Consider the following 114,075-nt stretch of genomic DNA (forward strand, 5'->3'; position numbering starts at 1 on the left):
GCGAACGTCGTGAACGCCTCGTCGAACGCCTCGCTCAGGCTCGGCATCAGATGCGTGCGCTTCATGAGCTGGTCGAGGATCGCCAGGATCGTCACCCGGCTCTGTGCCCGCGCGACCGCCGCCTTCCCGGCCGTCGCGCCGCCGCTGAAGACGGACATCACCAGGATCACGGCGAGTTCGATGAGCAGCCGGACGATCTCGGCGATGATCTGCCACTTCGCCTCGGTGATGTTGATGGACGTCTCGACCCGCCCCCGGGCGACGACGTCCAGCTCGTCGGCGAACTCCTTGAGGTAGTTGCGGCCGCCGTCGTCGACGAACATGTTCATCGCGCGGACGTACCGCGTGGCGACCTGCGGCGGCAGCGAGCGGCCGACCTCGATCACCGAGTCCTCGATCAGCTCGGACAGCTTGGTGAGCTGCTTGCCGAGACGGTCGTACGGCTCGTGGCTCCGGTAGGCCTTGTCCTCGTCCGCCTGGAGCATCTTCTCGCCGATGAGAAGCAGCAGCAGGTTGTTGACCTCGGGCGAGACGTGGATGGCCATGGACGGTTCAGTGCCTTCCGGGGCCGTTCGCGGCGGACTCGTGGATGGCGTCCAGGACACCGTTCTGGGTGCCGAGGATGTTCTGGAGGTTGCTGTGGGTGCCGTTGGCGACGCCCACGATCGCGTCCGTGACCGCCTGGCCGGTGTCCGTGACCGACTCCCGCTCGGACTTCTCCTGCGGCTTGACCTCGCGCGCGAACTCGTCGTCCTGGCCGGGCCAGTCACGGGTGAGGTTCACGGCGGACACGAAGTCCCGCACCATCTCCTGGGCCAGCGAACTGATCGCGTCGACCTGCCGGACCCCGGCCTGGATGCGGCCGGGGTCGGCGAAGTAGGCGTTGCTGTCAGCCATGGCGGTGCTCCTCCTCGGGGTCCTCGGTGATCTCGTCGGCGATGTCGTCGTGCCGGCGGCGTCCGGCGTCCCGGCCGGGGCCGTCCTCCAGGACGGCCGGGCCGAAGACCCTCGCCCAGTCGACGTCGACCCCGGTCAGTTCCGGCACCCGCTCGCTGGGCAGGGTGAACGGCTCGAAGAGGTCCATGACCTGACGTGCCATCAGTCCGCGCGCCTCGGCCGCCGCCTCCAGCACGCTCGCGGCCAACTGCCCGGCCGCCATGGTCCGGTACCGGTCCTCCAGGAACCGCAGCCCGGTCAACTCGCCCTGCGGGCCCACGGTGACCTCCACACTGCGGTCCTTGGACCGTACGGTGACGGCGGACTCGGCGAGTTCGGCCTCCGCCCGCGCCACCGCCGCCCGGGTGGCGTCCAGTTCGGCCATCGCCTCGGCGAGCCGCTGCTCGTAGGAGGACCCGCTCACCGCCCGCTCACCGCCCGATCACCGAGGGCGCCCCGCCCTCGTCGGCGCCCCACACGTCCTCGTCCTCCTCGTCGGCGAGCCAGCTGGCCCGCTCCTCGGCGCCGGAGCTCTCCGTCCTACGGCCGTCCCGGCGACCCGCGTCGGACTGCGGGGCGAACGGGGAGCCCGTCGAACTGGTGCTGACCCTGGCCCGCCCGGTCGTCGTCCCCTCGGCCTCGTCGTCCTCCGTGGACCGGTTCCTGCCGGTGCGGCGCGAGCGGCCACCCAGGGGGCCGCCGGCTCCCGGTTCGGTCAGCACGTTGCGGACCCGTTCGCCGGTGCCGGACTGGCCCCCGGCCGCGCCCGGGGCACCGCCCATGCCGCCCATCGGCATCATCGGCATGCCGTTCGCGGCACCGGACTCGGCGGACCCGGCAGAGGTGCCGGTCGGGGCGCCGAGCGCGCCCGAGGTGTAGGGGGAGTCGTCGTATCCCTCGAAGGACGGCCCGAGCAGGCCGTTCGATCCCGTCGTACCGCCCCCGAGGCTGCCGGGACCACTGAGCGAACCGAGGCCGTCCAGCCCGGTCAGGCCGGAGGTCAGCGGGGTGCCGGAGCCCGTGCCCAGGGAGTGGGAGAGGCCGCTGAGGTTGCTGTTCAGGCTGCCGAGGCTGTCGCTCAGGTGGTCGAAGTCGTCGAGGTCGCCCAGGTCCAGGCCGTGGCCGGGATCGCCGAGGCCGCTCAGACCGCTGCCGAGGTCGGTGGTGGTGACGTGGCCGTCCGGGTCCGTCGTGGTCGCCACGCCGGTGGCCGGGTCGACCGTGGTGACCGTGCCGTCGGGGTACTTGGTGGTGAGGGTGCCGTCCGGGTTGAGCGTGGTGACGCTGCCGTCGGGGTTGGTGACGCTGTCCCCGGCGTCCAGGTCCGTGGTCGTGGACTTGCCGTCCTTGGTCGTGGTGGTGACCTTGCCGGTGCTCGGGTCGAAGATGCTCACCGAGCCGTCCGGATAGGTCGTGGTGAGCGTGCCGTCCGGGTTCAGGGTGGTGGTGCCGCCCCCGGGGTTGGTGAGGCCGGTCCCCAGTCCGGAGCCCAGGTTCAGGCCGTCGCCCAGGTTGCTGGTCAGCCCGGTGTTCAGGTCGCTGAGGTTGCCGAGGCCCGCGCCCAGGTTGGAGGTGAGGCCGTTCAGCCCGGCACCGAGGCCCGTGGTCAGGTCGTTCAGCCCGGTGCCCAGGTTGTCGCCGAGACCGGTCAGGCTGTCGCCGAGCCCGTTCAGGCCGTCGCCGACACCGGAGAGGTTGTCGCCCAGGCCCGAGATGCTGTTGTTGATCCCCGTGTTGAGGTTGTTCAGCGCGTCGTCGAGACTCCGGCGGAAGTCGTCGGTCGAGCCGTTGCCCTCGTCGTCGCCGTTCTGGTGGTGCTCGAACTGGTCGGTCAGGGACGAGGTGTCCTTCGCGTCCAGGGGCTCCTCCAGCGGGTCGATCGCCGCGATCCACGCGTTGTTCAGGTCGGACATCGCCTGCTTGGCGAACGGGATCAACTGGCTTTCGATGTACGTCGTCCAGCGCTGGACGGCCGCCTCGCCGACCTTCTTCCAGTTGTTGACGTCGTTGAGGTTGCCGTAGACCGGATGGCTCTGCTTGAAGGCGGAGGTGGCCTCGTAACGGGGGCTGCCCTGGACCTGACGCGTGCCGACCTGGTGGACGTTGTTCGCCAGGACCCACGCGGTGAGCTCGTCGAGTATCTCCAGCAGGCCCCGGTGCGGGTCGTGCCGGCCGGTGTTCGCCCAGGCGATCCACGCGGTGCGCAGCACGAGCGTCTGCCGCCACAGGTCCTTCTGGGCCTTGATCAGGGCGTCGGAGTACGGGGAGCGCGGGGTGTAGTAGTCGAGCGAGGTGTTCTGCGCGGTGTACGTGGCACCGCCCATCTGCTCCACGTAGGCGTCGTAGTTCTTGCGCAGTTGGTGCACCAGGTCGCGGAAGACACCCGCCGCCTGCCCCTGCCAGGCGCTGTCGTCGCCGCCGAGGGAGTCCTCCCACTGCTTGAGCACCACGGCCTGGTCCGCGAAGAACTTCTTCGCCCGGTCGAAGGACTGGGCGGTCTGCTCGAACGACTTGAGCTTGACCGCGTCCTTGTCGGCCACGGAGGCACCGTTGAACGAGAACCCGGCGGTGCTGTGCGCGCTGTCCGCCGCGAGCGCGTCGAGGGCGGCCTTCGCCCCGCTGACGTACTGGCCCAGCGTGGTGTTGTCCCACTGGTCGCCGTAGTGACCCGTGAAGGGTGTGCCCGAGAAGGTCTCGCCCGCGTCCAGCAGCCGGGCGCGGCCGTTGCCGTCCAGGAACACCCCGATGAACACGATGTGCGCCTTGTACAGGTTGAAGTCGTCGCTCTTGTGCCCCGAGCCGTCCTTGCCCCCGGACGTCCCGACGAACGTCAGGATGTAGTCGTCGCCGCTCGCCACGTGCCAGCCGCTGATCGCGGTGTAGTCGGCGTCCGACAGCTTCCGCATGGACTCCGAGCGGATGTCCATGCGGAACAGCGGGATGCCCTCCTTGCTCTTCAGCTTGTCGAAGAGGGTCGCCCGGCTGGGCATGGGGTAGCCGGTGAACAGCGTCACCGCCTGGCCCCAGTAGTCGTCCTGGTCGTAGGGCATCAGTTGCCGTCTTCGTGGTGGCCGGAGGAGGTGGTCTGGTCCCCGGGGTTCTCGCTCATGCCCTCGTCGACGTCGGAGAAGACGTCCAGCATCTGCTCCGCGCCGATGGAGTGCAGGCTGCTGCCCTGGGCGTTCAGCATGGTGCGGATGGTCTGCTTCATGTCCCGCTCGATGTCCCCGAACAGGTTCACATGCTGCGCGAGGACGGCGTCCACGCTCTTGGCGGCGCCCGTCGCGGCGGTCAGCAGCGACTTGCCGTGCAGGAAGTCGTCGGCGCCCATCGAGCCGATGGCCAGCGCCTGGTTCTGCTGGAGCGAGTCCGGCGTGGTCGCCCCGTCCACGATGCTGCGCAGCGCCCGGATCCCGCCGGTGTCCGCCGTGCTGTCCCGGCGGATCGCCTTGAGCGCGGTGAGGAAGTCGGCGAGGTCGTTGTCGACGAAGCGCTGGAGCGCGGGGCCGTCGAGATGGGTGAGGTCCGCCATGGTCGTCGGTGCTCCCGCTAGCGGCCGATGCCGACTTCGGACCACATCTGCGTCAACTGGTTCTCGCTGTACTGGTACTGGCCGGAGATGTCCGTGAGCAGCGAGGCGTGCGAGGTCAGCAGCCGCTCCATGTTGTGCACGGCCGCGTCCCAGGCGGCCTGCTTCTGCCGGTACATGTCGGCGTCGTTGCCGTACCAGGACTTGACGAGCTCGTTGAGCTCCGCCTCCAGGGAGGCCAGGGTGTTCGCGATCGCCTTGGTCTGCTGGACCATGTCGTCGGCCGCGTTGTTCATGTGGTTGTAGTCGACGTAGATGTAGCCGTCGGTCATCTCGGACACGGAAACCTCGCTGGGTGCGGTGGACGGAGGGGACTTCAGCCGATGAGCTGGTCGAACGCCGACTGGGAGGCGTTGTAGGCCTGGTTGATGGCGTCGTTGGAGGAGCCCTGGGTCTTGCCGTGCTCGACGAGGCTCGTGTTGAGCTTGTCGACCATGTCCTCCAGGTTGCGCAGGATGGTGTTGCACTGCTCGTCCCACTGCGCGAGCAGCGCGCCGAACTGGCCGCCGTCGCTGCCCTGGTAGCCCGAGGACAGGGTGGCGCGGGTGTTGTCGACGTCCTGGCGGGACTTGAGGATGCCGCTGAAGGCCGCCTCGAGTGCCTGGATGCCGTTGCGGGTCGCCTGTTCGTTTGACTGCTGGCCACCGGCCATGGGGACCTCCTGTTCGGAGTGCGCGTAGGGGGCAGGGCCTCCGCCCCTAGGGGGGTGTGGGCGGAGGCCCCTCAACCCGTACTACGGAGGGGGTGGGGCGCCGGGTTCTCGTGAGGGCGCGTCAGTTTCGCTGCGCCGAGGGGGAGTCGGAGCACACCGGGCCCGTGGTGCGTGGCCGGCCCGCTCCGGTCGCCGCCGCGGGATCCAGGTCCGGGCCCGTCGGCAGCATCGACAGCAAGGGCGCCGGCAGCGAGCGCACGGCGGAGTCCGGCTGGCCCAGCGCCTCCAGGGCCGCCTTCGACGGCACCCGGTACTTCACGCCGTTGTCGGCCACCAGATAGGTGGTGTCTCCCACCGCGCTCCCGTCCGCGCCCAGCGCCCGCACCAGGGCGCCGTGACCCGGCCGTACGACCACGCCGTCCACCCGCAGACAGGCGGGCGCCACCTGGTCGGTGGGGGCCGCCGTGACCGGGCCCAGGTCGGTGACCGGGACCAGCACCGAGGAGACCCGGGTGCCGTCGGTGCCGGGCTCCACCCGGGCGCAGGCCGCCTGCCGCTCGGGTACCGCCAGGGCCCTGGGCGGGGCGGCGGGCAGGCCGTCGGCGCCGGGGGAGCGGCCCTCGGAGCCCGGCGCGAGATGCTGCTTGAGGGTGTCGGCGCCCAGGTCGGCGGCGGTCGGCGAGGAGCCGCCGTACGCCTTCTCGCGGGTCGCGGGATCGCCCAGGACGAGGGCTGCCTCGGTGTCGGTGAGCGGGGCCAGGCCCTCCTTCCGCAGCAGGTAGTACGGGCGCTCGGCGGAGCCCGGCACGCTCACCCGGAAAACCTGGCCGACTCGGCTCGCCGAGCCGCCGAGGGCGGGGCCCGCGGAGCCGAGGCCCGGCACCTTCGGCGCGGCCAGGCCGGGGCCCTCCACCAGGGCGTCGAGGAAGGCCGCCGAGACCGGGCGCGGGGTGACGGTGCCGTAGCCGAGGGAGACCGCCGCGCCGGACTTCGCGTCGAGCCGCAGCCTGCTGCCCTGCCACACCAGGTACACCGCCTCGTCCGGCCCAGCGACCACCACACCGTCCCCGGGGCCGATCCCGTCGGACGCGGTGGGGCCGCCCGCGATCAGCGCGGTGACCGCCGAGCCGTCCTCGTCGAGCGCCGAACACACCTGCCAGGCACCGGAGTCGAGGCGGTCGGGCAGGGAGTCCGGGGCGCCCGGGATACCGACCGGCGCGCCGACCGGGGTGTCGCCGAGGGAGGCCGTGGAGACGTCCTCCGTCTTCAGGTCCTTGCCGCCGATCAGCCGCGCCGAGGCGTAGTTGCGCACCGGCCGCAGCCGGCCGTCGTAGTAGAGGTAGCGGGCGCCGGTCTCCCGGTTGACGACGAGCGTGCCCGAGGCCCGCCAGGAGTCGTTGCCGCCGGGCGAGACGAGCCCGTAGACCACCGCCCCGGCCGCCACCAGCACCGCCACCACGATCCCGGTCACCGCGCCCCGGGTGGTGCGCCCGAGCGGGCTCTCCGGGGCGTCCGGGTCGGCGAGCAGCATCCCGGAGGACAGCCGGTTCATGACGAAGGCGTGCGCCTGTACCTGGTCGCGCTTGGACTGCATGGTTCAAGTCCCCCCGCTCAGCCGCTGATCGCCCGCAGCGCGCCGAACACGCCGAGCGTCCACAGGGTCAACGGCAGGACGGCGACGGCGAGTCCGGAGTGCAGCAGCTCGGCCGCCCGCCCCCAGTACGGCAGCATGCGGCGGCCCGGCACCGTCCAGGACGCGATCGCCAGGACGGCGGTCAGCGCGAGCAACCCGGCCACCAGCAGCGGTCGTCGGTCGGCGCCGACCGCCCCGGCGGCGGTGACGACGAGCAGGCCCGCGCCGAGCGTGCCCGGCAGCACCAGGGCCATGCGCTGCGGGACGTTCACCATGCCCCGCCCGTGCAGCAGCAGGAGCAGCGACAGCACCCCCGTGGTGAGGGCCTCGGGCAGGTTCGGGCGCAGCGACAGCGCCGCGAGGCAGCCCGCGCAGACCGCGCCGGTCGCGCCGTACAGGGCGGTCATCCAGCCGCTCGCCAGCTCCGTGCGGGTCGCCACGTCCCGGCCCCGGTAGGGCTCGATGCCCTCCTGGAGTTGCTGGGCGCTGCCCGGCAGGGCGGGCATCCGCATCCCGGCGAGCCGGAACGCCAGCGCGGGCACGAACCCGCCGACCAGCACCACCAGGGCGGCGAGCGCGGCCGCCGTACCGTCGACGGACAGCCCGAACACGCCGATCGCGGCCCCGGCGAGCGCCGCGCACACCCACACCAGCGCGGTGCCGAGGAACAGAGGCGCGGCCACCGCCGCCACCGCGAGGGCCAGGACCGCGCCGCCCGCGCCCGCGGCGCCCGCCGCCAGCAGCCGTGACCCGAACACCTCCTGGCCCTGCGGCCCGCCCAGGTCACCGCCCGGCACGAGGAACCCGGCCAGCGCCAGGAACGGGCCCGCCATGAAGCCGAGTGCCGCCCCGGCGGCCCGGTCACCCACCGCCCGGGCGGCCGACGCGGCGCCCGCGAGGAGCAGCAGCCCGGTCGCGCCGGCCGCCGTGGCCCGCATCGCCGGTGAACCGCCCGGCCAGGCCAGCACCCCGAGGCCGAGGGCGAGCGCGGCCACCGCGAGGGACAGCAGCAGCCTGCGGCCCGCCTCCGGGGTCCAGCCGTGCAGCCGGTCCCGGGTGACGTTGGCGATGCCGTCCACCAGGTCGTCCAGGCGCACCTCCGGCAACGCAGCGTCGTGCGGCCGCAGATGGAGCACCTCGCCGTCCTTCAGGTCGAGGGACTTCAGGGTGCCCTCCTCGTCCAGGGGGCGCTCACCGAGGCGTTGCAGGACCCAGCCGCCGTGGTCGAGGCCGCTCTCCTCGACCTCGGTGCCCTCGCCCGCGTACCGCAGCAGGGTCGGCAGCAGGTCGGCGACCGGCACGTCCGCCGGCACGGCGAGGTCGATCGTCCGGGCCGGGCCCCGGACGGTGAGGTGGCACAGCTCGGCCACCTGGTGGTCGGTCATCGAATTCTCCTGGCACAGATCCTGCGGGGCTCCCCATCCGTAATACGGAGTGAGACCCCTTGCGCGTTCTCCCGACCACCGCTGCTTGCTTGAGGAGCCCCTCCGTTGAGCGTCGTCCTGTTCCGCCGACCCGCCCGCCGCCGCGGTCCCGAGATGCCCGAAGGAGAGCTGACCCTCCAGGAGCCGCCCACGCTCCCGGAGACCGTGCCGGACACCTCCGCCGTGTGGACCTATCTGCCGATGGCGATGATGTCGGTGTCGATGATGCTGGTGTTCATCCGGCCCGGCGGCACCAGCAGCGTCTTCAGCTACCTCGCGCTCGGCATGATGGTGCTGGCCTCCGGCGCCATGATGGTCGGCCAGGTGATGCGCAAGAGCGGCGAGCGCAAGCAGCGGCTGCACGGCGAACGCCGGGACTACCTGCGGTACTTGACCCAGACCCGCGCCAAGGTCCAGCGGGCCGTCATCGAGCAGCAGCAGGCCCTCGCGTGGCGGCACCCGGCCCCGGTCGCGCTGCGCTCCCTGGTGCGCACCACCCGCCTGTGGGAACGGCGGCCCAAGGACGACGACTTCGGCGAGGTCCGCATCGCGGTCGGCGAGCAGCAGCTGTCGATGCGGCTCAGCCCCCTGTCCACCAAGCCGGTCGACGACCTGGAGCCGCTGTCCGCGCATGCCCTGCGTCGCTTCGTACGCGCCTACAGCACGGTCCCCGACCAGCCCATCGGCCTGTATCTCCGGTCCTGGTCCCGGGTGTTGCTGCGCGGCGACGAAGAGGCCGTACGGTCCCTGGTGCGGGCCGCGCTGTGCCAGCTCGCGGTGTTCCACGCGCCCGAGGACCTGTGGATCGCGCTGTGCGTCTCCGACGAGCGCCGCGCGCAGTGGGAGTGGGCCAAGTGGCTGCCGCACACCCTGCACCCGCAGGAGCGGGACGGCGCCGGACCCGCCCGGATGGTGGCGTCGACCTTCACCGACCTGGAGGACCTGCTGGGCGCGGAGTTCACCGAGCGGGCCGCCTTCGACCCCGACGAACTCCCGGGCCGCGACGAGCCGTTCACCGTGATCGTGGTGGACGGCGTGACGGTCCCGGCCGGACACCGGCTCGACGGGCCCGGGGCCCGCAACACCGTCGTCCTCGACCTGTCCGGGGCGCTGAGCTGGCGCCCGGGGCGGACCACGCTCCGCCTCGACGTACGGCCCGGCTCGGTGAGGCTGGTGCGCACCGACCGCAGCCGCAAGGAGCAGTCCACCCCACTCGGCCGGCCGGACGCGCTCGGGCTGGCCGGGGCCGAGGCGCTGGCCCGGCTGCTGGCGCCCTACCGGATGAGTCTGAGCGCGGACGCGGCCGAACCCCTCGCCAGCGACGTCCAGTTGACCACCCTGCTCGGCATCCCCGACCTGTACCGGCACGACCCGGCGACCCTGTGGCGGCGCGCCACCGGGGCCGCCCGGCTGCGGGTGCCGGTCGCCGTGGGCGCCGACGGACGGCCCGTCGAACTGGACATCAAGGAGTCCGCACAGGGCGGCATGGGCCCGCACGGCATGCTCATCGGCGCCACCGGCTCCGGCAAGAGCGAGCTGCTGCGGACCCTGGTACTGGGCCTTGCCCTGACCAACTCCTCCGAGACCCTGAACTTCGTCCTCGTCGACTTCAAGGGCGGCGCCACCTTCCTCGGCCTCGACGGACTGCCGCACACCTCGGCCGTCATCACCAACCTCGCCGACGAGGTCGCCCTCGTCGAGCGCATGCAGGACGCCCTGCACGGCGAACTGATCCGCCGCCAGGAGCTGTTGCGCGCCGCCGGGAACTACAGCTCCGCCCTGGAGTACGAGAAGGCACGCGCGGCCGGAACCCCCCTCGAACCGCTTCCCAGCCTGTTCGTCGTCGTCGACGAGTTCAGCGAACTGCTCGCCGCACACCGGGAGTTCATGGACCTGTTCGTGATGATCGGACGGCTCGGGCGCTCGCTCGGGGTGCATCTGCTGCTGGCCTCGCAGCGCCTCGACGAGGGGCGCATGCACGCTCTGGAGAGCCACCTGTCGTACCGCATCGGCCTGCGGACCTTCTCCGCCATGGAGAGCCGTGGCGTGCTCGGGGTGCCGGACGCCTACCAGCTGCCCTCGCAGCCCGGCGCCGGGTTCCTCAAGAGCGGGGTGGAGGCGCTGACCCGGTTCCGGGCGGCCTATGTGTCCGGGACCTACCGGCAGCGCCGCGGCGGGGTCGCCCAGGCCAGGGTGGCCAGCCAGATCGTGCCGTGGACGGCGGGCTGGGTGGTGCCGCGGGCCGTCGCACCGGCCGCGCCCGTCGTCACCCCGGACGAGGAGTCCTCGGACACGCTCCTCTCCGTCGCCCTGGACCGGCTGCGGGACTCCGGGCCACCGGCCCACGAGGTGTGGCTGCCGCCGCTGGGAGCGCCGTCGACACTGGACGAACTCCTGCCGGGCATCGCGGAGGACCCCGAGCGCGGACTGACCGCCACCGGCTGGCCGGGCGCCGGACGCCTGCGGGTGCCCGTCGGGCTCGTCGACAAGCCGTTCGAGCAGCGGCGGGACCCGCTGGTGGTGGACCTGTCCGCGGCCGGTGGCCATGTGGCGGTCGCGGGCGGCTCGCAGAGCGGCAAGTCGACGGTGGTCCGCACCCTCATCACCGCGCTCGCCCTCACCCACACCCCGCGCGAAGTCCAGTTCTACTGCCTGGACTTCGGCGGCGGCTCACTGGCCGCGCTCGCCGGACTGCCGCACGTCGCGGGAGTCGCCAGCAGGCTCGACAGCGAACGGATCAGCAGGACCGTGGCCGAGGTGAACACCCTGCTCGCCGACCGCGAACGGTTCTTCCTCGACCACGGCATCGACTCCATGGCCGCCTACCGACGGCGGCGCGCGGAGGGCGAGTTCGCCGACCAGCCGCACGGGGACGTGTTCCTCGTCGTCGACGGCTGGTCCACGGTCCGCCAGGACCACGACACCCACGTGGCCACCTTCAACCAGATCGCCGCGCGCGGCCTCAACTTCGGGGTGCACCTCGTCGTCACCACCGCCCGCTGGGTGGAGCTGTCCGCCCAGATCCGCGACCAGGCCGCCACCCGGCTCGAACTGCGGCTCGGCGACACGATGGACTCCGTCGTGGACATCCGCAAGGCGGCCTCCGTGCCGCGCACCGGCGGGCGGGGCCTGACCTCGGACGGCAAGCTGCACTTCCTCGCCGCGCTGCCGAGGATCGACGGCGACCCGGACACGGACACCCTCGCGGAGGGGGTCGCCGACCTGGTGGAACGGATCGCGGGCGCATGGTCGGGCCCGGGAGCGCCGCCGGTACGAATGCTCCCGCACCGCCTGCCGCTGTCCTCCCTGCCCGCCCCGGAGCTCGCCGAGGGCCTGCGCATCCCGCTGGGCCTCGACGAGGAGAAGCTCGCACCGGTCTGGCACGACTTCTCGCGCACCCCGCACCTCGTCGCCGTCGGCGACACCGAGAGCGGCAAGACCAACCTGCTGCGGCTGGTCGCGCAGGCGGTCACCTCCCGGTACACGGCCGCTGAGGCCCGGGTACTGGTCGTGGACTACCGGCGCGAACTGGTGGACGCGGTGCCACCGGAGTACCAGCTCGGGCACGCGGTGTCCGTGGACTCCCTGAAGGAGCTGGTGGCGGGGTCGGCACGGGCGCTGAAGACCCGGGCGCCGGGGCCCGACATCACCCCGGCACGGATGCGGCTCGCCGACTGGTGGAAGGGCCCGCGGCTGTTCGTCCTGATCGACGACTACGACATGATCGGCGGCAGCAACGCCTTCGACCACCCCTTCGCCCCGCTCTTCGACCACCTCGCGCTGGGCCACGAGGTCGGCCTGCACGTGGTGGCGGTCCGCTCGGCCACGGGCGCGGGGCGCGGCCTCAACGACCAGCTCCTGCGCCGGCTGGACGAGGTCAACACGCCAGGCCTGCTGCTGTCGTGCCCCCCGTCGGAGGGCTACGTCTTCGGCAACACCAAGCCACGGAACCTCCCGGCGGGCCGAGCACTGAGCATCGTCCGCCGGAAGGCGACACTGATCCAGACGGGGTTGGCGGGGCCGGAGGCCTGACCCGGGGGACGTCGTGGGCCGGCCGGCGGTGAGGGCTTTTGGCTTTCAGGGGCGCGGGGAACTGCGCGACCAGCCCCCACCGGCCGGCAGCCGACGACCTACCCGGCCCCCGAGTCCGTTGTCGTCATCCCGCGCCTCCGAAGCCGGAAGACCGCCCCCACCCACGCGACCCCCAAGCCCACCGCAACTCCCGCCGACGCGACGGCCAGCGCACGGTGGCCCGCGATCGTCGCCGACGCGTCGGTGTCGAGGCGGACGGCACCTTCCGCCGCAGCGCCCGTCGAAGGCGCCGTTCCCTCACCCCGTACGGCCGTCACCGCCGCATACGGATCCAGCCGGGGCACGTCGGACGGATACGCCGTCCCCGTGAGCCGCGCAGCCGTCTGCGTGGCCGTCAGGTCGGGATGCGCGGACCGCACCAGCGCCGCGGTACCGGCGACGTACGCCGCCGCGAGCGACGCACCGGAACCGATGTAGTGCCCCTTGCCGGAGGGGCCGACACCCACGACACCGTCACCTGGAGCCGCGAGGTCGGCTCGCAGGGGACTGGGCGCGTTCGCGGGCCGGGAGCCCTTCGCGTCGACGTCCAGGACGGAGAGGACCCCGGAATCCGAGGCGGGCCAGTAGTCCCGGGGCGGCGGAGGCGACGCGCCGGCCGGCCCGGTCGGATCGGGAGCCGCCGCCGCGATCACCAGCGCGTCCCGCTTCGCGGCGTACGCCACCGCGCCCGTCAGATCCGCGGACCCCTGCGCCAGCGCGGGGGAGACGACGATGACCTCGGCGCCCGCCTGCGCCGCCGAGCGGATCCCGGCGGCCAGCGAGGCGGCCGTGGCCCCGCCCCGGGCGTCCGTGCCGCGCACGGCGAGGACACGGGCCCCGCTCGCGACCCCCGCGAAGCGCACCTGCCCGGAGGGCGCGGCCGCGATCAGGCCCGCCACGAAGGTCCCGTGTCCCACACAGTCCCCGTCCGCCGCGCCCACCGACGTCACGCGGCCCGCCAGCGCGGGTGCCTGCGCCGCGACCCCGGTGTCCACGACCGCGACCGTCACCCCGGCACCGCCCGCGCTGCCACCCGCCGTCCGCCACACCCGCGCGAGCCCCAACGACCGCTGCTCCCACGGCACGGCCTTCGCCACCGCGGACGACCCCGCCGTACAGGAGGCTCCAGCAGCCAGCGCGGAGGGGATCACCGGGAGGTTCACCCCGCCGTCGGCGAGAGGGGCCGCCGCGGCCGGTCCACCCAGAGCCGTCAACGCCAGGACCAACACGCCTATGGGACGCCTCACTTGACCACCCCGCCCGGCACGTCCGTCGGCAGCAGCAGCCGCAGATCGTCGAAGCCGGGCGCGGCCATCGCGCTGATACGGCCCGCCTGGCGGGTCATCATCGTCTCCAGGACCTGCCGGGCCAGGCGCGCGTTGCCGAAGGAGCGGTCACGGGGCAGGGCGTCGAAGTGGGTGCGCAGGGCCGTGCCCGTGCCCGGTCCGCACGCGTAGCCGTTCGTCTCCGCGTGCTGCCGGACGATGGTGACCAGCTCGTCGGTGGAGTAGTCGGTGAACTCCACGCGGCGCGAGAAGCGGGACGACAGGCCCGGGTTGGAGGCCAGAAAGCCGGCCATCTCCTCCGTGTAGCCCGCGACGATGACGACGACTTCGTCCCGGTGGTCCTCCATCAGCTTCAGCAGGGTGTCCACCGCCTCCCTGCCGAAGTCCGAGGACCCGGACGGGCCCGGAGGGGTGAGGGTGTAGGCCTCGTCGACGAACAGCACACCACCCAGGGCCCGTTCGAAGACCTCACGGGTCAGCTGGGCGGTGTGGCCCACATAGCGACCCACCAGGTCGGCGCGGGCCACCTCGACCAGCTGGCCGCGGGGCAACACGCCGAGGGAGGCGAGGAGTTCGCCGTAGAGGCGGGCGACCGTGGTCTTGCCGGTGCCGGGCGGGCCCGTGAAGACCAGGTGGTGGCTGATGCGGGGGGCCGGGAGACCGGCGGCCTCGCGGCGGCGGGCGGTGGCCAGGAGGTTGACCAGGTCCGTGACGTCCCGCTTGACGCCGGCCAGGCCGGTCATCTCGCCGAGCCGGGTCAGCGGGTCACCGCCCGCGGGGCCCGCGTCGCTCACGGCGGCCGCCGCGTCCTCACCCACGTCCTGCGGGACGAAGAGCGCCAAGTCCCGCTGGCCGATCTCGACTTGGGAGGCGAGCCGGGTCGCCTGGCGGTCCACCATCTCCTCGAAGAGCTGACGGGCCGCGCGGCCGTTGCCGAAGGTCGCGTCGCGCGGCATCCGCTCGAAGCGGACCGCCAGGGCCTTGCGGGTGTCGTCCGCCAGCTCGTACTGGTGACGGGCGCACATCGACTCCATGATGGCGACCAGCTCGGGGACCGAGTAGTTCGAGAACTCGACGGTCCGCGAGAAGCGGGACGCGAGACCCGGGTTGGAGGCCAGGAAGCCGGTCATCTCCTCGCTGTAGCCGGCCACCACCACGACCATGTCCTCGCGGTGGTCCTCCATCAGCTTCAGCAGGGTGTCCACGGCCTCCCGGCCGAAGTCGGCCCCGCTGCTGCGGCTGTCGGAGACCAGCGTGTACGCCTCGTCGATGAACAGGACACCGCCCAGCGCCCTGTTGAAGGTCTCCGTGGTCTTGATGGCCGTGCCGCCGACGATCTGCGCCACGAGGTCCGCGCGCGAGACCTCGACCAGGTGGCCGGAGCGCAGCACGCCCAACTCGGTGAGGATCGCGCCGTAGAGGCGGGCGACGGTGGTCTTGCCGGTGCCGGGCGGGCCCGCGAAGACCAGGTGGCGGCTCATGGGCGGCACCGGCATCCCCATGCTCGCCCGGCGCTGCGCGAGCCGGGTGAGGTTGACCAGCGTCCGGACCTGCTGCTTGACGTCCTCCAGGCCGATGAGCGCCTCCAACTCGCCCAGCGCACCGCTCCCTTGCTGCCCCTCCGCGCCGGGGGAGGAGGCCGTGGCGCCCGCCGGGTCCGTGCCCTCCGCGTCTCCCAGACCCCAGGCGTCCCGGCGGCCGTTGTCCGCGCTGGTCAGCCCCTCCACGGCGAGCCGGTCACCCGGGCGCACCTGCACCAGACCGCCACCGGTGTTCTCCCGGGCTGTGCAGTTGACCAGGGAGACCGGCGCGTCGGTGTCGACGCGGAAGCCGTCGCCCTCGCTGCGCAGCGCCTCGCAGGAGGTGAACGCGCCGCGTCCGCCGTCCTCCACGACCACACCGTGGCCGCCCGCACCGGTCACCCGCAGTCTGCTGGCGGTGAGTTCGCCGCCCTTCTCCACCAGGACCCCGGGGTGCGCGCTGCCGCGGTCGCCGCGGATCTCGCAGTCCCGGAGGGTGACGCTGCCGTCCGGCCCGACCGACAGACCGGGTCCGCCCGCCACCTCGACGCTGCCGCCGCCGACGTACAGGTTGCCGTCGTCCTCCACCCGGACGCCCGCCCCGCCGGGACGTTCGACCACGCAGTCCTCCAGACGGCCGCGCCCGTCGGCCGAGACCTCCACGCCGTGGCCGCCGGGGGCCGTGACGAGTGCCCGCCGCAGCAGCGGGTTCGCCCCGGTCCGCACGGAGATGCCGACGCCGCCGGCGTCCACCACCTCCAGCCGGTCCAGTTCGGCCACCGACTCCTCCTCCAGGAGCACACCGGCCGCCGAACTCCCCTGCACGGAAAGGCCGATGAGCACCGGCGAAGACGACCCGCCGACCCGCAGCGCCGGTGCCCGCGCCGCCTCCAGACGGCAGTCCTCGATCGTGCCGCGCGACCGCTCCAGCACGGCCATGCCGTGGCCCTCGGTCCGGGTCGTACGGCAGCGCCGCAGCCACGGATCGGTGCCGCCGGACAGCACGATCCCGGGGCCGGTGGTGCCGGTGACCGTCACGTCCTCCAGGGTGGTGCGCGCCGCGCTGCTCAGGTGGACGCCGGTGCTGGTGTCGTGCACGGCGGTGCGCACGACCCGGGTGGTGCAGTGGTCCTCCAGGGCGATCGCGGGCTTGTCGGTGGAGGAGATGTCGCAGTCCTCGACCGAGCCGCGCGCCTCGCCGTTCGCGAGGACGCCGTTGCCGCGCGCGTCCCGGACCGTGCAGCCGCGCAGGGTGACCCGGCCGCGTTCGCCGATCACCGCGCCCGAGGTGCCCAGGTGCTCCACCGTGCACGACTCGACCGAACTGTCCACGGGGGAGGTGACGACCAGGCCCGCGCCCTGCGGGTTGGTGACCCGGCAGTCGCGCATGGCCAGCGAGCCGGTGCCCCGGGCGAGCAGCGCGGTCCAGCCCGCGCCGGTCACGTCGCAGCCCTCCAGGGCGAGTTGGCCGCGCGCCACGTCGACCACCGGCAACTCCTCGTCCCGGCCGGTCAGGACGAGATCGGTGAGCATCACCGCGTCCGCCTTCAGCACCACCGCGCTGCCGCGCCGGGGCGCGATCTCCACGCTGCCGCGGGCCTGTTCGGCCACGATCGTCACCCGGGTGCCGATCACCAGGCCCTCCTGGTAACGGCCCGGGCGGACACTGATCACGGCTCCGCCGCGCGCCCGCTCCAGTGCCTCGCCGATGGTCCGGAAGGAGTCCGCGGGGGAGTCCGGGGCGGGTTCCTGGCAGACGGTCAGTAGCTGGCGTGGCACGCCGGAGCCTCCAGTGAGATGTGAGTGGCGTAGGGGGAGCCGGTCAGCGCAGCGCGGCCGGGCCGGCCGCGCCGAGCGAGGTGAGGGCGTGCCGCAGGGCCCGCAGGGCGTGGCTGCTGCGGGACTTGACCGTGCCCTGGGGGAGGTTCAGTTCGGCCGCGGTCTCCTCGATGCTGCGGTCGAGGCAGTAGCGGTGCACCAGCACCTCCCGGTGCGGGCGGTCGAGTTCGGCCAGCGCCCGGGTCAACACCTGTGACGTCAGGGTGCGTTCGCTGCTGTCGGAGACGACTTCGCGGTCCAGGGCGGTGGGGATGAGGTCCGCGGGACGGGCCCGGCGGGTGCGGTGGGCGTCGATGGCCAGCCGCCGTACGACGGTGAAGAGCCACGGTCGGGTCAGCCCCGGTGTCGAGGTGAGCCGGTCGGCGTGGCGCCAGGCCCTCAGCACGGCCTCCTGGACGATGTCCTCGGCCCCGTGCACGTCCCCCAGGGTCAGTCCCTGGGCGAACTGGAGCAGGGCGGTGCCGTGCGTCTGGTAGATCACACGCGCGAAGGCCTGGCCCCCGTCCGGGCATTCTCTGTTCTCCTGCTGCTCGTTCGCGATCACGCACCGATCGTCGGGGCCGCCGATCGGCTGCCGATCGATTCCCGATTGCCGTTCGATGGTCGTCCGAGGCCTGTGCGCGCCGCCGGCCCCATCTCTCACTACGGAGCAGAGCCGCGTGGGGTTCTCACCCCGGAAGGGAATCCGGCCCGCCGTGTCAACGGGTAACGGTACGGTAACGGCCGTGGTGGAGGCAGAACCTACGGCCCCGGGGCCCCGTAGTGCGGGTGAGTGTCCCGTCCGCCGGCACGAGGAGGTGCACCGATGCGGCGACCCTCACCCGCTCGGCGCCGCCCGGTCCCCGTCCGGCGTCAGAGCGGCCAGCTTCTCGCGCATCGCGCCCGCGTCCGGATGCCCGAGCCGCTCCAGGATCCGCACCCCCTCCGCCAGCAGGGCGCGGGCCCGGTCCGGCTGCCCCAGGGCCAGCCGGGAGTCGGCAAGCGAGGCCAGCGTGTGCGCCTCCGCCCAGGGGACCCCGCCCACCTGCCGGAAACGCGCCAGCGCCTCATCGAACGCCGCGACGGCCTCGTCGTGGGCACCGAGATGGTGCCGGGCGTGCCCGATGCTGTTGAGGACGTGCCCGAGCGTGTAGTCGTCGTCGCGGGCGCGGGCCAGCTCCAGCGCGGTGGCGCAGAACTCCAGCGCCTCGCGGTGCCGGCCCAGCAACGAGTGGTACCAGCCCAGCCCGTTGAGGATCCAGGACCGCAACCTGCCGTCGCCGTCGGGGCCGAGCAGTTCCAGGGCCTGCCGGTGGTGGTCGAGGGCGCCCTCCAGATCGCCCTGCACCTCCAGGACCACGCTCAGCTGGCGATGGCTCTCGGTCAGCGCCGGGACGTCGCCCACCTTCGCGAACAGCTCGATGGCCCGCTCGATGTGCGCCCGCGCGTCACCGGTGCGCTTCGCGTACGACTCGGCCTGGGCCAGGCCCCGGTGGATGTGCGCGAGGGCGGTCGGATCGCCGAGCCGGTCGGCGGACTGAAGCGCGGTGCGCAGGGTGACGCCCAGCTCGTGCCACAGCCCCTGCCGGCCGAAGTGGTGCTCCACGCACCAGGCCAGCTGCCAGGCGTGGACGTCGAAGCCGTGCGCCGACGCCTCCTTCAACACCGTGACCAGGACGGCCCGTTCGGTACCGAACCAGGCCATGGCCCGCTGCGGGGTGGTGTGCGATTCGCTGTGCACCCCCGGGGACGGTTCGGCCAGGACGATCCGGTCCCGGGTGAGGTCCATGAGCCGGGCGGCGGCGTAGGCGCTGTGCAGATAGTGGTCGGCCATGCGACGGCGGGCGGCCGTGATCTCGTCGGGGCCGTCCGTCCCGGCGGAGAGCTCGGCGGCGTAGGCGCGCAGCAGGTCGTGCCAGGCGTAGCGGCCGGGCGCCGGCTCGTCCACGAGATGGGCGTGCACCAGTTCGGCCAGCAGACTCCGCGTGGCGGCCGCGCCGAGACCGGCCAGACTCGCGGCGGCGGGCAGCGAGACGTCAGGGCCCGGGTGCAGCACCAGCAGCCGGAAGAGCCGGGACGCGGCGGGCGAGAGCGCGTGGTACGACCAGGACAGCACGGCCCGTACGTCGGCCGCCTGGTCGGCGTCCGTGAACGCGTCGAGACTGCCGTGCCCCTCGGCGAGTTCGTCCGCGAGCGCGGCGAGCGGGAAGGCGGTGCGGTCGGCCGCGCGGGCCGCCGCGACCGCCAGGGCCAGCGGCAGCCGCGCGCACAGCTCGACGATCTCGCGCACCGCCTCCGGTTCGGCGGCCACCCGTTCGGCGCCCAGGCGGCGCAGCAGCAGGTCGCGGCCCTCGCGCGCGGTCAGCACGTCCAGGCGCAGCGGGCGGGCGCCGTCCACGGCCACCAGTCCGCCCAGCCGGTTCCGGCTGGTCACGATGACCAGGCAGCCCGGCGCGCCGGGCAGCAGCGGCCGTATCTGACCGGCGTCCCGGGCGTTGTCCAGCAGGATCAGCACCCGGCGCCCGGTCAGCACGGTCCGCAGCCGCGCCGCCAACGCGTCCTGATCCTCGGGGAGTTCACGCGGCGGGACCGCCAACGCCTCCAGCAGGGTGCGCAGCGCCTGGGCGGGCGGGACGGGGGCGCCCACGGGGTCGAAGCCGCGCAGGTTGAGGTAGAGCTGCCCGTCCGGGAAGCGGGGGGCGATCCGACGGGCCCAGTGGATGGCGAACGCGGTCTTGCCGACCCCCGCGGTCCCGCCGATCACGACGGTGGCGGAGGGCGCGTCACCCTCCGGGACGAGGGCGGAGGCCTGTGCCAGCTGGGCCTCCCGTCCGACGAAACCGGGGAGATCGGAGGGGAGTTGGGTGGGGACGGGGCGGGCCGGTCGGTGCGGGGACGGCGGTTGCGGGGTCGCGGACGGCGCGGGCGTCACGGCGTCCGGGGTCACCGCGTCCGGAGTCACGGCGTTCGGAGTCACGGCGTCCGGGGTCACCGCGTCCGGTGTCGCACTGTGCCTGTCCACAGTCGCCGGACCTACGCCGCCCCGGACGGCGAGCAAGTCGCCGTCCCCGCGCAGGATCCGCTCGTAGAGGTGTTGCAGCGCGGGCGCCGGGTCGACGCCCAGCTCCTCCGCGAGCAGCGTCCGGGCCTCGGCGTACGTCTCCAGCGCGGCGGACTGCCGGCCGGACCGGTAGAGCGCCAGCATCAGCATCTCGCGGAACCGCTCGTCCAGCGGATGCCCGGCGACCAGCCCGGCCAACTCGGTCACGACCTGGGCATGTTCGCCCAGTTCGAGCCGTATCCCCAGCAGGCACTCCAGGGCGGACAGCCGGAGCGCCTCCAGCTGTTCGCGCCGGACCTGCGCGAACTCCCCGCGCACCTCGGACAGCGCGGGACCCCGCCACAGCGCGAGTGCGTCCCGCAGGTGTACGGCGGCCCCGTGCAAGTCCCCTGCGCGCCTGGCCGGTTCGGCCCGTGCGGTCAGCTCCCGGAAGCCGGCGAGATCGAGGTCGCCGGGGAGGGCGCGTACGACGTAGGCGTCGCCCACGGACCGGATCAGCGCCGCGTCCTCGCCGAGGGCCCGGCGCAACCGATGCACGTACGTCCGCACCGACCCCACCGCGGAGGCCGGCGGAGCGGCCCCCCACAAGGCGTCGACCAACCGGTCCACCGGAACCCGGCCACCCTCGGCCAGCAGCAGCACGGCCAGCACCGCCCGCTGCCGCGGCGGCCCGAGGTCCACCTCGACCGCGCCACGCCACGCGCTGACCGGCCCCAGCACCGCGAACCGAACCTGCTCCCGCACCTCAGAACTCTCCCCGCCGACACAGACCCCCCGGCACGGACTCTTCACATCCCACTTGGAAGGGACTTGGAGCCGGCTTGGACACGGTGCGCTGCTGCGGGCCACCTCCCGAGTTACGGCATCCGGGCGCCCCATGCCGTCCCACCCGCCCCGCAGCGACGGCAGGGCACCTCTGCCCGACCCCGTCGAGCGCGCCCGGTTGCGCCGAGCGTGGCAACTCACCCACGACCAGGTCACCGCGGCGACGGTGCGTTCCTGGGATAGCCACGCGGCGTCGACCCCTGGGGCGGCATGGATGTCACGCACAGTTTCGCGAGTCGGGCGGCGAGCGGATGCTCGGCGAGACGGCCGACCGGCAGGCGGCCATGACCGGACCTACGGAGGCGCCGTGCTCCCGGCCGTTCGCCTGCTGGCCGGAGAAATCATCGACCGGGACCCATCCGCGCGGGCGGCGGCAACGGATTACCGGTGAGGGATACAGGAGCGGTGTCCTGGGCCGTCGTCCGTTCTGCTGGGACGCACTGTCGGACGACGGCCACCTCCCGCCACGACAGCCGACCGGCCGCGTGAGCACCGGTCGCCGTGCGAAGACGCCGTGTTCACTCCACGATCGCCATCCCGTGATCCGTCGAGTTCAACCGCCGCCCACCGTCCCCCGTGCACGTCACGATGTCCTCGATGCGTACCCCGAAGCGCCCCGGCAGGTACACCCCCGGCTCGATCGAGAAGCACATGCCGGGGACCAGCGGGGTGTCCTCGCCCTCGATCATGTACGGCGGCTCGTGCGTGGTGACGCCGATGCCGTGGCCGGTGCGGTGCACGAAGTACTCGCCGTAGCCGGCGTCCTCGATCACCCGGCGGGCCCGGCGGTCGATCTCCTGGCAGGGGACCCCGGGGGCGACCGCCTCGAAGGCCGCCTGCTGGGCCGTACGGACGAGGTCGTGCACCGCGCGTTCCTCCGCGCTGGGTTCGCCCACGTGGATCGTGCGGGTGGTGTCGGAGCCGTAGCCGTCCTTGAGGCCGCCGAAGTCGAGGACGACCGTGTCGCCACGCTCGATCACGCGGTCACCCGCCTCGTGGTGCGGGTTGGCGCCGTTCGGGCCGGAGCCGACGACCGTGAAGTCGACCTGGCTGTGGCCGTGCCGGCGGAGGAGTCCGGCCAGGTCAGCGGCGACCTCCTTCTCACGACGGCCCGCGAAACGGACCGACAGGATCTCCTCGTACGCCGCGTCCGCCGCCGCTCCCGCCGCCGCGAGCCGGGCCACCTCGTGCTCGTCCTTCACCGCGCGCAGCATCGGCAGGACGACGGTCAGCGGACGGTAGGTGGTCAGGGGGAGCGCCTCCTGGAGGCCGAGCAGGTGCAGGGCCCAGGTCACGTCGGAGACGCCGTAGCGGCCGTTGGGCAGGAGGAGTCCGGTGGCGGCCGCGTACGGGTCCTGGCCGTCGCGCCAGTCGGAGATCCGCAGCGCGCCCGCGCCCGGGGCGGCCTCCGCATCGGCGCGTTCCAGGGACGGGACCAGCAGGCGGGGCTCGGAGCGGGGTGTGAGGACGAGGAGGGTGAGGCGCTCCGTGATCGCGGTGGGCCGGTAGCCGCACAGCCACACCAGGTCGGGACCCGGCGTCACCAGCAGCCCGGCCAGGCCCGCCTCGGCCGCGTCCCTGGCCGCCCGGGTCATACGGGCCGCGTAGTCACCTTCGGTGAAGGGGGCGGGGGTGTCGTTCATGAGGCTCCTCGGGCCGGGGTCGCGGGGTCGCCGTCCGTTCATCGTCCGAGGTGCGGGGCACGGGACGCCTGAGGGCTTACGCCGAACGGGTGAACGTTCGGGTCGGCGGGAGCCGGTGATCCGGTCCTCCTCCGACTGCCCCACGACCACCCCTCAAGGGCTACCGGCTTCAGCAGGTTCACCGCGCCTGACGAGGGCCCAGCGAGCGGTCCGTGACCCGGGCCAGGTGCGCCATGAACGTCTCGCGGGTGTCCGGGGTGAGGGTGCGCAGCGCCACCAGCGCGGTGATCACCACGTCGCACAACTCGGCCTCGACGTCCTCCCAGGTGTGGGTGACGCCCTTGCGCGGGTTCTGGCCGACCGCCCCGATGACGGCCTCGGCGACCTCCCCGACCTCCTCGGACAGCTTCAGCATCCGCAGCAGCAGCCCTTCCCGCCCGCGCACCGGCTGTCCCGCCTCCAGCCAGGCCCACAGATCGTCGACGGACTTCCAGAGATCCGGAGAGGGGGTGCCGTGATCACTCATGCGGAGCAGCTTGTCACGGCGTGGGCCCGTCCCGACTCGTCCCCGGACAGCGGCCCGGCTCTTCACGGGGGTGCGCCCGGCCCGTGGTGGGAGCCGCGCCCGTTTGGTGAGGGGATCACGCTCCTCGCCGGACGGCGCCGGGGTACCCGCTGAGCTCCTCGGCCACTGGCCGTACAGAACTGGCCGGCCTTCTCTGCGAGCGGCCCGGTTTCCGCCCACGACCGCGCCCGGGGGTCGCTCATGGCCTCGCACTGGATCGCGCTCTGCCCGCCATCCGGACTGCCCAGCGCACTCACTGGACCTCGCCCGGATCGCGTCCCGCGCTAGAGAGGATCGCGCCCAGCCCCCTCACCGACGTCCGTCCGGCCAATCACCGACCTCGTCCAGCTCTCGCCCGGATCGCGTCCCGCTCCACACGGGACTGCGCCCAGCCCACTCACCGAACCCGCTCGGCTCTTCGCCGAAACGCCCGGCCCGCTTGGTTCCTTGCCGAACCGCGGGGCACTCTCGGGAGCCGCCCGGCCGCTCGCCGAACGTGTACGGCCCCTCGCCGGACCGCCGGACCGCCGGACCGCCGGACCGCCGGACCGCCGGACCGCCGGACCGCCGGACCGCCGGACCGCCGGCCACGCATGCACCCCGCCCGGCCACTCAACGCCCCCGGCGCCCCGCCGAACCATCCATCACTCGCCGAACCCCACCCTCTATCTACTGCTCGCCGTACAACGCCTCCTGCTCCTCGAACAACGCCTCCTGCGTGTCGTCGGACTGCCCCTCCTTCTCCCGGAGCCGGCGGCCGCGCAGGCCGACGACCGCCGCCGTGGCCAGGCCGGTCACCGCGAGGGCCGCCGGGACCATCCAGCCGCGGTTGACCGTGTGGCCGAGGGCGTGGTCGAGTGAGAGGCGGCCGGGGCCCGTCACCGCGAGGCCCGCCGCCGTGAGACCGAGCGTGGCCGCGTACTCGTAGCCGCCGCCCGTGTTGAAGAAGCCATTGGGCGCGTGCACGGCGGACGCGCCGGCCATCGCGCCGGCCGCCGCCGCACCCGCGGCCGGGGTCGCAAGACCCAGCGCGAGCAGCGTGCCGCCGCCCGCCTCGGCCAGCCCGGCCGCCGTCGCGCTCGCCCGGCCCGGCGCGTACCCGACCGACTCCATGAACTGCCCGGTCCCCTCGATGCCGCCCCCGCCGAACCAGCCGAGCAGTTTCTGCGCGCCGTGGGCGGCCAGCACACCCCCGGTCCCCAGCCGGAGCAGCAGCAGGCCCAGATCACGTCGGTCGTAAGCGGTCACGATGACTCCCAGCACGAGATGCGGAACGGGACCCCCCTCGCGTTTCCACCGTCGCACCGCTCACACCTGCCCGGAAGACCCGCGCGGCCGTTCGGGTGGCGGCCCCGCACCCGCGGTGTGAGTCTGACTGGCATGACGATTCAGACAGCCAAGCTCAGCGACCCGGCCGTCCGCGCCTTCGTCTCCGCCGTCAACGCCCATGACCGCGAGGCCTTCCTGGCACTGCTCGCGCCCGGCGCGACCATGGCGGACGACGGCCGCGACCGCGACCTCGACGACTGGATCGACCGGGAGATCTTCTCCTCCCGCGGCCACATGGACGTCGACAACGAGTCCCGGGGCGGCCGCGACCTCGTCGCCCGCTACAGCAACGACACCTGGGGCGAGATGCGCACCAAGTGGCACTTCGAGGTCGGGGAGGACGGCCGGATCTCCCGCTTCGAGACCGGCCAGGCGTAACGCTTGCCCTCGTGTGCGCTCCAACTCCTAGTCTCCGGCCATGGAGACCAACAGGACACTCGGCCGCAGTGGCATCGAAGTGAGCGCGCTCGGCTTCGGCTGCTGGGCCATCGGCGGTGAATGGCAGAGCAGCGAGGGGCAGCCCCTCGGCTGGGGCAAGGTGGACGACGAGGAGTCCGTACGGGCGGTGCGGCGCGCCCTCGACCTCGGCGTCACCTTCTTCGACACGGCGGACGTCTACGGCACCGGGCACAGCGAGCGCGTCCTCGGCCGTGCCCTCGGCAAGCGCCGGGACGACGTCGTCCTCGCCACCAAGTGGGGCAACGTCTTCGACGAGGAGACCCGCACCCTCCTCGGCACGGACGACACCCCCGCCCACGCCCGCCGCGCCCTCACCGCCTCCCTGGACCGCCTCGGCACCGACCGCATCGACCTCTACCAGCTCCACATCTCCGACGCGGACCCCGGGCGCGCGGCCGAACTCCGCGACACCTGCGAGGAGTTCGTGCGCGAGGGCCTGATCCGCGCCTACGCCTGGAGCACCGACGACCCGGCCCGCGCCGCCGTCTTCGCCGAGGGGGAGCACTGCGCGGCCGTACAGCACGCGCTGAACGTGATGCAGGACGCCCCCGACCTGCTCGCCCTGTGCGAGGAGTCCGACCTGGCGAGCATCAACCGAAGCCCCCTGGCCATGGGACTGCTGGCCGGCAAGCGTCAGGGCCCCCAGGACACGGGCGACATCCGCAGCAAGCCCCCGGCGTGGCTGCCGGGCTTCGGCAACGGTGCGACCGCCGACCCGGAGTGGCTGCGGAGGATCGACGCGCTGAAGGACATCCTCACCAGCGAGGGCCGAACCCTCGCGCAGGGAGCCCTGGCCTGGATCTGGGCCCGCAGCCCACGGACCGTTCCGATCCCGGGCTTCCGCTCGGTGACCCAGGCGGAGCAGAACGCGGGAGCGATGGAGAAAGGACCGCTCACCGCCGACCAGTTGACCGAGGTCGACCGCATTCTCGGCCGGTGAGCGGAAGCGCCCTTCAGGGGCGCGGGGAACTGCGCGACCAGCCCCCACGCGCCCGCGGCCGAACGACTAGTGCGGCGCGTAGGACTGAGGCTGCTGCTCGGTCAGCGTGATCCGCCCCGCCTTGATGGTGGCCAGCCGCGGTGCCCGCCGGGCGATCGACGAGTCATGCGTGACCATGATGAACGTCAGCCCGTACTCGTGCCACAAGCCCTCCAGCAGCGCCATGATCTCGTCCCGCATGGACTCGTCGAGATTGCCGGTCGGCTCGTCGGCCAGCAGTACCTTCGGCTTCTTCACCAACGCCCGTGCGATCGCGACCCGTTGCTGCTGGCCGCCGGACAACTCCGAGGGCGCGTGCGTGAGTCGCTCACCGAGCCCCACGGACCGCAGCGCCTCCGCCGCCCGCTCCCGCCGTTCGGCCGGCCGGACTCCGAGCGGGACCAGCGCGGTCTCGACGTTCTCCTGGGCGGTGAGTGTCGGGATGAGGTTGAACGACTGGAAGATGATGCCGATCTTCTCGGCCCGCAGCCGCGTCAGCCTGGCCTCGCCGATCCGCGCGAGGTCGACGCCGTCCAGCTCGACGCTGCCCTCGGTCGGCCGGTCGAGGCCGCCGATCATCTGGAGCAGCGTGGACTTGCCGCCGCCGGTGGGGCCCTGGATGACCAGCTGGTCGCCGTCCTCGATGGTGAGGTCGACACCGCGCAGGGCCTCCACAGTCTCCTTGCCGCGGGTGTAGCGCTTGGTGACGCCCGTGAGTCTGTACATGAGAGCTCCGTTGAGAAGTGCGTAGCGGAAGTGCGTGGCGAGGAAGTGAGGTTGTTACGACACGCTGCGCAGCGCGTCCGCGGGCCGCATCCGGGACGCCCGCCACCCGCCCATCGCCCCGGCGATCAGACCGCCGGCGACCGCGAGGCCCACCGCGAGCGCGATGGTGGTCATCGAGACCGGCGCGGACAGCGCGATCTCCATGGTGTTCTGCGAGGCCTGCCCGCCGGGGCCGCCACCGCCCGGCCCGCCGCCCATCCCGCCACCGCCCCCGGTGTTCCCGAGCTGTGCGGTCAGCTTGGGGCTGATCGCCGTGACCGCGTAGGCCGCCGCGAGGCCCAGGCCGATGCCGAGGGCACCGCCGAGCAGACCGTTCACCACGGACTCGCCGACGACCTGCCGGGTCACCCGGCGGCTCGGCCAGCCGAGCGCCTTCAGCGTGCCGAACTCCCGGACCCGGCGCGAGACCGCCGAGGAGGTCAGCAGCGCGGACACCAGGAACGCGGCCGCGAGGACGGCGATCGACAGCCACTTGCCCACGCTGGTCGCGAGGTTCGAGGCGGTGGACAGCGACCCGGAGACGGTCTCGGCGAGGTCCGCGGAGGTCGTGACGGTCGTACCGGAGATGTTCTTCTGGATCGCCGACTTGACGGCGTCGATCTGCTTCGAGTCGCTCGCCTTGACGTAGATCGTGGTGACCTTGTTCTTGGCGTCCGCCAGCGTCTGCGCCTGCTTCAGGGGCAGGTAGACGTCGGTGGTGGACTCGCTGCTGTCGGGCGTCGCGATGCCGATGACCGTGTACTTGGTGCCGGAGATGGTCAGGGTCTTGCCGACCTTGAGGGAGTTCTCCTTGGCGTACGACTTGCTGACGACCGCGACCTTCGCGTTGCTCTGCGCGGCGGTGAAGGTCCTGCCGGTGGTGATCTTCGAGCCGGCCAGCGGGCCGAGCGTCTGGTCGCCGACGTCCACGCCGGCGACGGAGTAGGAGTTCACGTCGAAGTTGGCGCCACCGCCCTGGACTTGGGGAGCGGCGGTGCTGTTACCGCCGGAGCCGGAGCCGCCGGGACCCCCCTGGCCGCCGCTCCCGCTGTTCCCGCTGTTCCCGCCGGAACTCTGTGCCTTGCCCTGGGTGAAGGACCCGTCGACCTTGGTGACGTTCAGCGTCAGTGCGCCGACCGCGCTCGCCACGCCCTTCTGCTGCGCGACCTTGGTGACCACCGAGGACGCCAGGGCCTGACCGCCCTGGGTCATCACACGGTCGGAACTCTGCGTCTTGTCGCTGCCGTTGGAACTGGCGTCGAACTGGAAGTTCGGTCTGCCCGAACTTCCGGACGTGGGGGCCGACCTGGTCTTGGTGACGGTCATGTCGGTGCCGAGTCCGTAGAGCGACTTCAGGACCTTGTCCTGCGCCTGTGTCATACCGGCCGACACCGAGTTGACGGTGATGACCAGGGCGATACCGAGCGCCAGACCCAGTGCGATCACCAGGGCCGCCTTCTTGCGCCGGCCCAGCTCGCGCTTGAGATAGATGCCAAACATCCCGTTCCTCGAAGGTTCTTGGCGCCCGCTGTGGGCGCGCCCTCAAGGTAGGGACGGCGTATTGGGGGGCCGTGAGGAAGCGATAGGTGCAGGCTGAGAAGGGATGTGCGTGAGCTGAGAATGTGTGCGGCGGTCGTCCACGGCCCGGTGCGCACCTCGCGGTCCCACGCGAGATCCACCCCCACCCGGGCCATGGACGGCCGCCGCCTCCCCCCTCGGGCGAGGCCTACGGAATGCCGCTCCCCAAGTGTGAAGCTCTTGTGGAGGGCACGTGACGAGCATAAGCCTCCGACCAGTGCCGGTGGGTGTGGAATGACATATTCCGCTTGTAGAAATCGACCGTCCCGCGCCCGCCCCGGAGCGGTTCAGCCACGCCCCACGTACGGCATCGCCGTCGCCAGCACCGTCGCGAACTGCACGTTCGCCTCCAACGGCAGCTCCGCCATGTGCCGGACCGTGCGAGCCACGTCGGCCACGTCCATCACGGGCTCCGGTACGACCTCCCCGTTGGCCTGGAGCGCCCCGGCGCCCATGCTCGCCGTCATGTCGGTCGCCGCGTTCCCGATGTCGATCTGCCCCACCGCGATGCGGTACGGCCGCCCGTCCAGCGACAGCGACTTGGTGAGGCCGGTGAGGGCGTGCTTGGTCGCGGTGTAGGCGACGGAGTACGGCCGGGGCGTGTGCGCCGAGATCGACCCGTTGTTGATGATCCGGCCGCCCTGCGGATCCTGCTCCTTCATCTGCCGGTACGCGGCCTGCGCGCACAGGAACGCCCCGTTCAGGTTGGTGTCCACCACGTGCCGCCAGGCGTCGTACGGCAGTTCCTCCACCGGCACCCCGCCGGGCCCGAACGTCCCCGCGTTGTTGAACAGCAGGTCGACCCGCCCGAACCGCTCCACGACGGCGCCGAACAGCGCGGCCACGTCCCCGGGTTCCGAGACGTCCGTCCGCACGGCGAGCGAGGCACCCTCCGGCACGAGGGCCGCCGTCTCCTCCAGAGCCCCGCCCCGCCGCCCGGCCAGCGCCACCGCCCACCCCGCCCGCAACAGCTCCACGGCAACCGCCCGCCCGATCCCGGACCCCGCGCCGGTCACGACAGCGGTCTTCGCATTGTTGGTGTCCATGGCCCCGCAGCGTAGGACTCCGTCGGTGGGACGGGTGGCGTGGGGGAGGGCACGGGGGTGTTGCTGTGCGGGTCGGAGGGGGCGGGGTCTGCGGCCGGGGTGGTGCTCCGGTTGAGCGAGGGGGTGGCCGGGGCGGCCGTAGAGCGGGTCGGCCCGGGGAGGCGGGATGGTGTTGCGCTGGGGGAGTCGGCCGGGGGCCGGTGTTCCCGTCAGCGCCCCCGGCGGTCCTGCCGTCGGCCGTCGACGTTCCCTGGAGGGTCCAGCCGTCGGTACTGGCCGCGAGAACCTCGGCGAGGGTTGCCGGGGGATCAGTCGCGGAGGCCGGCTGGGCAAGTGATGCCCCGCGGTCGGCCAGGATCAGCCCACGGGGTTCAGCCGGGCAGGTCGGGTTCCGAGCGCTGCCAGGGGATCAGTCGCGGAGGCCGACCGGGCAAGTCGGGCCCCGGGGTCGGCCAGGACCGGCCCCCGGCCGAGCCGGTCGAGTACGGAGACCTGCCGGGAAGGCCCGCCGCCCGAGGTCGGTCGGGTCGGTCGCGCCGTCGGTCGGGTCGGTCGTGCCGTGGACGAGCCCCCTTTGTCGTCCTCGCCGCACCGGCCCCCCTCACGCCGACATGGCGCTCTCCTAGGCCCCTTCTCCCGGATAGCGGACGCCGATCCGGTCCCGTATCGCGTCCAGGGTGCGCATCACCGCGAGGGTGCCCTCCAGGGGGACCAGCGGGGACTCCGTCTCCCCGGCGCGCAGGGCCCGCATGACCTCGCGGGCCTCGTGCTTGAGGCTGTTGCGGGGGCCGTCGGCCGGGTCGGCGGCGAACTCCTCCGGGTCGCGGCCGTCCCGGTGCAGCACGAAACGGTCCGGGTGGAAGAAGCCGTTCGGGATGTCGATCCGGCCCAGCGAGCCGGTGACCGAAGCGATCGTCGCGGTGCCGCCGGTCAGGGAGCAGTGCAGCGAGGCCAGCGCCCCGCCGTCGTAGGACAGCAACGCACCCGTCTGGAGATCGACGCCCTCCTCGGACAGCACCGCCTTCGCCACGACGTCCGACGGCTCCCCGAGCAGCAGATGCGCGAACGACACCGGGTACACACCGAGGTCCAGCAGCGCGCCCCCGCCCTGCGCGGGATCCCGCAGCCGGTGCGCCGGCGGGAACGGCCCGGCCAGCCCGAAGTCGGCCTGCACGGTACGGACCTCACCGATCGCCCCGTCGTCGACGAGCGCCTTGAGCCGGCGGACCAGCGGGTTGCAGTACATCCACATGGCCTCCATGAGGAAGCGCCCGCCGTCCTTCGCGAGCCCCACCAGCTCCTCGGCCTCCCGCACGTTCAGCGTGAACGCCTTCTCGCACAGGACGTTCCGGCCGGCGCTCAGACAGAGCCCGGCGGCCGCGCGATGCGCCGAGTGCGGGGTTGCCACGTACACGACATCGATGTCCGCGTCCTCGGCGAGGGCGCCCCACTCGCCGTACGCCCGCTCGATCCCGAACCGCTCCGCGAAGGCCTTCGCCGACGCCTCGGAGCGCGAGGCCACCGCGACCACCTCCGCGTCCGGCAGATCCACCAGGTCCGCGGTGAACGCGGCCGCGATGCCGCCCGTCGCCAGAATCCCCCAGCGCACGCTCTGCTCCGTCATGCCCGGCTCCACCCTCGCTCAGCTGACCGTCGCCACCTTGTACGAGCTGAGAGCATAGGTGGCCGGGGGTCCGGGGGGTCCCCCGGGACAACGCAGTACAAGGACAGGGAGGGGCACATGCCCGAGCGAGGGCACCTTGAGCGGCCGAACCGCGTCGGGGGGTCGAGGGCGCCCGACACCGACGGGGCGGGCGCGCCGGACGCCGAGGAGACGGCCGTACCGGAGACGACCCCGCCGACGACCGCCGTGCGCCGCACCGGCCTGCTCGTCACCCTGCTCCTCGGCGGGCTCACCGCCACCCCACCGCTGGCCATGGACATGTACCTGCCCTCGCTGCCGCAGGTCACCGACTCCCTGCACGCCCCCGCCGCCACCGTCCAGCTCACCCTCACCGCCTGTCTGCTCGGCATGGCGCTCGGACAGCTGGTGGTCGGCCCGATGAGCGACCGCTGGGGCCGCAGGCGCCCGCTGCTCGCCGGTCTCGCCGTGTACGTCGTCGCCACCGCGCTGTGCGCACTCGCGCCGACCGTGGAGTTCCTGGTCGGCTTCCGGCTGCTCCAGGGCCTCGCGGGCGCCGCCGGCATAGTGATCGCCCGGGCCGTCGTCCGGGACCTCTACGACGGGGTCGCGATGGCCCGGTTCTTCTCCACCCTCATGCTGATCGGCGGGGTCGCGCCGATCGTGGCACCGCTGGTCGGCGGACAGATCCTGCGGGTGACGGACTGGCGGGGCGTGTTCGTGGTCCTGACCGTCGTCGGGGCGCTGCTCGCCGTCCTGGTGTGGGCCAGGCTCCCCGAGACCCTCCCGGCGGCCGGCCGGCACACCGGCGGTGTCGGCGACGCCCTGCGCTCGATGCGCGGGCTCCTGGCCGACCTGCCCTTCACCGGCTACATGCTCACCGGCGGCTTCGCCTTCGCCGCTCTGTTCGCCTACATCTCGGCGTCCCCGTTCGTGATCCAGGAGATCTACGGCGCCTCCCCGCAGACCTTCAGCCTGCTGTTCGGCGTGAACTCGGTCGGGCTCGTCGTGGTCGGCCAGATCAACGGCAAGGTGCTGGTGGGACGGGTCGGCCTGGACCGGGTCCTGGGCGTGGGCCTGCTGATCGTGACCGCGGCGGCGGTGTCCCTGCTGCTGATGGCCACCGGCGTGTTCGGCGAGGTCGGGCTCGTGCCCGTGGCCGCCGCGCTCTTCGTCCTGATGTCCGCGATGGGTGTCACCCTGCCCAACGCCCAGTCCCTCGCCCTCCTGCGCACCCGGCACTCCGCGGGCTCCGCGTCCGCCCTGCTCGGCACGTCCTCCTTCCTCATCGGCGCGGTCGCCTCCCCGCTGGTCGGGATGGCCGGAGAGCACACGGCCGTCCCGATGGCGGTCGTCCAAGTGGCGGCAGCACTGGTAGCGCTCCTGTGTTTCATGGCAATGTGCCGTCCCTGGAACAAGCGTGCGACTGAGGACCCGAGAACGGAGGCGAAGAGCTGAGCGCACCGAAACTGCGCACCGACACACCGGAGCGGGCCGGACTCGACCGCGAGGAGCTCCGGCACCTCGTCAGGGACTTCCGGATCCTCACCACCGGTCGGCGCCCCTGGGCCGCCGGAGCCGTCCTGGCCGCCGGGCGAGGCCCGGTGATCGCCGTGGAGGAGGCCTCCGGCTGGGCCGTCCGCTACGCGTCCTACGACCCCGAAACCGACGCGGGCGTCGAACTGCCCCCGGAGTCCCGCGTCCCCGCCCGCGTGGACACGCCCTTCGACCTGGCCTCCCTCACCAAGCTGTTCACGGCGGTGGCGGCGGTGCAGCAGATCGAGCGGGGCACGCTGGGCATCGACGCCCGGGTGGGCGCGTACCTGCCCGAATTCACGGCGGCCGTGACCCACGGCATCACCGTCCGCGAGCTGCTCACCCACACCTCGGGCCTGCGCCCCGAGCTCCCGCTGTACGACTGCGCCGACGACGAGGAACGCCTCGCGCTGCTGCGCGCCGAGCCGCCGATCGGCGTTCCCGGCACCTACACGTACTCCGACCTCAACCCGCTGCTCCTCCAGCACGTCCTCGAACGCATCACCGGCCGGCCGCTCGACGTGCTCATCCACGACGGCATCACCCGGCCGCTCGGGATGACGTCCACCCGCTTCGGCCCCTGCCCGGAGGCCGCGGCCACGGAGGACCAGCGCCGGCCGTGGGCCAAGGCCGACCGGGGCATGCTGCGGGGCGTGGTCCACGACGAGAACGCCTGGGCGCTGGGCGGAGTGGCGGGCCACGCGGGCCTCTTCTCCACCGCCCGGGACCTCGCGGTCTTCTGCCGGACCCTGCTCGCGGGCGGCTCGCACGGCCCGGCCCGCATCCTCGGCCCGGACTTCGTGGAGCTGCTGCTGACCCCGCCGGGCCTCGGCTTCGCGATCGACCAGAAGTGGTTCATGGGCGAGCTGGCGGGCAGGGGAGCGGCCGGCCACACGGGCTTCACCGGCACGTCCCTGGTCCTGGACCCGGCCACGGACACGTTCGTCGTCCTCCTGGCCAACACGGTCCACCCCCGCCGACGCCCGCCGGACAGCCGCCCGAGGGCGGAGATCGCCACGAGGGTCGCGCGAGCGGTCAGGGAGACGTGACGGGGAGGCGACCGGGGCCGGGGTGTGGCTGGGGACGTCACGGTCAACCGGGACCCGAGGGTGACCGGTGACCGGGACCGGGCCGTCGCGGGGAGCGGGGCGTGACTGGGAGCGGCAAGTGGCCGTGACCGAGGCATGACCGGACCGGGGCGTGACCGGGGCCTCGTAGGTGGCCGGGGCGGCCGGGGCCTTCGGGGCAGCCGGGAAGCCGTCGGATCCGCCCCGCGCCCTGCCGCCCATAGAATCACCGGGTGACCGCCCCCGCACTCCCGTCCGAGACCCTCCGCGCCGCCCTCGCCGGCCTCCTCGACGGTCTTCCCCCGAAGCAGGCGGCCCAGGCGGTGGACCGGCTGATCGCCAACTACCGCGGGACCACGCCCACGGACGCCCCCATCCTGCGCGACCGGGCGGACGTGGCCGCCTACGCCGCCTACCGCATGCCCGCGACCTTCGAGGCGGTCCACGCGGCGCTGGAGGCGTTCGCCGAGGCCACCCCGGGCTGGACCCCCGCGAGCCATCTCGACGTGGGCGGCGGCACCGGCGCGGCGACCTGGGCGGTGGCCGCGACCTGGTCCGGAGACCGCGAGGTCACCGTGCTCGACTGGTCCGAACCCGCCCTGGCCCTCGGCCGCGAGCTCGCCGCCGCGCAACCGGCCCTGACCCGGGCGCGCTGGCAACGGGCAAAGATCGGCAAGGACATGGCCCTGCCCGCCACGGACCTGGTCACGGTCTCGTACGTCCTCAACGAGCTGACCCCGGCCGACCGCACGGCGCTCGTGGACACCGCGGCGGCAGCGGCGCAGGCGGTGGTGATCGTCGAGGCCGGCACCCCGGCCGGCTACGCCCGCGTCATCGAGGCCCGCGACCGGCTGATCGATGCCGGCTTCCGGATCGCCGCGCCCTGCCCGCACAGCGCGGCCTGCCCGATCGTGCCCGGCGAGGACTGGTGCCACTTCGCGGCACGGGTCAGCCGCTCGTCCCTGCACCGCAAGGTCAAGGGCGGCTCTCTGCCGTACGAGGACGAGAAGTTCAGCTACGTCGCCGTGACCCGCCTCCCGGCGACACCGGCCCCCGCCCGGATCATCCGCCGCCCCCAGATCCGCAAGGGCCAGGTCCTCCTGGACCTCTGCGAACCCGACGAACACCTGACCCGCCGCACCATCACCAAACGCCACGGCGACCTGTACAAGACGGCAAGGGACACCACGTGGGGCGCCCCCTGGCCCCCACCGGACCACTCGGACCACTAGCGCGGCGCGGGGAGACCACTGAACCCGTCCGGCTACGGCTTGGGCGGAGCGCCAGGCGTGACCTTGGGCAAGCCCCGAAGACCACCGGCCCCGGCCCGCGGGGATCGCCGACCTGACCTGCGGCGACGGCCTGCCCTGGTCCCGGCGGCAGCCATCCCCGATCCCCGGCCGTACGGGACCGTCGGCCACGCCCCCGGCGAACCGTCGGTCAGCTACCCAGACGCACCCCGGTCACCGAAGGCGCCCCCACTCACCGACGCCCCCGTCACCCCCGCCCTTCCCCCTCCCGCCCCTCCCGGAGTTTCCGTAGCAGCTCACGTTTCTGTGCTGCCGCGTCCTGCGTGCCGCCGATCCGGGCCCCGCGGTCACCGCCGCGCAGCGCCTTGCGGTTGATGTTGCTGCGGGTGCCGCCGACTCCGAGCATGTTGCCCGCTCCACCTCGTGCCATGGTTCACTCCTTGTCCATCCAAAAACGAGACGTCTCGTCTCGCTTCACACTCTCCGGCGAGACGCACCGTCTTGTCAACTGGTAAGTTCGCCCCATGGCCACCCAGAAGTCCAAGCAGCCCGCCCCCGACGCCACCCGCCGTAGCGAGAAGTCCCGGCGTGCGATCTACGACGCCGCCCTCGACCTCGTTGCCGAGGTCGGCTACCCCCGGACCACCGTCGAGGGCATCGCCGCCCGCGCAGGCGTCGGCAAGCAGACCATCTACCGCTGGTGGTCCTCGAAGGCGGAGGTGCTGCTGGAGGCCTTCCTCGACCTGAGCGAACAGGCCGCACAGCAAGCCGCTCCCGGCCAGGCGTACGCCATCCCCGACACCGGAGACCTCGCCGCGGACCTCAAGGCCGTCCTGCGCATGACCGTCGACCAGCTCAAGGACCCCCGCTTCGAGGCCCCCTCCCGCGCCCTGGCCGCCGAAGGCGTCGTCAACGAACAGGTCGGCCGCGTCTTCGTGGCCAAACTCCTCGAACCCTCGCTCCAGTTGTACGTCGACCGCGTGCGCGCCGCCCAGGAGGCCGGCCAGGTGCGCCCCGAGGTCGACCCCCGCATCGCCCTCGAACTCTGGGTCTCCCCGCTCGCCCAGCGCTGGCTCCAGTACACCGGCCCGATCTCCTACGACTACACCGACACCCTCGTCGACTACGCCCTGCACGGCCTCGCCCCCCGCTGAGCCCCCGCCCATATCCGCTCCGGGCCCCCCGAAGCGGAGGAAGATGGGACCATAGGGCATGCTGTTTGGACGACAGCGAGGCGAGGGCGATAGATGAGCGCGGAGTCGGGGGGCCGGACGGGCCTGCAGGGCAAACTCTCCCAGTGGCTGCGCGGACGCCGGCCCAAGGAGGCCGCCGCCGCGGACGACGGCGGCCGTGTGGCCCTGCTGCTCGCCACCGCCTCCGCGGGACTCCCGCTCGCGCCCGCCGCGTATCCCACCGCCGACTACCGGTGTTCGTGCGACCGCGTCGGCTGTCCCACACCCGCCCGGCACCCGGTGTCCTTCGCCTGGCAGACCCAGTCGACCACCGACCGCGCGCAGATCGAGCGCTGGGCCCGCAACCAGCCCCAGGCCAACTTCATCACCGCCACCGGCATGGTCCACGACGTCCTGGACGTCCCCCTGGAGGCCGGCCGGGAAGCCCTGGAGCGGCTGCACTCCGCCGGCGTCGAGGTCGGCCCGGTCGCCGAGAGCGACGACGGCCGGCTCCTCTTCTTCACCCTCACCCGCGGCACCCCCGAGGACGAGGACGAGTGGTGGCCGTGCGAGCTGGACTGCCACCCCGAGACGGCGGACGAACACCCCGGCCTGCGCTGGCACTGCCGCGGTTCCTACGTCCTCGTACCGCCCGCCCGGCTGCCCGGCGACCAGGCCGTGCACTGGGTCCGCGGCCCCGAACACCCGCTGCCCGACCCGCTGAGCCTGCTGGAGTTCCTCACCGACGCCTGCGCCCGGCACGCGGGCCAGGAACCGGACCCCGCGGACACGGCCTGGCCCCTGCGCCGGTAGCGACCCCCACCCTTGAAGGCCCGACCCTCGAAGGCCCCACCCTCGAAGGCCCCACCCTCGAAGGCCCGACCCTCGAAGGCCCTGCCTTCAAAAGGCCCGACCCTCAAAGGCCCGCTACGACCCCTCCGCGGCCGTCAGCCCCTGGATCCGGCCGAGCACGGTGACCTTCCCGCCGCCCGCGCCCTTCGCCGGGTCGAGAGCCACCTCGTTGGAGACGAACTCCATCGTCAGCGACTGCTTGATCTCGCCCTTGGTCAGCGCGAGCGCGGCCTCGCCGGGGGAGGGGATCGTCGTACCGACGTGTGCCGTCTGCTTCACGTAGTGGTGCGTGGCGAAGAACACCAGCGCCCCGCCGTCCGCGGTGCGCAGCGCCAGCGGAGCGTAGGCGTCGTTCGTCAGCGGCTCGTCGATGTACTGGGTGGCCAGTCCCGGCCGGGTGGCGTCCTTCGCCCGGCCCGCCCGCCACACACTGGTCTGGCTGCCGTCCGCGAACAGGTCCCCGCCGCTCTTCAGATAGTCCGTGTAGGACTTGCTCAGGTCCTCGGGCGCGGCCGCCAGGTCGGTCGAGTTCGCCGGAACCGCCTCGGCCCAGCCGTCGGCGTCCTTCTTGAACTCCGGCACCTTGCCCTGGGCCACCAGCGTCAGATACGCCACCTGGAACGGCTCGTTCAGGCCGTTGCGGGTGAACACCAGCAGCCAGCGCGCGGTGCCGCCCTTGTTGCCGGCCGCGTCGGCGACGAACCAGCGCGGCCAGCCCGCCTTCTTCGGGATGGTGTACGTGACGTCCGACAGCTTCAGCGGGGTGTGCGTGGTGTTGCCGCCGGGGCTGGTCGTCTTCCCCGCCTTCAGCCGGGCCGCGTCGATGGCACCGAGTGCGCCGGTGACATGAGCGGCGTCCAGCGAGCTGTCGTACGCCTTGTCCGCCGCGTTGTACGCGTCCGTGAACTGCTCCAGCGCCTTGGCGGCCTCCGCCTTGGTGGTGGCGGGAAGCACCTCCCGCTCGCCGTGCACCACCACGCATCCGCTCGCCGTCATCGACAAAGCGGTCACGGACACCGCTATCAGTGCGCTCCGGTCAAGCCTGCGGGGCCTTCGAGGGCCGCGATCCCTGCTCATCAGGTGCCTTCACCTTCCCCTTCCCGGAGGCGAACCCTACCGGGAGCAGGAACAGCACGAGCGTGGGGATCAAGTACAGCAGCCACACCGTGACCTGAAGCTTCGTCGGGTCCGGCTGGAAGTTGAACACGCCCTTGAGGAGGGTGCCGTACCAGCTGTCCGGCGGGATGGTGTCGCTGATGTCGAAGGGCTTGTCGTACAGGCCCGGCAGCCAGTTCGCCTCCTGGAGGTCGTGGAAGCCGTACGCCAGCACGCCCGCGGCCACCACGACCAGCATGCCGCCGGTCCAGGTGAAGAAGGTGGAGAGGTTGATGCGCAGGGCGCCGCGGTAGAACAGCCAGCCCAGGACGACCGCCGTGAGGATGCCGAGGGCCGCGCCGATCAGCGGGCGCGGGGTGCCGTCGCCGGCCGCGTGCACGGACGTCCACACGAACAGGGAGGTCTCCAGGCCCTCGCGGCCGACGGCGAGGAACGCGGTGGCGACCAGCGCGCCCGTGCCCATCTGGAGGGCCGTGTCCAGCTTGTCGTGCAGTTCGGACTTCAGGTGCCGGGCGGTGCGCTTCATCCAGAAGACCATCCACGTCACCAGGGCGACCGCGAGGACCGACAGGGAGCCGCCGAGCGCCTCCTGGGCCTCGAACGTCAGCTCCTGGGAGCCGAATTCGAGCGCGCAGCCGAAGCCGAGGGCGAGCGCGACCGCGACTCCGATGCCGGTCCAGATGGGCCTGAGGGCGTCCCTGCGGCCCGTCTTCACCAGGTAGGCGATGAGGATGCAGACGACGAGAGAGGCCTCCAGGCCCTCGCGCAGACCGATCAGGTAGTTGGAGAACACGGGTCAGGCCTCCTTGGAGAACAGCGTGCGGCCCCACCAGTCGTCCTTGTCGCGGACGCCGGGCGGGACGGCGAAGACCGCCGAACCCACGTGCTGGATGTACTCGTTGAGCGCGTCGGTGGCCAGATGGCGCTGGATGCGGATGAAGCCCTCGCGGACGTCCTTCATGTACGCCAGGAAGAACAGCCCCGCGTCCAGCCGGCCCAGGCCGTCGGTGCCGTCGGTGAAGGAGTAGCCGCGGCGCAGGATCGTGGCCCCGCCGTTGGAGTCGGGGTGCGCGAGCCGGACGTGCGCGTCGGGCTTCATCGCCGGCAGGAACGGCTTGTCGCGCTCCTTGGCCTTGCCGACCGGGGCGCCCTCGCCCTTGTCGCGGCCGAAGACGTCCTCCTGCTCCTGGAGCGAGGTGCGGTCCCAGGTCTCGATGTGCATGCGGATGCGGCGGGCGACGAGGTAGGAGCCGCCCTTCATCCAGCCGGGCCCCTCGGCCCAGACGAACTTCTGCAGCCGGTCCGTCTCGGTGCCCGCGATGTTGCGGGTGCCGTCCTTGAAGCCCATCAGGTTGCGCGGGGTCTGCGCGTCGGGCGTGGTCGAGGACGTCTTGCCGAAGCCGAGCTGCGACCACTTGATGACGACCTTGCCGAAGCCGATCCGGGCCAGGTTGCGGATCGCGTGCACCGCGACCTGCGGGTCGTCCGCGCAGGCCTGCACACACAGGTCTCCGCCGCTGCGGTTCTTGTCGAGGTTGTCCCCGGCGAACTGCGGGAGGTCCACGAGCGCCTCGGGCCGCTGCCCGGCCAGGTCGAACTTCTCGAACAGGGACGGGCCGAAGCCGAGGGTGAGCGTCAGCCGCGACGGCTTCAGCCCGAGCGCCTCCCCGGTGTCGTCCGGCGGCGCCTCGGCGAGACCGCCGTACGCACCCTCACCGACCGCCTTGCCCGCGGTCATCCGCCGGGCCGCGGCCGTCCAGTCCTTGAGCATCTGCACGAACTCGGCGCGGTCCTCGGTCGTCACGTCGAACGCGGCGAAGTGCAGCCGGTCCTGCACGGGTGTGGCGATGCCCGCCTGGTGGGTGCCGTGGAAGTCGACGGCGGCGCCCGCCTCGGCGGCCGTCGGCTGGAGGTCGTCGCCCTCCCGGGTCAGCGCCACGGCGCCTCCGGCCGCGGCGGCACCGAGCGCGAGCCCGGCTCCGCCCCAGCCGATGAGCGCGCGGCGCGAGGGAGCCGGGGCCTTGTCTGTGTCGGTCATGGCCCCTGCCTCAGGAGGACTTGGTGACGACGGCGGCGGCGAGCTTGGACAGCGGCTCGGCGAGCGCGTTCACCCCGTCCGACAGCTGCTTGCGGTCGGCGTCGCCGACCTTGTCGTACGAGGTGAAGTCGTACGACGTCTTGTCGGCCCGGTACTTGTCCAGCAGCGTGTCGATCGCGGCGAACTGCTTGTCCAGCTCGGTGACCAGGGCCGCGTTGTTCTCCTTGGCGACCGGCTTCAGCAGCTCGTAGGACTTCTCGGCGCCCTCGACGTTGGCCTTGAAGTCGACGAGGTCGGTGTGGGAGTAGCGCTCCTCCTCGCCGGTGACCTTGCCGGTGGCGACCTCGTCGAGGAGCTCCTTGGCGCCGTTGGCCATGGAGGTCGGGGTGATGTCCGCCTTGCCGACCCGCTGCTGCCAGTCGGTGAGGTCGGTGATCAGCTGGTCCGCGAGGGTCTTGTCCGCGGCGGTGATCTTCTTGTCCTGCCAGAGGGACTTCTCCAGGCGGTGCCAGCCGGTCCACTTCTGGCCGTCCTCCAGGCCGTCCTCGCGGACGTCGACCTTGGGGTCGATGTCACCGAAGGACTCGGCGACGGGCTCGGTGCGCTCCCAGCCGATGCGGGAGGGCGCGTAGGCCTTCTTGGCGGCCTCGACGTCACCGGCCTTCACCGCGGCGGCGAACGTCTTCGCCAGCGGCAGGGTGGCGTCGGCCTGCTCCTGCGCGTACTGGCGGTAGGCGGCGACGGCCGAGTCCAGCCGCGGGTCGCGCTTGGCGGCGGTCCCGCCGGTGGCCTTCACGGTCTGACGGATGCCGTCGCCCTTCATGCCGGGCTTGCAGGCGATCGTGTAGTCGCCGGCCTTCACCTCGGCGGTGACCTTGTGCTTGGTGCCCGGGCCGATGTTCTCGCGCTCGGTGACGATCCGGTCGTCCGGGAAGAGGACGTAGACCTCGGTGACCTTGGAGCCCTTGTTCTCGATCGCCAGCTCGACGTGGCCGGCCGGGAACTCCTTCTTGGAGACCTCGCACTTGCTGTCGGTGGCGGTCACGTCGATCACACGGTCGTCGTCGCCGGAGTTCCCCTTCTCCGTGCACCCCGTGACGGCGGTGAGGGCCGCCACGGCGGTGGCGGTGACGAGGGACAGTCTGACGGCACGCATGCAAGCTCCTGAGGGTTGGTGAGGCTCGCCTAACTTATCTGAGCCTTACCTGAAAATGGCTTAAAATAACCGTCAAGGGCAGGTCAAGGGAGATTCAAAGGGGGTGGGTCGCGGGTGCCACGGGGCCCTCGCGCCTGCATGGCCGGCCCGGCGCGGGTGCTTCAATTCCCCCGTGAGTGACTACGACGTGCTGCGCGTCTTCTGCGCGCCGAACGGCGGCTACGGCAACGAGCTGGGCGTCGTCCGCGAGGGATCCGTGCTGCCGGACCGGGACGAGCGGCAGGAGTTCGCCGCCAAGCTCGGCTTCAGCGAGACCGTCTTCGTGGACGACCCCGAGCGCGGTGTCATCGACATCTACACGCCCTCCGCGCGGCTGGCGTTCGCGGGGTACCCGTGCGTCGGCGTGGCCTGGCTGCTCGACGTGCCCGAACTGGTCACGGCCGCCGGGGTCGTGGGAGCGCGGCTCGACGGCGAGTTCAGCTGGATCGAGGCGCGGGCGGAGTGGGCGGCCCCGCGGACGTTCCGGCAGTACGGTTCCGCCGCCGAGGTCGACGACCTGGCCGTACCTCCCGCCGGTGAGTGGATCTACGCCTGGGCGTGGGAGGACGAGGCCGCCGGCCGGGTCCGGGCCAGGGGATTCCCCGGCCGGGGCGACGGGGTCGACGAGGACGAGGCGACCGGAGCGGCGGCCCTCCAGCTGACCGACGAACTGGGCCGGGCCCTGAACATCACCCAGGGTGCGGGCTCCCAGATCCTCACCGCCCCCCAGCCGTACGGCTGGGTCGAGATCGGCGGCCGCGTCGTCCTGGAACGCCAGCCGGAGCGCTAGGCCTGTCCGGCGGGTCATGCCGGTGTGGCGGGGTCCGCCTTGCGGCTCGACCCGCTCACGTGTGCCGATCGGCGCCGGTCCTTGCAGCCGGCCCGATCCGCCGACAGGCCTACGCGCTGAGCGGGAACTCCTCGCCCAGCGCCCGGAAGACGGCCGTGTTCAGGGTGAACGCCTTCTTGCACTCGGCCACCACGCGCTGCTTCTCCAGGTCGTCCGCGCGGACCGCGTCCAGCAGTGCGCGGTAACCCCGCTTGAAGGCGGCGGGGTTGGGGATCTCCTCGAAGACGTAGAACCGGACGCCGTCGCCCTTCTTCTCGAAGCCCCAGGTCCTCTCCGCCCTGTCCCGGATGATCTGGCCGCCGGAGAGGTCGCCGAGGTAGCGCGTGTAGTGGTGGGCGACGTAGCCCGCCGGCCAGGTGTCGGCGCACTCGCGCACCCGGTCCGCGTACGCCCGCGTGGCGGGCAGCGCCGACAGGCCCGCACGCCAGTGCGGCCCGCGCAGATGCGCCAGGTCCCGCTCCAGCGCCCGCAGCCGGAACAGCTCCGGCCGGATGAACGCGCCCGCCACCGGATCCGACGCCAGCTTCTCGGTGCCGCTCTCCAACGCCTCGTAGACGAACCACAGTTGCTCGGTGTAGCGCGCATACGCCTGCACGCCGAGCCGGCCTCCCAGCAGGTCGCTCATGAACGTCGAGGTCTCCGCCTCCACGTGCTGCTCGTGGGACGCGGTGCGGATGAGTGTCGAGAACGAGTCCATACAGGACATCCTCTGAAGTTAGGCTTACCTAAGTCAATAGGTTTGCCGACGCGATGTCGGTAAAACGCTACAAGAAAAACCCGCCCCCGGCAGAGGGCGGGCTTTCCCGGTCGTGTCACGGTCACGGCAGCGTCAGGATCTCGGCCCCCGTCTCCGTCACCACCAGCGTGTGCTCGAACTGCGCCGTGCGCTTGCGGTCCTTCGTGACGACCGTCCAGCCGTCGTCCCACATGTCGTACTCGTGCGTCCCGAGCGTCAGCATCGGCTCGATCGTGAAGGTCATCCCGGGCCGCATCACCGTCGTCGCGTGCGGGCTGTCGTAGTGCGGGATGATCAGGCCCGAGTGGAAGGCCGTGCTGATGCCGTGGCCCGTGAAGTCGCGGACCACGCCGTAGCCGAAGCGCTTGGCGTACGACTCGATGACCCGGCCGATGATGTTGATCTGGCGGCCCGGCTTGACCGCCTTGATCGCGCGGGCCAGCGACTCCCGGGTGCGCTCGACCAGCAGCCGGCTCTCCTCGTCCACGTCCCCGACCAGGTACGTCGCGTTGTTGTCGCCGTGCACCCCGCCGATGTACGCCGTCACGTCGAGGTTGATGATGTCGCCGTCGCGCAGCACCGTGGAGTCCGGGATGCCGTGGCAGATCACCTCGTTGACGCTGGTGCACAGGGACTTCGGGAAGCCCCGGTAGCCGAGCGTCGACGGGTAGGCGCCGTGGTCGCACATGTACTCGTGCGCCACCTTGTCCAGTTCGTCGGTGGTCACCCCGGGCGCGATCAGCTTCGCCGCCTCTTCCATCGCCCGCGCCGCGATACGGCCGGCGACCCGCATCGCCTCCACGGTCTCCGGGGTCTGCACCTCGGGGCCCGTGTACGGCGTCGGCGCGGGCTTGCCGACGTACTCGGGGCGACGGATGTTTCCGGGCACGGAACGGGTGGGGGACAACGCCCCGGGCACGAGCAGTGACTGGCCAGACATGCCGACGAGTCTATCCAGCGGCGATGGGGGAACATGTCGGTGGCGAGAGGAGCGGGACATGCCCTTGTTCAAGAAGCGCACGGCCGGCAAGCCGGGCGAGTGGTACTACTGCCTTCAGCACAAGAGGGTCGAGGAGGGGCCGGACTGCCCGGCCAAGGACCGCTTCGGCCCCTACGCGAGCCGTGCGGAGGCCGAGCACGCGATGGAGACGGCACGCGAGCGCAACCTGGAGTGGGAGAACGACCCCAAGTGGCACGACGCCCCGGCGGGCGGCCGCGAGGACGACTGACACGACGCCGCGGCGGGCGGCCGCGAGGACGACTGATCAGACCCGGGCGGCGGCCCGCTGTTCCCTGACCCGGGCCGCGTGCTCGTCCGTGCGGGCGTCGTACGTCATCAGCTTCGGCAGACACAGGGCCAGCAGGCCCACCGCCCCCGCGCACAGCACCCCGCCCGACCAGACGGAGGCCCGCACGCCCCACCACGCGGCGAAACCACCGCTGCGCACCTGGCCGACGGTCGGGCCCACCGAGTACGACAGCAGTTCGATCCCGGCGAGCCGCCCCCGCAGCTCGTCCGGGATCGTCTGGTTCCACATGATCCCCCGGAAGATCCCGCTGACCATGTCGCAGCCGCCGGCCACGGTCAGGAACAGCAGCACCAGCCAGACGTTGCTCATCACCCCGGCCGCCGCGATCGCCAGACCCCACAGCGCCGCGGCCAGCACCACCATCTGCCCGTGCCGGTGGATCCGCCCGGTCCAGCCGCTGACCAGGCTCACCAGCAGCGCGCCCAGCGGCACGGACGCGTACATCAGGCCCAGCGACCACTCGGCGTCCAGCTCGTCCGCGAGGAACGGCAGCACGGCCAGCGGCATCGCCAGGAACATCGCCGCGAGGTCCACGGCGTAGGTGCCGAGGAGCTCCTTGCGGCTCCACGCGTACCGGGCACCCTCCGCGATGGCCCGCAGCGACGGCCTGGCCGCCTCGTGGGAGGCAGGGGCCGCTGCGATCCGCACCACCAGCGCGACCGAGACGAGGAACGTCAGCAGGTCCGCGCCGTACGCCCAGCCCAGCCCCGCGTAGGCCACCACCACACCCGCCAGCGCCGGTCCCGCGACCCCGCCGACCGTCCAGCGGAAGGAGTTCAGCGAGGCCGCCGCCGGCAGGTGGTCGTGGGCCACGATCCGCGGCCACAGCGAGTCCAGCGCCGGACGCTGCACCGAGACCAGGCCGGAGGACAGCGCGGCGACGACGTACAGCGGCCAGACGGCGGGCTCCGGGAGCAGCGCGTTCAGCAGCAGAACCGCGCTCAGCACGCCCTGGCCGACCTCCGTCCACACGATCAGCTTCCGCTTGTCCCAGGCATCGGCGAGCGCGCCCCCGTACAGCCCGAACACGAGGAGCGGGATCAGCTCCACGGCGCCGATCGCGCCCACCGCAGCGGCCGAACCGGTGAGGTCCTTCAGCTGCACCGGCAGCGCGACGAAGGTCAGGAAGCTGCCGAAGTTCGAGATCAGCCCCGAGTACCAGAGCCGTCGGAAATCCCGTGAGGCCCGCCAGGGGGCGAGGTCCGGGAGCAGGGCGCGCAGGCCGGAGGGGGGTTCGGGGATGTCGTCGGTCACGAAGGGCCATGGTCCGGGCAGCAACTCGGCAGCGGCAACCGCTTTTCGGGCCGCCGGCCCTCGCTGCGGCTGCGCCTGCTTCTTGGGGGTGCCGGTGCCTGTGGCGGTCTCGCCTGCTTTTCGGGGTGCTGGGGACTGTCGCGGTCACGCCTGTTTTCGGGGTGCCGGGGCCGGGAGCGGTTTCGGGGCGTCGGGCCCCGCTGCGGTCTCGCCTGCTTTTCGGGGCGTCGGGCCTCGCCGCGGTCACGGCCGCTCACCAGCGGGTCGGCGGCGGTGCCGTCAGGTGGTCGGTCAGGCGGGAGAGGCGGTCCCGGAAACGCCGTTGGCCCCGCGGGGCGGGCACCGCGTTCTCCCCGGCCGCCGCGCTGACCAGGTGCTGCACGGTGTCCAGATCGAGATCCGTGGCCTGCGGCACGGCGAGCGACTCATGGGCCATCGCGGGGAGTTCACCCTCGTCCGGACCGAGGGCGAGGATCGTCGCACCGGCCCGCCGGGCGTCGTGGACGTGCTCCAGCAGCGGGGCGTCCGGGTCGGTCGGGGAGACCACGAGGAGGGTCTCACCGCGCCGGGCCGCCGCCAGCCGGCCGGGACCGACGGACAGGTGCGCGGGGTCGGAGGGGCGCGCGTCGTGCCGTACGAGCGTCGGGGCCAGCTCCGGGGTCCCGGACCACGCGGCCTCGTCCACCAGGTGGGCCGCCAGGTGCCACGGTTCGTACTCCGGCGTGCCCACCAGGAGCAGACCACCGCCGTGCGAGACGACGGAGCCGCGCAGCACACCCCCGAAACGGCGGGTGGCCCCCCACCACTCGGTCCCGGCGAGCACCTCGCGCAGCAACGCGACCCGTACGGCATCCATGGGGCCGCATACTGCCGCAAACGGTCTGTACCGACCTGTGGTTCACGGCGAATTCCCCCGAACCGGGCAGGGGCGGGGTCAACGAGACTGGGGGCGTCCGTGACGCTGCCCACCTGGGCGGTCCGGGTCGGCGGGGCGCACGTAAAGTCGGCCCATGACCTCTAGCGACAGTGCACAGAAGGCTCCCGCCAAGGACCCGTGGGACCTCCCCGACGTCTCCGGGCTCGTCGTCGGCGTGCTCGGCGGAACCGGCCCGCAGGGCAAGGGCCTCGCCTACCGGCTCGCCAGGGCCGGACAGAAGGTGATCATCGGCTCCCGGGCCGCCGACCGCGCACAGGCCGCCGCCGCCGAACTCGGTCACGGCGTCGAGGGCGCGGACAACGCCGAGACCGCGCGCCGCAGTGACATCGTGATCGTCGCCGTGCCCTGGGAGGGCCACGGCAAGACCCTGGAGTCCCTGCGCGCGGACCTCGCGGGCAAGCTCGTCGTCGACTGCGTCAACCCGCTCGGCTTCGACAAGAAGGGCGCGTACGCGCTGAAGCCGGAGGAGGGCAGCGCGGCGGAACAGGCGGCCGCCCTGCTCCCCGACTCCCGGGTCACCGCCGCTTTCCACCACCTGTCGGCGGTGCTCCTCCAGGACCCGGCGATCGAGGAGATCGACACCGACGTGATGGTGCTGGGTGAGGAGCGCGCGGACGTCGAGATCGTCCAGGCGCTCGCCGGGCGCATCGCCGGGATGCGGGGCGTCTTCGCGGGCCGGCTGCGCAACGCCCACCAGGTCGAGGCGCTGGTCGCCAACCTGATCTCGGTGAACCGGCGGTACAAGGCGCATGCGGGGTTGCGGGTCACGGACGTGTGAGGGGATGGGGGACACTGGTCGGTGTAGTGCAGCAGTGTCCCCCTGACAGGAGCTCGTGGAAATGCCCCGCCTCGCCCTCTACGCCCTCGCCGTCTGCCTCCTCGCCGTGGCCGCGGCAGTCGTCTCCTTCGTCCAGGGCAGCTGGCTCGGGATCGTGTGGGTACTGCTGGCGGGGCTGTCGTCGAACATGTTCTGGTACTACCTGAAGCGGGGGCGGGGCGCCGCTCAGCTCCAGAAGCGGTAGAGGCTCCAGCCGTACGACGCCTCGTACTCGCTCACGCCGAGCCCGCGCAGGACCGTGTCGACCAGGTCGAAGAACACGGCGTTGACCTGGGGCACCCAGAGCAGGGCGAAGACGAACAGCAGGCCGAAGGGTGCGAAGGGTTCGATCTGGCGCTTGATGTTCCGGGACAGCCAGGGCTCGATGACGCCGTAGCCGTCCAGACCCGGGACCGGCAGGAAGTTAAGGATCGCGGCGGAGACCTGGAGCAGGGCGAGGAAGGCCAGCGCGGCGCTGAACTCCCGGGGGACGCCGTCGAGGGAGTGCAGCCAGAACGGGGCCGTGCAGGCGAGGGCGAACAGGACGTTGGTGAGGGGGCCGGCCGCGGAGATCAGGCTGTGCCGCCAGCGGCCGCGGATGCGGTCGCGCTCGATGAACACCGCGCCGCCGGGGAGGCCGATGCCGCCCATGATCACGAAGATGACGGGGAGCACGATGCTGAGCAGGGCGTGGGTGTAGGCGAGCGGGTTCAGGCTCAGGTAGCCCTTGGCGCCGATCGTGATGTCGCCGCTGTGCAGGGCGGTGCGGGCGTGGGCGTACTCGTGCAGGCACAGGGAGACGATCCAGGCGCCGGTGACGAAGAGGAACACGGCGATGCCGGGCTCCTCGGCGAAGCCGGTCCAGGTGGCCCAGCCGGTCACTGCCGTGACGGCGACGATCCCGAGGAACACGGGGCTGATCCGCCGGTCGCTGTGGCGGGTGGTGGCGGTGGTCATGGGGCTCCCTGTACTCGCGGGGGGACGGCCCGACGGTACCGGGCATGTGGGGGAACGTGTGGGGTGGGGCGGGGGTTCCGGTGTGCGGCTGAGTGGGGGCGGGCGTCTTGCGCAGTTCCCCGCGCCCCTGGGGGCCTGCGGCGGCCCGCCCGGCTTCGGTGGGGGCGTGCGTAGCGCGTTCCGTTCGGTGGGTGGGTCGGTGCCGGGGTGGGGGGTATCCGTCCTCGGTCCGGCGGCTCGGTCCCTCGATCAGTTCTCGGCTCCGGACGCCGGCCGCTGCGGGCGGACACCCCCCACCCCGTCCCCTTCGCACCGTCGGCGGCTGCAACGCCCCAGGGGCGCGGGGAACTGCGCGACCAGCCACAACGCACCCGCACCCGCCGAACAACCGAACCCGGCACTTTAGTAGGCGCCCGGCCCAAGCCCAACGCAGCGGGCCCGTTCGATTAACTCCGTGACCGCCCCCGACCTCAACAGAGACAATGGGACCGTGCGCTATCGCATCCTCGGCACCACCCAGGCACTCCGCCCCGACGGCACCTCCGTTTCCGTCGGTGGTGCTCGGCTGCGTGCTCTTTTGACCGTGTTCGCGCTGCGGCCCGGCCGTACCGTCCCGGTGAGTGTTCTGGTGGACGAGGTGTGGGACGGGGAGCCGCCCGCCGACGCGACCGGCGCGGTGCAGGCGCTGGTGGGGCGGCTCAGGAGGGCGCTCGGGGCGGAGGCCGTGGGGTCGGTGGACGGCGGCTACCGGCTGGCCGCCACCCCGGACGACATCGACCTGCACCGTTTCGAGCGGCTCGTCGGCGACGGCACCCGCGCGCTCGCCGACCAGGACCCCGCGAAGGCCGCCGCGGTCCTGGACGACGCCCTCGCCCTGTGGCGCGGCCCGGCCCTGGCCGACCTCCCCGACCGTACGGCCCACGCGGCCCGGGCCGAGGCCCGGCGCCTGGACGCCCTGCGGGCCCGTCACGCCGCCGCGCTCGCCCTCGGCCAGGCCGAGCACTCGCTTCCCGAACTGACCGCCCTGTGCGACAGCCACCCCCTGGACGAGCCCCTCCAGGCCCTCCGGCTGCGCGCCCTGCGCGACACCGGCCGTACGGCGGAGGCGCTGGCCGCCTACGAGGACGTACGGCAGCTGCTCGCGGACCGTCTGGGAGCGGACCCGGGGCCCGAACTGCGCTCCCTGCACGGGGAGTTGCTGCAAACGGAGCCGGAACCCGAGCCGGAGCCGGTCCGTGCGCACCGCCCGCCGGCCGGCAACCTCCGCGCCCGTCTCACCTCCTTCGTCGGGCGGGAAGCCGATATCGAGGCCATTCGCGGGGACCTCGCGAGGGCGCGGCTCGTCACGTTGCTGGGGGCCGGTGGGGCCGGGAAGACCCGGTTGTCGCAGGAGGCCGGGGAGAGCGTGGGGGAGGCCGCCCGGGACGGGGTCTGGCTGGCCGAACTCGCTCCCGTGGACGATCCGGACGCCGTGCCCGAGGCGGTGCTGACCGCCGTCGGTGCCCGCGAGACCGTGCTGTACGGCGCCGGTGCCGAGGCGATCCGGGCCGCCAACAGTGAGCGGCACGACGATCCCGTGGAACGGCTCGCCGAGCACTGCGGCCGGCGCCGGATGGTGCTGATCCTCGACAACTGCGAGCATGTCGTCGACGCGGCCGCCCGGCTGGTGGAGACGCTCCTGGAGCGCTGCCCGGGTCTGACCGTGCTGGCCACCAGCCGTGAACCCCTCGGTGTGCCGGGGGAGTTGCTGCGTCCCGTGGAGCCGCTTCCGCAGCCGGTCGCGCTGCGGCTGCTCGCCGACCGGGGGGCCGCGGCCCGGCCCGGGTTCCGGGTGGAGGAGGACCCCGAGGCGTGTGCGGAGATCTGCCGGCGGCTCGACGGGCTGCCCCTCGGTATCGAGCTGGCCGCCGCCCGGCTGCGGATGCTGTCGCCCCGTCAGATCGCCGACCGGCTCGACGACCGCTTCCGGCTGCTGACCTCCGGCAGCCGTACCGTCCTGCCCCGGCAGCAGACCCTGCGGGCCGTCGTCGACTGGTCCTGGGACCTGCTCGACGAGGAGGAGCGGGAGGTGCTGCGGCGGCTGTCGGTGTTCGCCGGCGGGTGTGATCTCGCCGCCGCCGAGGCCGTGTGCGGGCCCGGCGCTCTGGAGGCGCTCGGTTCGCTCGTCGACAAGTCCCTTGTCGTGGCGGCGCCTTCGCCGGGCGAGGGGGACGGGGGGATGCGCTACCGGCTCCTGGAGACCGTCGCCGAGTACGCCGGCGAGCGCCTCGACGAGCGGGACGGCGTCCGCGCCGACGCCGAGCGCGCGCATCTGACGTACTACCGCGAACTCGCCCGCACCACCGACCCGTTGCTGCGCGGCCCGCGTCAACTGGAGGCCATCCGGCGCCTGGAGCGCGAGTACGAGAACCTGCGTACCGCCCTGCGCCGGGCCGTCGCCGCCCGGGACGAGCAGGAGGGGCTGTGTCTGGTCCTGTCGCTCGCCTGGTACTGGCAGATGCGTGACCTGCGGATCGAGGCCCGCAACTGGTCCCGCGAGGTGCAGGGGCTCGGGACCGACCCGTTCACCGTGCCGGTCCGACCCGCCCTGCCGGTGTGGGAGCGCTGCACGGACAGCCCGCCGCCGTGGACCGGTGAGGTGCTGGAGGAAGCCCGGCGGGGCACCCACCTCGTCCATCTCGCCTGTATGGACACCGAGTTGGACGCCTGGCAGAACCAGCACGCGCAGGCCAAGCTGCGGTCCATCGCCACGACCTACGAACCCGGCATGCCGCAGACCTGCCGGCTGCCGGGCTCGCTGTGGTTCTTCGCCATCATGCTCACCGGGGACATGGACCGGCTGCGGGACGTCATCAAGGCGACCGTCGACACCTGCCGGGCCACCCCGGGCTACGAGTGGGAGCTCGCCGCGGCCCTCCAGTGGCGGGCGAACCTGCTGGCCAACCGGTCCGACTGGGCGGGGGACGCCATCCAGGACGCCGAGGAGGCGCTGGAGATCTACGAGCGGATCGGTGACCTCTGGGGGACCGCCGAGGCGCTGTCCGCGCGGGCCGAGGCCCATGAGCGCAGGGGCGAGTGGCGGGCCGCGGCCGACGACTACGAGCGGGCGATCGAGCGGGCCGAGCAGCTCGGTGCCCGCGCCCAGCGGTCCGTGCTCAACGCCCGGCTGGGCAGCACCCTGCTGGAGACCGGGGAGCCCGGGGCGGCCGAGCGGGGCGAACAGCTGCTGCGCGAGGTGATCGCCGACCAGGACGGCGCCCGCAACGAGGCGATGCCCGCCTCCCGCATGTTCCTCGCGGGCAGACTCGGGATGACCGGCCGGATTCCCGAGGCGCGTGAGCAACTGCGTTTGCTGCGGCAGCAGTTCGGCATCGCGCACTTCGTCATCTTCGACGCCTTCATCCTCGGCTCGGAAGCCTGGCTGGAGGCCGTGGACGGCTGCTACGAGGAATCCCTGCGGCTGACGCGCCGGGCGCTGGAGAAGTCCAAGGACCCGCTGGCTCTGACCATCGCCCCGCACATGCGCACCCTGTATCTGCACACCGCCGGGCTCGCCCTGGTCGGGGCCGAGGGCGGTGCCCGCGCCCTGGACGGCGCCCGCTGCCTCGCGGCCGGTGACGCGCTGCTGCCCGCCGCCCACGCCCCGACGAGCATCGAACGCACCCTGCGGAGCAAGGCCGAGCGGGGCCTGCGCGCGGTACTCGGCGACGTGGCCTACGAGTCGGCGTACACGGAGGGCGGCGGCCTCTCCCCTGAGGAGGCCGCCGCCCTGGTGTGACGCGCATCGGCGCCGACTTCAGTTCTTCGTACGGAACTTGTGGATGGCGTACGGTGCCGCCACCGCCGTGATCGCCGCCGACCAGGCGAGGGTGATCCACAGGTCGTGCGCGACCGGGCCGCCGACCATCAGGCCGCGGGCCGCGTCGGCCAGTGTGGACAGCGGGTTGTAGTCGGTGAAGTGCTGGAGCCAGCCCGGCATCGAGGCCGTCGGCGCGAAGATCGACGAGCCGAACTGGAGCGGGAACAGCACCAGGAAGCCCATCGCCTGCACGGACTGCGCGTTCTTCAGGACCACGCCCAGGGTGAGGAACACCCACATGATCGAGGAGGCGAACACGGCGGACAGACCCACCGCGGCGAACAGCCCGGCCCAGTGGTGGATGTCGAACCCGACCAGGACGGCCACGATCATCAGGACGGTGGTCGCGAACAGCATCCGCAGCAGCTCGACGGAGATCTTCGCGAACAGCACCGAGCCGCGGCCGATCGGCAGGGACCGGAAGCGGTCCATGACACCGGAGTTGAAGTCCTGGCTGAAGCCGGTGCCGACGCCCTGGGACAGCGTCATGCTCATCATCGCGATCATGCCCGGGATGACGTACTGGACATAGCCGTCCTGTCCGCCGCCCAGGGCCTGTCCGATCGAGCCGCCGAAGACGTAGACGAACAGCAGGGTGAAGACGACCGGCATCAGCAGGGCGTCGAACATCGACTCCGGGTCCTGCCGGATCCACAGCAGGTTGCGGCGGACGAGGGCTCCGGTGTGGCGCAGGTGGCCGCGCAGCGGGATGCGGGCGTCGACGTCGAGAGCGGGGGTGGCGGTTGCGGCGCTCATACGGCGACCTCCTCGAGGGTGGGCGTGGCGTCCTGCGGGGCACTGGCGCGGTGGCCGGTGAGGGACAGGAACACCTCGTCCAGGCTGGGCAGTTCGGTGGTGATGGAGGAGAGCGTGACCCCGCGCGCGGTGACCGCGCCGACCACGGCGGTCAGCTGCTCGTCGCTGAGGATCGGGACGATGACGGTGCCGCTGTCGGTGTCCACGGTGCTGGTGGCGAGGCCGGTGATGCCGAGCTCGTCGATCCAGCCGGCGAGCGGCCGCAGCTGCGCCGGGTCCACGGGCCGTACCCGCAGCGAGCGCCCGCCGACCTTCGCCTTGAGCGCCTCGATGGCGCCCTCGGCGATGACCTTGCCGTGGTCCACGACGGTCAGTTCGGAGGCGAGCTGCTCGGCCTCCTCCATGTACTGGGTGGTCAGCAGGACGGTGACGCCGTCGCCGACCATCCGCTTGACCTCGTCCCACACCTCGTTGCGGGTGCGCGGGTCGAGACCGGTGGTGGGTTCGTCGAGGAAGAGCACCTGGGGGCGCCCGATCATCGAGGCGGCGAGGTCGAGACGGCGCCGCATACCGCCGGAGTAGGTGCTCGCCGGCCGCTTCGCGGCGTCCGTCAGCGAGAACCGCTCGAGGAGTTCGTCGGCCCGGGTGCGGGCCTCCTTGCGGGGCAGGTCGAGCAGCCGCCCGATCATGTAGAGGTTCTCCCAGCCGGGGAGCTTCTCGTCCACCGAGGCGTACTGGCCGGTGAGACCGATCACCTTCCGCAGCTGCCGGGGCTGGCGCACCACGTCGTACCCGGCGACGGTCGCCGTGCCGGAGTCGGCGGTGAGCAGGGTGGACAGGATCCGTACGAGGGTGGTCTTCCCGGCGCCGTTCGGCCCGAGCACACCCCTCACGGTGCCCTCGCGCACGTCCAGGTCGACGCCGTCCAGCGCCTTGGTCTCGCCGTAGTGCTTGACCAGCCCCCGCACGGAAACGGCGGAGTCCCCGCTCTGGGGGTTCTTGTCGATTCGCGTCATGCCGAGAACACTCCCAGCCGCCACCGACAAACCACCGACAGGTCGCCGACAGGGGCCGACAGCCCGCCGACATCCCTGTCGGGGGCCGCCTCGGTGGGCGAGGAACACCAGGTCGGATCGGGTACGGGCGCCTGTGGGCCGTCTGCTGCCCGGGGGCGGGAGCGCGCCGGATCAGCTGGACACCGGCCGGCGGACCGCCCCGAACCCGGCTCGTGAGGCCGCTGCATGACGGCGGGGGGCGCCCGGTGATCCCCGGGCGCCCCCCGCCGTCGTACGAATGCTCAGTGGTGCACTGTCTCCGCGTGCTCCGGGACATGCGAGGCCACCAGCCGTTCCCGGCTCGCCGGGGCGGCCACGCGCCGCCGGTCCACGACCGTCGCCACCGCGGCGACGCCGAGGCCCAGTACGGCAAGGCCCGCGCCCGTCAGCGCGGGGGAGGTCACGCCGAGGCCCGCGGCCAAGGCGAGGCCGCCGATCCAGGCGCCGCCGGCGTTGGCGAGGTTGAACGCGGCCTGGTTGGCGGAGGAGGCCAGGGAGGGGGCGGCGGACGCCTTCTCCATGACCATGAGCTGGAGCGGGGACCCGGTGACGAAGGCCGCCGTGCCCAGCAGGACGACCGCGAGCGCGGCACTCCACTGCGTCGACATCAGTGCCGGGAACAGGGCGAGGACCACGACCAGGGAGGTCAGGCCGCCGAACAGGGTGCCGCGCAGGGAGTGGTCGGCGAGCCGGCCGCCGAGCAAATTGCCCGCCGTCGCGCCCACGCCGAACAGGGCGAGCAGGACGGTCACGCTGGAGTCGGCGTAGCCCGCCGCGTCCGTCAGCATCGGCGTGATGTAGCTGTACGCGGCGAACAGGGCGCCGAACCCGGCGACCGTGGTGCCGAGGGCCAGCCAGACCGGGAGCGAGCGCAGGGCGGCCACCTCGCCGCGCAGGCCCACCCGGGGTGCCTGGGTGTGGTCGTGCGGGATCAGCAGGGCCAGGGAGGCGATCGCCGCCAGACCGATCGCGCTGACGCCGAGGAAGGTGGCCCGCCAGCCCAGGTGCTGGCCCATGAGCGTGGCGACGGGGACACCGGCGATGTTGGCGAGGGTCAGGCCGAGGAACATCAGGGAGACCGAGCGGGCCTTGCGCTCCGGTGCCACCATGCCGGTGGCGACGACCGCGCCGACGCCGAAGAAGGCGCCGTGCGGCAGGCCGCTCACGAAGCGGGCGGCGAGCAGCGCGTACTCGCCGGGGGCGAACGCGGAGGCCGCGTTGCCGACCACGAACAGTCCCATCAGGCCGATGAGGACCTTGCGGCGGGACATCCGGGCGGTGACCGCGGCGAGCAGCGGGGCGCCGATCACCACGCCCAGCGCGTACGCGGAGACGAGGTGACCGGCGGTGGGGATCGAGATGCCCAGGTCGTCGGCGACGTCGGGCAGCAGGCCCATCATGACGAATTCGGTGGTACCGAGACCGAAAGCGCCGACGGCCAGTGCGAGCAGGGCCAGAGGCATGAAGAGGTCGAGCCTTTCGAACGGGGGAGCGGAGTTCCGTATCAGCATATGTTCATTACCGGAACAAAGGATGCCCGTCCCAGGCTTCCCCAGGGTTACGAAGAGGTGGCGAGGTTCACACGGGCCGCCACCGGCAGATGGTCGCTGCCGGTCTCGGGCAGCGTCCACGAGCTCACCGGCTCCACGCCCTGCACCATGATCTGGTCGATCCGCGCCATCGGGAACGACGCCGGCCAGCTGAACCCGAAGCCGCTGCCCGCCGCGCCCTGTGTGGAGCGCATCTGGGAGGTGACCGCGTTCAGCGCGCGGTCGTTCATCGTGCCGTTCAGGTCGCCCAGCAGGATCTTGCGCGGCAGCTTCTCGTCGGCGATGGCCTCACCGAGCGCGTCGGCGCTGGTGTCGCGCTGCCGGGCGGTGAACCCGGCCTCCATCTTCACCCGTACGGACGGCATATGAGCCACGTACACCGCGACCTGCCCGTCCGGCGCGGTCACCGTGGCGCGCATCGCCCGGGTCCAGCCGAGCTTGATGTCGACCGCCTTCACCCCGGTCAGCGGGTACTTGCTCCACAGCCCGACCGTGCCCTCGACCGCGTGGTACCTGTACGTCGACGCCAGCGACTTCTCGTACACCGGCACCGCCGAGGCGGTCAGCTCCTCCAGTGCCACCACGTCGGCGCCGGAGGCGGCCACGTCCCGGGCGGTGCCGGACGGATCGGCGTTCTCGGCGTTGACGTTGTGCGTGACCACCGTCAGGTCGCCGCCGGTGCCGTTCTTGTCGGAGAGCAGCCCGCCGAAGAGGTTCAGCCATACGGCCGCCGGCAGCACCACCGCGATCAGCGCGGTCGCCGACTTGCGCAGAAAGCCCAGCAGGAGCAGCACCGGGACGAACAGGCCCAGCCACGGCAGGAAGGTCTCGGTCAGACTGCCCAGGTTCCCCACGGCGTTCGGGATCTGTGCGTGCAGCAGCATCACCAGGGCCACGACCACCGCGAGGGCGGCGAGCACGATCCCGCGGCGCCAGATCCGCCGGTCACCGCGCCAGCCGGACACCGTACCGCCGAGCAGGCGCCGGAACCGGCCTCTTTGGCGCTCGGGTCCCGAGCCGCCGTCCGCCGTCTCCGTCACGTACGCCTGCTGCGCCATACCGTCGCCTCACTACCTGCCGTGCACACCGTTCAACCCCGTCGCCGGGAGGGTGTCAGACACCCCGTAAGACCCTAGGGGATGATCGGCTCCTGTCTCGTCGTCCCATGACGACCGTACGGGGGCGATGACGTACAAGTGGGTGCACCGAGTTCCGGATCCCGGCCGGGAAAGCGCCCTCTGTGACCAAACCCGCACACGGCTCCTACGGAACGCGCGAGCTGACGGGCCGTAGCCCCTCCAGGACGCTGTCGACGATCTGTTCCGACAGGCCCTCGGGGAGCGCGGAACCCGGCAGCATGATCGTGCGGAACAACATCGGCCCCACGAACAGGTCGTTGAGCAGATCCAGGTCGACGTCCGCGCGGAGTTCGCCGTTCGCCTGCCCCCGGCGCAGGATGTCGAGCTGCTTCCGGCGCCGCGGGGCGACGACGATGGCGTGGTAGGCGTCCCACACCTTCGGGCTGCTCTTCATCTGCGCGAAGACGTTGTGCAGCAGCGCCGACGAACGGGTCATCAGCCCGCGCTGCCGCAGCTGTTCGAGGAGTGCCACGAGATCGTCGCGCATCGAGGTGCCGGGCAGTTCCGCGTCCGCCGGCTCGGCGGTGCGCACGACGTCGACGAAGAGCTCCTCCTTGCCGTTCCAGCGGCGGTAGATGGTGGCCTTGCCGACGCCCGCGGTCCGGGCGATCCGCTCGATGGACAGCTCCGACAGCGGTACGCCGTCCTCCAGGAGCTCGATGACGGCCTCGATGATGGACCGCTCCACGGCCTCACTGCGGGGTCGGCCCCGCACCGGGACCACCGGCCCGGACTGACTCTCGGCGAGGCCGCTCACGTCGCTCGGTCCTTTCTGTGGGATGAGGTGATTGTCCCTCGGGTACGACGGTGCGGGCGGACCGGATCAGGCCGTTCCGGTTCGCCCCGCACGCCCTACCTGCCCGACACGCCCTATTCGCCCTGCTCGCTCGCGGTCACCAACTCCTGCTCCTCCGCCCCTCGCTGAGGCTCCGTCGGCCGGCCCGGCAGGAACAGCGCCACCACCAGGGCGCCCACCACCGCGACCCCGGCCCCGCACAGCGCGGTGACGTGCATCGCGTGCAGGAAGGCGTCGTTGGCGGGACCGACCAGGGCGTCACCGCGGGGGCCGAGCTTCGCGGCGACGCCGAGGGTGGCCTCGATGGACTCGCCCGCGGTGTGCCGTACGCCCGCCGGAACGGCCGCGAGGTGGGACTCGATGCCGTTGCGGTAGGCCGTGGAGAGCACCGAGCCGAGCACGGCGATGCCGAGCGCGCCGCCGACCTGCCGGAAGGTGTTGCTCAGCGCCGACGCGGAGCCGGCCTTCTCGCGCGGCAGGGCCTGCATGATCACGACACTGGTCGGCGTCATGATGTGCGCCATGCCGGTGCCCATGAGGAAGAAGATCACTTCGAGGAGCCAGATCGGGGTGTCCGCGTCCAGCACGGTGAACGCGCCCAGCATCGCGGCGATCAGCAGCATGCCGCCCGTCGTGGTCGCCTTGTTGCCGAAGCGGTCGACGACCAGGCGGGCGCGCGGCGCGAAGATCAGCTGCGCGGCGGCCAGCGGCAGCATCAGCAGACCGGTCTGGAGCGGCGAGTAGCCGCGCACGCTCTGGGTGTAGAACACCGAGAAGAACGTCACACCCATGAGCGCGAAGAAGACCAGCCCTATGGCGCCGATCGCGGCCGAGAAGACCTTGTTCTTGAAGTAGTTCATGTCGATCGACGGATGGTCGCTGCGCTTCTCGAACACCACGAAGGCGACGAGCACGGCGAGTCCGGCGCCCATGGTCGCGAGCACGGTGGCGTCCGTGAAGTCGGCGAGCTGGCCGCCCTTGATGATGCCGTAGACCAGCAGAACCAGGCCGATGACCGACAGCACCACACCGACGGGGTCGATCCGGCCCGGGTTCGGGTCGCGGGAGTCCGGCACCAGCCACAGCATCAGCACCAGGGCGAGCACCACGATCGGCACGTTGATCAGGAAGACCGAGCCCCACCAGAAGTGGTCCAGGAGGACACCGCCGGTGATCGGGCCGATGGCGATGGCGAGGCCGACCCCGCCCGCCCAGATGCCGATGGCCTTGGGCTGCTCGTCACGCTCGAAGACGTTCATCAGGACGGCCAGCGTGGCCGGCATCACGAAGGCGGCACCGAGGCCCATCAGCGCCCGGAAGGCGATCAGCTGGCCCGGCGAGCCGGAGAACGCGGCGAGGGCGGAACCGGCACCGAACACCACCAGGCCGCCCAGCAGCACCTTCTTGCGGCCGAGCCGGTCACCGAGCAGCCCCGCGGTGAACAGGAGTCCGGCGAAGACCAGGGTGTAGGCGTTGATCGCCCACTCCAGCTCGCTCTGGGTGGCGCCCAGTCCGGTCGGCGCGGGGGTCGAGATCGTCTTGATCGCGACGTTCAGGATCGAGTTGTCGAGCACCACGATCAGCAGGCTGAGCATCAGCACGCCGAGGATGGCCCAGCGGCGCCGGTGCACCGCCTCCGGGATCCGGGAGTCAGGGACTGCGGTAGTCATGCCGTCGAGCGTAGAGGATTTCCGATACGGCACCGTCTCGTATCGTAATTCTTTGCCGAGACCTTACGTGCCGGAACGGTCACACCGACCGCCCCTGGCCCTGACTGGCACGAGGTGCCACCATGGAGGTGATCCGGGGACGCCGTCAGGGCGCCTCGAGATGACGTAAGGAGCCGTTGCAATGACGCAGCTTTCGGCTGCCCACACCAAGCCCTCCGACGGCAGCAAGGCGCTGTACGGGGGCAAGGGCACGCGCCGCATCACCGTCCGGGACATCGCCCTCGCCAAGGAACGCGGCGAGAAGTGGCCCATGCTCACCGCCTACGACGCGACGACCGCCGCCGTCTTCGACGAGGCCGGCATCCCCGTGATGCTGGTCGGCGACTCCGCGGGCAACTGTCACCTCGGCTACGAGACCACCGTGCCCGTCACCATGGACGAGATGACCATGCTGGCGGCGGCCGTCGTACGGGGCACCTCGCGCGCCCTGATCGTCGGTGACCTGCCCTTCGGGTCCTACCAGGAGGGCCCGGTGCAGGCGCTGCGCTCGGCGACCCGGCTGGTCAAGGAGGCGGGTGTCGGCGCCGTGAAGCTGGAGGGCGGCGAGCGCTCCCACGAACAGATCCGGCTGCTCGTCGAGTCCGGCATCCCGGTCATGGCCCACATCGGCCTGACTCCGCAGTCCGTCAACGCCATGGGCTACCGCGTCCAGGGCCGCGGCGAGGAGGCGGCCCAGCAGCTGCTGCGGGACGCCAAGGCCGTCCAGGACGCGGGCGCCTTCGCGGTCGTCCTGGAGCTGGTCCCGGCGGAGCTCGCCGCCGAGGTCACCCGGGTGCTGCACATCCCGACGGTCGGCATCGGCGCCGGTCCCGAGACCGACGCGCAGGTCCTGGTCTGGACCGACATGCTCGGCCTCACCGGCGGCCGGGTGCCGAAGTTCGTCAAGCAGTACGCCAACCTGCGCGAGGTCATGACCGGAGCGGTGAAGGCCTTCGCGGAGGACGTCGTCGGCGGCACCTTCCCGCTGGAGGAGCACTCCGTGCACTAGGGCCCACGGCCCACTCCGGCCCCTCGGAGCCACTGTGGCACCAAGCGCCCCGCCGATCTTCCCCCAGTCGGCGGGGCGTCCTCTGTCTCCGGACGGCTCACGAGGACAGGAGCTGTCCTACTGGCCCCCTAGCGTCACAGGTGTCCGACACCGACGAAGGGGCCGACATGTCCGATCAGACCAGCGCCGCAGCCGAGCCGACGAGCGCCGCATCCGGGCGGACCAGCGCAGCATCCGGACGGGCCAGCGGCTCATCCGGGCGGACCAGCGGCGCATCCGGGCGGACCCGCACCGCGCCCGAGCAGACCAGCGCCGCACCTGAGGGGTACACCACCGTCGCCCCGTGGGTCGTCACCGACGACACCGGGGCCTTCCTCGATTTCGTCACCGAGGTGTTCGGGGGTGAGGAGCTCGGCCGGGTCGCCACCGAGTCAGGGGCCGTCGGACACGCAGAGATCCGGATCGGCGACACGGTGGTCCTGGCCTTCGACCGCAGCCCGGACTGGCCGGTGATGCCGAGCCTGTTGCGTGTCTTCGTCCAGGACGCGGACGCCACCTTCGCCAGGGCCCTCAAGGCGGGTGCACGCGTGGTCACGGACCTGTCGGACAGCGCCTTCGGCCAGCGAGGCGGCCGGATCAGGGACCCCTTCGGCACCATCTGGTGGGTGGTCGCCCACGTCGAGGACGTGCCGGAGGAGGAGATGTGGCGGCGGCTTGCGATGCCGGAGTACGCGGAGTCGATGCGGGTGGCGCAGGAGACCTTTGACGCGGAGATGACGGGACGGGGGAGGGGGCGCAGCAGCGCGCCGGTCAGAAAAACCAGCCCGTCCGGCGTTTGAGGACGAGGCCCTTCGGGCCGACGGGGGTCTGGCGGCGCAGCCCCCAGGACGCGCACCCCCACCGGCCCGCACCGCTCAGTCGAACCGTTCCAGATCCCGCAGCCACGCCTTCGCCGAGCTGTCCGACGGGGCCCGCCAGTCGCCGCGGGGGGACAGGGAGCCGCCCGCCGACACCTTCGGGCCGTTCGGCATCGCCGATCGCTTGAACTGGGCGAACGCGAAGAAGCGCTTGCAGAAGACCTCGAGCCAGCGCCGGATCTCGGGCAGGTCGAACGTCCCGCGCTTGTCCTCGGGGAAGCCGGGCGGCCACTCGCCCGCCTCCACGTCGTGCCACGCGTGCCAGGCCAGGAAGGCGATCTTCGACGGCCGGAAGCCGTATCGCAGCACATGGAAGAGCGTGAAGTCGTGCAGCGCGTACGGCCCGATCTTCGACTCGGTGGACTGCATCTCCTCGCCCGGCACCAGCTCCGGGCTGATCTCGGTGTCGAGGATCGCGGCCAGGATCTCGCCGGTCTCCTTGTCGAACTGGCCGCTGCTGATGACCCAGCGGATCAGGTGCTGGATGAACGTCTTCGGCACGCCCGAGTTGACGTTGTAGTGGCTCATCTGGTCGCCCACGCCGTACGTGGACCAGCCGAGCGCCAGCTCCGAGAGGTCCCCGGTGCCGAGCACGATGCCACCGCGCTGGTTGGCGAGCCGGAACAGGTAGTCGGTGCGCAGGCCCGCCTGGACGTTCTCGAAGGTGACGTCGTACACCGGCTCGCCGGAGGCGAACGGGTGGCCCATCTCCTGAAGCATCAGCCGCGCGGTCGGCGTGATGTCCAGCTCCGCCGCGGTGACCCCGAGCGCGGCCATCAGCTTGTGGGCGTTGTCCTTGGTGTGGTCGCTGGTCGCGAAGCCGGGCAGTGTCCAGGCCAGGATGTCGCTGCGCGGGCGCCCGGCGCGGTCCATCGCACGGGCGGCCACGATCAGCGCGTGGGTGGAGTCGAGGCCCCCGGACACCCCGATGACGACCTTCGGGCCGCCGATCGCCGCGAGCCGCTGCTGGAGCCCGGCGACCTGGATGTTGTAGGCCTCGTAGCAGTCCTGGGCGAGCCGCTCGGCGTCGGCCGGCACGAACGGGAACCGCTCCAGACGCCGCTTCAGTCCCAGGTCGCCCGAGGGCGGGTCGAGCTCGAAGGACACCGTGCGGAAGTCACCGGTGCGGGCCTGGTGGGTGCGCCGGTTCTCGTCGAACGTGCCCATCCGCATCCGCTCCTGCCGCAGCAGGTCGAGGTCCACGTCGGCCACCGCGTACTCGTCCCCCTGCGGGAACCGCTCGGTCTCGGCCAGCAGTACGCCGTTCTCGTAGACCATGGCCTGCCCGTCCCAGGACAGGTCGGTGGTCGACTCGCCGAGTCCGGCCGCCGCGTAGACGTAGGCGGCCAGGCAGCGGGAGGACGCCGAGCGGCACAGCAGCTTGCGGTCCTCGGCCCGGCCGACCGTGATGGGGCTGCCGGACAGGTTGACCAGGACGGTCGCACCGGCGAGCGCGGCCTCCGCGCTGGGCGGCACGGGCACCCACATGTCCTCGCAGATCTCCGCGTGCAGCACCAGGCCGGGCACGTCACCGGCCTCGAACAGGAGGTCCACGCCGAACGGTACGGCGGTGCCGGCGACCCGGATCGAGCCGCCCCGCTCGTCGGCGCCGTCGCCGATCTGCCGACGCTCGTAGAACTCGCGGTAGTTGGGCGGGTACGACTTCGGCACGACCCCGAGGACCCGGCCGCGGTGCACGATCACCGCGCAGTTGTAGACCCGGTTGCGGTGGCGCAGCGGGGCGCCGACGACCAGCACCGGCAGCAGCTCGGCCGACCCGGCGACGACCTCCGCGAGGGCCGCCTCGACCTCGTCCAGCAGCGCGTCCTGGAGCAGCAGGTCCTCGATGGAGTACCCGCACAGCCCCAGCTCCGGGAAGACCGCGACGGCGACCCCCTCCTCGGAGCACCGGCGCGCGTGACGCAGAACCGCTTCGGCGTTGGCGGGCGGGTCCGCGATGACGGTGTGACCCGTACACGCGGCGACGCGTGCGAACCCGTGCTGATAGATGGACCAGAAGTTCGGCTGAGGCACGGGTCCAGTGTAATCGTCAGAGCGACGCTATAGCTGGTGGGGGTGTGAGGAGCCTTACGCGCGCGGCCCATTGCCGGATTGTCATGACCTTGTCTTCAATAGGCGTTATGACCGGCATCAGCGATACAAGGGACGACGGTGCGCACCTCGCGACGGACTGGGGCTGGTTCCTGGCCTGGCTCCTGGTGGGAGCGTGTGCGGGTGTCGGCCTGGCGGCGATCCTGACGGTGGGGGCGGCCTTCCTGGTGCTCGCCGCGGTGGCCGCGGTGCTCCTGATCCGCAAGGGCCCGGGCCGCGCTGCCGTGGGCGCCGTGGCGGGACTGGCCCTCCCCGCGTTCTACCTCGCCTATCTGAACCGGGGCGGCCCGGGGGAGGTGTGCCGCACGGTGACGGGCGGCCAGAGCTGCACCGACGAGTACTCACCGGTGCCGTTCCTCGTCGTCGGGGCCCTCCTGCTGGTCGCGGGCCTGGCGATCCACGCGGTGAACGGCCGCCGCGGGCGCGCCTGACGCGGCGGGACCGGACGAACGGGAGGGCCCGGTCCCGGAGGTTCCCACCTCCGGGACCGGGCCCTTGGGGCATGCGCCCCGATCAGTGCCGGTTGAACGACTGGACGTAACCGTCTGCGGGCGTACCCACACCCGTCACGTCGTCGTAGCCCTTCACCGCGGACAGCGAGCTGTCCTTGCCGAGGCTGCGCACCGAGGTGAGCAGACCCTCGGAGCCGTCGAAGGCGTTGGCGAAGTCGACGCGCGCCACCGCGAGGTCGGTGCCCGTCGGCTTGTCCGTGACGTCGTGGTACACCCGCGACCCGTACTTGGAGTAGATCGACGGGTTGGCGAACCCGAGCGCCTTGCCGCCGGACGCCTGCTGCGCCAGCGCCTGCACGGCCGCGATCACCGGCGAGGCCAGCGAGGTGCCGCCGATGCGGTACTCGCTGTACTGCTGCGAGCCGTCAGGGAAGGTCTGGGTCTGCCCGACCAGGAAGCCGGTGTTCGGGTCGGCGATCGCGGAGATGTCCGGGACCACGCGGTTGCCGGTGGCGTTGTTCGCCGTGGCGAGCGCGTTCGGGACGACACCCTTCTGGTAGAAGGGCTCGGCGACCGTCTTGCTGGTGCCGCCGCCCGCGCCCGAGGTGAACGCGCCGGGGAAGTTGGTCCAGCTCTTGCCGTCCGTGGACAGCGTGGCCTTCTCGGTGCCCCAGCCGGTCTCCCACAGGTACTTGTCGCCCTTGCCGACCGCCAGCGAGGTACCGCCGACCGCCGTCACCCACGCCGAGTTGGCCGGGGTGTCGACCTGCTTCGTACCGGTGTTGGCGACCTCGTCGCCGTTGTCGCCGGAGGAGAAGTAGAAGCCGATGCCCTCGACCGCGCCGAACTGGAAGACCTGGTCGTAGGCGGCCGCGAGGTCCGGCGTCTGGTTCGCCTCGATGTCGCCCCACGAGTTGGAGACGATGTCGGCGAGGTGGTTGTCGACGACCTTGCTGAGCGAGTCCAGCAGGTCGTCGTCCAGGCAGGACGCGGCACCCACGTACGTGATGTTCGCGTCCGGCGCGACCGCGTGCACGGCCTCGACGTCGAGGGTCTCCTCGCCGTACCAGCCGGCCGCCGAGCAGGCCTCGGTGTTGGTGTAGCCGTCGGGCAGCACCTGGCGCAGCTGGCTGGTCTTGTAGGCCGCGTCGCCGTTCTTCTTCGCGTACGTGGCCGCGTCGAAGGCGATGGTCGGCGAGGCGTACGCGTCGGTGATGGCGACCCGCACCCCCTTGCCGGTGTACTTGCCGGCGCCGTAGGCGGCGCGCAGCTGCTTGCCCGTGTAGCCCTTGATCGCGTACGGGATCTTCGTGCCGTAGGCGCTGGGCAGCGTGCTCGCGGTGTTCGAGCCGTAGTACGAGGAGAACGGCCCGGAGTTCTTGAACACGGCGTCCGGCGGCGGCAGTTGGTCCTTGCTGCTGGCCTTGTGCGGCGCGTTGTCCAGACCGGTGACGGTCAGCACGGCACCGTCGAGGCCGGCCGGCGCGGACGCGGCCTTGTCGGGGGCACGGTAGGTCTTCGAGCCCTTGACGTAGTTGTGCAGCTGGGTCCCGAAGGCCTTCTCGACGGAGGCCACGTCACCGGTGACGGCGACGTAGTGCTCGTGGACGCCCGTGACCTTCAGACCGGCGGACGTCAGCCAGGACTTGACCGCGGCGACCTGCGCCTTGGTCGCGCCGAAGCGGGCCTGCGCCTGACCGGCGCTCAGGTACTTGCCGTACGACGCGGAGCTCGGGTCGGACACGGCCTTCGCGTAGGCGGCGAGACCGGCGGCGTCCTTGCCGGCGAGGTAGACCCGGGCGGAGACCTTGGCGCTGTCCGAGGTGGCGCCCTTGTCCGCCTTGGCCGTGGCCCACGCGGGCTTCGTGCCGGCCAGCGTGTCACGGGCCGGGGTGTCCGCGGCGTGGGCCGCGGGTATACCCAGCGCCAGCGCGCCCGCGAGCATCGGCAGTGTCGCCGCCATGCTCACTCCGGCGCGAAGTTTGGCGCGGTTGGATCTCATGGAACCCCCTGAATGCGGTTCTTCGGCGAGTGATCACTCGACGGTGTGGCCACTCTTGCGACGAACCGTTCATGCCAGGGGAATGGTCATGCCAAGAAGAGTCCAACTAACCTAAAGAAAAAGGCTGGTTAGAGGGTTAACCCTCTATGATCCCGGCTTCGCGCCCCGCTCCTTCAGCATCCCCGCCATCAGGTCGATCTCCGACTGCTGTGCGTCGACCATGCCCTGCGCGAGCCGCTTCTCCACCCCGACCGTGCACTTGTCCACACAGCCCTTCGCCATGTGGATGCCGCCCCGGTGATGCTCCGTCATCAACCGGAGATAGAAGATCTCGGCCTGCTTGCCGTTGAGCGTGCCCAGCTTCTTCATCTCGCTGTCGGTCGCCATGCCCGGCATCAGCGAACCCTCGCCCGCCGAGGGCATGTCACCCATGCCCATCCACGTCATCGGCGGATCCGCCGACACCTTCGGCAACCCCCACAGATCCAGCCAGCCCAGCAGCATCCCGCGCTGGTTGGCCTGCGTCTGCGCGATGTCGTAGGCGAGCCGCCGCACCTCCACGTCCTTGGTGCGGTCCCGCACGATGTACGACATCTCGACCGCCTGCTGATGGTGTATGGCCATGTCGCGCGCGAAGCCCGCGTCCGCCGACTCGGCCGTGGGCGTGTCGGCGGAGCCGTCCTCCGCGACGGCGTAGGTGATCGCCCCGGCCGCGACGAGCACCCCCGCCACGGCCACGGCCACTCCCGCGAACCTCACTGCCCCAGACCACCCGTGCACGCCGCGCCCGGCTCGGGCGTCTGCTCGCCCTGCACGAACTTCGCGAAGAACTTGTCGACGTCAGGGTCGGTCGCGCTCGTCACCGTCCGCTGGTGGCCCCACGCCGACAGCATGATCGGGTCCTTCTGCTTGTCGTCCGGGCTCATCAGCGTGTACGGCGTCTTCTTCACCTTGGCCGCGAGCGCGTCGACGTCGGCCTTCTTCGCCTTACTGGTGTACGTCACCCAGACCGCGCCGTGCTCCAGGGAGTGCACGGCGTTCATGTTGTTGAGCGCCTTGGTGTAGACGTCGCCGTTGCAGTTCATCCACACCTGGTTGTGGTCGCCGCCGACCGGGGGCTCCATCGGGTAGTTCACGGTCTTGACGACATGGGTGCGGCCCAGCGTGCCCTTCCAGGTCCTGACGCCGTCCGAGCCCGTCACGAAGTGCCCCTTGCCCTTGCCCTCCGCCGCCGTGCTGTCGTCGGACTGCGACTGGACGAGGGCGACGGTCCCGGCGGTCAGACCGGCCACGGCGAGCACGCTGGCGGTGATCACGAGGATCCGGTTGCGGCGCGCACGGGCCTGTTCGGCGCGCCGCATCTCCTCTATGCGCGCCTTGCGTGCCGCGGTGGTGCTCTTCTTGGCGGAACCCATGAGGTGTGTCCTTCTGGGGGAAAGGGGCGGGGCGGACGGTGACGATCGGTCCGCTGATCGTAGTGGGGCGGCAGCGGCTTCTCGTAGGGAGCCCGCAGGAAACCCGGGGCGCCGGGTGAGACGGGGCGGGCCGGGCATTACGTATGTCAGTCCGAGCAGGCAAGATGGGCGGCAGAGCAGTACATCCACCGGACGTGAGGCGTTCACACCCGGGTCGCCCGGGCGATCAAGGTCGGCAACGCGCACGAAACTCCGTTGTGGTGTGATGCTCAGGTGCCCGACCGCCTCCTGCGGGACACGGAGACAGGCGGCCTGACCAGCAAGGATGGGGAAGTCGAAGATGGACAAGCAGCAGGAGTTCGTGCTCCGGACCTTGGAGGAGCGCGACATCCGGTTCGTACGCCTGTGGTTCACGGACGTGCTGGGCTTCCTCAAGTCCGTCGCCGTGGCCCCGGCGGAACTGGAACAGGCCTTCGACGAGGGCATCGGCTTCGACGGCTCCGCGATCGAGGGCTTCGCCCGCGTGTACGAGTCCGACATGATCGCCAAGCCGGATCCGTCGACCTTCCAGGTGCTGCCCTGGCGCGCGGAGGCCCCCGGCACGGCCCGGATGTTCTGCGACATCCTCATGCCCGACGGCTCCCCGTCCTTCGCGGACCCGCGCTACGTCCTCAAGCGTGCCCTGGCCCGCACCTCCGACCTGGGCTTCACCTTCTACACCCACCCGGAGATCGAGTTCTTCCTGCTGAAGGACCGCCCGCTGGACGGCTCGCGCCCCACCCCGGCCGACAACTCCGGCTACTTCGACCACACCCCCCAGAACATCGGCATGGACTTCCGCCGCCAGGCGATCACCATGCTGGAGTCGATGGGCATCTCGGTCGAGTTCTCCCACCACGAGGGCGCCCCCGGCCAGCAGGAGATCGACCTCCGGTACGCCGACGCGCTCTCGACGGCGGACAACATCATGACGTTCCGCCTGGTCATGAAGCAGGTGGCGCTGGAGCAGGGCGTCCAGGCGACGTTCATGCCGAAGCCGTTCTCCGAGCACCCGGGCTCCGGCATGCACACCCACCTCTCCCTCTTCGAGGGCGACCGCAACGCGTTCTACGAGTCCGGGTCGGAGTACCAGCTCTCCAAGGTCGGCCGCTCCTTCATCGCGGGCCTGCTCAAGCACGCGGCGGAGATCTCCGCGGTCACCAACCAGTGGGTCAACTCCTACAAGCGCATCTGGGGCGGCACCGAGCGCACCGCGGGCGCCGGCGGCGAGGCCCCCTCGTACATCTGCTGGGGCCACAACAACCGCTCGGCCCTGGTGCGCGTCCCGATGTACAAGCCCGGCAAGACCGGCTCCGCGCGGATCGAGGTCCGCTCGATCGACTCCGGAGCCAACCCGTACCTGGCCTACGCCGTCCTGCTGGCCGCCGGCCTCAAGGGCATCGAGGAGGGCTACGAGCTCCCGCCGGGCGCCGAGGACGACGTCTGGGCCCTCTCGGACGCGGAGCGCCGCGCGATGGGCATCGAGCCCCTCCCGCAGAACCTGGGCGAGGCCCTCACCCTGATGGAACGCAGCGACCTGGTCGCCGAAACCCTCGGCGAACACGTCTTCGACTTCTTCCTGCGCAACAAGCGGCAGGAGTGGGAGGAGTACCGCTCCGAGGTGACCGCCTTCGAGCTCCGCAAGAACCTGCCGGTGCTGTAAGGGCACCGCGCGACGGGGCCGACGGTCACCGACCGCCGGCCCCGTCTGCTGCGGCTAGCGGGCCGCCGCCTGGTCCGCCAGGACCTGGTGCAGGGGTTCCGTCTCGCGGCGCTTGTACTCCTGGATCGCCCAGCCGTTGCCGTCCGGGTCCTTGAAGTACATGAAGGTGGCGCCGTCCTGCGGGGCGAACTGGACCGGCTCGCTGACGTCCAGGCCGCGGGCGGTGAGTTCCTCGTACGCCGCCTTCGCGTCCGTCACGCACAGCTGCATGCCGTGGTAGGTGCCGGGCTGCGGGGCGCCCGTGGGGACCTGGAGACCGTCCACCAAAGCGATGGAACAGCCCGAGCCCGGCGGGGTCAGCTGACAGATGCGGACGCCCTCCATCACCTCGCCGTCCAGATCCACGTGGAAACCGACCTTGTCGCGGTAGAACTCCTTGGCCCGGTCCACGTCCGTGACCGGCAGCAGGATCACTTCGAGGCTCATGTCCATGGCGTGACTCCCTCGTCGACGTCAGTACATCCGTCACATGCGGCCGTCCTCAGAAGCGCCAGCGCGTCTGGCTGAACGGCTGTCCCTTACCGAAGCCGAAAACCGTCCGCGGCGCCACCGCATAGACGACGGCGTGTCCCGGGCCGTGATGGAAGTACCCGTCCCGTACCTCGAAGCGCCAGAAGTCGCCGTACTTCGCCTCCCACGCCGCGGCCAGCTCGCGCAGCCGGGTGTCGTCGGTGACCCGCACCGCCTCGCCCTCCACCACCAGGTCGTAGCCCTTGTCCCAGATGTTGGTGCCGGTCGTCAGCGTGACGTGCGGGTTGTGCGGGAGGTTCCGCGCCTTGCGCTCCTCGGGTCCGGTGCAGAAGTGCAGTGCCCCGTGCGCCCACACCGCGGGCAGCGGTGTGACGTGCGGGCGCCCGTCCGGGCGCACCGTCGAGATCCAGAACAGCTCGGCGGAGGCCAGCAGCGACTCGGCGTCGGCCCACGGCGTCGCCCGCGCGTCGGGGTCGCTGTAGCGCTGGTCGAGACGGGTCTCGGGTTCCTGCTCGGTCATCACGCGGCCTCCGGCTCGGGGACACCCGGGCAACCGCGGATGTCCGGCTCGACACTCCCTGTCCGACCTTTCCACCTTCCCCCTACCCACATCCCCCCACCCGCTCCCCGGCGCTTCTCCCCGCCTCTGCGGTTACGCTCGATCGACATGCAACTGGATCGGACGGGAGACCGGGGATGACCGCGGCGCCGGGGCGCAGGAGCAGTACCTTCACGCGACTGCTGCGGCACGGTTTCACCGATCCGTCCGCCGCCGAGCGGCTGCTGGACAGCCCCGAACTGAGCGCCGTACGCAATGACCCGGTGCTGCTCGAGGCCCTCGGTGCCACCGCCGACCCCGACCTCGCGCTGCACGGCCTCGTACGGCTCCTGGAGGCGCAGTCCGACCGGGAGCTGCTCGACACGGTGATAGCGGCCAAGCCCCTGCGGGACCGGCTGCTCGGCGTGCTCGGCGCGTCCGCCGCGCTCGCCGAGCACCTCGCCCGCCACCCCAGGGACTGGCACGCGCTGGTCACCTACGAGCCGAGCGACCTCCACCCCGGCGTGGCGGAGTTCGAGCGGGGCCTCGCCGAGGCCGGCGACCCCGTCTCGCTGCGCGTCGCCTACCGCCGCTGTCTGCTGTCCATCGCCGCCCGGGACGTGTGCGGCACCACCGACATCGCCGAGACCGCCGCCGAGCTCGCCGACCTCGCCACCGCGACCCTGCGCGCCGCGCTCGCCATGGCCTGCGCGGCCGCCCCCGAGGACGCCGACATGTGCCGGCTCGCGGTCGTCGCGATGGGCAAGTGCGGCGGCCACGAGCTGAACTACGTCTCCGACGTCGACGTGATCTTCGTGGCGGAGACCGCCGACGGCGCCGACGAGGGCAAGGCCCTGCGCGCCGCCACCAAGCTCGCCTCGCACATGATGCGCATCTGCTCCGAGACCACCGTCGAGGGCTCCATCTGGCCCGTCGACGCCAATCTGCGGCCCGAGGGACGCAACGGGCCGCTCGTGCGCACCCTCTCCTCCCACCTCGCCTACTACCAGCGCTGGGCCAAGACCTGGGAGTTCCAGGCCCTCCTCAAGGCCCGCCCGGTCGCCGGCGACCTCGAACTCGGCGAGAGCTACGTCGAGGCGCTCCAACCGCTGGTGTGGAAGGCCGCCGAGCGCGAGAACTTCGTCACCGACGTGCAGAAGATGCGCCGCCGCGTCGTCGAGAACATCCCCGTCGCCGAGCTCGACCGCCAGCTCAAGCTCGGCCCCGGTGGCCTCCGGGACGTCGAATTCGCCGTCCAGCTCCTCCAGTTGGTGCACGGCCGCGAGGACGGCTCGCTGCGCAGCGGCACCACCCTGAACGCCCTCCAGGCCCTCGCCGCCGGCGGCTACGTCGGCCGCGCCGACGCCGCCCAGCTCGACGAGGCCTACCGCTTCCTGCGCTCCATGGAGCACCGCATCCAGCTCTACCGGCTGCGCCGCACCCACCTCGTCCCCGAGGACGAGACCGACCTGCGCCGCCTCGGCCGCTCCCTCGGCCTGCGCACCGACCCGGTGACCGAGCTGAACCGCGAGTGGAAGCGGCACGCCTCCGTCGTACGACGGCTGCACGAGAAGCTGTTCTACCGGCCGCTGCTGGACGCCGTGGCCCAACTCGGGCCCGGCGAGATCCGGTTGAGCACCGGAGCCGCGAGGGAGCGGCTGGTCGCGCTCGGGTACGCCGACCCGGCCGCCGCGCTGCGCCACCTGGAGGCCCTCGCCTCCGGCGTCACCCGCAAGGCCGCCATTCAGCGAACTCTCCTTCCGGTGCTGCTGGGTTGGTTCGCCGAGTCCGCCGACCCGGACGCCGGACTGCTCAACTTCCGCAAGGTGTCCGACGCGTTGGGCAAGACCCCGTGGTACCTGCGGCTGCTCCGGGACGAGGGCGCCGCCGCCGAGAACCTCGCCCGTGTCCTGTCCGCCGGCCGGCTCGCCCCCGACCTGCTGATGCGCGCCCCCGAGGCCGTCGCCCTCCTCGGGGACGGCGACGGCGGCGGCCTCGCACCCCGCGGGCGCGACGCCCTGGAGCAGGAGACCCTCGCCGCGGTCCGCCGCGCCGACGGCGCCGCCCAGGCGGTCACCGCGGCCCGCGGCGTCCGGCGCCGGGAACTGTTCCGTACGGCCGCCGCCGACATCGTCGGCTCCTACGGCACCGAGACCCAGCCCGCCGAACCGGACCAGGGCGCCCTGGTCGACCTGGTCGGCGCCGCCGTGTCCGACCTGACCGCCGCCACCCTCGCCGGCACCCTGCGCGCGGTCGTCCGGGAGGGCTGGGGCGACACCCTGCCGACCCGGTTCGCCGTCATCGGCATGGGCCGCTTCGGCGGCCACGAACTGGGCTACGGCTCCGACGCGGACGTCCTGTTCGTGCACGAGCCCCGCGAGGGCGTCGACGAGCGCGAGGCCTCCCAGGCAGCCAACAAGGTCGTCTCCGAGATGCGCCGGCTGCTCCAGATCCCGAGCGCCGACCCGCCGCTGCTGATCGACGCCGACCTGCGCCCCGAGGGCAAGTCGGGGCCGTTGGTCCGCACCCTGACGTCGTACGCGGCCTACTACCGCCGCTGGTCCCTGGTCTGGGAGTCACAGGCGCTGCTGCGGGCCGAACCGGTCGCCGGGGACGAGGAGTTGGGCCGCCGGTTCATCGAGCTCGTCGACCCGCTGCGCTACCCGGCCGCCGGCCTCGGCGACGACGCGGTGCGTGAGATCCGGCGGCTGAAGGCACGCATGGAGTCCGAGCGGCTGCCCCGGGGCGCCGACCCGAAGCTGCACACCAAGCTGGGGCCCGGGGGGCTGTCGGACGTCGAGTGGACGGTCCAGCTGATCCAGATGCGGCACGGGGCGGGGGAGCCGGGGCTGCGGACGACCCGTACGCGGGCCGCGCTCGCCGCGGCGCGGGACGCCGGGTTCATCTCGGCCGAGAACGCGGCGATTCTCGACGAGGCGTGGGTGCTGGCGACGCGCGTGCGGAACGCGGTGATGCTGGTGCGGGGGCGGGCGGGGGACACGTTTCCCTCCGAGGCGCGGGAACTGGCCGCTGTGGGGCGGTACTTGGGGTACGAGGCCGGTCATGTGGGGGACATGCTGGATGATTACCGGCGTACTGCTCGGCGGGCTCGGGGTGTGGTGGAGGAGTTGTTCTACGGGGCGTAGTGGGGTTCGGATTTCGGCTGCGGGCGCGTGGGGGCTGGTCGCGCAGTTCCCCGCGCCCCTAGGTGGGTCAGCGCGATCCCTGTCAAGACGATCACCATGCCTGTCAACACCCTGGATCCCACCCTTTCGTCCAGTACCAAAGCCCCCAGCGCTACCGACACGACCGGCAACAAGTAGCCCACCGTTGACGCCGCGACCGGGCCCTCGTCCGCTATCAGGCGGTAGTTGAGGTAGAAGGTGACCCCCGTGCCCAGGATTCCGAGGGCCGTGACCGCCCCTAGCGCCGTGAGGTCGGCGGACACCGGGCCCGCTACCGGCACCGACAGGGTCGTCCACGCCGTCGCCATGAGGAGTTGGGCCGCGGAGTAGGCCAACGGGGCCTGCCCCGAGGTGAGTTTGCGGGCCATGTAGGCGAAGGCCACGGCGTAGCTCGCGGCGGCGGCGAGGAGGGCCAGGGCGCCCCAGGTCAGCAGGCCCGAGCGGTGCCAGGGGGCGAAGATCAGGACGGTGCCGGCGAAGCCGAGGAGCAGGCCGGTCAGCCGGAGCGGACGCAGACCGCGGTCCGTGCCCAGCAGGACCCCGATCAGCAGGGACCACAGCGGAGTCGTCGCGTTCAGGACGCCCGCGACGCCGGAGTCGACGGTCTGCTCGCCCACCGCGAACAGGGCGAAGGGGACGGCGTTGCAGAACAGGGCCGCCACGACCAGGTGACCCCAGGTGGCGCGGGACCGGGGCAGGCGCTGGCCGGCGGCCCGGGCCAGCAGGAACAGCACGGCCGTCCCCAGCGCGCACCGCGCGATCGTGATCTGGGCGGGGGACAGGCCGTGGTCGAGGGCCAGCTTGATCCAGAGGAACCCGGAGCCCCATAGGAGCGCGAGAACACCCATGCGAAGGGTGGAGGCGGGAGACATGACTCCACCGTCCCCGACCGGACTTGTGAGGACAAGTGAAAGATCCTGGAGTTATCGTTAAGCTGGAGTACATGCTTGATGTGCGACGGATGCAGATGCTGGCGGCCGTGGTGAGCACCGGTTCCGTCACCGCGGCCGCGGCCCGGCTCGGGTACACGCCCTCCGCGATCAGCCAGCAGGTGGCGGCGCTGGAGAAGGAGGCCGGGACCGAACTCCTCGAACGGGTCGGGAGGGGTGTGCGGCCCACCGCCGCGGGGCTGCTGCTCACCGAGCACGCCGACGCGATCGGCCGGCGAGTCGCCGAGGCGGAGACGGCCCTCGCGGACCTGCTCGCGGGCCGCACGGCCCGCCTCTCGGTGCGCTACTTCGCCACGGCCGGGGCACGTCTGGTCGCCCCCGCGGTGGCCCGGCTGCGGTCCGAACGGCCCGGCGTGCGGATCGAGTTGAAACTGGCCGGCCCCGACCCGCTGCCGGACGTCCGGGAGGGCCGGGCCGACCTGGCCCTGGTCGTCGGACCGGGTGACCACGACGGCGTACGGCTGCTGCACCTGCTGGACGACCCCTACCTCGCCGTGCTGCCGAAGGCCCACCCCCTCGCGGCCCGTCGCACCCTCCGGCTGACCGACCTGGCCGACGAACCCTGGGTCGGCAGCGAGTGGCCCGGGCCGTGTCTCGACGCCCAGCTCGGCGCCTGCGCGGCAGCCGGGTTCCAGCCCCGCTTCGTCGTCGACAGCGAGGACTACGCCACCGCACAGGGCTTCGTCGCGGCGGGACTCGGGGTCACCCTGATCCCCCGTCTCGGCCTGGGCGGACGGCACCCCGACGTCGTCGTACGCCCGCTGAGGGGCCCGGAACCCACGCGGGCGATCCAGGCGGCCGTACGGGAGACGGCGTCGCCGCAGTCGGCCCTGGAGGCGTTCGTCGCCGCGCTGCGGGAGGCGGCCGCGAGCTAGCTGGGCCGCCCTCTGTGCGGAACGGTCCTCGGCAGCCGGTACGGCAGCGTCCCGTACCAGAGCCGGGCCACCGTGAAGCCGAACAGCAGGCACAGGACACCGCCCACCGCGTCGAGCCAGAAGTGGTTGGCGGTGGCGACGATGACCAGCAGGGTCGCCACCGGGTACAGGAGGCCGAGCACCCGCACCCACGGCACCGACGCCAGCGCGAAGATCGTCAGCCCGCACCACAGGGACCAGCCGATGTGCATGGACGGCATCGCGGCGTACTGGTTGGACATGTGCTTGAGGTCGCCGGAGGCCATCGAGCCCCAGGTCTGGTGGACCATGACGGTGTCGACGAAGTCACCGCCGTTCATCAGCCGCGGGGGCGCCAGCGGATACAGGTAGTAGCCGACCAGTGCCACGCCCGTGGTCGCGAACAGCACCAGACGCGTCGCCGCGTACCGGCCCGGATGGCAGCGGAAGAGCCACACCAGGACGCTCAGCGTCACGATGAAGTGCAGGGTGGCGTAGTAGTAGTTCATCCCGACGATGAGCCAAGTCACCGAGTTCACCGCGTGGTTGACGGACTCCTCGACGGCGATGCCGAGATGGTGCTCCATCCGCCAGATCCAGTCGGCGTTGCGCAGGGCCTGCGCCCGCTGCTCCGGCACCGCGTTGCGGATCAGCGAGTACGTCCAGTAACTGACCGCGATCAGCAGGATCTCGAACCAGAGGCGCGGCCGGCGCGGGGTGCGCAGCCGGCGCAGGAGACGGGGTCGTTCCGAGGCCGTGAGGGAGTCGGGAACGGCCGTGTTCTCACGGTCTTCCAGACTGGTCACGGTCGAGTCACCCATAGACACAAAGTCTGCCAGAAAGGCCCTGTCCCCCCGATCATCCCCTGGTCGGGTTCGGGCCGCATGTCCTACGGCGGGAAGACTGTCCCCTTCTCCTCCCCGGGATGTGGATAGCGCCCGGTTCCTCCGCCCTGTGGAGGAGGGGGGGAGGAGGGGGTTCCTCGGGGTGGCGTCCGCTACGGCCGCGTGCGTTCCCCGGGCGCCGACGCCGTGGAACCCCGTACCACCAGCTCCGGCATGAACACGAACTCGCTGTGCGGCGCGGGCGTTCCGCCGATCTCCTCCAGCAGTGTCCGCACGGCCGCCTGCCCCATGGCCGGCACCGGCTTGCGGATCGTCGTCAGCGGCGGGTCGGTGAAGGCGATCAGCGGGGAGTCGTCGAAGCCCACGACCGAGACGTCCTTCGGCACGTCGAGGCCCAGCTGCCGGGCCGCCCGTATCGCGCCGAGCGCCATCATGTCGCTCGCGCACACCACCGCCGTGCAGTCCCGCTCGATGAGGGCCGTGGCCGCCGCCTGGCCGCCCTCCAGGGTGTAGAGCGAGTGCTGGACCAGCTTCTCCTCGACGGTCGCGGCGGGGAGGCCGAGCTGGTCCTGCATGGTGCGCACGAACCCCTCGATCTTGCGCTGCACCGGCACGAACCGCTTGGGGCCGAGGGCCAGGCCGATCCTGGTGTGCCCCAGCGACACCAGGTGGGTCACCGCAAGGTTCATCGCGGCACGGTCGTCGGGGGAGATGAAGGGCGCCTGCACCTTCGGCGAGAAGCCGTCCACCAGCACGTACGGCACGCCCTGCGCCCGCAGCTGCTCATAGCGCTGCATGTCCGCGGAGGTGTCCGCGTGCAGTCCGGAGACGAAGATGATGCCCGCCACGCCCCGGTCGACGAGCATCTCGGTGAGCTCGTCCTCCGTGGAACCGCCCGGGGTCTGGGTGGCGAGCACCGGGGTGTAGCCCTGCCGCGTCAGCGCCTGCCCGATCACCTGGGCCAGGGCCGGGAATATCGGGTTCTCCAGCTCCGGGGTGATCAGGCCCACCAGACCCTCGCTGCGCTGCCGCAGCCGGACCGGGCGCTCGTATCCCAGGACGTCGAGTGCGGCGAGCACGGACTGGCGGGTGGTCGCGGCGACGCCGGGCTTCCCGTTGAGGACGCGGCTGACCGTCGCTTCGCTCACCCCCGCCTGAGCAGCGATGTCGGCTAGCCGTGTGGTCACGGCACCGGACTGTACCGGCCGTATCGTCATCGCGGTCCCTCTGTTCTGGTCGGCGCAGCTTGTCCCGCAAGGGGATGATTCCCGTGCGGCACCAGGATGGCAAGAGCTTGCAGAGTCTTGCACAGCCGGTCGCACCCTGTTCCATCCCGGTAAACGAGCGTCTCGCGAGGGTCGCCGTGAGGTCACGCCCGGATAACTTCAACCGGCCCTTGCAGTTTTTTGCTGCAAGGTCTTTCGCAAGTCTTGCATCGCTGTTACGTTCGGCGACGCCCGGCGGAGAAGGCGGACGGGACCCCCTTCGCAGCACAGCAGTACAGCAGCACACGGGCCATCACCCTCAAGGAGATCTCATGCGGCGTGGCATAGCGGCCACCGCGCTGGTGGCGTCCTTCGCCCTCGCGGCGACGGCCTGCGGCGGAAGCGACAGCGGCGACAAGGCCGACGGTCCGGTCACCATCACCTGGTGGGACACCTCCAACGCCACCAATGAGGCGCCGACGTACCAGGCCCTGATCAAGGACTTCGAGGCCGCCAACAAGAACATCAAGGTCAAGTACGTCAACGTCCAGTTCGACCAGGCGCAGAACAAGTTCGACACCGCCGCCGGTGCCAGCGGCGCCCCCGACGTGCTGCGCTCCGAGGTCGGCTGGACCCCCGCCTTCGCCAAGAAGGGCTACTTCCTGCCGCTCGACGGCACCGAGGCCCTCGCCGACCAGGCCAAGTTCAAGCCCAACCTGATCGAGCAGGCCAAGTACGACGGCAAGACCTACGGCGTGCCGCTGGTCACCGACACCCTCGCTCTGGTCTACAACAAGCAGCTCTTCCAGAAGGCCGGCGTCGAGGCCCCCAAGACCTGGGACGACCTGAAGAAGGCCGCCGCCACCATCAAGGACAAGACCGGCGTCGACGGCTACTGGGGCTCCACCCAGGCCTACTACGCCCAGACCTTCCTCTACGGCGAGGGCACCGACACCGTCGACGCCGCCGCGAAGAAGATCACGGTGAACTCGGCCGCCGCCAAGAAGGGCTACGGCACCTGGCTGAGCCTCTTCTCCGGCAAGGGCCTGCACAAGGCCGACACCACCGCCGACGCCTACGCCCACATCCAGGACGCGTTCGTCAACGGCAAGGTCGCCGCGATCATCCAGGGCCCGTGGGAGATCACCAACTTCTACAAGGGCTCCGCGTTCGCCGACAAGAACAACCTCGGCATCGCCACCGTCCCGGCCGGCTCCACCGGCAAGGCGGGCGCCCCGACCGGCGGCCACAACCTCTCGGTCTACGCCGGCTCGGACTCCGCCCACCAGAAGGCCGCGCTGAAGTTCGTCAACTTCATGACCTCCGCGAAGTCCCAGGCGACCATCGCGCTGAAGAACTCCACGCTGCCCACCCGCGACGACGCCTACACCGACCAGGTCAAGGCTGACCCGGGCATCGCCGGCTACGGCACGGTCCTCGCCGCCGCCCAGCCCCGCCCGGCCCTGCCCGAGTACAGCTCCCTGTGGGGCCCGCTGGACACCGAGCTGCCCAAGGTCGCCGGCGGCAAGGAGTCCCTGGACAAGGGCCTGAGCAACGCCGAGACCGCCATCGCCAAGCTGGTGCCGGACTTCAGCAAGTGAGCCCGCGTGGCCGCCGGATCTCCCGGACTTCGGGGGGAGGGATCCGGCGGCCACCGGCCTGCGCCCGGCCGTGCCCGGCGGGCCGCGTCGCCCAGCCACTTCTCAGAGCCGCAGAACTTCCAGAAGGTGTCGAACATGACAGTCGCCATCGACCGCGCCACCGGCAAACGCCACGGTGACCGCGCTCCGCGGCCCGGGCTGGGCCAACGCCTGAAGCAGGGCTACCAGAAACACTGGTACGCCTACGCGATGACCGCCCCGGTGGCGGTCGTCATCGGTGTCCTCGTGCTCTACCCCCTGGTGTACGGCGTCTACCTCACGCTCACCGACGCCAACAGCCTCAACACGGCCCGCACGATCGGCGTCAACCACATCGACGCCACCTACAAGTTCATCGGCCTGCACAACTACGCCGACATCCTCTGGGGCGACACGGCCTACGACCGCTTCTGGTCGCACTTCATCTGGACGATCGTCTGGACGGCCCTGTGCGTCGCCCTGCACTACTGCATCGGGCTCGGCCTCGCGCTGCTGCTCAACCAGAAGCTGCGCGGACGGGTCCTGTACCGCCTGATCCTGGTGCTGCCCTGGGCCGTGCCCACCTTCGTCACCGTCTTCGGCTGGCGGTTCATGCTCGCCGACGGCGGCGTCATCAACAGCGCCCTGGACGCGCTGCATCTGCCGAGCCCGTCCTGGCTGGAGGACACCTTCTGGCAGCGCTTCGCCGCGATCATGGTCAACACCTGGTGCGGAGTGCCGTTCATGATGGTCTCGCTGCTCGGCGGGCTCCAGTCCATCGACGCCTCGCTGTACGAGGCCGCCGAGATGGACGGCGCGAGCGCCTGGCAGCGGTTCCGCTACGTCACTCTCCCGGGCCTGCGCTCCGTCAGCTCCACCGTCGTCCTGCTCGGCATCATCTGGACGTTCAACCAGTTCGCGGTGATCTTCCTGCTGTTCGGCAACACCGCGCCGGACGCGCAGATCCTCGTCACCTGGGCCTACTACCTGGGCTTCGGACAGCAGCCGCGTGACTTCGCGCAGTCGGCGGCGTACGGCATCCTGCTGCTGGCCATCCTGATCGTCTTCACCTCCTTCTACCGCCGCTGGCTGAACCGCAATGACCAGCAGCTCGCGATCTGAGGACGGAGTCCCCATGAGCACGACCACAGTCGAGACCCCGGCCACGGTGAGCGAGCGGACCGCCGAGGCGCCCCGCCGGACCCGCGGCCGCGGTGACAAGAGCCTCGCCGGCTCCCTCGCCTCGCACGGCATCCTGATCGTCGCGAGCCTGATCGCGCTGTTCCCGATCGTCTGGCTGATCTTCCTGTCCCTCGGCCCGGACAAGGACGACTACCTCCATCCGGGCGGCATCTGGAAGAAGATGACGTTCGACAACTACTCGTTCGTCCTCCAGCACACCGAGTTCTTCAGCTGGCTCAAGAGCTCGCTGATCGTCTCGCTCGGCACCACGGTGATCGGGGTGCTGATCGCGGCGACCACCGGGTACGCCGTCTCCCGGATGCGCTTCCCGGGCTACCGGAAGTTCATGTGGGTGCTCCTGGTCACGCAGATGTTCCCGGTGGCCGTCCTCATGGTCCCGATGTACCAGATGCTCTCGGACCTCAAGCTCATCGACAGCTACCTCGGGCTGATCCTCGTGTACTGCTCGACGGCGGTGCCGTACTGCGCCTGGCTGCTCAAGGGGTACTTCGACACCATCCCGTTCGAGATCGACGAGGCCGGCCGGGTCGACGGGCTGACCCCCTTCGGCACGTTCGCGCGGCTGATCCTGCCGCTGGCGCGGCCCGGACTCGCGGTGGCCGGGTTCTACAGCTTCCTGACCGCGTTCGGCGAGGTCGCGTTCGCGTCGACGTTCATGCTGTCCGACACGAAGTACACGTTCGCGGTGGGGCTCCAGAGCTTCGTCAGCGAGCACGACGCCCAGCGGAACCTGATGGCGGCGACGGCGGTGCTGATCGCGATACCGGTGTCGGTGTTCTTCTACCTGGTGCAGAAGAATTTGGTCACCGGGCTGACGGCGGGCGGCACGAAGGGCTGACCGCCGGTTGAGCCGCGAAGGCCGTCGGTTGTCTGCCGCGCCGTCGTGGCTGGTCGCGCAGTTCCCCGCGCCCCTGTGTGAGGGGCTTCGCCCGCTCACACACCTCCATACCCGAGGCGGCCGCAGTGTCCATCCGACCCCGCTGTCATTGCGGCCGCCTCGTCACCCTCACCTCATACCTTTGACCTGATGAACCCGTTACCCATCAAGGACGCCATGACCCAGCAGCACTCCGCCATCGCCCCGGCCCCCCACCCTGCCGAAGCCAAGCGCAGCGACTGGTGGCGGGACGCGGTGATCTACCAGGTCTATCCGCGCAGCTTCGCCGACAGCAACGGTGACGGCATGGGGGATCTGGAAGGCATCCGTACCCGACTGCCGTACCTCCGCGACCTCGGCGTGGACGCCGTGTGGCTGAGCCCCTTCTACGCCTCGCCGCAGGCCGACGCCGGCTACGACGTGGCCGACTACCGTGCCGTGGACCCCATGTTCGGCAACCTCCTGGACGCCGACGCCCTCATCCGCGACGCCAGGAACCTGGGCCTGCGCACCATCGTCGACCTGGTCCCCAACCACTCCTCCGACCAGCACGAGTGGTTCAAGCGGGCGGTCGCCGAGGGGCCCGGATCGCCGCTCAGGGAGCGCTACCACTTCCGCCCCGGCAAGGGCGAGAACGGCGAACTCCCGCCCAACGACTGGGAGTCCATCTTCGGCGGCCCCGCGTGGACCCGCGTCGAGGACGGCGAGTGGTACCTCCACCTGTTCGCCCCCGAGCAGCCCGACTTCAACTGGGACCACCCCGCCGTCGGCGACGAGTTCCGCTCCATCCTGCGCTTCTGGCTGGACATGGGCGTGGACGGCTTCCGCATCGACGTGGCCCATGGCCTGGTGAAGGCGGACGGCCTTCCCGACCTTGGATCCCACGACCAGCTCAAGCTGCTGGGCAACGATGTCATGCCGTTCTTCGACCAGGACGGTGTCCACGAGATCTACCGCCAGTGGCGGCTCATCCTCGACGAGTACTCCGGCGAGCGCATCTTCGTCGCCGAGGCGTGGACCCCGACCGTCGAGCGCACCGCGAACTACGTCCGCCCCGACGAACTCCACCAGGCCTTCAACTTCCAGTACCTGAGCACCGCCTGGGACGCGGAGGAGCTGCGCGGGGTCATCGACCGCACGCTGGAGGCGATGCGCCCGGTCGGTGCCCCGGCCACCTGGGTGCTCTCCAACCACGACGTCACCCGCCACACCACCCGCTTCGCCAACCCGCCCGGCCTCGGCACCCAGATCCGCACGGCAGGCGACCGGGAGCTGGGCCTGCGCCGGGCCCGCGCCGCGACGCTGCTCATGCTGGCGCTGCCCGGCTCGGCGTACATCTACCAGGGCGAGGAACTCGGCCTCCCGGACGTCGTCGACCTCGCCGACGAGGTCCGCCAGGACCCGGCGTACTTCCGCGGCGCCGGCCAGGACGGCTTCCGCGACGGGTGCCGGGTGCCGATCCCGTGGGCGCGCGAGGGATCGTCGTACGGCTTCGGCACGGGCGGCAGCTGGCTGCCCCAGCCGCCGGAGTGGGCGGAGCTGAGCGTGGAGGCGCAGACCGGAGACCCGGACTCCACCCTGGAGCTGTACCGCTCGGCCCTCGCCGTCCGGCGCGAGCGGCCCGACCTGGGCGCCGGCGACGCGGTGGAGTGGCTGCGGGCTCCCGAGGGCGTCCTCGCCTTCCGGCGCGGACAGTTCGTGTGCGTCGCGAACACCAGTGGCGAGTCGGTGACGACTCCGGCGTACGGCCGGCTGCTCCTGGCCAGCGGTGAGGTCGCCGAGGCCGACGGGGACGCGAAGGTGGCGGCCGACACGACCGTGTGGTGGACGACCGCCTGAGCACCCGCGAAAGGAATCACCGGGCCCTGAGGGGGGCCCGGTGATTGTTTTTCCAGGGCGTGTCGATCGGCGGGAGCCGCGTTCGACGCTTGGGTGAAAGGGCGCACCGGCGCCCCCCGCTCAAGGAGACATCATGCAGATCCGAGCCCGCCTCAGCATGAGTGCCGACGGCTATGTGACCACCCCGAGCGGCTGGCCCGCACTCACCGCCGACCCCGCGTTCGTCCCCGGGCAGAGCCACGGCATCCGCGAGTTCCTGGCGGACTGCGAGGCCGCGCTCATGGGCCGTACGACCTTCCAGCCCGCCCTCACCAACAGCCGCTGGCCGTGGCCGGACCTCGACGTGTTCGTCCTCGGCTCGCACCGCCCGGAGGGCACCCCCGACCACGTCACCACCGACGACGATCCGGCCCGGCTCCTGGAGAAGGTCCGCGCGGCCAACCGGGGCGGGGACGTCCACCTCGTCGGCGGCCCGCGGACCATCGCGACCTTCCACGCGCTCGGTGCCCTGGACCGCCTCGAACTGGTCGTGCTGCCCCTGCTGTTCGGCGGTGGCAGCCGGCTGACCCCGGCGCTCAGCCCCGACACCGGGCTGACCTTCCTGAGCCAACGCGCCCTGCCCGGCGGGGCGGTGGAGATCGTCTACTCCTGTGCCGGGCGCCGGGGCGATCTGCCCGGAAGGCCCGCCGAGCAGGTGTGAAAGTTCTTTCTGTTACTTTCTCGACTCTTGCTGTAAACATTTCAACAGCGGTACGTTCTCGCCGGCGCCAGGCAAAGACGCCTGGCCGTCCGGCAAGGAGAACCCCCACGTGATATCGAGATGGTCCGCAAGAGCCACCGCCACGGCCGCCGCCACCGTGTTCGCCGCCGCGGCCGCCGTCCTCGCCCCCAGCGCCGCCCAGGCCTCCCCGCCGGGCGCCAAGGACGTCACCGCAGTCCTCTTCGAATGGAACTTCGCCTCGGTCGCCAAGGAGTGCACCACCACTCTCGGCCCCGCCGGATACGGCTACGTCCAGGTCTCCCCGCCCGCCGAGCACATCCAGGGCCCGCAGTGGTGGACCTCGTACCAGCCGGTGAGCTACAAGATCGCCGGGCGGCTCGGTGACCGGACGGCGTTCCAGAACATGGTCAACACCTGCCACGCGGCCGGGGTCAAGGTCGTCGTCGACACCGTCATCAATCACATGGCCGCGGGCAGCGGCACCGGAACCGGCGGTTCGTCGTACACGAAGTACAACTACCCGGGCCTGTACTCCTCCTACGACTTCGACGACTGCACCTCCCAGGTCACCAACTACCAGGACCGCTGGAACGTCCAGCACTGCGAACTGGTCGGCCTCGCCGACCTCGACACCGGTGAGTCGTACGTCCGCGGCGCGATCGCCGGGTACATGAACGACCTGCTCTCCCTCGGTGTCGACGGCTTCCGCATCGACGCGGCCAAGCACATCGACACCGCCGACCTCGCCAACATCAAGTCCCGCCTCAGCAATCCGTCGGTGTACTGGAAGCAGGAGGTCATCTACGGCAGCGGGGAGGCGGTCCAGCCCACCGAGTACACGGGCAACGGGGACGTCCAGGAGTTCCGTTACGCCTACGACCTCAAGCGGGTCTTCAACAACGAGAACCTCGCCTATCTGAAGAACTACGGTGAGGGCTGGGGGTACATGAACAGCTCGGTGGCCGGCGTCTTCGTCGACAACCACGACACCGAGCGCAACGGCTCCACCCTCAACTACAAGGACGGGGCGAACTACACGCTGGCCAACGTCTTCATGCTTGCCTATCCCTACGGCGCCCCGGACATCAACTCCGGCTACGAGTGGTCCGACAAGGACGCGGGCCCGCCCAAGAACGGCTCCGTGAACGCCTGTTGGCAGGACGGCTGGAAGTGCCAGCACGCCTGGCCGGAGATCCTCCGCATGGTCGCCTTCCGCAACGCCGTGCGTGGCGAGTCGGTCACCAACTGGTGGGACAACGGCGGCGACGCCATCGCCTTCGGGCGGGGAGCCAAGGGCTACGTGGCCATCAACCACGAGTCGAGCGGCCTGACCCGCACCTACCAGACCTCGCTGCCCGCCGGGACGTACTGCAACGTGCAGAACAACACGAGCGTGACGGTCGGCTCCAACGGCCAGTTCACCGCCACCCTCGGCGCCAACACGGCACTCGCGATCTACACGGGCAAGTCCACCTGCTGACCAGCCCCAGGCGACCCCTGCTCCGGCTGCGCACGCCGGGGCAGGGGTGGTCGTCCGAGTATCTCGATGTACACGATCCGGCCGTTGACCACGTCGAGGATCAGATCCCCTGACGAGGGCGGCAGCGGCACGCAGCGGTGCCCCGGCCCGTACGGCTGTCCCTGCGGATGCTCCGCCGTCCGGATGCTCTGGCAGAAGTCGTCCCCGCAACCGCACGCGCCGACCAGCCGGACATCCCACACGCAGATGGCCAACTCGCGCTCCCCCTCCGCTTCCAGGAGGGCGGCGAGTTCCTCGATCAGCTCCGGGTGGACCGCGCGCACCAGGGGAGGTTCCTGCTTCATGCGGGGAAGGTAGCCCAGCGCCGCCCGCGAGGCCACCGAGTAAGGGCGGCACACGGGCGCCCAGGTGAAAGTTCTTTCCGGTCGTTTCACGGCTCTTGCTGTAAGCCTTGCGGCGGCGATACGGTCGCGCGGGGTCGGACCCGAAGAGCCGTACATCGCAAGGAGTCCACGTCAGTGATACCGAGATGGCCGGTGCCGTCGAGGCGCCGCACCGCGCATGCCGGACGGGTCGCCGCGGTCACCGTGACCGCGCTGGCCGCAGCGCTCGTCCAGCCCCTGTCCGCCCGTGCGGACACCCCGCCGCCCCCGCCCTCCGACGCGCGGCTCGCCGCCCAGCCGGCCCGGCACGACGACACCCGTGAGCAGTTCTACTTCGTCCTGCCGGACCGTTTCGCCAACGGCGACACCGCCAACGACAAGGGCGGTCTGACCGGTTCCCGCCTCTCCACCGGCTACGACCCCACCGACAAGGGCTTCTACCAGGGCGGCGACCTCAAGGGCCTCACCAAGCGCCTCGACTACATCAAGGGGCTCGGCACCACCGCCATCTGGATGGCCCCGATCTTCAAGAACCGGCCCGTCCAGGGCACCGGCGCCAACGCCTCCGCCGGCTACCACGGTTACTGGATCACCGACTTCACCCAGGTCGACCCGCACTTCGGCACCAACAAGGACCTGGAGACCCTGATCTCCAAGGCCCACGCCAAGGGCATGAAGGTCTTCTTCGACGTCATCACCAACCACACGGCCGACGTCGTCGACTACGAGGAGAAGTCCTACGACTACCTCTCCAAGGGCGCCTTCCCGTACCTGACGAAGGACGGACGGCCCTTCGACGACGCGGACTACGCTGCCAAGGGGCACTTCCCCGCGGTCGACGCCGACTCCTTCCCGCGCACCCCGACGGTCACCGACAAGCGCGCCAAGGTCCCCGCCTGGCTCAACGACCCGACGATGTACCACAACCGCGGCGACTCCACCTACGCGGGCGAGTCGACCACCTACGGCGACTTCTCCGGCCTCGACGACCTGTGGACCGAGCGCCCCGAGGTCGTCTCCGGCATGGAGAAGATCTACCAGCGCTGGGTCAGGGACTTCGACATCGACGGCTTCCGGATCGACACCGTGAAGCACGTGAACATGGAGTTCTGGACCCAGTGGGCCACCGCCCTCGACGCCTACGCGGCCGAGCAGGGCCGGAAGAACTTCTTCATGTTCGGCGAGGTCTACTCCGCCGACACGTCGATCACCTCGCCGTACGTCACCCAGGGCCGCCTCGACGCCACCCTGGACTTCCCCTTCCAGGAAGCGGCACGGCAGTACGCCTCCCAGGGCGGCAGCGCGCAGAAACTCGCCGGTGTCTTCGGCGACGACTACAAGTACACGACCGACAAGGCCAACGCCTACGAACAGGTCACCTTCCTCGGCAACCACGACATGGGCCGCATCGGGTACTTCCTGAACCAGGACAACCCGAAGGCCACGGACGCCGAACTCCTCGCCAAGGACCGGCTCGCCAACGAGCTGATGTTCCTCAGCCGCGGCAACCCCGTCGTCTACTACGGCGACGAGCAGGGCTTCACCGGCACCGGCGGCGACAAGGACGCCCGCCAGACGATGTTCGCCTCGAAGGTCCCCGACTACCTCGACGACGACGAGATCGGCACCACCCGCACCCACGCGAGCGACGCCTACGACACGAAGGCCCCGCTGTACCGGCAGATCGCCGCACTCGCGGGGCTCCGCAAGGCCAACCCGGCGCTGACGGACGGCGTCCAGGAGCAGCGGTACGCGGCGGACGGGCCCGGGATCTACGCCTTCTCCCGCACCGACGCGAAGACCGGCCAGGAGTACGTGGTCGCCTTCAACAACGCGGCCGAGGCCAAGTCGGCCTCCTTCGCGACCGGTTCGGCGCACATGGCCTATCGCGGGATCTACGGCACGCACGCGACGGCGACGTCCGACGCCGGCAAGCAGATCACCGTCACCGTCCCGGCGGGCTCCGCGATCGTCCTCAAGGCGGCGGGCAGGCTCGCCGAGCCCGCCACCAAGCCGACGATCACCCTCAAGGCCCCGGCCGCCGGTGCCACCGGCACCGTCGAGCTCACCGCCGACGTGGACGGCGGACAGCTCAACCGGGTCGTCTTCGCCGCCCAGACCGGCACGGGGAAGTGGCGGACGCTCGGGTCGGCGGACCACACCCCGTACAAGGTCACTCAGACCCTCGGGAAGGACCTCAAGCCCGGAACCGCCCTGCGCTACAAGGCCGTCGTCGTCGACTCGGCCGGCCGCACCGCATCGGCCACGGCCGAGTCCGTCACCGGCACCCCGCCCGTCGTGGAGCCCCCCACCGCCTCCTCCCGGGACTACGCGATCGTCCACTACAAGCGCACCGACGGCGACTACGCCGACTGGGGCCTGTACGCCTGGGGCGACCTCGCCGACGGCGAGTCCACCACCTGGCCCGCGAGCCACCCCTTCACCGGCCGGGACGCGTACGGCGCCTTCGCCTACGTCAAGTTGAAGCCCGGCGCTTCCAGCGTCGGCTTCCTCGTCATCGACAAGGACGGCAACAAGGACGTCGCCACCGACCGCACGATCGACGTCACCAAGACCGGCGAGGTGTGGATCGAGCAGGGCAAGGACGCCGTACAGACCCAGCGGCCCGACTACCCGGCGCAGGACACTACCAAGGCGGTCGTCCACTACCACCGCGCCGACGGCAACTACGACGGCTGGGGCCTGCACGTCTGGACGGGCGCCGCGAACCCCACCGAATGGTCCAAGCCGCTGGAGCCGGTGCGGACCGACTCCTACGGGGCCGTGTACGAGGTGCCGCTCAACGCCGGTGCCACGAGCCTGAGTTACATCATCCACAAGGGCGACGAGAAGGACCTGCCCACCGACCAGTCCCTGGACCTCACGGCGAACGGCCACGAGGTGTGGCTGCTGAACGGCCAGGAGGAGTACCTCCTCCCGCAGCCCGCCGGGTCCGCCGCCGCGCTCGACCTGACCACCTCCAAGGCGGTCTGGATCGACCGGAACACGGTCGCCTGGAACGGCAACGACAGTGCCGCCTCCACCCAGTTGCTCTACTCGCGCGACGGCTCGATCGCCGTCAAGGACGGGACGCTGACCAGTGACGACGAGCGCTGGCTGCGGCTGACGAGGACCGCCCTCACCGACGCCCAGAAGGCGAAGTTCCCCCACCTGAAGGACTACACGGCCTGGTCCGTCGACCCGCGGGACCGCGACCGGGTGAAGCAGGCCCTCACCGGGCAGCTCGTCGCCTCCCAACGGGCCGCCAACGGTGCCGTGCTGAGCGCGACCGGCGTCCAGATCGCCGGCGTCCTCGACGACCTGTACCCCGCCGCGACCAAGGCCCGGCTGGGCCCCGTCTTCCACCAGGGCCGCCCCACGCTGTCCGTGTGGGCGCCCACCGCGCAGTCGGTACGGCTTGAGCTGGCCGGCTCCACCGTGCCGATGCGCCGCGACGCCACCACCGGCGTCTGGTCCGCCACCGGCCCGGCGTCCTGGAAGGGCAAGCCCTACCGGTACGTCGTGAAGGTCTGGGCGCCCAGCGTCGGAAAGCTGGTCACCAACAAGGTCACCGACCCCTACTCCGTGGCCCTCACCACCGACTCGGCACGCAGCCTCGTCGTCGACCTCGCCGACAGGGCCCTGGCACCGGGCGGCTGGTCGACGTACACCAAGCCGAAGGCCGTACCCCTCAGGGACGCCGAGATCCAGGAGCTGCACGTCCGGGACTTCTCGGTGGCGGACGACACCGTGCCCGCGAAGGACCGGGGCACCTACCTCGCCTTCACCGACAAGAACAGTGACGGCTCCCGGCACCTGAGGCAGCTCGCGAAGGCGGGCACCTCGTACGTCCACCTCCTGCCCGCCTTCGACATCGCCACCATCCCCGAACGCCGCGCGGACCAGGCGACCCCCGGCTGCGACCTGGCCTCCTACCCGGCCGACTCCGACCAGCAGCAGGCCTGCGTCGCCAAGTCCGCCGCCAAGGACGCCTACAACTGGGGCTACGACCCGTACCACTACACGGTCCCCGAGGGCTCGTACGCCACCGACCCCGACGGCACCGGCCGTACGGTCGAGTTCCGCAGGATGGTCAAGTCCCTGAACGAGGACGGCCTCAGGGTCGTCATGGACGTCGTCTACAACCACACCGCGGCGAGCGGACAGGCAGCCACGAGCGTGCTCGACCGGATCGTGCCCGGCTACTACCAGCGGCTCCTCGCCGACGGGTCGGTCGCCAACAGCACCTGCTGCGCCAACACCGCCACCGAGAACGCGATGATGGGCAAGCTGGTCGTCGACTCGATCGTCACCTGGGCCAGGGAGTACAAGGTCGACGGCTTCCGCTTCGACCTCATGGGCCACCAGCCCAAGGCCAACATCCTGGCCGTCCGCAAGGCCCTCGACGCGCTGACCCTCAAGAAGGACGGCGTCGACGGCAAGAAGATCATCCTCTACGGCGAGGGCTGGAACTTCGGCGAGGTCGCCGACGACGCCCGCTTCGTGCAGGCCACCCAGAAGAACATGGCCGGCACCGGCATCGCGACCTTCTCCGACCGCGCCCGCGACGCGGTGCGCGGCGGCGGCCCCTTCGACGAGGACCCCGGCGTCCAGGGCTTCGCGTCCGGGCTCTACACCGACCCCAACTCCTCCAAGAACAACGGCACTCCGGAGGAGCAGAAGGCCCGTCTCCTGCACTACCAGGACCTCATCAAGGTCGGTCTCTCCGGCAACCTCGCGAAGTACCGCTTCACCGACACCGCCGGCAAGGAGGTCACCGGCGCCCAGGTCGACTACAACGGACAGCCCGCCGGATACGCCGACGCGCCCGGCGACGCTCTCGCCTACACCGACGCGCACGACAACGAGTCGCTGTTCGACGCGCTGACGTACAAGCTGCCCGCGGACACCAGCGCCTCCGACCGGGCCCGCGCGCAGGTCCTCGCGATGGCCACGGCCGCCCTCTCCCAGGGCCCGGCGCTCTCCCAGGCGGGCACCGACCTGCTGCGCTCCAAGTCCCTGGACCGCAACTCCTACGACAGCGGTGACTGGTTCAACGCCATCCACTGGAACTGCCAGGACGGCAACGGCTTCGGGCGCGGACTGCCCATGGCGGCCGACAACACGTCCAAGTGGCCGTACGCCAAGCCCCTGCTGGGCTCGGTGAAGGTCGGCTGCGCCCAGATCGAGGGCGCCTCGGCCGCCTACCGGGACCTGCTGCGGATCCGTACGACGGAGAAGGCGTTCTCGCTCGCCACCGCGGACCGGGTGCAGTCGCAGCTGTCCTTCCCGCTCTCCGGCAAGGACGAGACACCCGGCGTCATCACCATGGAACTCGGTGACCTCGTGATCGTCTTCAACGCCACCCCGAAGGAACAGGACCAGCGCGTCGGGGCCCTCGCCGGAAGCACCTACCAGCTGCACCCCGTGCAGCGGGCAGGGGCGGACCCTACCGTCAAGCAGGCCTCGTACGACAAGGAATCCGGTACCTTCGCCGTTCCTGAGCGGACCGTGGCCGTTTTCCAGCGCCATCCCTAGCTGAACGCATTACCTTGGTGGAGCGGACCCAGAACCCCGGTCCGCTCCACCGGTGTTGCCCGAGGGGGTGACAGATGGACGTCAAAGGCAAGCTGACGGGCACGACCGTGCTGGTCGTGGACGACGTGGAGGCCAGCCGGTACGCCATGGGCACCGTGCTGAGCCGCGCGGGGCACCGGGTGGTCCCGGTCGCCTCCGGCAGGGAGGCCCTCGCCGAACTCGACACCCGGCTGCGCAAGGGCACCCTCCCGGACGTGGCCCTCGTGGACGTGGGGCTGCCCGACATGAGCGGCTTCGACCTGTGCCGCCTGTTCAAGGAGCGCCCGCACACGGCCGGGATGCCCGTCGTGCACTTCTCGGCCTCCGCCGTGCCGCCCGCCGTGCACTGCGCGGGCATGGACATGGGCGTCGAGGCCTATCTGAAGGTGCCCGCCGAACCCCTGGAGATCGAGGCCGTGGTCCGGGCCGCCGTACGCAACGCGCAACTGCGGGCCGGCGACCAGGCACTGGTACGACGGCTCACCCTGCTGTCCGAGACCATCGTGACCATCCAGTCCGCCCGCACCCTCCAGGAGCTCTCCGACGCGGCCGCCGAGGGCGTCTCGCGGCTCACCGGCACCCCCGCCGCCGTCTTCGTCCTCGACCAGGACGACCAGCTCTACCGCGGCCTGTCCCGCGACCGCATCCCCGTCTCCCTGCCGGACGTCGAGGCCGACCGGACCGTCGCCGGGCTGCTGCGCCGGCTCACCCGCGGCCAGGCCGGAGTGCAGCTGACCACCGTGCCCGCGCCGCTGTGGCCCGCCGGGTACTTCCGGCCCGGTGTCGAGCACGACGCCCGGCTCGCCCTCGTCGTCACCCAGGACGGCCACGCCCCGGTGTGCCTGGCCGCGCCCGCCCGCGGCATGCGCAGGGTGGGCCTGGAGGGCGAGACCCTGCTGGCCCAGCTCGCCCAGGCCACCGCGCTCGCCGCCGAGCCGCTGCTCATGTACAAGGTCGAGCGGCATGTCGCCCTCACCCTCCAGCACAGCTTCCTGCCCCAGCCGCACCGGCTGCCCGACCTGCCGGGCCTCGACATCGTGGTCCGCTACGTCCCCGCCTCCCGGCAGACCGAGATCGGCGGCGACTTCTACGCGGCGCTCCGCGTGGACGAGGGCATCCTCACCGCGGTCGGCGACGTCGTCGGGCACTCCCTGGACGCGGCGACCGTCATGGTCGAGCTGCGGCACGCACTGCGGGCCTACGCGGTCGACGAGAGCGACCCGGCCGTCCTCGCCGAGCGCCTGGACCGCACGCTCCAGCGCTACCACCCCGACACCACGGCGACCGTCTGCCTGGCCCTGGTCGACCCGGGCACCGGGCGCACCCGGATCGCCAACGCCGGGCACATCCCGCCCCTGATCGTCCGCGACACCGGCACCGCCGACTACGTCAAGGCGTCCGGCCCGCTGCTCGGCGTCGGCCTGGTCCATCCGCCGGCCACCGAACTCTTCCTCGAACCCACCGACCGGCTCCTCATGGTCACCGACGGCCTCATCGAGACCCGGGGCACCGACCTCACGACCTCGATGGAACACCTGCGCGCGGCCGCCTCCGGTGCGCTGCCCGGCCTGAACGCCCTGTGCGACACCCTGCTGGACACCTTCGGTCACGACCGGGAGGACGACATCGCGATGCTGGCGCTGCGGCTAGGGTGACTTTTCCGTCGCCTTGGAACAGGAGTGCCCATGCCGCAGATCACCATCGAACGCTCCCCGTATCTCGACCACGTCGACTGGGAGGAAGTAGCCCTGGCGCTGCACCCGGTCGTCGTCCAGACGGCGGCGGCGAAGCTCGAGGCGTGCAAGACCCGGGTGCTGCGCAGCGAGGACGAGGCGGTCGGCGGCGAGAAGGACAACCAGGCGATCGTGAACGTGACGCTGGCGCTGCTCGCCGGACGGTCCGAGGAGACCAAGGCGAAGCTCACCGAGGCCGTGCTGGAGGTGCTGCGCAAGCACGTCGGACCCGCGGACGGCCTCACCGTGCACCTATCCGCCGAAGTGCGCGACCTGGACGCCTCCTACGCCAAGGCCGTCCTCTAGGAGGCCAGCGAGATCAGCCGTGCGGCGAGGTCGGTGAACGGGCCGTCGTGCGGCTCGTCCTTGAGCATGTGCCGCAGCAGCGCCGTCATCTCCTCGTCGTAGGCCGCGCCCACCGCGGCCAGCGCGGCGAAGTCGTGGACGAGCTGCGACTCCAGCTCGGCGCGGGGGATGCGCCGGCCGTCGAGCCAGATCAGGGCCGTCGACTCGGCCAGCGAGATCCAGGAGCGGATGAGCAGTTCGAGGCGTGCGGGCGGGTCCGTCACCCGCAGATGGGACAGGATCTGCTGGTAGGCGACCTGTCGTACGGAGTCGATGAGCGCGTTGGTCGCCGAGGAGCCCACGGCGGGGCCGCCGCGCATCAACGCCGAGAAGCCGGGCCCGTGTTCGTCCACGAAGTCGAAGAAGCGGCGCATCACCCGCAGCAGCCGGCCGCCCAGCGAGCCCTCGTGCGGCTCCTCGAAACGGCTCGCCAGGTCCTCCGCCGCACGCTTCAACGCGGCTTCGTACAGGCTGAGTTTGCCCGGGAAGTAGTGGTAGACCAGCGGCCGGGAGATGCCGGCCGCCGACGCGATCTCGTCGATCGAGACCTCGTCGGGCGAGCGACGGGCGAACAGTTCGAGGGCGACGCCGATCAACTGCTCACGCCGTTCCTCGACTCCCATTCTTCGACGCACCCCGGTAGTCATACGAACACCTTACCGATCGGATCCGGCCCGGAACGGACCGGTCCGGCCACTGGTGTTCACAGGGTCGACACGAGTCGCGCACTTGAGGCCCATGACGGACCGGTTCGCCGCACTCCTCAACGCCCGCCCGCCGCAGCGGAGTTCGCGCATGCCGGCGGTCCGCTAGCGGAGCCCGTTGACCGCACGCCCGTCCACCAGCGTTCCCTTCAGCCCGGCCTGCGCCCCCTGCTCCGCCTTCACGGCCAGCAGGTTGCCCTGGGCGGACCCCTTCACCCCGCCCGTCGCCGTGATCGACGCCGTGCCCCGGCTGCCCGCCGCCAGCAGGTACCAGGACCCGCCGCCGGACTTCCACAGCACGCCGGCCAGCACCTGCGGATCCTTCGCCCCGCACGCCGGGACGTTCTCGCCCTTCGCCGCCACCGCCCCGTACGTCCCGCCCGGCGTGCGGAACTGGGCCAGCACCCGCTCCCCGCCGCCCTGCCAGGTCTCCGCCCGGGTGCACACCCAGTCCGCCCTGCCGCTCGCGTCGGGCAGCGGCTGCGTCGCGTAGGCCCAGGCGTTCACGCTCCGCACACCGGAGGACCGCATCGCACCCAGCGAGCAGGCGTACGGCGCCCACGCGCGCAGTCCCTGCGCCCCGGCCGCGTCCTTGACGGACCCCGGGCGGCCGGTGGTGAGGCGGGCCGGGACCAGTTCGCCGAGGTCGGTCAGCAGCCGGGTGCCGGAGGCGTCCGTCAGCTGGAGCACGTTCCAGGAGGTGCAGGCACCGCTCTGGACGGGGCCGGCCATCGGGGCGGTGGTGCCGTCGGTGAGCGGCAGGGCCATCGCGCCGGAGCCGGGCTTGAGCAGGTCCCGCTCGGCCGCCTTCGTCACCCAAGGGGCCGTCAGATAACGGATGTTGCCGTCGGCGCGGCCCAGCACCACCGCGCTCGCCTGGGCCTGGTCGGCGCCGTCGACCCGGGCGAAGTCGAGGGCGGCCCCCTTGGTGCTGTCGCGCGGTTCGGCGTAGCGGACGATGCGCAGACCGTCGTAGAGGATGACCACGCGCGCGTTGTCCACGGTCCCGGCGTACAGGAGCTGTGGCGGTCCGGAGGGGCCGCCGGACGGGGTGCCGGGGGTCGCGGAGACCTGGACGGTCCCGCCGGGGCGGGCCCAGACGGCGAGGGCGCGACGCAGCAGGGCGCTGTCGCCGGTGAGGTCGCCGCGCGCGGGCCACACCGAGAAGTCGGTGCGGGCGGAGGACTCCCACGCGGCGGCCGGGACCTTGACCAGCAGGGCCGGGTCCAGGGCGGCCTGGGCGGCGGGGTTCTGTGCGTAGGCGGGTGCGGCGGCGCCGTCGGGGCCCCAGCCGTCACCGGGCATGCCGAGCAGCGCCCCGCACACGGCGACGGCCGCGGCGGCGGCCAGCGCGGCCTTGGTGTGCTGCCGGCGCCGCATCAGGTCGGTGGGGCGGACCTGGAGCGAACAGGCGTCGAACTCGGGGGAGTCGAGGAGGGCGTACTGCGCGCTCTCGGAGTCGGCCTCCTTCAGCGCCGCGTCCACGTCGGCCACGCCCGCGGCCGTGAGCACCTTGCGTACGTCGCCGTCGGGGAGCTTCTCCAGGCCGCGCAGGACACAGGCGGCGCGGGCCGGTCCGGTCAGGGCCGACAGGCGCTGGTCCAGGGCGAGTTCGTCCGCGCCGCCCGAGCGCGGGAAGAGCTTGAGGCCCCACACCTGGGGGAGCAGCGGCGGGAGCTGGGCGCGCTTGGGCCACGCCAGGCGCTTGAGCGGACGGCCCGCCTCCAGTGCCGCCCGTACCACCTGGAGCCGGACGAAGGCGTAGCCCGGGTCGCCCTCGCGGCCGGCCGACTGGGCCGGGATGACGGAGGCCGAGGCCTTGCCCCGCGGCAGGGCACGCTGGACGAGGGCGTGCGCGGTCAGGACCCGCCTGCTGCGGCCCAGGCCGGGCGGCAGCACCAGATAGGCGAGCCGGACCAGCCGGGGATAGTGCTCGACGAGCGCGGCCTCGGCCTGTTCCACGTCGACGACGGGGTCGGAGGCGGAGCCTGCGGCGGGTGCGGGGCGCGGGGCGACATCCTGTGACTGCACGTTCAGCAGAACGAGCGAATCGTGGGTTGGTCACCGCCACCCGGGCGAATCAGCCCTCCGGGTCGACCAGCGCGCGGGCGTAGTTGGCCATCGACCGCTGGTAGCGCGGCAGATGCGGGGCGAGCGCGCCCAGGACGAGGGACAGGCCCTCGCGGTCCCGGCCGAGGCTGGACAGGCACAGCGCGAGCGTGGCGCGTACCGCGTCGTCCAACTCGTCCGACGGGCCGTCCAGTTCGGGGGTGAGCAGCTTGACGCCCTCCTCCGCCTGCCCGATGTTCCGCAGGGAGCTCGACAGTTGGATCTTTGCACGCCGCCCCTTGTATCCGGACAGCCCGCCCGCGAGAGCCTCCCGGTACAGCGGGGCCGCCTTGTCGGAGTGCCCCGTCGAGTCCCACGCGCAGGCCCGCTCGAACGCGCCGAGCGGACTGCCGTCGGGCAGTTCGGCCACGAGGGCGTCGATCACGGCCCGGAACTCGGCCGCCCGCTCCTCCGGATACTCGTCGAAACTCGCCCAGGCGGCGTCGACCCGCTTTTCCCAGTCCTCGTTCACCGGCACACTTTCGCACATCCGTATCAACCGTGACACCGGGATTTGAGCGTCCCGCGCCCCGCAGCCGTATGGGGAAGGACGGACCCCCGCCGGGGCCCGTCCGACGTGACCCCGTGACCGGAGGAACACATGAGGTTGACCCGACCGATGCTCGCGCTGACCGGCGCGGCCGCGGCGCTGGCGCTGGCGGGCTGCGGATCCGGCGGTGACGCGAAGGCCGCAGCCGCGGTGCCGCCGGCGGCGACCGGCAGCCTGGAGCACCTCGCCGCCGAGGTGAAGTGCACGCCCAACATCCAGATCGACGCCGACGAACTGCGCCAGGCCGTCTGCAAGAAGTCCAAGGACGCCGACGGCAAGTTCATCCTCGCCACCTTCGCCACCGACCGCGGCCAGCGCGAGTGGATCAACGGCGCCAAGGACTACGGCGGTCACTTCCTGGTCGGCCGCAAGTGGGTCGCCGTCGGCGACACCACCAAGACGGTCACCGTGCTGCGCAAGACGCTCGGCGGGGACATCGAGGAGGGCGTGGACCACTCGAAGATGGGCGGCGGCGCCTCGCACTCGGCGCACTGAACCGCTCCGCCCGCTGAACCACTCGGCCCACCGGGACCACGCACACGAGAAAGCCGGCGGTGAGGGATCCTCACCGCCGGCTTTCTCATTCAGTCACGCTGTCACTGGCACCGCTTGCCGGTGTTGATGCAGTTGACCATCTTGTTCATCAGGTTCGTGGAGAAGAAGTTGATGAAGTCGTTGTGGTCGGTGATCGGCTTGTGCAGGTTCTCCGGGAAGGTGTCCACCGCGTAGGGGTTGATCACCTTGCCGTTCTGGAGCTTCGGGGCCGGGACGTTGTAGACGAGCCGGACCTGGAGCTGCGGGATCGCCTTGAAGCCGTTGGCGCAGGAGCCGTCGCCCTGGACGAACGCCACGTGCGTACGGTGGTTGGCGCTGTCGATGTTCTTGCCGTCCCAGCAGCTCTGGAAGTTGGTCGTGCGCACCACCTGGCTGCCCTGCGGGCAGATCGGGTACTTGTCGTGCAGCTGGACCTTGTTCTCGAAGCCGGTGCAGGACCAGTTCACGTTGGCGTTGGCGTTGCCGTTGACGAAGGCCTTGGCGTCACCGGTGATGATGCGCAGCGCGGTCGGCATGGCGACGACGTTGCCCCGCTTGTTGCCGACGAACTTGATCTGCGCCTGGGAGGCCTGAAGGATCTTGCCGACGTTGCCTTCCTTGCCGCCACCGTCCTTGTTCTGGTCGAAGTCCTGCGTGCCGTTCTGCAGACGCAGCACCGGCCAGAAGTACGAGGACTTGTCGCCCTGGTTCTGGCAGGTGCTCTGCGCGGCCGCCAGCTCCTGGTCGCTCGCGAAGGCGTCGTTGGACTGGTTGCCGACGTAGTCGTGCAGGTGGTGGGCGCCGTTGGCGACACCGGGGGCCACGATCACGTTGTCCGTGTTGTGGTTCTTGTTCCCGTTGGTGCCGCACTTGGTGATGAACACACCCCGCGAGCCCGAGTTGCCGTTGGCCGGCAGACCGTTCTGGCCGACGCCGAGCTGGGCGTTGCCCTGGACCTTGGTGATGTCCACGAAGTCCGACGCCACCGGGCCGTTGCCGCCCTGTCCGCCGTTGCCCTGCTGCTGGCCGCCGTTCTGCTGACCGCCGTTCTGCTGGCCACCGTTGTTCTGCTGGCCACCGTTCTGCTGCTGACCGCCATTCTGCTGCTGGCCGCCGTTGTTCTGCTGGCCGCCGTTCTGCTGCTGGCCACCACCGGCGTTGGTCTGCGGGGCCGCGTTCTGCGTGGTGCAGGCCGACAGCTGGCTGAGCGAGTTGTCGAACTGTCCCCCGACCCGCTGGATGTCGATGCGGATCCGGTCGATCGTCGCCGCCCGCTTCTCCTTCAGGGGGCCGACGATGGCGTTCTGGACGAAGCTCGCGTCCTGGGCCTGGGCCTGGCGCGTCGAAGCGAGCCTGGCGTAGGCCTCGGTGATCTGCTTGTCGAGGTTCGCCAGCTCCGCGGCGACGCCGTTGCGTGCCTGCTGCGGCACGTTCGTCAGCTTCTGACCGACGTCCGGGCACGAGATGGTCGCCACCTGCGCGGCGGCGGCCTTGGTCTGGTTCTGCTGCCAGCCGTTGTTGTTCGACTCGTGCGCGGATGCGTAGAAGTTCGCCCAGATCAGCCCGCCCCCACCGAGCGCTAGGGCCGCCGACGCGGCTATGGCCTTGGTGGCCATCGACGAGCGGCGTTTACGTGTATTGCGTCCCATGGAACTCCTCTGACTTCCTTTTTCGGGGCTATCGAGGCGCCCGACAGGAGTGAAGCGGCGCCATCCCATACGCACGCCGTCCCAGGGGTGTTCACCCGCCTCACAAACAAATCAGAGGTTTACCTGGTCTTGGTACATCAACAGCCCGGTGAGCAGCAGGAGTTACAGAAAATAAGGAGCTGCTCACCGGCCCCGGTCGAGGAACGCGAGCACCGCGAGCACGCGGCGATTGTCATCGTCCGACACCTCAAGGCCCAGTTTGGTGAAGATGTTGGCGGTGTGCTTGGCGATCGCCCGTTCCGTCACCACGAGCCTGCCGGCGATCGCCGCGTTGGTCCGCCCCTGCGCCATGAGGTCCAGCACCTCCCGCTCCCGGGGCGTGAGCCGGGCCAACGGCTCGTCGTGCGCCGCCCGCCGGGTCAGCAACTGCTGGATCACCTGCGGGTCCATCGCGGTACCGCCCGCCGCCACCCGCCGTACCGCGTCCACGAACTGCTCGGCGTCGAACACCCGGTCCTTGAGCAGGTACCCCACCCCGCCGCTGCCGTCGGCCAGCAGCTCGCGCGCGTACAACTGCTCCACGTGCTGCGAGAGCACCAGCACCGGCAGCCCGGGTCTGGCCCGCCGGGCGTCGAGCGCGCACTGGAGCCCCTCGTCGGTGTGCGTCGGCGGCAGACGTACGTCGACCACCGCGACGTCCGGCTCCAGTTCGGCCAGCGCCCGGGCCAGCTCGGGCCCGGACTCGACGGCCGCGGCGATCTCGAAGTCATGTGCTTGAAGGAGCCGCACCAGTCCGTCCCGCAGCAGGAAGAGGTCTTCGGCTAGGACAACGCGCAAGGAATCTCCATGGTGACCATGGTGGGACCGCCCGCGGGCGAGCTGACGGCCAGGACGCCGTCGAATGTACCGAGCCGCCGCTCGATCCCGGAGAGTCCCGAACCGGCCGCGATCACCGCACCGCCGCGGCCGTTGTCGGTGACGACGATCCGCAGCATCTCCTGGGCGTGATGCAGGTCGATCCAGATCCGGTCGGCGCCCGCGTGCTTGACCGCGTTGGTGAGGACCTCGCTGACCGCGAAGTAGGCGGCCGACTCCACCGGCGCGTCCGCCCGGCCCCCGAGGTCGACGGCCACCTCGGTCGGCACCGGCAGCCTCAGCGCCAACGCCCGTACCGCGTCGCCCAGTCCGCGCTCGGCCAGCACCGGCGGGTGGATCCCGCGCACCAGGTCGCGCAGCTCGGCGAGCGCGTCCACCGAGGACTGGCGGGCCTGGGCGAGCAGCTTCTTCGCCTGGGCCGGGTCCTTGTCGAGGAGCGCCTCGATGGTGCCGAGATCCATGCCCATGGCGACCAGCCGGGCCTGCGCCCCGTCGTGCAGGTCCCGCTCGATGCGCCGCAGTTCGGCCGCCGAGGTGTCCACCGCGTCCCGCCGGGTGTCGGTCAACACCCGCACCCGCTCGGCCAGTTCGGTCCGGCTCGGGGCCAGGAAGGTCCGGGTGAGGGTGAAGTGCGCCTGGAGCAGGCGGGGGGCGTAGAGGTAGGCGAGGGCGAGCAGGGGGAGGGCCAGGGCACCCGCGGCGAGCCCGGACGCCTGGTCGGTGACGTGGACGAAGCCGTACCAGTAGCCGTCCACCTTTGACAGCGGCTGCCACAGCCCGGCCGCGACCGCGAGTCCCTCCAGCGGATAGAGGACCAGCACCGCGGGCAGCAGCGCCGTCACGTACCCGGCCGTCATGTCGACCTGGAGCCAGCGCAGATCCCGCCAGGTCGCCGGGTCCCGCAGCAGGGCGTAGGTCCGCGCCCAGGTGTTGGCGCCCTCCGGCAGCGGCCGGTACGCCGACGGGATCGGCACCCCGCCCCACTCGGCCGCGAGCACCCGCCGCCAGTCGGCGAAGGCCCGCACGCCCTTCACCGCCCACGGGGTGGTGTACGCCCCGATCCCGATCGGCACGAGGGAAATGGAGATCAGGGTCAGCACGGACAGGAGCAGCGCCCCCGGCAGTGTCACCAGCGTCAGCGCGAGCCCCCGTACGGCCGCGAGGCCCATGGCCCGCGCCCTCGTGCCCCAGCTGCCGTTCACCGTCTGCATGGTCATGACGTCAGTCTGGTCGAGGCGGGGACGGGGGTCACTGGGTCTGGCCGCCCTGCCCGGGGGTGGTGCCAGGTACACCCCGCAGACGGGTCGCACGGCTTTTACACCGTGAGACGCGCCACAGCACCACCAGGTAACACGGGGTTCACATTCGAGCAATGGACGGGAAATCGCCTGTTGACAGGCTCGCGCACATCAAGAGGCGGCGTTTCAGTGCCGCAGCGCCGCAGCACCCGCAAGTGCGCCCAGACACACCCCCGAAGGATGTGGCCCGTGAGCTTCAAGGCTGAGTACATCTGGATCGACGGCACCGAGCCGACGGCCAAGCTCCGCTCCAAGACGAAGATCCTCGGTGACGACGCCAAGGGCGCCGAGCTGCCGATCTGGGGCTTCGACGGGTCCTCCACGAACCAGGCCGAGGGGCACTCCTCGGACCGTGTGCTCAAGCCGGTCTTCTCCTGCCCCGACCCGATCCGCGGCGGCGACGACATCCTCGTGCTGTGCGAGGTCCTCAACATCGACTTCACGCCGCACGAGTCCAACACCCGTGCCGCGCTCACCGAGGTCGCCGAGAAGTTCGCCGCGCAGGAGCCGATCTTCGGCATCGAGCAGGAGTACACGTTCTTCAAGGACGGCTACCCCCTCGGCTTCCCCAAGGGCGGCTTCCCGGCCCCGCAGGGCGGCTACTACTGCGGTGTCGGCGCGGACGAGATCTTCGGCCGTGACGTCGTCGAGGCGCACCTCGACAACTGCCTCAAGGCGGGCCTCGCGATCTCCGGCATCAACGCCGAGGTCATGCCCGGCCAGTGGGAGTTCCAGGTCGGCCCGGTCTCCCCGCTGGAGGTCTCCGACCACCTGTGGGTGGCCCGCTGGCTGCTCTACCGCACCGCCGAGGACTTCGGCATCTCCGCGACCCTGGACCCGAAGCCGGTCAAGGGCGACTGGAACGGCGCGGGCGCGCACACCAACTTCTCCACCAAGGCGATGCGCGAGGGCTACGACGCGATCATCACCGCCGCCGAGTCGCTGGGCGAGGGCTCCAAGCCCCTGGACCACGTCAAGAACTACGGCGCCGGCATCGACGACCGCCTGACCGGCCTGCACGAGACCGCCCCGTGGAACGAGTACTCCTACGGCGTCTCCAACCGCGGCGCCTCGGTCCGTATCCCGTGGCAGGTCGAGAAGGACGGCAAGGGCTACATCGAGGACCGCCGCCCGAACGCCAACGTCGACCCGTACGTCGTCACCCGCCTGCTCGTCGACACGTGCTGCTCCGCGCTGGAGAAGGCCGGCCAGGTCTGATCCGCACCGCGCTTCCCGAGGGGCGTCCACCGACCGGTGGGCGCCCCTCGGCGCGTTGTCAGTGGGGCGTGCCATGGTGGGGGCATGGAGATCGACGGGGGCTTGGCCGTCAAGGTCGAGACGGAGTACGGGGACCGGCTCACCGGAGTGAGCGAGCGGCGGCTGCGCCGGCTGGTGCGCCGACTGGGCACGAGCGGGGACCGCTGGCTGGCGGCGCAGCGCATCCCGGACGTGCCGAACGTGTTCGCGCAGGTGTGGCACGAGAAGGGCGGGGACTACCAGCTCGAGCACCGCGCGGGCGAGGACGGCCTGTTCGGCACCCGCCTCACCGACCCGGACCGGGTGGCCGCCCTGCTCACCGCCTGGGCCCGGCAGCAGGACGGCTGGGACGCGGGCCTCGTCTGGGAACCGGTGGACCTCGGCCCGGCCGAGGAGATCCCCGACCTGCCGCCGGACATCCGCGAGCAGGTCGAGGAGCGCGTACGGCTGCTGCTGCGCTGCGGTTACGACAGCCGGGCCCAGCTCACCGAGGACGCCGAGGAGTGGCTGGTCGACGGCGACGAGCGGCCCGTGTCCCGGGCGCAGGCCGGACACCTGGTGGACCGGCTCTGGCTGGAGCGGCTCGGCGAGATGGAGACCTGGCCGACCACGACCGACCCCGATCGGCTCACCCGCGCCTTCGACGCCCTCACCACCCGCGGTGTCACCGCCCGCGAGAACTTCACCTGCTGCCGCACCTGCGGCACCGCGGAGATCGGCGCCGAGCGCGCCGAGGGCGACCGCGGGTTCGTCTACTTCCACACCCAGTGCACCGAGAGCGCCGCCGAAGGCCGGGGACTGATGCTGCTCTACGGCGGTTTCGACGGCTCGGCCGAGACCACCAGGGCGGTCGGTCACGACGTGGTGGCGGCGCTGGACGCGGCCGGACTGTCCGCAGTCTGGGACGGCGATCCGGACAAGGCGATCGAGATCCGACCCCTGGACTGGCGCAAACGCCTGGTGGGGTGAGGAGAGCCACATCAATTTCACGCCAAGGAAGCGTCCGAGCAGTGAGAGGAGGCTCCTGCAACGGGCCGGGGTCTGCTTCAATGAGTTCATGGCCAGCTTCCAGAAGTACACCGCGACGGGTCGCCATGACCTCGAGCCCTTCTGGCCCTCCCGTCAGCACCATGACTTCGACCGGGTGTGTTGCCGCGCGATGAACGCGCCGGCCCTCTAACGCCGTACACCCCGGCCTTCGGCCAGCGCGCAGTCGACGTACGTCTCCTGTTGACCTCCTCGCGCGAAAGAGCTGACCTCTCATGGCGACCACTCGTTCTCTCTCCACCGCCACCCTGACCTCCGCCCAGAACGGCACCGCCCGGCACCGGCTGCGAGCCGTCGACCGGGACGAGGTCATCGACGTCGCGGACTTCCTGCCGCCGGGCGCCACCTGGCTCCCGGCCCCCCAGCACACCCTGCCCACGCTGCCCGGACAGCCGCCGATGATCGGCTACCTGGTGCTCGTCCCGGCCGACCAGCAGCCGCCCTTCCTGCCGGTCGCGGTCCCGGACCGGCCCGAGCCCGTCGCCGACGAGACGGCCGCACCGCTCGTGCGCATCGACGCCGTGCAGCGCACCGCCGCGGTCAACGGTGTGGAACTCGACCTGACGTACCTGGAGTTCGAGCTCCTCGCCCACCTCGTCCAGCACCCGAACCGGGTGCACACCCGCGACCAGCTGGTCACCACGGTCTGGGGCTACGGCCACGTCGGCGACGGCCGTACCGTCGACGTCCACATCGCCCGACTGCGCCGCAAGCTGGGCGCGGACTTCCGCGGCGCGATCCAGACGGTCCGTCGGGTCGGCTACAAGTACACCCCGCCGACCGCCGGCTGACCCTCTGCCGAGGGCAGATTCCCGTTCCGTCCCGAGGGTTCGCGGGGCACAGTCACCGGTATGAGACTTCTCCTGCTGGGTGGCACCGAGTTCGTCGGCCGGGCCGTCGCCGAGGCGGCCCTGGCCCAGGGCTGGGACGTGACCGTCTTCCACCGCGGTCGGCACGCGCCCGGTCCCGGGGTGCGGTCGCTGCAGGGTGACCGCACCGCGCCCGACGGCCTCACCGCCCTTGCCCGGGGCGGCCCCTGGGACCTGGTCGTCGACACCTGGTCGGCGGCGCCCCGCGCGGTCCGGGACACGGCACGGCTGCTGCGGGGCCGTGCCGACCGGTACGCGTACGTGTCGAGCTGCTCGGTGTACACCTGGCCCCAGCCGGCCGGATACACCGAGGACGCTCCCGTGGTCGAGGGTGCCTCGGCAGACGCGGACACGACCGACTACGCCCGCGACAAGCGGGGCGGCGAACTCGCCGTCCTGGAGAGCTTCGGCGCCGACCGCTCCCTTCTCGTACGGGCCGGCCTGATCCTCGGCCCTTACGAGAACATCGGTCGCCTGCCGTGGTGGCTGGGCCGCATCGCCCGCGGCGGCCCGGTCCTCGCCCCCGGACCACGGGACCTGCCTCTCCAGTACGTCGACGTGCGCGACCTGGCGCAGTGGACGCTCCGCGCCGCCGCCGAGGGGAGGTCCGGCCCGTACAACGCGATCAGCCCTCCGGCCCACACGACGACGGGCGCGTTCCTGGAGGCCTGTGCGACGGCGACGGGCTCCGACGCCGAACTGCGCTGGACGGACCCGGACGTCGTCCTCGAAGCGGGCATCGCCCCCTGGACCGACCTGCCCGTATGGGTCCCACCGGGCTCCGACCTGCACACCACCCTCCACGGCGCGGACACCTCCCGGGCCGCCGGGGCGGGCCTGCGCTGCCGCCCGATCGGCGAGACGGTCTCCGACACCTGGGACTGGCTGTGCGGCATCGGCGGGGTGGCACCACAGCGCCCGGACCGGCCGGTGGTGGGCCTGGACCCGGAGACGGAGGCGAAGGTGCTGGCGGGGCGTCCGTAGGCGGGGGCGGGGGCGCTGGCTTGGTGGTGCAGCGCTCGGGGCCCTGTGGTGCACCTGGTTTCGCTGCTCCCGTGCTCGGGGCTCTGTGGTGCACCTGGTTTCGCTGCTCCCGCGCTTGGCGCCCTGCGATGCCCTTGGTTTCGCCGGTCCCGCGTTTGGGGCCCTGTTGTGCCGTGCCCCTAATCCCGCGCGGCCGGTGAGCTCAGCCCTCCTCGGCCACCGCCGCGTCCCGCACCCCCTCCAGGAACCCCCGGATCGCCGCCCGCTCCCGCTCGTCGTACCCCTGGAGCAGTTCCACCGTCCTGTCGATGAGCGGTCCGAAGAAGGCCTGGCCCAGCTCCACCGCCTTCTCGTCCACCTCGACGACCACCTTGCGCCGGTCCGCACGCCCCCGCACCCGCCGCACATGACCGCCCCGCTCCAACCGGTCGATCAGCGAGGTCGTGCCCGCCGAGTTGAGCCCGAGCAGTGCGCCCAGCCGTCCCGCCGACATCTCCTCGTCCGCCCGGGAGGCGTCCATGAGGGCGATCAGGGCGCGGACATCCGTCGGGTGCAGGGCGTTGCGGCGGGCGAACCGGCTGCTGTGCAGGCCGAGTTCGACGGTCACCGCACGCAGCAGATGGACGATCTCCAGCTCGGGCCCCTGGGACGCCATGGGCGGCCTCCGTTATTATCTCGCTCGTCGAGTGTCTTGCTCAGCGAGATAATACGGGAGGGACCGATGCGCGGATTCGACGCCGACGCGTTCGAGGCGGCCTACGACAAGGTGATGGCGCACTGGCCCGCCGACCGCGAGGTGCTCCGGGTGCCCACCCCCTTCGGCATGACCTACGTCAACGCGTGCGGCCCGGCCGACGCGCCCCCGCTCGTTCTGCTGCCGGGCGGCGGGGGAGCGACCTCGGCCTCCTGGTACGCCCAGGCCGCACACCTCGCCCGCACCCGTCGTGTCCTCGCCGTGGATCTGATCGGTGCCCCGGGTCGCAGCACACCGGCCGCCGACCGTCACCCCCGTACGGTCGCCGACCTGGCCGCCTGGCTGGACGCCCTCCTCGACGAACTCGGCGTCACCGAGGCCGACTTCGGTGGACATTCCCACGGCGGCTGGATCGCCCTGCACTACGCCCTGCGGACCCCCGACCGGATGCGCCGCCTGTTCCTCCTGGACCCGACCCAGTGCTTCGCCGGGTTCAAGGCGGCGTATCTCCTGCATGCCCTGCCGATGCTGCTGCGCCCGACCCCGTCCCGGGTCCGCGCCTTCCTGGAGTGGGAGAGCGGGGGAGCCGCACCGGATCCCGACTGGCTCCGGCTCCAGGAGGCGGCCGCCGGTTTCCCCGCGACCAGGCCGGTGACCGGCCCGCGCCCCGCACCGGACGCACTCCGTGCCCTGAAAACGTCGGTCCTGCTGCTCGTGGCCGCGAGCAGCAGGACCCATGACGCCGTTGGCGTGACAGACCGGGCGGCCGGACTGCTGCCGCGGGTGGAAGCCGTCTTGGTCCCCGGCGTCTCCCACCACGCGCTGCCGCAGTCCGCGCCTCCCGAACTGGCGTGCCGCCTCACCGAGTTCCTAGGCGAATAACCTCACCCCACCTTCTCGATCACGGCCCGGCGGATGAGGAACTTGCCGGGCTCCCGTACCTGTTCGAAGGCCGCGTTGTTGAGCAGCGCGCAGCTGCCGGAGACCGAAGTGACCTGCACCGTCGTGGACTTGTTGTTGTCCAGGTTGGTGACCTTCAGCTTCGTGCCGGCCGGGAACTGGTTGCTGGACGCGGCGGGCGCGCCGCCCTCGCCGGACAGGGTGACGGTCGAGCCCTTGCACACCTGCTGTCCGGAGGCCGCGTTCCCCGCGGCGGGCGGAGCGGCGGGTGGGGCCTGGGGCGCGGCGGGCGCCGATGCGGATGCGGCCTGGGAGGGCTGTCCCGCGGCGGCCTGGGAGTCCTGAGCCGACTCCCCGGCCACACAGCCGGACGCTTCCTGCTGCACCTTGATCTGCGCGATCACCGCTTCCCGGTTGGCGATCCGGGCCGCCGACTGGGCGTCGGGGTTGGCGCGTTGCCCCTCGATGAACCGCTGGTTGTTGCCGAGCGCGGTGGCGAGGCCCTTGCAGACGGTCGATTCCGCGGCCGTCTGCGGGCTCGCGGCGTTCGAGGTGGAGGCCATCACGAAGGCCCCACCACCCGCCGCCACCGCCGCGCTCACCAGCAGCGCGAGCTTCTTCTTCGTGCCGAGTGTTCTCCTGCGCGACATGCGCGCCTCCTGAGAGCTAGGGGAGCGTACGCCGCTATGTACGAGATACCGAACGAGGTTACTCAGTGGTCACGGGAATCGGCTGACGTAACCTGCGTCACACTCCGCTATTTCCTGGCCAGGGCGTCCCGTACGGCGTCCTCGGTGCGGGCGACCACCGCCGAACCGTCGTCCGCCGTGATGATGGGCCGCTGGATGAGCTTGGGGTGCTCGGCGAGCGCGGTGATCCACCGGTCCCGCGAACTGTCGTCCCGCGCCCACTCCTTGAGCCCCAGCTCCTTGGCGGCGGCCTCCTGGGTGCGGGTGATGTCCCAGGGCTCGAGCCCGAGCCGGTCGAGCACCTCGCGGATCTCGTCCTCGCTCGGGACGTCCTCCAGGTAGCGGCGGACGGTGTACTCGGCACCCTCCGCGTCGAGCAGGCCGACCGCGCTGCGGCACTTCGAACAGGCCGGATTGATCCAGATCTCCATGCCGCTCACGGTACCCGCAAACCCGTTCTCCACCTGCGTCACAGCACCCCCGAAAGCCCTTGTGGCCAGGGGCTTTTGTCAGTGCCGGGCGGTAGAATAAAACCAGTGTTCGAGGGCGCCGCCGGGACCCCGGCTCCCGCCCTTACCGCGACAGGAGGATGCCTGTGCCCGCTGCCGCACTGAAGCCGAAGCCGTTGCCCACCCAGTCCACCGCGAAGCACCCGGTGCTGCTCGACCTTCCCTACGCCCCCGTGGAGAAGCGCCCGTTGCCGCCGGGTCGCCCCCGCGAGTGGTACGTCACCCACAACCGCCGCCTCAAGGCGATGCGGCTCGCGATCGCCCTGCTCGACTCCGGCGTCTACATGCCGAACCAGGCCCGCAACGAGACGATCCGCGACACCGCGGAGACGATCGGCGTCCACCCACCGTCGGACACCACGTGCCACATGGTGCGCGCGCTGATGCGCTACTCACGGTGACCCGGGGCGCCGGGTGTTCTCCCCCATGCGGGGTGAGCCCGGCGCCGCGTCCACCCGAAGACACCCGGCGCCTCGGTGAGCCGGCCTTCTCGGTCGGCCAGTTGCCGCGGCGGCCGGGGTCAGCGGGCCTTCTGGGCCAGCCGGTCTGCCCGGTCGACTTGGTCAACCGGTCGTCTGGGTGAGCCGCTTGTGCCGGTGGCCGGGGTCGGCCGGTCGACTTGGTCAGCCGGTCGCCTGGGTCAGCCGGTTGCCCCGGTCAGCCGGTCGCTTCGGTCCGTTTCCCCGGCCGTCCGGTCAACCGGTCGCCTCGGCCAGCCGGTCTGCCCGCTCGACTTGGTCAACCGGTCGCCTGGGTCAGCCGGTTGCCCTGGTCAGCCGGTCGCTTCGGTCCGTTGTCCCGGCCGTCCGGTCAGCCGGTCGCCTCGGTCAGCCCCGTCAACCGGTCGCACAAGTCGCCCCGTCAGCCCGTCGCCTCCGCCAGTTCCTTCTCCAGGGGAGTGCGGAAGCGGGGCCTCACCCAGGTCGCCCCCACCCACCCCCGCAGCCGGGCGGCCTCCAGCGCGATCGCCGCCTCCGCCTCGCGGCCCACGCCCTCCGTGTCCAGCAGCCGCCACACGATCTCCCCGTCGGCCCGCTGCCCCCAACCACCCACCACCCGCCCGTTCCACCACACCGTCGGCCCCACATTGCCGCTCCGGTCGAACAGGGCGGGCCGCAGCGCGGGGGCCAGGTACCAGTCCCGCTGCTGCCAGCCCATCGCCGTCGGATCGAGCCCGGGAAGCAGCGCGGCCCAGGGCTCCGCAGGCTCCGCGACCGGACCGTCGTCGCCCTCGACGACGTACGCCGGCCCCTCGTCGACCGTCACCGCGACCGCGCGGATCGCCGTGAGCGCACGGCGGACGTCGGAGACCTTCCAGCTCGTCCACCACTTCAGGTCCGCCTCGGTCGCGGGACCGCACACGGTGAGCCAGCGTCGCAGCAACTCCGCCTGCGCCTCGGCCACGTCGAGTTCGGGATGCGGCGGCGCCACCGCCCAGCGGAACTGCGAGGACATCCAGGAGCCCAGCGGCCGCCCGCGCACCACCTTGCCCTCCACGCCGAGCACCCGCAGCAGCCGCGACGACACGGTGTGGACGCCCTCGTAGCTCTTGCCGGCCGCGTACACGAACTGCTCCTTCAACCGCGGCTCGTCCTGGGTGAGTTCGGACGCCGTGGCCTGCCCGCGCCGGGCTAGGGCGGCCAGCGCCGACTCCTCGACCTCCTTCAGCCAGGCCGCGTCCGGGGCCCCCGCCTTCGCCATGTCCTTGATGAGCGCGGCCCGTTCGCGCGCGGCGACCGTGAGGCCCGTCGAGGCGTGCACGACCGCGGCCAGTTCGGTCGGGAACGCGAACACCGTGTGCCGCATCCCGTGCATCCGCACCAGCGTCCGGTCCTCGTACAACGCCCGCTCGGTCTCCGGGACGGTCACCGAGGCGTCCACGAGCCGAGCACCCACCGCGAGGTAAACGGTCGCCGGATCGGACCCGTGCAACGCGACCAGCGCCTCACCCACCTCCTCGGGCGTCCCCACCCGCGCCTCCACGGCCAACTGCTGCCGCAACCCCAGCCGGGCCCGCCGCTCGCCCACCCCGATGTACCGCACCGCATCACCCATGCCCATACGGCCCATCTTGACCGACGTCACTGACAACGCGCCCCCGATGCACACGTCACCCGATCGCCGTACTCCACATGCGCCCGCCCCACCCCCGCCCTTCACTGCCATCAGGAGGTGGCAGCCACACCGGCGACCAGGAGGCGGGCGTGACCCAGAGGCAGGGCCGATGAACACCCCCGGGACCACTCCACAGACCCGCGGCCGGGCCGCCCGCAAACGCGTCCCCCGTTCCGCCCACGCCACCTGGCTCCCGTCCCTCGACCGCCAGGACCCCGTCGCCGTACTGGAGCGACAGGGCCGCGACCGCCTCCCGGAACTGCTCCCGATCCGGTACGGCAGGATGTCGGCCTCCCCGTTCGCCTTCCTGCGCGGCTCCGCCGCCGTCATGGCCGCCGACCTGGCCTCCCAGCCGCACACCGGCCTCACCGTGCAGCTCTGCGGCGACGCCCACCTGCTCAACTTCGGCCTCTACGCCTCCCCGGAACGCTCCCTCCTCTTCGACCTCAACGACTTCGACGAGACGTTCCCGGGCCCCTTCGAATGGGACGTCAAACGCCTCGCCGCGAGCGTCGCCGTGGCCGCCCGCGAGAACGGGCACAGCGACGACAAGGCCCACCGGTCGGCCCGGGCGGCGACCACCGCGTACCGAACGGCCATGCGGCGCCTGGCCCGGATGGGGGAGCTGGAGGTCTGGTACGAGAGCGTCGACGCCGACAGCCTGCTGCCCCTCGTCCGCTCCGCCCGACACCGCAGGCGCGTCCAGTCCAGCCTCACCCGGGCCCGCCGCCGCACCAGCCTCCAGGCCCTGGGGAAGCTCACCGAGATCGCCGACGGCCGCCGGCGCATCATCACCGACCCGCCGCTCCTCGAACCCGCCGGCGCCCCCGACATGGCCAGCCTGCGCAAGATCTTCAGCGACTACCGCTCCACGCTCTCCGAGGAACGCCGGCTGCTGCTCGACCGCTACCGCTTCGTGGACGCGGCCCGCAAGGTCGTCGGCGTCGGCAGCGTCGGCACCCGCTGCTTCATCGTCCTGCTGACCGGCCGGGACGCCGACGACCCGCTGTTCCTCCAGATCAAGGAGGCCCGCCCGTCGGTGCTGGAGGAACACCTGCCGCACGGGCCGTACGTCCATCCGGGGCACCGGGTGGTCGTGGGCCAGCGTCTGCTCCAGGCCGCGAGCGACATCTTCCTGGGCTGGATGAGCGGGCCCCAGGGCCGGGCCTTCTACTGGCGCCAACTGCGCGACATGAAGGGCTCGGCGGACGTCCTGGGCATGTCCCCGTCCGACCTCACGGCCTACGCCGGCCTCTGCGGCACCACCCTGGCCCGTGCCCACGCCCGCTCCGGCGACCGCGTCGCCATCGCCGCGTACCTGGGCGGCGCCGACACCTTCGACCAGGCGGTGGCCGACTTCGCCCTCGCCTACGCCACCCAGACGACCAAGGACCACGCGACCCTGACAGCGGCCATCGCAGCGGGCGTCCTCAGAGCAGCCCCGGGCGAGTGACCGAGCCGGCCACGCGGGTCATGGCCACGGTCCCTCCCGGCCACGGCCCCTCACTGCCCAGGTTCCCCGAACCACCGCGACAGCTGGGCGTCCAGGCTCCGCTGATCGTCTCCGATCCAAGCCACATGGCCGTCGGGGCGCAGCAGGAGTCCAGGAGCGGGCAGGGCCGCCGAAAGGTCCCGGAGGTGGTCGACGCGGTCGGACCAGTCGCCGACGGTCAGCCGGCCGGTGCGGTCCAGCAGGAGGCCGCGGCCGTGGCGCAGCAGGTCGTAGAGGCGGCCTTGCCGGACGTCGAGGTCGGGCAGGCGGCGGCCGAGCAGGTCGGGGCCCTCACCGAAGTCGTACCGGATGCCGGTCGCGGTGATCTTCTCGATGAGATGCCGGTTCACCTCGTCGAGGTCCATCAGTTCGGCGAGCAGCCCGCGCACGGCCCGCGGGCCGGGTTCGGGGGAGAGCAGTTCCATCTGGGCGCGGGTGTTGTCGAGCACGTCCGCGGCGACCGGACGGCGTTCCGCCTCGTAGGTGTCCAGCAGCGTCACCGGTGCCCGGCCCCGCAGCTGCGCGGCCAGCTTCCAGCCGAGGTTGAACGCGTCCTGGAGCCCCAGGTTCAGACCCTGCCCACCGGTCGGGGGATGGATGTGCGCCGCGTCTCCGGCCAGCAGCACCCGCCCGACCCGGTAACGCTCGGCGAGCCGGGTGGCGTCCCCGAAGCGGGACAGCCAGCGCGGGGAGTGCACCCCGAAATCGGTCCCGGCGACGGCGCGCAGCTGCTGCCTGAACTCCTCGATGCCGGGCGGCTCCGCACGATCACCGACCCCCGCGGCGGGGACCACGACGCTGTACGTCTCGGGCCCGACGGGACGCAGCCAGAACCGGTGCAGGGTCTCGCGGAGCCCGGCCACCCGGGCGGCGATCTCCTCCGGAGGCATCCCCACCGCCATCTCGCCCATCAGCGTGTCGGTCCGCGAGGGCTCGCCGGGAAAGCCGACCCCGAGCAGTTTGCGCACCGTGCTGCGCGCCCCGTCACAGCCGACCAGACAGCGCGCACGCAGCCGTTCGCCGTCGGCCAGTTCGACGGTCACCCCGTCGTCGTCCTGTTCGAGACCGGCCACCGCGCAACCGTGCCTGACCTGCGCCCCCAGCCCGGCCGCGTGCTCTTCGAGGAGGCGGACGAGGACCGGCTGCGGGATGCCCAGCAGATAGGCGTGCGCGGAATCCAGGCCCGGGGGCACCGGCTTGTCGATGGCGGCGAAGAAGCCGCGGGCCGGCCGCCGCCTGCCGTGGGCGAGCAGGCGGTCCAGCAGCCCGCGCATCGCCATGATCTCGAGACTGCGCATGTGCAGACCGACGATCCGGACGTACGGCGCCGGCTCGGTCTCCTTCTCCAGGACGAGTACCCGCACCGCGTGCAGCCGGAGTTCGGCGGCCAGCAGCGCGCCGGTCGGCCCGCACCCGGCGATGATCACATCGAACGACGGCTCGGAGGTGAACTGCGGAGAGTCCATAGGTGTTGCCTTTCGGGAGTGCCCAGTGGTCGAGGCGCTCCCGGCGACACCTTGTGTCAGTCGCCGGCCATGACGGAAAGGGGGAGCACCCACATCGCTACAGCGTTCACGGGTCTCACCTCCTCCGGCGGGGTCACGGTCCCCGGCAAGCTACAAGCCCGGACACCACCCGGTCCACCCATTTCCGCCCGCCGCCTCAGCCGTACCGCTCCACCAGCCCCCGCACATACGCCTCAGCCGTACCGCTCCACCAGCCCCCGCACATACGCCTCCAGCCGCCCGCCCAGCACCTCCGGTGTCAGATCGGTCCGGCCCAGCTCGCGCCACGGTCCGGCGAGCTTCGCCGCGTCGGGGCAGTAGGCCAAGGCGTCCAGGAGCCGCCAGTACAGGTGCGCGGGCCCGTCGGCCAGGCGTCGGCCGCCCCGCGCCTCGTACCGCTCCCGGAAGCCCAGCCCGTGTGCCGGTCCGTGCAGCAGGGCGAGGGCCGTCGAGCAGTGCGCGACATCGAGGTCGGCGGGTCCCCACGAGGTCTCCACCCAGTCGACCACCCCGCTGACCCGGAGCCCCTCGCCCGCGCCGGTGAACAGCACGTTCCCCGGGTGGAAGTCCCGGTGCAGGAAGCAGCCTTCGTACGGCGGCGGGTCGCGGCGGATGACGTCAACGGCCCGTTCCCACGGCGCCCCGCGCACGCCCCGCACCCGCTCCGGCGACGTCCACGCCTGGTAGGCGCGCGGCCGTACGTCGGGAACGACCCGGTGGATCCGGGCGAGTTGGTCCGCCAGCAGGTCGAGCCGCCGCTCCAGATCCTCCTCGTCGACCCGCACCCGGCCCGGCAGCCGGGACATCAACAGCGAGGGGTGGTCGCAGTGTTCGGCCGTGGCGTCCACGGCGACCGGGTCGGGGGCCGGCACCCCGTCCTGGCCGGCGAGCAGCGCCAGGACCGACGCCTCCCGGGCCAGCAGACCGGGTGCGTGATGCCGGAAGAAGGGCTTCACGAACGACCGCAGGACAAGCTCGGAACCGTCGTCGAGGGTGAGCCGGCGCATCTGGGAACTCCAACCCCCGGACAGGAAACCGGTGTCGACGACCGACCGGCCCTCGGGAAGCTGCTTGGTCACCCAGCCGCGGGTCGCCGTCCAGCCCCCGTCGCCCACGCCGGTCAGCAGCGCGGTCACCAACTCCCGCCGGTCGTCGGCGTGATCGCGCAGCCACGCACCCAACCTGTGCTCGGCGTCGGGCAGTTCGAGACGCGTGAACTGGGACCGAAAGGCCAGCGCCTCCTGCACGGCCTCGGTCACCTCCGGTGGGATCACCGTGTCCGTGCCCGGCACCGCGAGCACCGCCCGCCCCTCGAACCCCCGCAGCGCCTGGAGTGCCGGTGCCTGCCGCCAGCTGTCCGGCCGCCGGATGACCGCGCTGAACTCCCCGTCCCCGCGCCCGAACGGCAGCCCCCACGCCTCACCGGCGTACACGGCGGGCGCGCACAACCCGATCGCCGCGACCCGTACGCCGTAGTGCCGGACGAGGTCGGCCACCGTCTGCCCGCCCATGCTGAAGCCGACCAGCACCAGCGGGCCGTCCGCCGGCACCTGCGCGTCGATCACGGAGACCGCCTGCTCGAAACGCCGACGCAGACTCGCCTCGGCCAGTTCGCCGGAGCTTTCACCATGCCCCGAGAAGTCGAAGGCGAGCGCCCGGCAGCCGTGAGCCGTGAACTCGTCGAGCAACGGCAGGAGTTGTTCCCTGCTGCTGCGTCCGGCTCCGTGCAGGAGTACGGCGGTCGGCGCCGCGGCCGGACCGCTCCCACCACCGTGGCCCGCCGGATCGCCACCGCCGTGGACACCGGCGAGGCGCTCACCGTCGTGCTCGTGGGTGAAGGGCACGGGCATGGACACCAACTCCAGAGTGCGGGGAAAGAGCTCGCGCAGGGCAGGCATCAGCCCGCCCCTCCGGGGCTACTCTTCTACACCACACCCACGCACACGGAGGCCCGTCATGGGCACCATCGTCCTTTCCGGGACCGTCGTC

The 114,075-nt window shown here is 71.7% G+C and carries 95 protein-coding genes (2 of these 95 only partly in view); 37 read left to right on the forward strand and 58 right to left on the reverse strand.

Annotated elements, in window-relative coordinates:
- The 9 genes from AQJ54_RS09850 to eccD form a co-directional block, all read right to left on the reverse strand.
- Positions 1–545: the 5' portion of a hypothetical protein gene (locus AQJ54_RS09850; RefSeq protein WP_062236071.1), read on the reverse strand. Its footprint begins 15,364 nt before the window's first position; the window shows 545 of its 15,909 coding nt (coding positions 1–545); it begins with the start codon at positions 543–545; the stop codon falls past the left edge of the window.
- 7 nt (positions 546–552) lie between these two features.
- A complete protein-coding gene (locus AQJ54_RS09855) occupies positions 553–897 on the reverse strand; it encodes a hypothetical protein (RefSeq protein WP_062025081.1) in 345 nt (114 codons plus the stop codon).
- Positions 890–1,360 carry a YbaB/EbfC family nucleoid-associated protein gene (locus AQJ54_RS09860; RefSeq protein WP_062236072.1) on the reverse strand — a complete coding sequence of 157 codons (471 nt, stop codon included), beginning with the start codon at positions 1,358–1,360 and terminating at the stop codon, positions 890–892. Before AQJ54_RS09860 ends, AQJ54_RS09855 begins: the two co-directional genes overlap by 8 nt.
- Before the next feature lie 7 nt (positions 1,361–1,367).
- On the reverse strand, positions 1,368–3,986 hold the full coding sequence (locus tag AQJ54_RS09865; RefSeq protein ID WP_062236075.1) for an AAWKG family protein: 2,619 nt from the start codon (positions 3,984–3,986) through the stop codon (positions 1,368–1,370).
- Entirely contained in the window at positions 3,986–4,468 is a 483-nt protein-coding gene (locus tag AQJ54_RS09870; RefSeq protein ID WP_062236078.1) for a type VII secretion system-associated protein, read from the reverse strand. Before AQJ54_RS09870 ends, AQJ54_RS09865 begins: the two co-directional genes overlap by 1 nt.
- 17 nt (positions 4,469–4,485) lie before the next feature.
- Entirely contained in the window at positions 4,486–4,797 is a 312-nt protein-coding gene (locus AQJ54_RS09875) for a WXG100 family type VII secretion target (RefSeq protein ID WP_062025318.1), read from the reverse strand.
- Between the two features lie 44 nt (positions 4,798–4,841).
- Positions 4,842–5,177 carry a hypothetical protein gene (locus AQJ54_RS09880; protein WP_062025073.1) on the reverse strand — a complete coding sequence of 112 codons (336 nt, stop codon included), beginning with the start codon at positions 5,175–5,177 and terminating at the stop codon, positions 4,842–4,844.
- A gap of 121 nt (positions 5,178–5,298) precedes the next feature.
- A complete protein-coding gene (eccB, locus tag AQJ54_RS09885; RefSeq protein WP_062236080.1) occupies positions 5,299–6,771 on the reverse strand; it encodes a type VII secretion protein EccB in 1,473 nt (490 codons plus the stop codon).
- Positions 6,772–6,788: 17 nt separating this feature from the next.
- The gene (eccD, locus tag AQJ54_RS09890) at positions 6,789–8,195 is read right to left on the reverse strand and encodes a type VII secretion integral membrane protein EccD (protein WP_062236082.1); all 1,407 of its coding nucleotides are present in this window, start codon (positions 8,193–8,195) and stop codon (positions 6,789–6,791) included.
- Positions 8,196–8,348: 153 nt separating this feature from the next.
- On the opposite strand from eccD, the gene eccCa reads away from it, so the two are divergent.
- Complete coding sequence (gene eccCa / locus AQJ54_RS09895) at positions 8,349–12,266, forward strand: type VII secretion protein EccCa (protein WP_062237089.1); 3,918 nt, start codon at positions 8,349–8,351, stop codon at positions 12,264–12,266.
- Positions 12,267–12,364: 98 nt separating this feature from the next.
- Here the strand turns inward: eccCa and AQJ54_RS09900 are convergent, their stop codons facing one another.
- The 7 genes from AQJ54_RS09900 to AQJ54_RS09930 all read right to left on the reverse strand — a co-directional run bounded on the left by AQJ54_RS09900 (position 12,365) and on the right by AQJ54_RS09930 (position 24,271).
- Positions 12,365–13,552 carry a S8 family serine peptidase gene (locus tag AQJ54_RS09900; protein ID WP_062236084.1) on the reverse strand — a complete coding sequence of 396 codons (1,188 nt, stop codon included), beginning with the start codon at positions 13,550–13,552 and terminating at the stop codon, positions 12,365–12,367.
- The gene (locus AQJ54_RS09905) at positions 13,549–16,890 is read right to left on the reverse strand and encodes a right-handed parallel beta-helix repeat-containing protein (RefSeq protein WP_062236085.1); all 3,342 of its coding nucleotides are present in this window, start codon (positions 16,888–16,890) and stop codon (positions 13,549–13,551) included. The genes AQJ54_RS09900 and AQJ54_RS09905 overlap by 4 nt, the downstream gene beginning before the upstream one ends.
- A gap of 43 nt (positions 16,891–16,933) precedes the next feature.
- A complete protein-coding gene (locus tag AQJ54_RS09910) occupies positions 16,934–17,494 on the reverse strand; it encodes a sigma-70 family RNA polymerase sigma factor (RefSeq protein WP_062025063.1) in 561 nt (186 codons plus the stop codon).
- Between the two features lie 273 nt (positions 17,495–17,767).
- The gene (locus tag AQJ54_RS09915; RefSeq protein WP_062236087.1) at positions 17,768–20,734 is read right to left on the reverse strand and encodes an AfsR/SARP family transcriptional regulator; all 2,967 of its coding nucleotides are present in this window, start codon (positions 20,732–20,734) and stop codon (positions 17,768–17,770) included.
- Between the two features lie 599 nt (positions 20,735–21,333).
- A complete protein-coding gene (locus tag AQJ54_RS09920; protein WP_062236088.1) occupies positions 21,334–22,458 on the reverse strand; it encodes an aminopeptidase P family protein in 1,125 nt (374 codons plus the stop codon).
- 178 nt (positions 22,459–22,636) lie between these two features.
- A complete protein-coding gene (locus AQJ54_RS09925) occupies positions 22,637–22,984 on the reverse strand; it encodes a MazG-like family protein (RefSeq protein ID WP_062025059.1) in 348 nt (115 codons plus the stop codon).
- A 708-nt stretch (positions 22,985–23,692) separates the two neighbouring features.
- Entirely contained in the window at positions 23,693–24,271 is a 579-nt protein-coding gene (locus AQJ54_RS09930; protein WP_062237091.1) for a DoxX family protein, read from the reverse strand.
- 132 nt (positions 24,272–24,403) lie between these two features.
- On the opposite strand from AQJ54_RS09930, the gene AQJ54_RS09935 reads away from it, so the two are divergent.
- Complete coding sequence (locus tag AQJ54_RS09935; protein ID WP_062236089.1) at positions 24,404–24,730, forward strand: hypothetical protein; 327 nt, start codon at positions 24,404–24,406, stop codon at positions 24,728–24,730.
- A gap of 40 nt (positions 24,731–24,770) precedes the next feature.
- Positions 24,771–25,751 carry an aldo/keto reductase gene (locus tag AQJ54_RS09940; RefSeq protein WP_079069802.1) on the forward strand — a complete coding sequence of 327 codons (981 nt, stop codon included), beginning with the start codon at positions 24,771–24,773 and terminating at the stop codon, positions 25,749–25,751.
- A 66-nt stretch (positions 25,752–25,817) separates the two neighbouring features.
- On the opposite strand, the gene AQJ54_RS09945 is transcribed toward AQJ54_RS09940, so the two are convergent.
- From AQJ54_RS09945 to AQJ54_RS09960, 4 genes are all read right to left on the reverse strand, one after another.
- A complete protein-coding gene (locus AQJ54_RS09945) occupies positions 25,818–26,516 on the reverse strand; it encodes an ABC transporter ATP-binding protein (protein ID WP_062025055.1) in 699 nt (232 codons plus the stop codon).
- Between the two features lie 54 nt (positions 26,517–26,570).
- Positions 26,571–28,055, reverse strand: a complete 1,485-nt coding sequence (locus AQJ54_RS09950) for an ABC transporter permease (RefSeq protein WP_062236091.1) — start codon at positions 28,053–28,055, stop codon at positions 26,571–26,573.
- Positions 28,056–28,420: 365 nt separating this feature from the next.
- Positions 28,421–29,179 carry an SDR family oxidoreductase gene (locus AQJ54_RS09955; RefSeq protein WP_062236093.1) on the reverse strand — a complete coding sequence of 253 codons (759 nt, stop codon included), beginning with the start codon at positions 29,177–29,179 and terminating at the stop codon, positions 28,421–28,423.
- Positions 29,180–29,801: 622 nt separating this feature from the next.
- Entirely contained in the window at positions 29,802–30,803 is a 1,002-nt protein-coding gene (locus tag AQJ54_RS09960; protein WP_062236096.1) for a Gfo/Idh/MocA family protein, read from the reverse strand.
- Between the two features lie 117 nt (positions 30,804–30,920).
- Here AQJ54_RS09960 and AQJ54_RS09965 point away from each other — a divergent pair, with 117 nt between their 5' ends.
- The 3 genes from AQJ54_RS09965 (at position 30,921) to AQJ54_RS09975 (ending at position 34,656) form a co-directional block, all read left to right on the forward strand.
- Positions 30,921–32,279 carry a multidrug effflux MFS transporter gene (locus tag AQJ54_RS09965; protein WP_062236099.1) on the forward strand — a complete coding sequence of 453 codons (1,359 nt, stop codon included), beginning with the start codon at positions 30,921–30,923 and terminating at the stop codon, positions 32,277–32,279.
- Between the two features lie 11 nt (positions 32,280–32,290).
- Positions 32,291–33,406, forward strand: a complete 1,116-nt coding sequence (locus AQJ54_RS09970; RefSeq protein WP_428843777.1) for a serine hydrolase domain-containing protein — start codon at positions 32,291–32,293, stop codon at positions 33,404–33,406.
- 251 nt (positions 33,407–33,657) lie between these two features.
- Positions 33,658–34,656 carry a small ribosomal subunit Rsm22 family protein gene (locus tag AQJ54_RS09975; RefSeq protein WP_062236105.1) on the forward strand — a complete coding sequence of 333 codons (999 nt, stop codon included), beginning with the start codon at positions 33,658–33,660 and terminating at the stop codon, positions 34,654–34,656.
- Positions 34,657–34,921: 265 nt separating this feature from the next.
- On the opposite strand, the gene AQJ54_RS45605 is transcribed toward AQJ54_RS09975, so the two are convergent.
- Entirely contained in the window at positions 34,922–35,104 is a 183-nt protein-coding gene (locus AQJ54_RS45605) for a DUF6243 family protein (protein ID WP_159055516.1), read from the reverse strand.
- A 94-nt stretch (positions 35,105–35,198) separates the two neighbouring features.
- Here AQJ54_RS45605 and AQJ54_RS09980 point away from each other — a divergent pair, with 94 nt between their 5' ends.
- A complete protein-coding gene (locus AQJ54_RS09980; protein WP_062025005.1) occupies positions 35,199–35,828 on the forward strand; it encodes a TetR/AcrR family transcriptional regulator in 630 nt (209 codons plus the stop codon).
- A 93-nt stretch (positions 35,829–35,921) separates the two neighbouring features.
- Positions 35,922–36,659: a bifunctional DNA primase/polymerase gene (locus tag AQJ54_RS09985; RefSeq protein ID WP_062025003.1), complete on the forward strand. Its 738-nt coding sequence runs from the start codon at positions 35,922–35,924 to the stop codon at positions 36,657–36,659.
- A 114-nt stretch (positions 36,660–36,773) separates the two neighbouring features.
- On the opposite strand, the gene AQJ54_RS09990 is transcribed toward AQJ54_RS09985, so the two are convergent.
- The 4 genes from AQJ54_RS09990 to efeO are packed head-to-tail and all read right to left on the reverse strand — an operon-like array spanning position 36,774 to position 41,008.
- A complete protein-coding gene (locus AQJ54_RS09990) occupies positions 36,774–37,775 on the reverse strand; it encodes an SCO2278 family lipoprotein (RefSeq protein ID WP_169808076.1) in 1,002 nt (333 codons plus the stop codon).
- Positions 37,735–38,607 (reverse strand): iron uptake transporter permease EfeU, encoded by an 873-nt coding sequence (efeU, locus tag AQJ54_RS09995; protein ID WP_062025000.1) that lies wholly within the window; start codon positions 38,605–38,607, stop codon positions 37,735–37,737. The genes AQJ54_RS09990 and efeU overlap by 41 nt, the downstream gene beginning before the upstream one ends.
- Positions 38,608–38,610: 3 nt before the next feature.
- Positions 38,611–39,852: an iron uptake transporter deferrochelatase/peroxidase subunit gene (efeB, locus tag AQJ54_RS10000; protein WP_062236107.1), complete on the reverse strand. Its 1,242-nt coding sequence runs from the start codon at positions 39,850–39,852 to the stop codon at positions 38,611–38,613.
- Positions 39,853–39,862: 10 nt separating this feature from the next.
- A complete protein-coding gene (gene efeO / locus AQJ54_RS10005; RefSeq protein ID WP_062236109.1) occupies positions 39,863–41,008 on the reverse strand; it encodes an iron uptake system protein EfeO in 1,146 nt (381 codons plus the stop codon).
- 172 nt (positions 41,009–41,180) lie between these two features.
- Here efeO and AQJ54_RS10010 point away from each other — a divergent pair, with 172 nt between their 5' ends.
- Positions 41,181–41,837 (forward strand): PhzF family phenazine biosynthesis protein, encoded by a 657-nt coding sequence (locus AQJ54_RS10010; protein WP_062236112.1) that lies wholly within the window; start codon positions 41,181–41,183, stop codon positions 41,835–41,837.
- Positions 41,838–41,946: 109 nt separating this feature from the next.
- Here the strand turns inward: AQJ54_RS10010 and AQJ54_RS10015 are convergent, their stop codons facing one another.
- Together AQJ54_RS10015 and map are read right to left on the reverse strand one after the other, a co-directional pair.
- Positions 41,947–42,594 (reverse strand): biliverdin-producing heme oxygenase, encoded by a 648-nt coding sequence (locus AQJ54_RS10015; protein ID WP_062236115.1) that lies wholly within the window; start codon positions 42,592–42,594, stop codon positions 41,947–41,949.
- Positions 42,595–42,715: 121 nt separating this feature from the next.
- Positions 42,716–43,573 (reverse strand): type I methionyl aminopeptidase, encoded by an 858-nt coding sequence (map, locus tag AQJ54_RS10020; RefSeq protein ID WP_062236118.1) that lies wholly within the window; start codon positions 43,571–43,573, stop codon positions 42,716–42,718.
- A gap of 58 nt (positions 43,574–43,631) precedes the next feature.
- Between map and AQJ54_RS10025 the strand changes: the two genes are divergently transcribed.
- Entirely contained in the window at positions 43,632–43,862 is a 231-nt protein-coding gene (locus AQJ54_RS10025) for a hypothetical protein (RefSeq protein WP_020139958.1), read from the forward strand.
- A 36-nt stretch (positions 43,863–43,898) separates the two neighbouring features.
- Here the strand turns inward: AQJ54_RS10025 and AQJ54_RS10030 are convergent, their stop codons facing one another.
- Entirely contained in the window at positions 43,899–45,197 is a 1,299-nt protein-coding gene (locus AQJ54_RS10030) for an MFS transporter (protein WP_211278518.1), read from the reverse strand.
- 253 nt (positions 45,198–45,450) lie between these two features.
- Positions 45,451–46,053 (reverse strand): hypothetical protein, encoded by a 603-nt coding sequence (locus AQJ54_RS10035; protein ID WP_062236121.1) that lies wholly within the window; start codon positions 46,051–46,053, stop codon positions 45,451–45,453.
- A 154-nt stretch (positions 46,054–46,207) separates the two neighbouring features.
- On the opposite strand from AQJ54_RS10035, the gene npdG reads away from it, so the two are divergent.
- Positions 46,208–46,912: an NADPH-dependent F420 reductase gene (gene npdG, locus AQJ54_RS10040; RefSeq protein WP_030325372.1), complete on the forward strand. Its 705-nt coding sequence runs from the start codon at positions 46,208–46,210 to the stop codon at positions 46,910–46,912.
- A gap of 61 nt (positions 46,913–46,973) precedes the next feature.
- Positions 46,974–47,156, forward strand: coding sequence for a hypothetical protein (locus AQJ54_RS10045; protein ID WP_062236124.1), 183 nt, complete (start codon positions 46,974–46,976; stop codon positions 47,154–47,156).
- Here AQJ54_RS10045 and AQJ54_RS10050 read toward each other — a convergent pair.
- Positions 47,138–47,908 carry a site-2 protease family protein gene (locus AQJ54_RS10050; protein WP_062024985.1) on the reverse strand — a complete coding sequence of 257 codons (771 nt, stop codon included), beginning with the start codon at positions 47,906–47,908 and terminating at the stop codon, positions 47,138–47,140. The two genes, AQJ54_RS10045 and AQJ54_RS10050, sit on opposite strands and share 19 nt — an antisense overlap.
- A 490-nt stretch (positions 47,909–48,398) precedes the next feature.
- Here AQJ54_RS10050 and AQJ54_RS10055 point away from each other — a divergent pair, with 490 nt between their 5' ends.
- Positions 48,399–51,686 carry an AfsR/SARP family transcriptional regulator gene (locus tag AQJ54_RS10055; protein ID WP_248845335.1) on the forward strand — a complete coding sequence of 1,096 codons (3,288 nt, stop codon included), beginning with the start codon at positions 48,399–48,401 and terminating at the stop codon, positions 51,684–51,686.
- A gap of 18 nt (positions 51,687–51,704) precedes the next feature.
- Here AQJ54_RS10055 and AQJ54_RS10060 read toward each other — a convergent pair whose 3' ends face one another.
- The 6 genes from AQJ54_RS10060 to AQJ54_RS10085 form a co-directional block, all read right to left on the reverse strand.
- Entirely contained in the window at positions 51,705–52,523 is an 819-nt protein-coding gene (locus AQJ54_RS10060; RefSeq protein ID WP_062024981.1) for an ABC transporter permease, read from the reverse strand.
- Positions 52,520–53,539: an ATP-binding cassette domain-containing protein gene (locus AQJ54_RS10065; protein ID WP_062236129.1), complete on the reverse strand. Its 1,020-nt coding sequence runs from the start codon at positions 53,537–53,539 to the stop codon at positions 52,520–52,522. The genes AQJ54_RS10060 and AQJ54_RS10065 overlap by 4 nt, the downstream gene beginning before the upstream one ends.
- Positions 53,540–53,820: 281 nt before the next feature.
- Positions 53,821–55,041, reverse strand: coding sequence for an MFS transporter (locus AQJ54_RS10070; RefSeq protein WP_062237095.1), 1,221 nt, complete (start codon positions 55,039–55,041; stop codon positions 53,821–53,823).
- Positions 55,042–55,136: 95 nt separating this feature from the next.
- Positions 55,137–56,186, reverse strand: a complete 1,050-nt coding sequence (locus AQJ54_RS10075; RefSeq protein WP_062236132.1) for an endonuclease/exonuclease/phosphatase family protein — start codon at positions 56,184–56,186, stop codon at positions 55,137–55,139.
- 205 nt (positions 56,187–56,391) lie between these two features.
- A complete protein-coding gene (locus AQJ54_RS10080; protein WP_062236146.1) occupies positions 56,392–57,024 on the reverse strand; it encodes a TetR/AcrR family transcriptional regulator in 633 nt (210 codons plus the stop codon).
- 113 nt (positions 57,025–57,137) lie between these two features.
- Positions 57,138–58,733, reverse strand: a complete 1,596-nt coding sequence (locus AQJ54_RS10085; RefSeq protein WP_062236149.1) for an MFS transporter — start codon at positions 58,731–58,733, stop codon at positions 57,138–57,140.
- Positions 58,734–58,914: 181 nt separating this feature from the next.
- Here AQJ54_RS10085 and panB point away from each other — a divergent pair, with 181 nt between their 5' ends.
- Together panB and AQJ54_RS10095 are read left to right on the forward strand one after the other, a co-directional pair.
- On the forward strand, positions 58,915–59,781 hold the full coding sequence (gene panB, locus AQJ54_RS10090; protein ID WP_062024972.1) for a 3-methyl-2-oxobutanoate hydroxymethyltransferase: 867 nt from the start codon (positions 58,915–58,917) through the stop codon (positions 59,779–59,781).
- A gap of 167 nt (positions 59,782–59,948) precedes the next feature.
- Positions 59,949–60,620 carry a VOC family protein gene (locus AQJ54_RS10095; RefSeq protein ID WP_248845336.1) on the forward strand — a complete coding sequence of 224 codons (672 nt, stop codon included), beginning with the start codon at positions 59,949–59,951 and terminating at the stop codon, positions 60,618–60,620.
- 75 nt (positions 60,621–60,695) lie between these two features.
- Here AQJ54_RS10095 and AQJ54_RS10100 read toward each other — a convergent pair whose 3' ends face one another.
- The gene (locus AQJ54_RS10100; protein WP_062236152.1) at positions 60,696–62,732 is read right to left on the reverse strand and encodes an NAD(+) synthase; all 2,037 of its coding nucleotides are present in this window, start codon (positions 62,730–62,732) and stop codon (positions 60,696–60,698) included.
- A gap of 107 nt (positions 62,733–62,839) precedes the next feature.
- Between AQJ54_RS10100 and AQJ54_RS10105 the strand changes: the two genes are divergently transcribed.
- Positions 62,840–63,241 (forward strand): hypothetical protein, encoded by a 402-nt coding sequence (locus AQJ54_RS10105; RefSeq protein WP_062236155.1) that lies wholly within the window; start codon positions 62,840–62,842, stop codon positions 63,239–63,241.
- 82 nt (positions 63,242–63,323) lie between these two features.
- Here AQJ54_RS10105 and AQJ54_RS10110 read toward each other — a convergent pair whose 3' ends face one another.
- From AQJ54_RS10110 to AQJ54_RS10120, 3 genes are all read right to left on the reverse strand, one after another.
- On the reverse strand, positions 63,324–65,264 hold the full coding sequence (locus tag AQJ54_RS10110) for a S53 family peptidase (RefSeq protein ID WP_062024967.1): 1,941 nt from the start codon (positions 65,262–65,264) through the stop codon (positions 63,324–63,326).
- A gap of 144 nt (positions 65,265–65,408) precedes the next feature.
- Positions 65,409–66,008: a DUF305 domain-containing protein gene (locus AQJ54_RS10115; protein ID WP_062236157.1), complete on the reverse strand. Its 600-nt coding sequence runs from the start codon at positions 66,006–66,008 to the stop codon at positions 65,409–65,411.
- 11 nt (positions 66,009–66,019) lie between these two features.
- A complete protein-coding gene (locus AQJ54_RS10120) occupies positions 66,020–66,679 on the reverse strand; it encodes a thioredoxin-like domain-containing protein (protein WP_062236159.1) in 660 nt (219 codons plus the stop codon).
- Positions 66,680–67,019: 340 nt separating this feature from the next.
- Here AQJ54_RS10120 and glnA point away from each other — a divergent pair, with 340 nt between their 5' ends.
- Positions 67,020–68,381 (forward strand): type I glutamate--ammonia ligase, encoded by a 1,362-nt coding sequence (gene glnA / locus AQJ54_RS10125; RefSeq protein ID WP_020141203.1) that lies wholly within the window; start codon positions 67,020–67,022, stop codon positions 68,379–68,381.
- Between the two features lie 54 nt (positions 68,382–68,435).
- Here glnA and AQJ54_RS10130 read toward each other — a convergent pair whose 3' ends face one another.
- Both AQJ54_RS10130 and AQJ54_RS10135 read right to left on the reverse strand, forming a co-directional pair.
- Positions 68,436–68,873, reverse strand: a complete 438-nt coding sequence (locus tag AQJ54_RS10130) for a VOC family protein (protein WP_062236162.1) — start codon at positions 68,871–68,873, stop codon at positions 68,436–68,438.
- A gap of 49 nt (positions 68,874–68,922) precedes the next feature.
- Positions 68,923–69,432 (reverse strand): pyridoxamine 5'-phosphate oxidase family protein, encoded by a 510-nt coding sequence (locus AQJ54_RS10135; protein ID WP_062236165.1) that lies wholly within the window; start codon positions 69,430–69,432, stop codon positions 68,923–68,925.
- Between the two features lie 176 nt (positions 69,433–69,608).
- On the opposite strand from AQJ54_RS10135, the gene AQJ54_RS10140 reads away from it, so the two are divergent.
- Positions 69,609–72,596 carry a bifunctional [glutamine synthetase] adenylyltransferase/[glutamine synthetase]-adenylyl-L-tyrosine phosphorylase gene (locus AQJ54_RS10140; protein ID WP_062236168.1) on the forward strand — a complete coding sequence of 996 codons (2,988 nt, stop codon included), beginning with the start codon at positions 69,609–69,611 and terminating at the stop codon, positions 72,594–72,596.
- Here the strand turns inward: AQJ54_RS10140 and AQJ54_RS10145 are convergent.
- Positions 72,584–73,507, reverse strand: coding sequence for a DMT family transporter (locus AQJ54_RS10145; protein WP_063806406.1), 924 nt, complete (start codon positions 73,505–73,507; stop codon positions 72,584–72,586). The two genes, AQJ54_RS10140 and AQJ54_RS10145, sit on opposite strands and share 13 nt — an antisense overlap.
- Positions 73,508–73,578: 71 nt before the next feature.
- Here AQJ54_RS10145 and AQJ54_RS10150 point away from each other — a divergent pair, with 71 nt between their 5' ends.
- Entirely contained in the window at positions 73,579–74,460 is an 882-nt protein-coding gene (locus AQJ54_RS10150; RefSeq protein ID WP_062236169.1) for a LysR family transcriptional regulator, read from the forward strand.
- Here AQJ54_RS10150 and AQJ54_RS10155 read toward each other — a convergent pair.
- A complete protein-coding gene (locus tag AQJ54_RS10155; protein WP_062236172.1) occupies positions 74,457–75,299 on the reverse strand; it encodes a phosphatase PAP2 family protein in 843 nt (280 codons plus the stop codon). The genes AQJ54_RS10150 and AQJ54_RS10155 overlap by 4 nt on opposite strands.
- A gap of 176 nt (positions 75,300–75,475) precedes the next feature.
- The gene (locus tag AQJ54_RS10160; protein WP_030325414.1) at positions 75,476–76,510 is read right to left on the reverse strand and encodes a LacI family DNA-binding transcriptional regulator; all 1,035 of its coding nucleotides are present in this window, start codon (positions 76,508–76,510) and stop codon (positions 75,476–75,478) included.
- 350 nt (positions 76,511–76,860) lie between these two features.
- Here AQJ54_RS10160 and AQJ54_RS10165 point away from each other — a divergent pair, with 350 nt between their 5' ends.
- From AQJ54_RS10165 to AQJ54_RS10190, 6 genes are all read left to right on the forward strand, one after another.
- Positions 76,861–78,129 carry an extracellular solute-binding protein gene (locus AQJ54_RS10165; protein ID WP_062024950.1) on the forward strand — a complete coding sequence of 423 codons (1,269 nt, stop codon included), beginning with the start codon at positions 76,861–76,863 and terminating at the stop codon, positions 78,127–78,129.
- 135 nt (positions 78,130–78,264) lie between these two features.
- Complete coding sequence (locus AQJ54_RS10170; RefSeq protein WP_062024948.1) at positions 78,265–79,269, forward strand: carbohydrate ABC transporter permease; 1,005 nt, start codon at positions 78,265–78,267, stop codon at positions 79,267–79,269.
- A gap of 13 nt (positions 79,270–79,282) precedes the next feature.
- The gene (locus AQJ54_RS10175; protein WP_030325422.1) at positions 79,283–80,188 is read left to right on the forward strand and encodes a sugar ABC transporter permease; all 906 of its coding nucleotides are present in this window, start codon (positions 79,283–79,285) and stop codon (positions 80,186–80,188) included.
- Positions 80,189–80,404: 216 nt separating this feature from the next.
- Positions 80,405–82,066, forward strand: coding sequence for a glycoside hydrolase family 13 protein (locus AQJ54_RS10180; RefSeq protein WP_062236175.1), 1,662 nt, complete (start codon positions 80,405–80,407; stop codon positions 82,064–82,066).
- 133 nt (positions 82,067–82,199) lie between these two features.
- Positions 82,200–82,766: a dihydrofolate reductase family protein gene (locus AQJ54_RS10185; protein WP_062236179.1), complete on the forward strand. Its 567-nt coding sequence runs from the start codon at positions 82,200–82,202 to the stop codon at positions 82,764–82,766.
- 109 nt (positions 82,767–82,875) lie between these two features.
- Positions 82,876–84,267 (forward strand): alpha-amylase, encoded by a 1,392-nt coding sequence (locus tag AQJ54_RS10190; protein WP_062236182.1) that lies wholly within the window; start codon positions 82,876–82,878, stop codon positions 84,265–84,267.
- Here the strand turns inward: AQJ54_RS10190 and AQJ54_RS10195 are convergent.
- Complete coding sequence (locus AQJ54_RS10195; RefSeq protein WP_248845337.1) at positions 84,243–84,611, reverse strand: hypothetical protein; 369 nt, start codon at positions 84,609–84,611, stop codon at positions 84,243–84,245. The two genes, AQJ54_RS10190 and AQJ54_RS10195, sit on opposite strands and share 25 nt — an antisense overlap.
- A gap of 174 nt (positions 84,612–84,785) precedes the next feature.
- Here AQJ54_RS10195 and pulA point away from each other — a divergent pair, with 174 nt between their 5' ends.
- The 3 genes from pulA (at position 84,786) to AQJ54_RS10210 (ending at position 92,266) form a co-directional block, all read left to right on the forward strand.
- Positions 84,786–90,188, forward strand: coding sequence for a pullulanase-type alpha-1,6-glucosidase (gene pulA, locus AQJ54_RS10200; protein WP_062236188.1), 5,403 nt, complete (start codon positions 84,786–84,788; stop codon positions 90,186–90,188).
- Positions 90,189–90,262: 74 nt separating this feature from the next.
- The gene (locus AQJ54_RS10205; protein ID WP_062236190.1) at positions 90,263–91,882 is read left to right on the forward strand and encodes a SpoIIE family protein phosphatase; all 1,620 of its coding nucleotides are present in this window, start codon (positions 90,263–90,265) and stop codon (positions 91,880–91,882) included.
- A 30-nt stretch (positions 91,883–91,912) separates the two neighbouring features.
- Positions 91,913–92,266 (forward strand): 5-carboxymethyl-2-hydroxymuconate Delta-isomerase, encoded by a 354-nt coding sequence (locus tag AQJ54_RS10210; RefSeq protein ID WP_062024936.1) that lies wholly within the window; start codon positions 91,913–91,915, stop codon positions 92,264–92,266.
- Here the strand turns inward: AQJ54_RS10210 and AQJ54_RS10215 are convergent.
- From AQJ54_RS10215 to AQJ54_RS10225, 3 genes are all read right to left on the reverse strand, one after another.
- Positions 92,263–92,952, reverse strand: coding sequence for a TetR/AcrR family transcriptional regulator (locus AQJ54_RS10215; RefSeq protein ID WP_107047926.1), 690 nt, complete (start codon positions 92,950–92,952; stop codon positions 92,263–92,265). The genes AQJ54_RS10210 and AQJ54_RS10215 overlap by 4 nt on opposite strands.
- Before the next feature lie 162 nt (positions 92,953–93,114).
- A complete protein-coding gene (locus tag AQJ54_RS10220; protein ID WP_062236193.1) occupies positions 93,115–95,040 on the reverse strand; it encodes a hypothetical protein in 1,926 nt (641 codons plus the stop codon).
- Positions 95,041–95,089: 49 nt separating this feature from the next.
- Entirely contained in the window at positions 95,090–95,608 is a 519-nt protein-coding gene (locus AQJ54_RS10225) for a tetratricopeptide repeat protein (RefSeq protein WP_030325441.1), read from the reverse strand.
- Positions 95,609–95,719: 111 nt separating this feature from the next.
- Between AQJ54_RS10225 and AQJ54_RS10230 the strand changes: the two genes are divergently transcribed.
- Entirely contained in the window at positions 95,720–96,163 is a 444-nt protein-coding gene (locus AQJ54_RS10230; protein ID WP_079069805.1) for a hypothetical protein, read from the forward strand.
- Between the two features lie 101 nt (positions 96,164–96,264).
- On the opposite strand, the gene AQJ54_RS10235 is transcribed toward AQJ54_RS10230, so the two are convergent.
- The 3 genes from AQJ54_RS10235 to AQJ54_RS10245 all read right to left on the reverse strand — a co-directional run bounded on the left by AQJ54_RS10235 (position 96,265) and on the right by AQJ54_RS10245 (position 99,944).
- Positions 96,265–97,851, reverse strand: a complete 1,587-nt coding sequence (locus tag AQJ54_RS10235) for a DUF1996 domain-containing protein (RefSeq protein ID WP_062236195.1) — start codon at positions 97,849–97,851, stop codon at positions 96,265–96,267.
- A 183-nt stretch (positions 97,852–98,034) separates the two neighbouring features.
- Positions 98,035–98,688, reverse strand: coding sequence for a LuxR C-terminal-related transcriptional regulator (locus AQJ54_RS10240; protein WP_062024929.1), 654 nt, complete (start codon positions 98,686–98,688; stop codon positions 98,035–98,037).
- On the reverse strand, positions 98,673–99,944 hold the full coding sequence (locus tag AQJ54_RS10245) for a sensor histidine kinase (RefSeq protein WP_062236197.1): 1,272 nt from the start codon (positions 99,942–99,944) through the stop codon (positions 98,673–98,675). Before AQJ54_RS10245 ends, AQJ54_RS10240 begins: the two co-directional genes overlap by 16 nt.
- A gap of 270 nt (positions 99,945–100,214) precedes the next feature.
- On the opposite strand from AQJ54_RS10245, the gene glnII reads away from it, so the two are divergent.
- The 4 genes from glnII to AQJ54_RS10265 all read left to right on the forward strand — a co-directional run bounded on the left by glnII (position 100,215) and on the right by AQJ54_RS10265 (position 104,182).
- A complete protein-coding gene (glnII, locus tag AQJ54_RS10250; protein ID WP_062024926.1) occupies positions 100,215–101,243 on the forward strand; it encodes a glutamine synthetase in 1,029 nt (342 codons plus the stop codon).
- A gap of 84 nt (positions 101,244–101,327) precedes the next feature.
- Positions 101,328–102,251 (forward strand): DUF6891 domain-containing protein, encoded by a 924-nt coding sequence (locus AQJ54_RS10255; RefSeq protein WP_062024924.1) that lies wholly within the window; start codon positions 101,328–101,330, stop codon positions 102,249–102,251.
- A gap of 293 nt (positions 102,252–102,544) precedes the next feature.
- The gene (locus AQJ54_RS10260) at positions 102,545–103,120 is read left to right on the forward strand and encodes a winged helix-turn-helix domain-containing protein (protein ID WP_062024922.1); all 576 of its coding nucleotides are present in this window, start codon (positions 102,545–102,547) and stop codon (positions 103,118–103,120) included.
- Positions 103,121–103,180: 60 nt separating this feature from the next.
- On the forward strand, positions 103,181–104,182 hold the full coding sequence (locus AQJ54_RS10265) for an SDR family oxidoreductase (protein ID WP_062024920.1): 1,002 nt from the start codon (positions 103,181–103,183) through the stop codon (positions 104,180–104,182).
- A 202-nt stretch (positions 104,183–104,384) separates the two neighbouring features.
- Here AQJ54_RS10265 and AQJ54_RS10270 read toward each other — a convergent pair whose 3' ends face one another.
- Positions 104,385–104,837, reverse strand: coding sequence for a MarR family winged helix-turn-helix transcriptional regulator (locus tag AQJ54_RS10270; RefSeq protein ID WP_062024918.1), 453 nt, complete (start codon positions 104,835–104,837; stop codon positions 104,385–104,387).
- Positions 104,838–104,903: 66 nt separating this feature from the next.
- On the opposite strand from AQJ54_RS10270, the gene AQJ54_RS10275 reads away from it, so the two are divergent.
- Complete coding sequence (locus tag AQJ54_RS10275) at positions 104,904–105,758, forward strand: alpha/beta fold hydrolase (protein ID WP_062024916.1); 855 nt, start codon at positions 104,904–104,906, stop codon at positions 105,756–105,758.
- 2 nt (positions 105,759–105,760) lie between these two features.
- Here AQJ54_RS10275 and AQJ54_RS10280 read toward each other — a convergent pair whose 3' ends face one another.
- Together AQJ54_RS10280 and AQJ54_RS10285 are read right to left on the reverse strand one after the other, a co-directional pair.
- The gene (locus AQJ54_RS10280; RefSeq protein WP_062024914.1) at positions 105,761–106,426 is read right to left on the reverse strand and encodes an RlpA-like double-psi beta-barrel domain-containing protein; all 666 of its coding nucleotides are present in this window, start codon (positions 106,424–106,426) and stop codon (positions 105,761–105,763) included.
- 107 nt (positions 106,427–106,533) lie between these two features.
- Complete coding sequence (locus AQJ54_RS10285) at positions 106,534–106,896, reverse strand: arsenate reductase family protein (RefSeq protein WP_062024912.1); 363 nt, start codon at positions 106,894–106,896, stop codon at positions 106,534–106,536.
- Between the two features lie 164 nt (positions 106,897–107,060).
- On the opposite strand from AQJ54_RS10285, the gene AQJ54_RS10290 reads away from it, so the two are divergent.
- Positions 107,061–107,375, forward strand: coding sequence for a hypothetical protein (locus AQJ54_RS10290; RefSeq protein ID WP_062024911.1), 315 nt, complete (start codon positions 107,061–107,063; stop codon positions 107,373–107,375).
- A gap of 460 nt (positions 107,376–107,835) precedes the next feature.
- Here the strand turns inward: AQJ54_RS10290 and AQJ54_RS10295 are convergent, their stop codons facing one another.
- The gene (locus AQJ54_RS10295) at positions 107,836–109,029 is read right to left on the reverse strand and encodes a winged helix DNA-binding domain-containing protein (RefSeq protein WP_062237099.1); all 1,194 of its coding nucleotides are present in this window, start codon (positions 109,027–109,029) and stop codon (positions 107,836–107,838) included.
- A 169-nt stretch (positions 109,030–109,198) separates the two neighbouring features.
- On the opposite strand from AQJ54_RS10295, the gene AQJ54_RS10300 reads away from it, so the two are divergent.
- Positions 109,199–110,542 carry a DUF2252 domain-containing protein gene (locus tag AQJ54_RS10300; RefSeq protein WP_062236199.1) on the forward strand — a complete coding sequence of 448 codons (1,344 nt, stop codon included), beginning with the start codon at positions 109,199–109,201 and terminating at the stop codon, positions 110,540–110,542.
- A gap of 50 nt (positions 110,543–110,592) precedes the next feature.
- Here the strand turns inward: AQJ54_RS10300 and AQJ54_RS10305 are convergent, their stop codons facing one another.
- Both AQJ54_RS10305 and AQJ54_RS10310 read right to left on the reverse strand, forming a co-directional pair.
- The gene (locus tag AQJ54_RS10305; protein ID WP_062236201.1) at positions 110,593–112,047 is read right to left on the reverse strand and encodes an FAD-dependent monooxygenase; all 1,455 of its coding nucleotides are present in this window, start codon (positions 112,045–112,047) and stop codon (positions 110,593–110,595) included.
- Positions 112,048–112,280: 233 nt separating this feature from the next.
- A complete protein-coding gene (locus tag AQJ54_RS10310) occupies positions 112,281–113,936 on the reverse strand; it encodes an alpha/beta fold hydrolase (RefSeq protein ID WP_062236202.1) in 1,656 nt (551 codons plus the stop codon).
- Between the two features lie 106 nt (positions 113,937–114,042).
- On the opposite strand from AQJ54_RS10310, the gene AQJ54_RS10315 reads away from it, so the two are divergent.
- Positions 114,043–114,075: the 5' end (the start) of a hypothetical protein gene (locus AQJ54_RS10315; protein WP_062236204.1), read on the forward strand. 252 nt of this gene lie beyond the right edge of the window; 33 of the gene's 285 nt are visible here — the first part of the coding sequence; it begins with the start codon at positions 114,043–114,045; the stop codon falls past the right edge of the window.

It is taken from the genome of Streptomyces griseorubiginosus (genome assembly GCF_001514195.1).
Lineage (GTDB): Bacteria > Actinomycetota > Actinomycetes > Streptomycetales > Streptomycetaceae > Streptomyces > Streptomyces griseorubiginosus.

Excerpts from the sequence above, each read along its gene's own strand:
- eccD (WP_062236082.1), bottom strand. The coding sequence starts at position 8,195 with ATGACCGACCACCAGGTGGCCGAGCTGTGCCACCTCACCGTCCGGGGC.
- AQJ54_RS10310 (WP_062236202.1), bottom strand. The coding sequence starts at position 113,936 with ATGCCCGTGCCCTTCACCCACGAGCACGACGGTGAGCGCCTCGCCGGT.
- panB (WP_062024972.1), top strand. The coding sequence starts at position 58,915 with ATGACGCAGCTTTCGGCTGCCCACACCAAGCCCTCCGACGGCAGCAAG.
- AQJ54_RS10065 (WP_062236129.1), bottom strand. The coding sequence starts at position 53,539 with ATGACGCGAATCGACAAGAACCCCCAGAGCGGGGACTCCGCCGTTTCC.
- AQJ54_RS09940 (WP_079069802.1), top strand. The coding sequence starts at position 24,771 with ATGGAGACCAACAGGACACTCGGCCGCAGTGGCATCGAAGTGAGCGCG.
- AQJ54_RS10150 (WP_062236169.1), top strand. The coding sequence starts at position 73,579 with ATGCTTGATGTGCGACGGATGCAGATGCTGGCGGCCGTGGTGAGCACC.
- AQJ54_RS10230 (WP_079069805.1), top strand. The coding sequence starts at position 95,720 with ATGAGGTTGACCCGACCGATGCTCGCGCTGACCGGCGCGGCCGCGGCG.
- AQJ54_RS45605 (WP_159055516.1), bottom strand. The coding sequence starts at position 35,104 with ATGGCACGAGGTGGAGCGGGCAACATGCTCGGAGTCGGCGGCACCCGC.
- AQJ54_RS10270 (WP_062024918.1), bottom strand. The coding sequence starts at position 104,837 with ATGGCGTCCCAGGGGCCCGAGCTGGAGATCGTCCATCTGCTGCGTGCG.
- eccB (WP_062236080.1), bottom strand. The coding sequence starts at position 6,771 with ATGCAGTCCAAGCGCGACCAGGTACAGGCGCACGCCTTCGTCATGAAC.
- AQJ54_RS09960 (WP_062236096.1), bottom strand. The coding sequence starts at position 30,803 with ATGACGGAGCAGAGCGTGCGCTGGGGGATTCTGGCGACGGGCGGCATC.
- efeO (WP_062236109.1), bottom strand. The coding sequence starts at position 41,008 with ATGCGTGCCGTCAGACTGTCCCTCGTCACCGCCACCGCCGTGGCGGCC.
- AQJ54_RS09990 (WP_169808076.1), bottom strand. The coding sequence starts at position 37,775 with ATGAGCAGGGATCGCGGCCCTCGAAGGCCCCGCAGGCTTGACCGGAGC.
- AQJ54_RS10145 (WP_063806406.1), bottom strand. The coding sequence starts at position 73,507 with ATGTCTCCCGCCTCCACCCTTCGCATGGGTGTTCTCGCGCTCCTATGG.
- AQJ54_RS10210 (WP_062024936.1), top strand. The coding sequence starts at position 91,913 with ATGCCGCAGATCACCATCGAACGCTCCCCGTATCTCGACCACGTCGAC.
- AQJ54_RS10015 (WP_062236115.1), bottom strand. The coding sequence starts at position 42,594 with ATGGACTCGTTCTCGACACTCATCCGCACCGCGTCCCACGAGCAGCAC.
- AQJ54_RS10135 (WP_062236165.1), bottom strand. The coding sequence starts at position 69,432 with ATGACCGAGCAGGAACCCGAGACCCGTCTCGACCAGCGCTACAGCGAC.
- AQJ54_RS09865 (WP_062236075.1), bottom strand. The coding sequence starts at position 3,986 with ATGCCCTACGACCAGGACGACTACTGGGGCCAGGCGGTGACGCTGTTC.
- AQJ54_RS10295 (WP_062237099.1), bottom strand. The coding sequence starts at position 109,029 with ATGGGTGATGCGGTGCGGTACATCGGGGTGGGCGAGCGGCGGGCCCGG.
- AQJ54_RS10300 (WP_062236199.1), top strand. The coding sequence starts at position 109,199 with ATGAACACCCCCGGGACCACTCCACAGACCCGCGGCCGGGCCGCCCGC.
- AQJ54_RS10265 (WP_062024920.1), top strand. The coding sequence starts at position 103,181 with ATGAGACTTCTCCTGCTGGGTGGCACCGAGTTCGTCGGCCGGGCCGTC.
- eccCa (WP_062237089.1), top strand. The coding sequence starts at position 8,349 with ATGCCCGAAGGAGAGCTGACCCTCCAGGAGCCGCCCACGCTCCCGGAG.
- AQJ54_RS09855 (WP_062025081.1), bottom strand. The coding sequence starts at position 897 with ATGGCTGACAGCAACGCCTACTTCGCCGACCCCGGCCGCATCCAGGCC.
- AQJ54_RS10280 (WP_062024914.1), bottom strand. The coding sequence starts at position 106,426 with ATGTCGCGCAGGAGAACACTCGGCACGAAGAAGAAGCTCGCGCTGCTG.
- AQJ54_RS10175 (WP_030325422.1), top strand. The coding sequence starts at position 79,283 with ATGAGCACGACCACAGTCGAGACCCCGGCCACGGTGAGCGAGCGGACC.
- AQJ54_RS10025 (WP_020139958.1), top strand. The coding sequence starts at position 43,632 with ATGCCCTTGTTCAAGAAGCGCACGGCCGGCAAGCCGGGCGAGTGGTAC.
- AQJ54_RS10130 (WP_062236162.1), bottom strand. The coding sequence starts at position 68,873 with ATGGACATGAGCCTCGAAGTGATCCTGCTGCCGGTCACGGACGTGGAC.
- AQJ54_RS09870 (WP_062236078.1), bottom strand. The coding sequence starts at position 4,468 with ATGGCGGACCTCACCCATCTCGACGGCCCCGCGCTCCAGCGCTTCGTC.
- AQJ54_RS10195 (WP_248845337.1), bottom strand. The coding sequence starts at position 84,611 with ATGAAGCAGGAACCTCCCCTGGTGCGCGCGGTCCACCCGGAGCTGATC.
- AQJ54_RS09945 (WP_062025055.1), bottom strand. The coding sequence starts at position 26,516 with ATGTACAGACTCACGGGCGTCACCAAGCGCTACACCCGCGGCAAGGAG.
- AQJ54_RS10285 (WP_062024912.1), bottom strand. The coding sequence starts at position 106,896 with ATGGAGATCTGGATCAATCCGGCCTGTTCGAAGTGCCGCAGCGCGGTC.
- AQJ54_RS09955 (WP_062236093.1), bottom strand. The coding sequence starts at position 29,179 with ATGGACACCAACAATGCGAAGACCGCTGTCGTGACCGGCGCGGGGTCC.
- AQJ54_RS10170 (WP_062024948.1), top strand. The coding sequence starts at position 78,265 with ATGACAGTCGCCATCGACCGCGCCACCGGCAAACGCCACGGTGACCGC.
- AQJ54_RS10245 (WP_062236197.1), bottom strand. The coding sequence starts at position 99,944 with ATGACCATGCAGACGGTGAACGGCAGCTGGGGCACGAGGGCGCGGGCC.
- AQJ54_RS10165 (WP_062024950.1), top strand. The coding sequence starts at position 76,861 with ATGCGGCGTGGCATAGCGGCCACCGCGCTGGTGGCGTCCTTCGCCCTC.
- AQJ54_RS10180 (WP_062236175.1), top strand. The coding sequence starts at position 80,405 with ATGACCCAGCAGCACTCCGCCATCGCCCCGGCCCCCCACCCTGCCGAA.
- AQJ54_RS10060 (WP_062024981.1), bottom strand. The coding sequence starts at position 52,523 with ATGAGCGCCGCAACCGCCACCCCCGCTCTCGACGTCGACGCCCGCATC.
- AQJ54_RS10140 (WP_062236168.1), top strand. The coding sequence starts at position 69,609 with ATGACCGCGGCGCCGGGGCGCAGGAGCAGTACCTTCACGCGACTGCTG.
- AQJ54_RS09925 (WP_062025059.1), bottom strand. The coding sequence starts at position 22,984 with ATGAGTGATCACGGCACCCCCTCTCCGGATCTCTGGAAGTCCGTCGAC.
- AQJ54_RS10085 (WP_062236149.1), bottom strand. The coding sequence starts at position 58,733 with ATGACTACCGCAGTCCCTGACTCCCGGATCCCGGAGGCGGTGCACCGG.
- AQJ54_RS09880 (WP_062025073.1), bottom strand. The coding sequence starts at position 5,177 with ATGGCCGGTGGCCAGCAGTCAAACGAACAGGCGACCCGCAACGGCATC.
- AQJ54_RS09920 (WP_062236088.1), bottom strand. The coding sequence starts at position 22,458 with ATGAACGACACCCCCGCCCCCTTCACCGAAGGTGACTACGCGGCCCGT.
- AQJ54_RS10105 (WP_062236155.1), top strand. The coding sequence starts at position 62,840 with ATGACCGGCATCAGCGATACAAGGGACGACGGTGCGCACCTCGCGACG.
- AQJ54_RS10110 (WP_062024967.1), bottom strand. The coding sequence starts at position 65,264 with ATGAGATCCAACCGCGCCAAACTTCGCGCCGGAGTGAGCATGGCGGCG.
- AQJ54_RS09950 (WP_062236091.1), bottom strand. The coding sequence starts at position 28,055 with ATGTTTGGCATCTATCTCAAGCGCGAGCTGGGCCGGCGCAAGAAGGCG.
- AQJ54_RS10260 (WP_062024922.1), top strand. The coding sequence starts at position 102,545 with ATGGCGACCACTCGTTCTCTCTCCACCGCCACCCTGACCTCCGCCCAG.
- AQJ54_RS10070 (WP_062237095.1), bottom strand. The coding sequence starts at position 55,041 with ATGCCTCTGGCCCTGCTCGCACTGGCCGTCGGCGCTTTCGGTCTCGGT.
- AQJ54_RS09875 (WP_062025318.1), bottom strand. The coding sequence starts at position 4,797 with ATGACCGACGGCTACATCTACGTCGACTACAACCACATGAACAACGCG.
- efeB (WP_062236107.1), bottom strand. The coding sequence starts at position 39,852 with ATGACCGACACAGACAAGGCCCCGGCTCCCTCGCGCCGCGCGCTCATC.
- AQJ54_RS10155 (WP_062236172.1), bottom strand. The coding sequence starts at position 75,299 with ATGGGTGACTCGACCGTGACCAGTCTGGAAGACCGTGAGAACACGGCC.
- glnA (WP_020141203.1), top strand. The coding sequence starts at position 67,020 with ATGGACAAGCAGCAGGAGTTCGTGCTCCGGACCTTGGAGGAGCGCGAC.
- AQJ54_RS10075 (WP_062236132.1), bottom strand. The coding sequence starts at position 56,186 with ATGGCGCAGCAGGCGTACGTGACGGAGACGGCGGACGGCGGCTCGGGA.
- AQJ54_RS10035 (WP_062236121.1), bottom strand. The coding sequence starts at position 46,053 with ATGGATGCCGTACGGGTCGCGTTGCTGCGCGAGGTGCTCGCCGGGACC.
- AQJ54_RS09965 (WP_062236099.1), top strand. The coding sequence starts at position 30,921 with ATGCCCGAGCGAGGGCACCTTGAGCGGCCGAACCGCGTCGGGGGGTCG.
- npdG (WP_030325372.1), top strand. The coding sequence starts at position 46,208 with ATGACCTCTAGCGACAGTGCACAGAAGGCTCCCGCCAAGGACCCGTGG.
- AQJ54_RS09985 (WP_062025003.1), top strand. The coding sequence starts at position 35,922 with ATGAGCGCGGAGTCGGGGGGCCGGACGGGCCTGCAGGGCAAACTCTCC.
- AQJ54_RS10185 (WP_062236179.1), top strand. The coding sequence starts at position 82,200 with ATGCAGATCCGAGCCCGCCTCAGCATGAGTGCCGACGGCTATGTGACC.
- AQJ54_RS10120 (WP_062236159.1), bottom strand. The coding sequence starts at position 66,679 with ATGGGTTCCGCCAAGAAGAGCACCACCGCGGCACGCAAGGCGCGCATA.
- AQJ54_RS10050 (WP_062024985.1), bottom strand. The coding sequence starts at position 47,908 with ATGACCACCGCCACCACCCGCCACAGCGACCGGCGGATCAGCCCCGTG.
- AQJ54_RS10305 (WP_062236201.1), bottom strand. The coding sequence starts at position 112,047 with ATGGACTCTCCGCAGTTCACCTCCGAGCCGTCGTTCGATGTGATCATC.
- AQJ54_RS10235 (WP_062236195.1), bottom strand. The coding sequence starts at position 97,851 with ATGGGACGCAATACACGTAAACGCCGCTCGTCGATGGCCACCAAGGCC.
- AQJ54_RS09935 (WP_062236089.1), top strand. The coding sequence starts at position 24,404 with ATGACGATTCAGACAGCCAAGCTCAGCGACCCGGCCGTCCGCGCCTTC.
- map (WP_062236118.1), bottom strand. The coding sequence starts at position 43,573 with ATGTCTGGCCAGTCACTGCTCGTGCCCGGGGCGTTGTCCCCCACCCGT.
- AQJ54_RS09980 (WP_062025005.1), top strand. The coding sequence starts at position 35,199 with ATGGCCACCCAGAAGTCCAAGCAGCCCGCCCCCGACGCCACCCGCCGT.
- AQJ54_RS10255 (WP_062024924.1), top strand. The coding sequence starts at position 101,328 with ATGGAGATCGACGGGGGCTTGGCCGTCAAGGTCGAGACGGAGTACGGG.
- AQJ54_RS10045 (WP_062236124.1), top strand. The coding sequence starts at position 46,974 with ATGCCCCGCCTCGCCCTCTACGCCCTCGCCGTCTGCCTCCTCGCCGTG.
- AQJ54_RS10095 (WP_248845336.1), top strand. The coding sequence starts at position 59,949 with ATGTCCGATCAGACCAGCGCCGCAGCCGAGCCGACGAGCGCCGCATCC.
- AQJ54_RS10275 (WP_062024916.1), top strand. The coding sequence starts at position 104,904 with ATGCGCGGATTCGACGCCGACGCGTTCGAGGCGGCCTACGACAAGGTG.
- AQJ54_RS10225 (WP_030325441.1), bottom strand. The coding sequence starts at position 95,608 with ATGTGCGAAAGTGTGCCGGTGAACGAGGACTGGGAAAAGCGGGTCGAC.
- AQJ54_RS10215 (WP_107047926.1), bottom strand. The coding sequence starts at position 92,952 with ATGACTACCGGGGTGCGTCGAAGAATGGGAGTCGAGGAACGGCGTGAG.
- AQJ54_RS10205 (WP_062236190.1), top strand. The coding sequence starts at position 90,263 with ATGGACGTCAAAGGCAAGCTGACGGGCACGACCGTGCTGGTCGTGGAC.